Below are 110,952 nucleotides of genomic sequence, written 5' to 3' on the forward strand. Positions count from 1 at the left end.
CTGGGCATTCACCGCTGTCTATGTCCTGTTTGGCTGGGCCTTCTTCAGGGGCAGCCACCGGACAGCCGCAATGTTCACGCCCAACGTGGCCCGGCTCAAGGAAGCCGGTTTCGAACCTGAACTGGAACTGGTGAATGCCGAATGCTATGCCGGTTTCGCGCGGGCACAGGATCGGATCATCGTTCTCGACAACGTCCATAACACTGCGACCGAACTGCCGTTGAGCGATATCGACAAGGTCAATATCCATCGGAAGGCAAATGGCGATGGCTGGTCGGCCGTCGACCTGCTGACGCGTCGACTGGATCTTCCGAGGGTTCGGCTCAAGGTGAGACCGGCGCATATCGAAGATTGGCATGCGCGACTTCGGATCGTGCTGGACCTGGCATAGAAGTCGCTGCGCGGGGCAAATCTCGCAGGTCCCATCCGGGAAGACAGATCAGGACGATTGCTGTAGTGCGCGCGCCAATCGCGGGCTAGCACACCACCGCTTGCCCTGTCCATACCTCGGGCGCATGATGGGGCCGCCGGCGAATGGCCGGTCGGCAAAAGGCAGGGGGTGCCGTCATGTCGCGAGTCAATCCTTTCAGTGCGTCAGTTTCGGCGGCAGGGGACGCCGGACAACCGTACGTCTTCCGTTCACCGATCACGCTGGGCAACGGCGTGCGCGGCGTGCTGGCCGCCTTCGTGCTGCTCACGCTGGCGGTCGTTGCGGTGATGACCCATGGGCTGCAACTGCTGCAGCAGGGTATCGATGCCGGCATCAGCGCGGGACTGCAACAGGAACTGGCCAGCGCCGGTCAATTGCAGTTGAACCTGTTCCGCCTGCAACTGGTGCTGATGCTCGCCTGCTATGTCTGGGCCGGTTGCTGGATCTACCGGGTGGCCCGCAACGTCAGGGCGCTGGGGGCCCGCGGTCTGGATGATTCGCCTGGTTGGGCGGTGGGCTGGTACGCCGTGCCGGTGATGAACCTGGTGCGCCCGATGCGCGCGCTCACCCAGGTCTGGCTGGCGTCGCATGCGCCGGCGCGCTGGCAGAAGCTCGGCACGCCGGGCCTGCTTGGCGCCTGGTGGGGCTTCTGGATCGCGGGCAACCTGTCCTACTGGTTCGTTACGCAGTACTTGCGTCCGGAGCACACCTTCGAAGGGCTGCATACCCAGCAGTTGCTGCTGTTGTGCGGGCAGGCGTTGAACCTGGCTGCCGCGGCGCTGTTCCTGCTGGTGGTGTCGCGCCTCACGCGGGCGCAGGTGCAGGAACACGAGCGCCAGCAGGCCGCGCCCGCGGCGCCCACGCCCTCGCTGGCCGACGCCTTCGTGGCGTAAGCGACCCGGGCAGAACTGATCGCGCCCTGGCCCTGGCTCATCCCGAGCCAGGGCTTTCGGCCGCCTGCATACCCGCGCCATATCCAGCGCGCTTGGGGCGATCACGCGCGCCCCGTACAATCACCGGCTCACCTTCCATGACGCGCGCCCCGTGGCGCGCCATCGCGAGCCTCCGATGGACAAGAGTTTCGAGCCCGGCCAGATCGAATCGAAGTGGTATGCCCACTGGGAACAGCGCGGCGCGTTCCGGCCGAGCGGCCAGGGCAAGCCCTACAGCATCCTGCTGCCGCCGCCGAACGTCACCGGCACGCTGCACATGGGCCACGCTTTCCAGCAGACCGTGATGGACATGCTGATCCGCTACCAGCGCATGCGCGGCATGAACACGCTGTGGCAGGTCGGCACCGACCACGCCGGCATCGCCACGCAGAAGATCGTGGAGAACCAGCTGGCCGCGGAGGGCAAGTCGCGGCACGACCTGGGCCGCGAGCCGTTCGTCGAGCGCGTGTGGAAGTGGAAGGAAGAGTCCGGCTCGACCATCACCAACCAGATGCGCCGGCTGGGCGTGGCCGCCGACTGGTCGCGCGAGCGCTTCACCATGGACGAAGGCCTCTCCGCCGCCGTGCGCAAGGTGTTCGTGCGCTGGTACCGCGACGGCCTGATCTACCGCGGCAACCGGCTGGTGAACTGGGACCCGGCGCTGGGCACGGCCGTATCGGACCTGGAGGTCAACAACGTCGAGCGCGACGGCCACATGTGGTCGATCCGCTACATGTCCGCCGACGGTGCCGGCTCGGTGGTGGTCGCCACCACCCGCCCGGAAACCATGCTGGGCGACGTGGCGGTGGCGGTGCATCCGGAAGACGAGCGTTATGCGCACCTGATCGGTACGAAGCTGCACCTCCCGCTCTCCGGCCGGCAGATCCCGGTGATCGCCGACGACTACGTCGACCGCGAGTTCGGCACCGGCTGCGTGAAGATCACCCCGGCGCACGACTTCAACGACTACGCCATCGGCCAGCGCCACAAGCTGGAGCCGATCAACATCTTTACCCTGGATGCCAAGGTCAACGACAGCGCCCCGCAGAAATATCGCGGGCTGGACCGCTACGAGGCGCGCAAGGCGGTGCTGGCGGACCTGGAAGCGATCGGCCTGCTGGTCGAAACCAGGCCGCACAAGCTGCAGGTGCCGGTGAGCCAGCGCTCGGACGCGGTGATCGAGCCGATGCTGACCGACCAGTGGTTCGTCGACCTGACTTCCGGGGTGCTGGCCGATGGCCGCCCCGGTGGGCGCACCGCCATCACCGAGCCGGCGCTCGAAGCGGTGCGCTCCGGCGCGATCCGCTTCGTCCCGGAAAACTGGACCACCACCTACACGCAATGGCTGGACAACATCCAGGACTGGTGCATCAGCCGCCAGCTCTGGTGGGGCCACCGCATCCCGGCCTGGTACGACGAGGCGGGCAATATCTTCGTGGGCGAGGACGAGGCCGACGCGCGACGCCACGCCACCACCGAGCCGGTCGGCACGTTGCGCCAGGACGAGGACGTGCTGGACACCTGGTTCTCCTCGGCCCTGTGGCCGTTCTCCACGCTGGGCTGGCCGATGCAGGGCCCGGTGAAGAACCAGCGCGGCGAAGTGGTCGCCAACTGGGAGCAGGACAAGCTGTTCCTGCCCAGCGCGGTGCTGGTCACCGGCTTCGACATCATCTTCTTCTGGGTCGCGCGCATGGTGATGGCGACCCTCTACTTCACCAAACAGGTGCCCTTCCGCGAGGTCTACATCAACGCCATCGTGCGCGACGCCGAAGGCCAGAAGATGTCCAAGTCCAAGGGCAATACGCTGGACCCGCTGGACCTCATCGACGGCATCGGGCTGGAACCGCTGGTGGACAAGTCCACCCGCTCGCTGCTGATCCCGCAGGTGCGCGAAAAGGTCGAGAAGCGCATTCGCAAGGAATACCCGCAAGGCATCCCGGCGATCGGTACCGACGCGCTGCGCTTCACCTTCGCCGCGCTGGCCAGCTACAGCCGCACGATCAACTTCGACATCAAGCGCGCCGAGGGCTACAAGGCGTTCTGCAACAAGCTGTGGAACGCGGCGCGCTTCGTGTTGATGAACCTGCCCGAGGGCGAGGTTCCCGCACCGACCGGATGGCCGGTCACCGAGGCAGAGCGCTGGATCCTGACGCGCCTCAAGCAGACGTTGACCGAGGCCGGGGAACACTTTGCCACCTACCGCTTCGATCTGCTGGCGCAGGCGCTCTACGAGTTCGTGTGGAACGAGTACTGCGACTGGTTCCTGGAGCTTTCCAAGCCTGCCCTGAGCAACGCCGAAGGGACGGCGCTCAACGGCGACGACCAGGCCGCCGCCTCCACCCGGCACACGCTGCTGGTGGTGCTGGAGACCGTGCTGCGCGCGCTGCATCCGGTCATTCCGTTCATCACCGAGGAAATCTGGCAGGCGGTGGCGCCACGGTTGGGCGTCCAGGCACCGAGCATCATGGAGCGCCCGTGGCCGGACGCCGCGGCGCTGCCGACCGACGAGACGGCCAGCGCCGAGATCGAATGGGTCAAGGCGGTGCTTTCGGGCATCCGCCGCATCCGCTCGGAAATGAACATCGCGCCCGGCAAGACCATTCCCTTGCTGCTGGCCGATGGCGAGGTGGCCGATCGCGCGCGCGCGACCAAGTTCGCCGCACAGATCACCTTCCTCGCGCGCACCGACGCGCCGCAGTGGATCGAACCCGGCGCCGACGAGCCGGCCGCGGCCGCCGTGGTAGTCGGCAGCCTGCGCGTGATGATTCCGCTGGCCGGGCTGATCGATCTGGGCGCCGAGAAGACCCGGCTGGCCAAGGAAATCGCCCGCATCGAGGGCGAGATCAGGAAGTGCGAAGGCAAGCTGGGCAACGCCAACTTCGTGGCCAACGCGCCGGCCGAGGTGGTGGCGCAGGAGCGCCAGCGCATCGTCGACTGGGGTACGCAACTGGAAGCCCTGCGCGAGCAGGCGCGCAAGCTCGGCTGAGCAGGCTCCTCGCCGTCACCCGAGGGCCCACATGCAGGAGCGCACCTGTGCGCGACGCGGCGGCATCCGGTCGCGCACAGGTGCGCTCCTCAGATAGCCTCGAACTGCCGCTCTTGTGCTGTCGCTTCCGCCCCCGGAAGTTCGTCTCAGGGCGATGCCGGCTCGCGATCCAGCGCCATCACGATGGCGTCCTCGCGGCCACCCTGGGCGGGGTAATAGCGCGGCCGGCGGCCGATCTGCCTGAAACCGATCGACTCGTACAGCTGTTGCGCCACCGGATTCGATGGGCGCACTTCCAGGAACACGCGCTCGGCGCCGCTCCAGCGCGCCACGTCGAGCAGCCGGCCGAGCAGGTGTCGTCCCAGGCCCTGCCCGCGCCAGTCCGGGCCGATGCACAGATTGAGCACGTGCGCCTCGCCAGCGGCCACCGACAGAATGCCGTAGCCGGCCAGTTCGCCGTCGCTGCACAGCACCCAGCACGGGTGCCCGGCCTTCAGGCAGTCGCTGAAGATTCCGGACGACCAGGGGAATTCATAGGAGGCGGTTTCCATCGCGCTGACCGCCGCCAGGTCCTCGCGCCGCATGGCGCGGATCTCGACGCGCGGGCGGGCCACCGCGACCATCACGCGCCCCCGGGCACCGCCAGCGCGCGCCGCAACTGTCGCAGCGCGGTCCACAACCGGCGCTTGCCGGTGCCATGGGCAAGCACCTGCGGTGGCTCGTCGGCCAGCACGATCTGCGCCTGGTTCATCACCGCGGCGGGCAACTCGCGCCCGAGCGCGTGCGCCTGCGCCTGGCCGAACACCAGGTAGGCGCGCACCGGTGGCACGGCGACGGCGGGCTGGCCATCCTTGACCAGAATGCGACCGGCCCGCGCCAGCTCCGGGCCATAGGCGGCGAGCGCACGACCCAGCAGATCCAGTTCGCGCGGTGCGCAACCGTCGGGCAGCACCACGATGCAGGACGCCGGTGCCACCGCCGGATTCACCTCGGGAGACGCCGCCGGCTGGGCTGCCGCCGCAGCCGCGCGGCGCACCCATGGCGTGACGCCCAGCGCCCGCAGCATCCGGGCGCGGCGTGACACGGGCCCGCAACTGGCCGGCGCGGCGCTCATGGCCTGACGTGACGCGTCCGCCGGCGATGCGCGGCGCGGCCCCACAGGGTCACCACCGGGCCGGACAGCAGGTACAGCGTGAACACCACGAACAGCACGCGCGGCGGGTCGATCAGGAACGGCACCAGCACCAGCACGCCGACCAGCACCCACAGGAACGGCACGCGGTCGCGGTCGCCCATCGGCAGCGATTTGAAACTGTAATAGCGGAAGCGGCTGACCATCAGCAGACCCACCACGATGGCGACCACCAGCGTGACGAAGCAAAGCTCCCGACCGCTGATGGCCAATCCCTCCGAGCGGAACTTCTCGACGCTCCACACGAACGACATGCACACGGCCGCCGCCGCTGGACTGGCCAGGCCCTGGAAGTAGCGCTTGTCGATCACCGCCACCTGGGTGTTGAAGCGGGCCAGGCGCAACGCTGCGCAGGCGGCATACAGGAACGCCGCGGCCCAGCCGATCTTGCCCCACATCGGGCCGAAGTCGCGCAACGCGGACAGCGACCAGTTGTACATCACCAGCGAGGGCGCCAGGCCGAAGCTGACCAGGTCCGACAGCGAGTCGTACTGCACGCCGAACTCGCTCTGGGTGCCGGTCAGCCGCGCCACGCGGCCGTCCATGCCGTCCAGCACTGCCGCGACGAAGACCGCGATCGCCGCCTCGGTGTAGCGTCCGCCGATACTCGCCACCACCGCGTAATAGCCGGCGAACATCGCCGCGGTGGTCACCAGGTTCGGCAGCAGGTAGATGCCCCGGTGGCGGGGTGTGCGGACTGGCGTGTTCTCGCTCATGCAACGATCCGTGACGGAATGCGCGAGAGTGTAAACCATCGCCCGTCAACGGCCGCCGCATGCTTGAGTCCGGCCGTCCGGAGTGTTAACTAGTGCCGGGGGCCTTACGCCCTTCGGAGAATCCCATGCGTCGCCTGCCCCTTGCCCTCGTGTTGCTGCTGCTCGCACCCGCGGTCGCCGCGCAGGTGTACACGTGGACCGACTCCCATGGCACCGTGCATTACTCCGAAACCCCGCCGCCGCAGGGTACGCAGTACAAGCGCATCAGCTCCAGCGGCGTGGAACAGCCCGTGTCGGCCACCCCGGCTCCCACGCCGCCGCCCGCCAAAGCGGCGGCGGCCAGCCCGGCCAGCACCGGCGAGCTGCCCAATACGCCCGAAAATCGCACCAAGGTGTGCAGCTCGCTGAAGGCCAACCTGGACCTGCTCAAGGGCGAGGAAGGCGTCGTGCTGGAGCAGGACGGCCAGTCCGTGCCGCTGGACGACACCCAGCGCAGCCAGCAGATCGCGCTGGCCGAGCAGCAGTACAGCCAGTACTGCAGCCAGTAGACCCCGGCGCGTTTTTCGCGCGTAAGCCGGGGAAGGCCAACGTATAATCGGCCTCTTTGCCCCCGGATTACCCGCCATGCGCCTCAGCCAATTCCACCTGGCCACTGTCAAGGAAGTTCCCGCCGACGCCGAAATCGCCAGCCATCGGCTGATGCTGCGCGCCGGCATGATCCGCAAGCTGGCCTCCGGGCTGTACACCTGGGCGCCACTGGGCCTGCGCGTCCTGCGCCGGGTCGAAAACGTGGTGCGCGAGGAGATGAATCGCGCCGGCGCGATCGAAATGCTGATGCCGGCGGTGCAGCCCAGGGAGCTGTGGGAGGAAACCGGCCGCTGGGAAAAATTCGGCGGCCAGCTGCTGAAGATCAAGGACCGCAAGGAGCAGGAATTCTGCTTCGGCCCCACCCACGAGGAAGTCATTACCGACTTCGCCCGCAACGAGCTGAAAAGCTACAAGCAGCTTCCGGTCAATTTCTACCAGATCCAGACCAAGTTCCGCGACGAGATCCGCCCACGCTTCGGCGTGATGCGCGCGCGCGAATTCTTGATGAAGGACGCCTATTCCTTCCACCTGTCGTCCGAGTCGCTGGGCGACACCTATGGCGTCATGTACCAGGCCTACTCGCGCATTTTCACCCGGCTGGGACTGAAGTTCCGTGCGGTGCAGGCCGATACCGGCGCGATCGGCGGCAATGCCAGCCACGAATTCCAGGTGCTGGCCGATTCGGGCGAGGACGCCATCGCTTTTTCCGACGGTTCCGATTACGCGGCCAACATCGAAAAGGCCGAGGCACTCGCGCCTGCCACGACGCGCCCCGCTCCGGCGGCCGAGCTGGAACGCGTGGATACGCCCGTGCAAAAGACCATTGCGGACGTCAGTGCATTCCTAGGCGTTTCGCCGCAGCAGTGCGTCAAGACGCTGCTGGTGCGCGGACGCGACGGACTGGTCGCCCTGTGCCTGCGCGGCGACCATGAGATCAATGAAGTAAAGGCCGCCAAACTGGCCGAATTGCCCGATGAATCGGTGCTTGCCCCGGAACAGGAAATCCTGTCCGCCACCGGTACGCGCCCCGGTTTCATCGGCCCGGTCGGCCTGCCCGATACCATCCCGGTGATCGTCGACCGCAGCGCCGCAGTATTGGCCGATTTCGTGTGCGGTGGCAATGCCGACGGCACCCATTACACCGGCGCCAACTGGGAACGCGATGCGCGCATTACCCGGGTGGAGGATATCCGGCAGGTCGTCGAGGGCGATCCTTCGCCCGACGGCCACGGCACGCTGCACCTCGCCCGCGGCATCGAAGTGGGCCACGTGTTCCAGCTCGGCCCCAAATATGCCCAGGCGCTCGGCGCCACGGTACTGGACGACCAGGGCAAGGCGCAGGTGATGATGATGGGCTGCTACGGCATCGGCGTCAGCCGCATCGTGGCGGCGGCGATCGAACAGTCCCACGACGAGGCCGGGATTATCTGGCCCGAAGCCATGGCGCCCTGGCGCGTGGCCGTTTGCATCATCAACCCGAAAAACCTGCCCCACGTGGCCGAGGCGGCCGAGGCGCTGTACCGCAATCTGGAGCAACGCGGTATCGAAACGGTACTGGACGACCGCGGCTTGCGCCCCGGCCAGATGTTCGCCGACCTGGAATTGATCGGCATTCCGCATCGGGTCGTGGTAAGCGAAAGGGGCCTGTCCGCGGGCACGCTCGAATACCGCCGCCGCGGGGAGGCGGAAAACCGCGCCATTACCGAGGACGAACTGTTCACACTGCTGGCGTGAAAGTAAGTCCCGATTGCCGCCGCACCGGTATTACTGTGCAGCCCAGTTCGGCAATTAAGCGGGTCGGTTATGCGCAGCGGATCGCATTATTTCGCCGCGCAGGATAATCGGGCCTTTTGCAATTGCCCCCGTCAATGGGCGAGAATGCGCCCGGAACAGGAAGCACCGCTCTCATTGACGAGAGGCGACACACATAATCGAAGACTTTCCGGGAGCCCACGCATGGCAGTCGATATCAAGAACCTCAATCACAACCAGCTCAATGAATTGATCAGCAAGGCGCAGGTGCGCCAGACCGAGCTGCGCAAGGAAAAGGTCGCCAAGCTGCGCGAAAAGATCCACGCCATGGTCAAGACCGAAGGCTTTGCCATGGAGGATGTTTTCGGCGGCACCCGCAAGGCGCGTCGCAGCACCGGTACGGTGGCGCCGAAGTACCGCAATCCGGGCAATCCGGAGCAGACCTGGTCCGGCCGCGGCAAGCGCCCGCGCTGGTTCAACGATGCGCTGAAGGCCGGCAAGAAGGAAAAGGATCTGGCGATCTGATTCGCCGGCTGCCATGAAATGAGAAAAACACCGGCCCTGGCCGGTGTTTTTTTTTGCCCGCTCTTTTCGCTTTGCGGCGATCCTGGGCGCTCCGAAGAAGATACGGTCCGGTCGCAGCGCGGCGCTCCGGCCGGGCCCTCTCCCGCCCTTCGCGCATCCTCTGCCGGAGGGAGAACGATTCACGCGACAGTGCTTCGACTTCGGCTGCGCCTATGCTCGGCGCGAGGGGGTTTGTGCCACGCGGCGCCGAATCCTCACCTGGCCTTTGCCACTCTCTCGCCGGAGGAACCCGAAAAGATTCCACGGGTTCGCAGCTGCCTTGTAAGGAGCCTCGAACAACTCCCTTCGCGCGACGCTTTTGTAGAGCCTACTTGTGGGCGATGCCCTTACGCCCGATTGCACCGCCAAAAGCATCGCCCACAAGTGGGCTCCTACTGTGGCATCGGAAGCTTTCGGGGCTTTTCGAGGCTCCCTGTAGGAGCGCACCTGTACGCGACCGCGATACAGGTCGCGCCCAGGCGATCCTGCAAACGCGCGCAAAAGCCCCCGCTCGGCTCCCGGACGAAACGCGAGGAAGCAGAGCGCGTCAGGCCGCCGTGCCGCCCACCGTCATGCCGTCGATCTTCAGCGTCGGCTGGCCCACCCCCACCGGCACGCTCTGGCCGTCCTTGCCGCACACGCCGATGCCCTCGTCGAGCTTGAGGTCGTTGCCGATCATCGAGACCCGGGTGAGCACCTCCGGGCCGGCACCGATCAGCGTGGCGCCCTTGACCGGCGCCGTGAGCTTGCCGTCCTCGATCAGGTAGGCCTCGGAGGCGGAGAACACGAACTTGCCGCTGGTGATGTCCACCTGGCCGCCGCCGAAGTTCACCGCGTACAGCCCGCGCTTGACCGAGCCGATGATCTCGGCCGGATCATGCGAACCCGCGCGCATGTAGGTGTTGGTCATGCGCGGCATCGGCAGCTGCGCGAACGATTCGCGACGGCCGTTGCCGGTGGGCTTCATGCCCATCAGGCGGGCGTTCAACTTGTCCTGCATGTAGCCGACCAGGATGCCGTCCTCGATCAGCGTGGTGCATTCGCTGGGCGTGCCTTCGTCGTCCACGCTGAGCGAACCACGGCGGTTGGGCAACGTGCCGTCGTCGACCACGGTGACACCGGGCGCGGCCACGCGCTGGCCCATGCGGCCGGCGAAGGCGGAACTGCCCTTGCGGTTGAAGTCGCCTTCCAGGCCGTGCCCGATGGCCTCGTGCAGCAGCACGCCGGGCCAGCCCGGGCCGAGTACCACGGTCATCTGGCCGGCCGGCGCGTCGACCGAATCGAGGTTGACCAGCGCCTGGCGCACCGCCTCGTCGGCGAAGGCCAGCGCGCGGCCGTTCTCGATCAGTTCGCGGTAGCCGTAGCGGCCGCCGCCCCCGCCGCTGCCCTGCTCGCGCCGGCCGCTGGATTCGGCGATCACCTGCACGTTCAGGCGCACCAGCGGGCGCACGTCCGCCGCCAGGGTGCCGTCGGCGCCGGCCACCAGGACGGTGTCCATGGTGGCGGCCAGGCTCACGATCACCTGCTTGACTCGCGGGTCGCGCGAGCGGGCGTAGGCGTCGACCTCGCGCAGCAACGCGATCTTGTCCGGATTGGGCAGGCTCTCGACCGGGTCCAGGGCGGGATACAGAGCCCGCGCGCCGTTGAGCGCCAGCGGCTTGCCCGCGCCCTGCCCGTCCTGCGCGATCGCGCGGGCGGCCTTCGAGGCCTCCAGCAACTGCGGCAGCACGATCTCGTCCGAATAGGCAAAGCCGGTCTTCTCGCCGCTGATCGCGCGCACGCCCACGCCCTGCTCGATCGAATGGCTGCCGTCCTTGACGATGCCTTCCTCCAGCAGCCAGGACTCGCTGCGCGAGTGCTGGAAATACAGGTCCGCCGCGTCGATCGACGGCCCCATCAACTGCGCGAACACGCGCTCCAGGTCGGTGGTGGCCAGGCCACCGGGGGCCAACAGCTTGTTCTCGACGTGGGCAATGAGTGAATCCATGGAACCGGCAACCTTGAGGCGAAAGGGGTGAATATCCCACATGGGGTCGCACCCGGCCCTTTAAACCACGCCGCGCCCGGCTGCCGCTACCATGCGCCGCAACCACCCAAGGAAGAGGCCGCACCATGAACAGGGAAACCAGGCGCCGGCTCACGCGCGAGCTGCTGGACAACGCCGTGAAGGCGCCCATCGACGAAACCCACGAATTGCTGCAACGCCATGGCGCCCTGCGCCCGGGCGCGGGCAAGCTCAGTAGCGTGGTGGCCCTGTCGCTGGGCTTCCTCGCCCTGCTGGCGGTGCTGGCCTTCCATTTCCCGCAGTACCTGACCACCCCCGACCTGCGCCATCAGTACTCGATCGACGTGCTGCGCCAGCTGCTGCTGGTGGCGCTGCTGGTCGCCGGCGGCATGTCGCTGGGCAACCTGGTGCTGGGGCGCCAGCGCAACCTCAACCTGGTCGCCTTTGCGCTGGTGCTCGCCGCCACCGCGCTGGGTGGCTCGCGCGTGCCGGTGGGCAATTTCCCCGACCACACGCCCTACATCGGGCTGGACTGGTTCATCCTGGACCTGCTCGGCTCCACGCTGGTGTTCGTGGTGATCGAGAAGCTGTTCCCGCTGTACAAGGGACAGACGCTGTTCCGCGCCGAATGGCAGACCGACCTGAAGCATTTCGCGGTCAACCATTTCATCGTCGGCCTGGCGCTGTTGAGCGTGAACTTCCTGCTGCACCATCTGTTCGGCTGGTTGGTCAGCAGCGGCTTCCAGCAGGCCGTGCAGCACATCGCGTTCGTGCCGCAGCTGCTTCTGTGCGTGCTGGTGGCGGACCTGGCGCAGTACTGGACGCATCGCGCCTATCACGAGGTGCCGTTCCTGTGGCGCTTCCACGCCGTGCACCACAGCGTCAAGACGATGGACTGGCTGGCCGGCTCGCGCCAGCACATGCTGGAGCTGATGGCCACGCGCGTGTGCGTGCTGGCGCCGCTGTACATCCTCGGCTTCTCCGAGGCGGTGATGAACGGCTACATCCTGATCGTCGGCTTCCAGGCGGTGTTCAACCATGCCAACGTGCACCTGCCCTGGGGGCCGCTGAAATACCTGGTGGTGACGCCCGACTTCCACCACTGGCACCACGCCTCCGACGAGGAGGCGATCGACCGGAACTATGCGGCGCATTACGCCTTCCTCGACCATCTTTTCGGCACGGCGGTGAAATCGCCCAAGGTATTTCCCGAAAAGTACGGCGTGGTGGGCGACTACATGCCGGACGGGTTCGTGCGGCAGCAGCTGTTTCCGTTCCGGCGGAAGTAGGCACGAATCGCGCGGGTAGCGCACGGTAAGGGCGCACCATTCGCCCTGGGTCTCTCCCCTTCAACGGGAAGGATTCAAGGCGCAGCGCCACGTTTCGAGTCCTCCTCCGCGAGCGCGTCGGAGGGTGCAGACAAGTGGTCGGGGCGTCCTTGCGACAATCCCGGCTTCAGCGCGCCGCGCTGCTCGCCGGCGCGGGCGCCGGCTGCGCCTCGTGCTTCTCGACCAGGGTGAACACCGGCTTTTCCCAGCTCCCGGTGACGTGGTAGCGCGCGCTGGCGGCCTTGTTCAGCCCCTTGCCGAGCAGCCCCTGCACGGCGAAGCCCGCGGCGGCGCCGACCGGCCCGGCGACCACCGCACCGACTACCGGCAGGCTGTTGCCCACGTGTGGCACCACGTAGACGCGCTGGTCGTAGTCGCGCGCGCGCAGGCCGGTGCGGCCGGTGATGTCGATGTCGGCCGCCGGCCCGCGCATTTTCAGGTTGTCGGTGGTCGCGTTGCCATCGGCGAAGCGGAAATCGCCCTTGATCGAATCGAACGCCAGGCCCTTGCCGAACACGTCGCCGAAATCGAGCGTGAGCCGGCGCGGCAGGTCCGCCACGGATACCAGCCCGAACAGGCGTCCGACGCCCGGCCCGACCTCGGGAATGCGCCCGTGGCTGACGTCGACGCCGAGCGTGCCGTCCATCGTGGCCAGCGCGAACGAGGTGGGTGCGCCGGGCCAGCGCGCGTCCAGCAGCGCGTGGGTCTTGCCGCCGCTGAACAATCCCTCGTAACCGAACGCGGTGAGCATGCTGCCGAGGTTCTGGGCGGCGAAGTCAATGCGCATGTGGGTGTAGCTGGCCTGCGCGTCGCCGTTCCAGTCGCCGCCGGCGTTGAGCTGCACGCTCTTGGACAGCGCGCGCAACTGGTCGATGTGCATGCCTTGCGCGGTCGGCCAGGTTTCCAGCCGCGCCTCGCCGAGCCGGGCCGCACCCAGCCGCAGGTCGCCGACCCACAGGTGGAAGGGCGGCAGCGAGGCCGGATCGATGCCGGTGGCGGCAGGGTCGACGGGCGCCGATGGCGAGCCTGGCGGCGACAACACCGATTCCGGTGTCGCAGGCTCCGCCGCCTGCGGGTTGTCGGGCGCAGGTTTGCCGGTGCCTGCCTGCGGTGTCGCCTGCGGCCAGTACAGGCGCTGCAGGCGGGCAGTGATGCCGCGCTTGCGCAGATCCGTGGCCGGCACATCCACATGCCCGGCCAGCGCGGGGCTGTCCACGTCGATCGCCAGCGCGTCGGGCTTGGGCACCGCATTGATGTGCATGTCGGGGAAATCGTGCTCGAACACCAGCGCGCGGTCGGCGCTGGCGTCGATGCTCTCCAGCCCCGGCCCGTCGCCGCTGTTGCCGGCGACCGCGTGCTGCACCCATCCGGACACGTCCAGCGCCGCGGCATGGCCGCGGATGCGCAGGCCCTTGGCCGGCAGGCTGTCCGGCATGCTGTTGCCGAAGTCGATCGACGCGGCCAGCGGCTGGGTGTCACCGACCGGCAGGCGGAAGCGTGCGCGCATCACCTCGCCCAGCGCGACCTCAAGGCTGGCGCCCTCCACCGGCACGCCCAGCACCAGGTGCAAAGGCAGCATGGCCTCGGCCGGCTTGGCCAGCGGCACCGGCAGCTTCAGCGCCGTGCCGGCCAGGGTGCTGTCCACGCTCAGCGTCTGCACCAACGCATCGCCGCTGCCGCGGGTGATGTCGAAGCCGAGCGTGTATTCGCTGCGGCCGGCCGCGGCGGCGCCCAGCCAGTCCAGTTGCGGATAGCCCTGCACCAGTTCATCGAAGGCGTAGCGGCCTTCCAGCCGCGCCGACAGCACCGTGTCCGCACTGGCCGTGGCGCCGGCGATGCGCAGGTCCAGCGAGGATGGCTGGCCGCGGAAGCCGCCCGCCAGCGGACCGGCGTGCAGGCCGTGGGCGTCGAAACTCACCGGCCCGCTCAGCCTGGCCAGCTTGAGTTTCCACTCGGGTGCGGCTACGTCCATGTCCTTCAGGCGAGCGCTGCCGTCCAGCCGCATCGCGGCCGTGTCCTTCAGCGGCAGCGACAGGTGGAAGTCGAACGCGCCGGTGCCGCCCAGCTGCAGCTTGGCGAGCGTGTCGTTCTGCTCGCGGGCGATCGGACTGTGCTGGACGAACTGCAACAGGCTGGCGACGCTGCCGCTGCCTTTGGCGTTGAGGTCCAGCGTGGTATCGGCGAAGTCTGGAATCAGCGCGACCGCATGTTCCAGCTTAATCCCCAGCGAACCCCCGGCCGTCACCTCGGCCAGCATGCCGTTGTTGATGAAGCGCGCGTCCAGCGCCAGGCCTTCGGCCTGTGGCCAATTCTCGCCGTAGTTCAGGGTGAGGCCGCTGATCCGCGCGTTCGCCTCGAAGCGGCCCTCGTTGTGGCGGAACGGCCAGTCGGCCAGGCTGCCGCGCACGACCAGTCCCCCCTCCACCGTACCGGCGATCAGCGCCCGGTCCAGCCATTCAATGGCGGTGGGCGACATCGAATGGAGTGGCCAGAACATCTTGGCCGCGGTCACTTGGGCCTGGTCGATGCGTGCATACAGGTCCAGGAACGGCCGCCCGCCGTCGTCCGGCAGCGCCACCGTGCCGCGGGCGCTGCCTCCGAACCCGGCTCCTTCGAAGGTCAGCGGATCGACGCCAATCTGCCAGGCGCCGCCGGCGTGCCAGGCCGCCACGCGGGCAGCCAGCCGCGACAGTGCGAAAGGCTGGCGGAAGCGATCGGCCAGGTCGATCACGGTGGCCTGCGCCGGCAACTCCAGCGCGAACCCCTGCGCATCGCCGCGCAGTTCGCCCGCAAGGTTGCTGACGCCCGGCATCGGCCCGACGGCATCGATACCGGCCTTGGCGAACGTGGCATGGAGCCGCTCCACCCCCTTGTCGCGCGACCATTGCAGCGAGGCCTGCTCCAGCACGGCACGGGGATGGCCACCGCCCAGCCAGGCGCCAAGCGCGGGCGAAAGATCGCGCTTGAGCGCCAGCCACGGCAGCAGCGGCGCAAGGTCCAGTCGACGTGCGGCCAGGCCCACGCGCAATGGACCATCGGGCTGGTGCACGGCCAGCGCCAACGCGCCGCCATCGTCGGTGGCGTAGCGCACGTCGTAGCCGTCGGCGCGCGGGCTGATGCCGGCCAGCCCGCGCAGGTCGGGCATGCGCGCGGTGCCGGCGGGACCTTCGATGGCCAGATCGGCCAGGTCGAAACGCAGCGTGGCGCGCACCACCTTGCGATCCTTCCAGTCCAGCCAGGCCGCCAGGCTGCCGGTGCCACTCCTGGCCGTATAGCCGTCCATCGCCACGTCGCCGAGCAAGGTGCCCAGGTCGAGTCGGTCGCCGGCCAGCCACAGGCGGCCGGCGCTGCCGTCCTCGCGGAAGCTGCCGGCGCCGTGCCATTGCCCGCTGGCGCCTTCGCGCTGCAGCACGACCCCGAAGCGCACGCGGTTGCCCTGCCGGCTCAGCCGCAACTGGTCGGCCAGCACCGCGTAGCGGCGGCCGCTGGCCTCATCGGTGACGATCAGGTGCAGGTCGCGCAACCAGATGTCCAGCGAAACCGGCCCCATCGAAAAGTCCTGGCGCGCGCCGCCCTGCGGCCCGCCGATGCCGTTGACGTGCCAGCGGCCCTGCGCATCGTGGCTGAGATCCAGCTCCAGCCCGCGCGCGCGCAGGTTGAGCAGGTGCCGCGAGGGCAGCAGCCAGCTGCCGAAGTCGATCTTGAGTTCGGACTCGGGCAGCCGCAGCGGACTGCCGCCGCCGGCACCGGGTCCGATGGTGACGTCGCGCATCACGAAAAGCGGCCCGGCGCCGCGCCAGTGCCCTTCCATCGAGGCGAAGCTCACCGGCCGGTGCAGGCGCTCGCTCAACTGCGCGGCCACCCATTGCGGATGGCGAGCCAGCAGTGGCAGCAGCAACTGGGCCAGCGCCACCAGCACGGCCAACGCGACCACCGTGATGCCGGCGCCCCAGCCGAGCGCGCGCAAAGCCAGATGCAGGCGCTGTCGCCAGCGCGCGTTCACCTCGTTCCGTCCAGGTCGGCGTTGCGGGCAATCCCTCGCTTACAGCAAGACCACATCGAATTGTTCCTGCGAATAATGCTCTTCCGGCTGAAAGCGTATGCTCTTGGAGATGAACTCCTCCAGTTCGGCGACCGCGATGGATTCTTCTTCGAGGATGCGCGTGACCACCTTGGGACTGGCCATCACCAGCAGCTTCTCGGCGTTGAACTGGCGCACCGCGCGGGTGATCTCACGGAAGATCTCGTAGGTCACCGTTTCGGCGGTCTTGACGGTGCCGCGCCCGCCGCAGGCCGGGCACGGCTCGCACAGCTGCCGTTCCAGGCTCTCGGTGGTGCGCTTGCGGGTCATCTCCACCAGCCCCAGCGCCGACATCGGGTAGACCGTGGTCTTGGCGTGGTCGCGCGCCAGGCCCTTCTCCAGCATGCGGATGACCTGTCGCTTGTGCTCCTCATCGTTCATGTCGATGAAGTCGATGATGATGATGCCTCCCAGGTTGCGCAGCCGCAGTTGGCGCGAGGCGGCCTGCGCCGCCTCCAGGTTGGTGCGGTAGACCGTCTCTTCCAGGTTGCGCGTGCCCAGATAGCCGCCGGTATTGACGTCGATCGTGGTCATCGCCTCGGTCTGGTCGACGATCAGGTAGCCGCCGGACTTGAGCGGCACTTCCTTTTTCATCGCGCGCTGGATCTCGTCCTCCACGCCGTACAGGTCGAAGATCGGCCGCTCGCCGGAATAGTGCTCGATGCGGTCGTCCAGGTTCGGCATGAACTTGTGCACGAACTTGACCACTTTCTCGTAGGTCTCGCGCGAGTCCACGCGTACCTTCTCGATGTCGTCGGTGAGCATGTCGCGCAGGCTGCGAAGCGGCAGCGAGAGTTCTTCGTAGACGCGCTCGCCGACCTTTGCCTTGGCGATGTTCTCCTGCACCACGCGCCAGACCTTACTCAGGTAGGTCACGTCGAAGGCCAGCGATTCGGCCGACTGTCCCTCGGCATTGGTGCGCACGATATAACCGAGCGGATTTTCGCCGATCAGCCCGCCGAGCACGTCTTTCAGCCGCGAGCGCTCCTCCTCGTCCTCGATGCGGGCGGAAATGCCGAGCGTGCGCGCGTGCGGCAGCAGCACCAGGTAGCGCGAGGGAATCGACAGGTGGGTGGACAACCGTGCGCCCTTGCTGCCGATCGGGTCCTTGACCACCTGCACCACGATGTCCTGGCCTTCGTGCACCAGCTCGCTGATCGAGGGCGTATGGCCATTGCCGTGCGCCTCTGCGCCTTCGGGCAGCGGCGGGCGCACGATGTCCGAGGCGTGCAGGAACGCCGCCCGGTCCAGCCCGATTTCGACGAACACCGCCTGCATGCCGGGCATCACCCGTTGCACGCGGCCCTTGTAGACGTTGCCCACGTAACCGCGGCGGGAGGCGCGCTCGACGTGCACCTCCTGCAGCATGCCGTTCTCGACCACGCCCACGCGGGTTTCACGGGGCGTCACATTGATCAGGATCTCTTCGCTCACACCCACCCCCGATGACCTCCGGCCTTTATAGCGTTTGCGTGCGCAAACTGTCGATGTTGCCGCATGCGCATAGGGCGCACTCCAGCCCGCGTCGACGCTGCGGTGGGCTCAAGCCCGCCCGACTGGTTAGACTCGGCCCGCATGAAACTCCTGCTGGTGGAAGACTCCGAACGCTTGCGTACCACGCTGCAGCATGGCTTGCGCGGGGCGGGCTTTACCGTGGATGCCGCCGCCGATGGCGTCGACGCCAAGGGCTTCCTGGCCAGTTACGACTACGACCTGGTGGTGCTGGACCTGATGCTGCCGCGGCTCGACGGCCTGGGCGTGCTGCGCGCCCTGCCCGCCGGCGGCCGGCGTCCGCGCGTGCTGGTGCTGTCCGCGCGCGACCAGGTCGGCGACCGCATCGAGGTGCTCAACGCCGGGGCCGACGACTATCTGGTCAAACCGTTCGCTTTCGACGAGCTGCTTGCCCGCCTGCACGCGCTGGCGCGTCGGCCGCAGCAGGCGCAACCGGTGGTGCTCAGTCACGGCGCGCTGGCATGGGATCCGCTGGGCCAGCGCGCCAACGTCAAGGGGGAGCCGCTGCCGCTCACCCCGCGCGAATTCGCACTGCTCGGCCTGCTGTTGCGGCACCGCGGGCGGGCATTCACGCGCCAGGAAATCCTCGAGCGTACCGCCGGCAGCGATACCGACGTCTCCGACCGCAGCGTCGAGGTGCTGGTGTTCGGCCTGCGCCGCAAGCTCGACGCGGCCGGGCTGGCCGGCCTGATCGAGACCCGCCGCGGCGCCGGCTACCTGATTCCGTGAAACCGCCCTCGCTCGCCGCGCGCATCACCCTGTTGCTGGTCGCCACCAGCCTGGCGGTACTGGGCGGTGGCGCGCTGGTGATGGACCTGCGCATCGACCAGGCGATGGAGGCGCGCTTCCGCGAGAATCTGCTGACCCAGGCGCAGGCGCTGACCACGGTGGTGGAGGTGGAGCAGGCCGCCGGTGCCGCGCGCGCGCCGCCCAGCCTGCTGGTCGACGAGGGCCGCGCCTGGTACGAGCTGCGTTGCGAGGGGCTGCCGCCCCAGCGCAGCTCGCCGCCTCCGCCGACCGTCCCGGACGACTGGCCGCGCGCGGCCGACGGCACCCCGCGCTTTGCGAACCTGCGACACGCACGCGGGCCGTTCGCCGCGGTGATGTTCAGTTTCCAGGACCCGTCCGTCAGCCACCCGCCCACGCGTCGCTGCGCCTTGTTGTTCATGCAGGATCGCCGTTCCTTCGACCGGCTGCTGATCACGCTGGACTGGATCCTCGCGCTGGGGCCGGCACTGGCGCTGCTGGTGGCGCTGGCGGCGGTGCCGCTGATCGTGCGGCGCGGCCTGGCACCGGTACGCGCGCTGGTCGAGCGCATGCGCGACATCGGCCCGCACGCGCCGGGCGAGCGCCTGACCGCCAGCGGCATGCGCGAGCTCGATCCGCTGGTGGCGCGCTTCAACGACGTGCTCGTGCGGATGGACGAAGGCCTTGCCCGCGAGCGCCAGTTCGCCAGCGGCTTGGCTCACGAGACGCGCACGCGGCTGGCCGAGCTGCGTGCCCTGGCCGAGGTCGAAGCGCGCTACCCCAGCGGGCGCGGGCTGCCGCAGATCCTCGGCGAGATCGGACAGATCGGCGCGGAGCTGGAAGCGACGGTGTCGGCATTGCTGCTGCTCACCCGCCTGAAGTCCGGCCTGGAGCAACCGCAGCGCCAGCCGCTGGGGTTCCGCCCCTGGCTGGAGCGCCAACTCCAGCGCCAGCGCGCACCGGCAAGCCAACGCGGCCTGACGCTGGCCGTGGACGGCACGCCGCCGGCGAACCTGCACACCGACCCGGCCCTGCTCGAAGTCGTCCTGGGCAACCTGCTGGGCAACGCCTGCGCGTATGCACCGTCCGGCGATACCGTGCAGGTCCGGCTTGGCGCGGACGGTCTGCGCATCGGCAATGCGGCGCCCGGGCTCGAACCAGCCGACCTGGCCCGGCTGGGTCAGCGCTTCTGGCGCAAGCAACCCCCGCACGCCGGCCACGCGGGGCTGGGCCTGGCGCTTGCCCATGCCGCCGCCGAGGCGCTGGGCATGGGCCTGCGCTTCGAGCTGGAGGGCGGGCGGGTGTACGCCGTTCTGGCCTGGAGCCTTGCCGAACCGTAGGGTGGACTTCAGCCCACCATGCCCGTCGCGGAAACGGCTGGTGGGCTGAAGCCCACCCTACGGGAGTTCATCGGCCAGGCCGCCGCGTCCATCATCGGTGCGTTCCGGCAGCTCCTGCACCTCCGCCCGCATCCGCGGCAGGCTCTGCGGGTAATGCTGCTGCACGAACTTCAGCATGCCCTCGCGCACGTGGCAGCGCAGGTCGAAATTGCTGCCCGAATCGGCCGAGCTGGCCAGGATGCGTATCTGCAGCGTGCGATCGGTGGTGTCGGTCACCTGCAGTACGCACACGCGCCGGTCCCACTGCGGCGCCTCCTCGCACAACCGCTTGGCTTCCGCGCGCAGCGGTTCCAGCGGCACGCGGTAGTCCAGCCACAGGTAGACCGTGCCGATCAGTTGCGAGCTGGAGCGGGTCCAGTTCTGGAACGGGTTTTCGATGAACCAGTTCAGCGGCACCACCAGCCGCCGCTCATCCCAGATGCGCACCACCACGTAGGTGCCGGTGATTTCCTCGATGCGCCCCCACTCGCCCTCGATGATCACCACGTCGTCCAGCCGGATCGGCTGGGTGATGGCGATCTGCAGCCCGGCGATCAGGTTGCTCAGCACCGGTTTGGCGGCCAGGCCCACGGCCAGGCCAGCCAGGCCGGCCGAGGCGAGCAGGCTGGTGCCGATCTGGCGCACGCCGGGGATCATCATCAGGCAGGCCGCCAAGCCGATCAGGATGAGCAGCACCGAGCCGGTGCGACCCAGCACCCGCGCCTGCGTAAGCACCCGCCGAGCACGCAGGTTGTTCTTGGTGTCGACCGGGAAGCGGCGGGAGAAGAAGAACTCCGCGGCGTTGATGCAGCGAACGCCCAGCCAGGTCGCCACCGCGATCAGCGCGATCACCAGCACCTGCTCGATGGTGCCGGCCACGTGCAGGTCCTGCGCTTCCGGCCGTGTACGAAGCGCGATCACCAGCACCAGCAGCGGCACCAGCCAACCCATCGGCGCGCGCGCCTGCTTGAGCATCTCGCGCACCATCGGATGACCGTCGCTGAGGCGCCACAGCAGCGCGCGCACCAGCCGGTGAACCACGATCGCCACCAGCAAGGCAATGATCACGGTCACGCCCAGGCGGACCCAGGGCTGGCCGTTCCAGATCTCCAACAGGTTTTCCGTCATGACCCCACCCTGCCCGCCCTCGCGTTCACGGGGCGTGGGCAGGCCATCGTCGGAGCGTTCAGGCCCGCATCCGTAGGACGTAGGGTGGGCTTCAGCCCACCGCTTTCGATGGCTCGACAAAATTGGGCGGCTGAAGCCCACCCTGCGGAGTTCGTGCCGTAAAGTAGCCTGATGAACGCAACTCCCATCCTGCTCGCCTGGAGCGGCGGCAAGGACTGCCTGATGGCCCTGCAGCGGCTGCGTGCCGACCCGCAATGGCAGGTGGTCGCGCTGCTGACCACGGTCAACCGCACCTACCAGCGCATCGCCATGCACGGCGTGCGCCGCGACATCCTGCAGGCCCAGGCCGAGGCACTGGGCCTGCAGCTGCTGGAAGTGATGATGGACTGGCCCGGCAGCAACGACGCCTACGAAGCCGCGCACGAACGCGCGCTGGCCGAGGCCCGCATGCGCTGGCCGGGCATCCGCCATTGCGCGTTTGGCGACCTGTTCCTGCAGGACGTGCGCGACTACCGCGTGCGTCAGCTCGGGCGAGCCGAATGGCGGGCGGTGTTCCCGATCTGGGGCGAGGACACCGATGCGCTTTCGCGCCGCTTCGTCGGCGAAGGCCACCGCGCCCTGCTGTGCTGCGTGGACACCGAACAACTGGCCGCGGACTATTGCGGCCGCCCGTATGACGGCTCCTTGCTCGACAGCCTGCCCGCCGGCGTCGACCCCTGCGGCGAGCGTGGCGAGTTCCACACCCTGAGCTACGGAGGCCCGCTGTTCGCACGCGAGCTGCGCTTGAGCCGCGGCGAGTCGGTGCTGCGCGACGGGCGCTTCCAGTTCACCGATTTCCTGCTCGATGAACCTGCCAGCTGAGCCTCACATCCTGCCCGACCTGCTGCGCCCGGGGCTTGCACTGGTCTTCTGCGGCACCGCCGCCGGCGAGCGCTCGGCCCGCGACGGCGCCTACTATGCCCATCCGGGCAACCTGTTCTGGCGCGCGCTGCACGAAGCCGGCCTGACGCCGCGCCGCTTCGCGCCGGCCGAGTTCCCGCAGCTGCTGGAACGGGGCATCGGCCTGACCGACCTGGCCAAGCGCCACAGCGGCAACGACGCCGACCTGCCGCGCGATGCCTTCGACGTGCCCGCGCTGGTGGCCAAGATCGACGCCTTCCAGCCACGCCTGCTCGCCTTCACCAGCAAGGCCGCCGCGCGCGCCGCGCTGGGTCGTGCCATCGTCGCCTATGGCCCGCAACCGGAACGACTCGGCAACGCACAGGTCTACGCCCTGCCGTCACCCTCCGGCCAGGCACGCCGGCACTGGGCCATCGAACCATGGCGGCAATTGGCCTTCCAATTCCACGAGATGCGCGCATGTTGAAACCCCTCCCTTTGCTCGCGCTGGCCGCACTGGCGTTCGCCACCGCCATGCCTGCCGATGCCGGCGTACTGGTGACGCCCGGCTACGCCGTGGTGGTGGCCGAACAATGCGCCGAAGGCGACGTCGCCTGCGCGGACGTGGTCTACACCGGTGTCAGCCGCCGCACCGGTGCGTCGATCACCTTGCACGGTGCCGCGTTCTCGACGACCTGTGCCGACGGAACCACGCCGTGCCGCCACCTCGGCTGGCGTTTCCCGCACGGTACCCTGGTCTACACGGTCACCGACGATGGCGCGTTGCTGGTCACGCGCGACGGCAAGCTGGTGCTTTCGCAACAGGGCAAGTGGGTGCGGTAGCTCCTGCGCCCTTGCGCATCACGGTGCGCACAAGTGCGCTCCTGCAAAAAGTCAAAAAAAACCGCCGCCGGATCGCTCCGGCGGCGGCTTGTCTTCAACGGCGTTGCAGCGAACTAGAACTGCACTCGCACGCCCACGTTCACGCCGTAACTGGCGCGGTCATGCCCGGTGGCAGAGTTCAACCCGCCATACAGGTAGCTCTGCCTGCCCAGGCGCAGCGTGCCGCTGGCGTCGAGCTTGAGCAGCGTCCGGCCCATCGATGGCGAGCGCAACTGGAACGATTCGCCGGCGAGCGTGGCATCCACGACCGGGTCGAGCGTGTCGCCGAAGTCCTGTCCGATCGCCGCGCCGATGCGGTAGGTCACGCTGGAGGCCAGCGGATCCTGCGCTGCCGAACCCAGCTTGAGGCCCGCCAGCAGGCGCGTGCCGGTCGCTTCGTAGCGACCTACGCCGAGGCCGGTCATCGTGTCGCCCGCTTCGGTAAAGCCGTCGCGGTCCACGCGCTGCCACACCGCCTGCACATAGGGCTCGATGCGCATGCCCTGATGCTGGAGCGGGAAGCGCGCGGTCACGCTTGCCGCCATGCTGTGGCCGTCCGCCTCAGAGGTCAGGCTGGACGCCGGTGCCAGCGGATCGGCACGACGCGTGCTCCACTTGTCCTTCGACCACGACGCAGTGCCGTCGACCAGCGCGCCACCGGCCGCCAGTTCGCCGTAAACCATCGCACCATTGCCGCGCACGTTGCCGGATGCCGGGATGTTCTCCAGCCGGGCTTCGGTATGGGCAAGGCCCACGCCCCACTGCACCGCGTCGCCGCGATACGCATCCAGGCCCGCGCTGGCGCGGCTCTGCTGCGAGTGGAAGCCCGACGCCTGTGCGTCGGACAGCGCGCGGTAACCACCCTGCGACAGCGTGGCCCAGGCGCGGCTGCCGTGTTCGCCCTGATCCAGCGGCGATTCGGCCAGATGGTCGGCCATGTCGCCGGCCAGGCCCAGGCTGGCCTCGCGGGCCATCGCCGCGGTCTGAACGTGCGCCTCGCCGGCCAAGCCCTGCATGACCTGTGGAAGCGCGGTGGCGCGCAGGCCGGCCAGAGCGAACAGCAGGCCACGCTGGTCGTCGGTATCGGCGCCCGCGTCCTGCGCCGCCACCATGCTGTCCACCGCCTCGCCCGCACGAATGGCATTGCCATTGGCCAGGCCGTCGAGCAAGGTGGCGTAGGAAACCGGCGTGACGTACAGCTCCACCGCATGACCGCCGACGTAGAACACCTGGAAGCGGGTGTTGGCCGCCAGGCCCGCGGTCGGCTGCTGCAGCGCGTCGAAGCTGCCCTTCACGCCGCCGGCCGCCTGCACCACCGTGTAGACATCGCCCAGCTCTGGCGTGAACGCGTTCGACGCATCGCCGGTGATCCCGCGCAAGGTCGGCGCGAGCGTGCCGTCGGCGGTGAACGAGCCGCCCACCAGCAGGCGCGAATAGTTGCCGGCGCCCGCGGCGGTGCCGTGGCCGTCGATGTCGATCTGCAGCGCGCTGCCTTCGTGCATCGTTACCGCGTCGGTGATCGACAGCGTGCCGGGCGAATTGCCCGGGGCCAGGGTGCCCTCGACGTTGATCGAACCCTTGATCACGCCGACGCCGCGCACGGTGCCGGGGCGGTCGACCTGCACCTGGCTGGTCAGCTCGCCGTTGGCGCGCAGCATGCCGTCCTGCACGCAGGTACCATTGGCCAGCGTTGCGGCGCCGGTCATGTTCAACGTGCCCTTGCCGCTCTTGACGAAGCAGCCCACGTTGCCATCGGTAAGGATCTGGCCACTGAGCTCGGTCGTGGTGCCGGTGTCGGTGTTCACGCCGGAATTGCCGCTGACCAGCACCGTCTGGCCGGTGCCCAGGCTGTCGACCGTCTGCAGCGTGCCGCCCTGCAGCACGATCACGCCGGTGCCCAGCGACGAGCCGCTGTCGATCCTGACCACGCCGCCGTCGATCAGCGCGCCGCCGGTAAAGGTATTGCTGCCGGTCACCACCAGCACGCCGCCGCCGCGCTTGACCAGCCCGCCCGTGCCGCTCATGTCGCCATGGGCGGTAAAGGTGGCGCCGGCCAGCGTGGTGATCGAGGCGTTGCCCGACTGGATCACCATGTCACGGTCGCTGGCCATCGACTGCGTGACCGTCAGGTCGCCGCCGTTGAAGGTGATCGTGCCGGACGTGGCGCCGAGGCTGGCGTCGCTGCCGACCTGCAGCGAACCGCCGTTGAGCGTGGTGCCCCCGGTGTAGCTATTGTTGCCCTTGAGGACCAGCTTGCCGGCGTTGACCGTGGTACCGCCGTGGTGCGCCGCAGTGCCGTCGACCACCATCGTTCCCTGGCCGTTCTTGACCAGCGCCCCGCTGCCGCCGATCGCGCCGCCACTGGTGAAGGTGGTGCCCTTGTCGACCGCGAAGCCCCCGCCACGGACCGTGATGTCGCGGTCGCTCTGGAAGCTGCCGGTGGTATGCAGCGTGCCGCCGTTCAAGGTCAGGCCGGAGGAGGCGTCGCCGAGATTGGCGTCGTGCCCCACTTGCAGCGTGCCGCCGTTGATCGTAGTGCCACCGGCATAGCTGTTGTCGCCACCGAGCACCAGCGTGCCCGCGTTGACGACCGTGCCGCCCAGGTGCGAAGCCGTGCCGCCCAAAGTGAGCGTGCCGCTGCCATCCTTCACCAGCGTGCCGCTGCCGTCGATGCTGCCAGCGAACACGCCGTTGCCCGCCTGTGCGAAGTCCAGCGTGCCGTTGTTGATGATGTCGCCCTGCAGGCTGCGGCTGTCGCCCTGCAGCGTGCCGCCCGCAATCGTGGTGCCGCCGCTGTAGCTGTTGGCGCCAGTCAGCAGCAACGTGCCGCCGCCTTCCTTCACCAGCTGGCCGCTGCCGCTGATGGCGCCGCCGAACGCACCGTTGGTCGCCTGCGCGAAGTCCAGCGTGCCGTTGTTGGCGATGTCGCCCTGCAGGCTGTGGCTGTCGCCCTGCAGCGTGCCGCCCGCAATCGTGGTGCCGCCGGTGTAGGTGTTGGCGCCGCCCAGTACCAGCGTGCCGCTGCCCTGCTTGGTCAGCTCGCCGCTGCCGGCGATGGCGTCGGTGGCGGTCAGGGTCGTGCCGGTATCGGTGTCGATCGCGCCGTCCCCGGAGAGGGTGATGTCGCGGTCGGTCGACACGTTGCCGGTGGTGTGCAGCGTGCCGCCGTCGAAGACGAGGCCGCTGCCGGCGTCGCCCAGGTTGGCATCGCTGCCGATCTCGAGCGTGCCGCCGTTGAGCGTCGTGCCGCCGGTGTAACTGTTGTTGCCGTTGAGGACCAGTGTGCCATCGTTCACGGTGGTGCCGCCGCCGTGCGCGAGCGTGCCGTCGAGCGCCAGCGTGCCGCTGCCGTTCTTCACCAGCTCGCCGCTGCCGCTCATGTCGCCCGCATAGATGCCGTCGGTGGCCTGGTCGAAGTCGACCGTGGCGTTGTTGGTGATGTCGCCCCGCAGGCTGCCGCTGTCGCCCTGCAGCCTGCCGTCGTTGACGGTCGTGCCGCCGGCGTAGGTGTTGTCGCCGGTCAGCAGCAGCGTGCCGGTGCCATTCTTGGCCAGGCCGCCCGTGCCGCTCATGTCGCCGGCGTAGGTGCCGTCGGTGGACTGGTCGAAGTCGACCGTGGCGTCGTTGGTGATGTCGCCCTGCAAGCTGGCGCTGTCGCCCCGCAACGTGCCGTCGTTGACGGTCGTGCCGCCGCTGTAGCTGTTGTCGCCGCTCAGCACCAGCGTGCCGCTGCCGTTCTTGAGCAGGCCGCCCGTACCGGTCATGTCGCCGTCGTAGGTGCCATCGGCGGACTGGTCGAAGTCGACCGTGGCGTGGTTGGTGATGTCGCCCTGCAAGCTGGCGCTGTCGCCCTGCAACGTGCCGCCGTTGACGGTCGTGCCGCCGCTGTAGCTGTTGTCACCGCTCAGCACCAGCGTGCCGCCGCCGTCCTTCACCAGGCCGCCCGTGCCGGTCATGTCACCGGCAAAGGTGCCGTCGGTCGACTGGTCGAAGTCGACCGTGGCGTGGTTGGTGATGTCGCCCTGCAGGCTGTCGGTGTCGCCCTGCAGCGTGCCGCCATTGACGGTCGTGCCACCGGTGTAGCTGCTCGGCCCTTCCAGGGTCAGCGTGCCGTCACCGGTCTTGGTCAGGGGGCCGGTGCCTTCGACGCCACCCGTGAAGATCACGTCGCCCGTGCCGGTGTCCACGGTGCCGCCGCCCGAACGGATCGTCACTTGCTGGTCGTTGGTGGTGTCCGTGGTCGGCGCGTACGTACCGCCGTTGAACACGATCGAATCAGGCTGGTTCAGTTCCGGGTCGTCCTGGGTATAAGTCTCGCCCGGAAGCATCGGAAAACCGTTGAGGTCCGCGGCGGTAACCACCAGCGTATTGCTCAGGACCGGAGCGTAGGGATGCCAGAAGTCCGTGGGGGTGTCGGCTGGAACGTACATGTAGGTATAGGTGCCGGCGGTCAGGCCGCTGAAGGTCACGCCTTCCCATGTCCTGGCCTCGCCGGTCGATCCCGGCGTGGCCGACAGGTCGGTTCCCGCATCGCTCAGGGCATAGAAATTGTTGACGCCGTCCTCCAGGCCGATCGGCCTGTTGGGATCGAGCTGGCCGGCGCCGACGATCTGGGAGAAATCCGCGGTTGCCGAAAAGCCGTTGTCGCCGGTCAGCTCGAAATGGCCTTCATAGGAGCCGGCCGAGTCAGTACCGATGGGATGGTAGGTGCCATACCAGAAGGTGATGGTGCCACTGGTTCCCAGCGGCGCGACGTAGCCCACCGAGGTGGTGTGCGCCAGGCTGAGCGGCGCGGCGGCCAGCAGTGCCAGCGCCAGCGCGCTGCACGCGAATACGCCGGGCGCGCTGCCACTACGCGCGTCGACCGTGGCGCCGGCGCGCGGGGAGCGCGCCAGTTCGGATGCCACCATGAATTGGCGAAGTGCCTTGTTCCAGACGATGCGGAAAATCTTGTTCATTGGATCGAGCGTTCCGTGTGCAGTAAAGGAACGCACGGGCGATCTGCCCGTACGCGAGTGCTGTCGAGTGAAGAAGCAGAGCCTGGGAGACGCGCGCACCGACGTGCGGCCGAAGGGTCTTACCTGGAATTCACGACATCCACGGTGAGCAGAAAGCGTGCCAAGCGATCAGGCCGGTCGCCTCGCTTCGCCGTTGCGCGAATGGCGCGGATGTCGCGGGGTCCGCGGCCGTGGTACTGCGTCTTTCGGACGCAGGGTCGAGGACTGCTTCTGACGCGTGGAGTCGTCACGTTTGCGCCGGACTGCCGCGGTTCGTCGCACCGGAATCCTCGGCGTGCGCGCGCGACGGAATTCCGTCTCGCGCGCTTATTCCACCGGCGTGTGTCGATAAGTCGCCACGTCGCGTTCCATCACCGGGCGCGCGCCATTGCCCCAGGCATGGCGGACGTAGCTGACCACCGCGGCGACGTCGCGGTCATTCAACTGTTGCGCGAACGGCGGCATCGAGTAGGGCCGCGGGTGGGCGGCGGTGGACGGCGCGAAACCACCCAGCAGCACGATGCGGATGGCATTGATGCCGCTCGGCTCGGTCACCGAGGCGTTGCCGGCAAGCGGCGGATAGACGCCCGTGATGCCCTGGCCGTCCTTGCCATGGCAACTGGCGCATTGCGTGGCGTAAAGCTTGGCGCCGTCGGCAAGCAGGGCGCTCGCATCCAGCGGACTGTCGCCCTTTCCCGGCGCGGGACGTGGTGGCAGGGATTGCAGGTACACGGCGATGGCGCGCAGGTCGCCGTCGTGCATGTGCTGCGTGCTCTGCATCACGACGTCGGCCATCGGTCCGAACGCCGCGCCCTTGGACGACTGGCCGGTCTTGAGCAGCGCCACGATGTCCCCGGTGCTCCAGCCCTGCAGGCCACCGTGGTCACGCGTGCTGAGGTCCGGCGCGTACCAGTTCTGCGCGGGGATCTGGCCACCGGTGAGCGTGGAGTTCTTCGGCATGCCGCCCAGGTTGTCGCGCGCGACGTGGCATTCGTTGCAGTGGCCCAGGCCCTGCACCAGGTAGGCGCCGCGGTTCCATTCGTCGGATTGCTTCGGGTCGGCGAGGTATTCGCCAGGGCGGAAATACAGCGCACGCCAGGTGGCCAGGCTCGCCCGCAGGTCATAGGGAAAGCGCAGCGATGGCGAGCCGTTTTCGCTGCGCACCGGCGGCAGCGTCTTCAGGTATGCGAACAGCGCGAACGCGTCCTGGCGGCTTACCTTGGTGTAGGAGGTGTAGGGGAACGCCGGATAGAGCGAGTGGCCATCGCGCCCGACACCCTCGTGCATGGCGCGCCAGAACGCGTCGAACGACCACTGGCCAAGACCGGTGGCGTCGTCAGGCGTGAGGTTGGGCGCGGGCACGTCGCCAAATGGCGTGGGCAACGACCGGCCGCCGGCGTAGGGCTTGCCGCCCTGGGCGGTATGGCAGCCGGCGCAGTCTCCGATGGTGGCCAGATAAGCACCGCGTGCGATCAGCTGCGGATCCTGCAGCTTCGCCGCCGTGGTTTCGGCCGGAGGCAGCGGGGCCTGGCGCTGCGCGAACAGCCACCAGGCGACGCCGGCGATCGCCAGCACCAGCAGCGCCAGGAAGATGCGCAGGACCCATTTCATCGCGCCACCTCTTTCGCTCCGAGCACGCCGCAGGCGAGCGGCGGCGTGACCGAGCCGACCGGCTGCGCGTGGGCGTCGACCGATACCTGGCGTGTGGCCAGCCAGGCTGACACCGCGGTGATGTCGGCCTCGCTCAGGCGGCTGGCGATGGTCGCCATGCAATCGGGCGCCACCATCGCCCGCGTATGGGTGCGCCAGGAGCCGAGCTGCGCGCTGATGTAGTCGTAGGGCAAGCCGACCAGCCCCGGGATATCGGGCTCCACGCCAGTCAGCTGCGTGCCGTGGCAGGCGGCGCAGGCCGGGAGTTTTCGGGCCGGGTCGCCTTCGGTCGCGAGCGTCTTGCCGCGATCAAGCATCGCTTTTGAAATCCGCGGCACGGGCGAGTGTTCGTACGGCACCCGTTGCGCGGCGAAATACTCGGCGATCTCGTGCATGTACTCAGGCGTCAGCCCGCGCACGGTGTACTCCATCGGCGCGTACTTGCGCAGGCCGTCCTGGAAGTTCCGGATCTGCCGTGCCAGGTAGCCGGCCGGCTTGCCGGCCAGGCGCGGGAAGAAGCCGCTCTCGGGCGTGCCCTCGCCGTGCTCACCGTGGCAGGCGGTGCAGGCCGCGATGCGTTGCTTGAGGGTATCGGGCACGGTCGGTGCGTCGGTAGCGCGAACGACAGTGGTGGGAAGCGCGGCAGCCAAGATGGCCAGCGCAAGGCAAGCGGAGGAAAGCAGGCTCATGAATGCCAGTATAGGTTGTGCCTGCGCCACGGCAGGCCCGTGGGACGGGATATGCTGCGTCGGCGCGACACCATGTCGCACCACCCGTGCATTGCACACCGACCGACCGGAGGCTGCCGTGAAACGATCGCCCGCCCACATTGCCCTGCTCGTCACCCTGCTGTCCGGCAGCCCCGCGATGGCCGCGCAACCGGTTACGCCGCTGGCCTGGGCCTCGATCGCGCAACTGCAGCAACAGATGGATGCCGGCACGCTGGACAGCCGTACGCTGGCGCGGCAATTCCTCGACCGCATCGCGCAGATCGACCAGGCCGGGCCCACGCTGCGCGCGGTGATCGAAACCAACCCGGAGGCGCTCGAACTGGCCGCCGCGCTGGACGCCGGACGCACCGATGCCAGGCGCGGCCCGCTGTACGGCATCCCGGTGCTGCTCAAGGACAACATCGACACCGGCGACCGGATGCTCACCACCGCCGGCTCGCTGGCGCTCACCGATGCGCCGGCGCCTCGCGATGCGGGGCTGGTCGAACGGCTGCGCAAGGCCGGCGCGCTGGTACTGGGCAAGACCAACCTCAGTGAATGGGCCAATTTCCGCTCCAGCCATGCCAGCAGCGGTTGGAGCGGCCGGGGCGGGCAGACGAAAAATCCTTACGTACTCGATCGCAACCCGTGCGGCTCCAGCGCCGGTTCCGGCGCGGCGGTCGCGGCCGGACTGGTAACGGTGGCGATCGGCACCGAAACCGACGGCTCGATCATCTGCCCGGCCGCCATGAACGGCATCGTCGGCATCAAGCCCACGCTGGGCCTGGTCAGCCGCAGCGGTATCGTGCCGATCGCGCACAGCCAGGACACCGCCGGCCCGATGGCGCGCAGCGTGGCCGACGCCGCGGCGCTGCTCAGCGTGATCGCCGGCAGCGACCCGCGCGATCCGGCCACGGCCGACGCCGACCGGCATGCCACCGACTACACCCGCTTCCTCGACCCCGAGGGACTGAAGGGCAAGCGCATCGGCGTGGTGCGCCAACTCGCCGGCGCCGAGCCGAACGCCGATCGCGTGCTCGAGCAGGCCATCGCGCTGATGAAGGCACAGGGCGCGACCATCGTCGACCCGGTCACCGTGCCACACCTGGCCGACCTGGGCGATCCGGAATTCACCGTGTTGCTGTACGAGTTCAAGCACGACATCAACGCCTATCTCGCCACGCGGCCGCAGCTGAAAGTGAAGACGCTGGCCGACCTGATCGCCTTCGACCAGGCGCACGCGGCACAGGAGATGCCCTGGTTCGGCCAGGAGCTGTTCCTGCAAGCGCAGGCCAAGGGGCCGCTGACCGAGAAGAAGTACCGCGACGCGCTGGCCAAGGCCAGGCGGCTGTCCGGTCCCGAGGGCATCGACGCGGCACTGGCGAAGGATCACCTGGACGCGCTGCTGGCGCCCTCGTGGGGGCCTGCCTTCGTCACCGACCTGGTGCTGGGCGACCACATCGTCAGTGGCGACCCGACCGTGGGTGGCGCCTCGCAGCCGGCGGCGGTGGCGGGCTATCCGTCGATCACCGTGCCGGCCGGCTTCGCCCATGATCTACCGGTCGGCATCGTGCTGTTCGGCGCCAGGTGGAGCGAACCGACGCTGATCTCGATCGCCTACGGCTTCGAACAGCACGCCAGGGCGTGGCACGCGCCGCGGTTCCTGGAGACCGTCGGCGGCAAGCCGGTGCCGGCGTCGCCGTGAATTCCACGCGCGCGCCCCGGCTGCAGTGCGTGCTGACCTGCCCGCACTGCGGACACCGGTCGGTGGAGACGATGCCGATCGATGCCTGCCTGTTCTTCCACGACTGCACCGCTTGCGGCGCACTGCTGCGGCCGAAGCCGGGGGATTGCTGCGTCTTCTGTTCCTTCGGCGACGTGCCATGCCCGCCGGTACAGGCGCAAGGGCGCTGTTGCGGGTGAATGCGGAACCGCCGCGCCCGGCGGCGGTCCGAACCCCTGGCTCCCACGGAAAACGGACCCTCGCCATGCATGCCCTGAGAAGCTTCCTGTTGCGCAACCGCGGCTTGTTCTTCTTCCTGCTCGGCATGCTGATGTTCCGCAGCGCGCTGGCCGACTGGAACACGGTTCCCACCGGTTCGATGCAACCGACCATCCACGTCGGCGACCGCATCGTGGTGGACCGCATGGCCTATGACCTGCGCCTGCCCTTCACCCACCTTGCGCTGCTGCATCGTGCCGATCCGCAGCGCGGCGACATCGTGATCATCGATTCGGCCGCCACCGACGAGCGGCTGGTCAAACGCGTGGTCGGCCTGCCCGGCGACCGCATCGCGCTGCGCGGCAACGTGCTCTACGTCAACGGTCATGCGGCCAGCTACCGTCCCACCCACGTAACCGGCATCGCGCAGGACCGCACACAGCCGGCCAGCTACGCGGACGAGTCGGTCGCCGGTCGCCATCATCTCATCCGGCTGGCACGCTACCTGCCCAGCCCGGCCAGCAACTACGGCCCGGTGACCGTGCCAGCAGACCATTACCTGGCGATGGGCGACAACCGCGACGACAGTTACGACTCACGCTTTTTCGGCTTCGTGCCGCGTGGGGAGATCGTCGGACGCGCGTGCTTCGTCGCCGTGTCGCTGGACCCGGCAAGGCACGGTTTGCCTCGGCCGGATCGGTGGGGGCTGGCGCTGCAGTAGACCCGTCCCTGCACAGCCGGACGGGCGCGGCCGCATCGAAGCGCTTTCTACGATGGGCCGCCGTTTCAGCCCAGCGAAATCGTCGGTCCCAGCACGGCGGCGAAGGCGATCGTCATCGCCACGCCGGCCACCACGATGGCGGGATATCGGCCGATCGCGAAACCACTCGGCGGCAATTCGCGCGGACGCGCGTAAGCGACGTTGAACAGACCGGCGGTGCCGCCGAAAGACGACGCGACCGCCGATATCAGCGTGATCACGATGCCCAGCGGATTGAACAGGCTGACCAGCACCGCCGCCACGCCGCCGACGATGTAGAGCGTCATGGCGACCGTCCACTGCGTGCGGCGCGAGGAATCGCCACCACCCAGCATCGTGGCGATCATGGCGATCGCCTTGCGCGTCACCGCGATATAGGCGATCAGGCCTACCGCGAACATCAGCACGCGCCACGCCCAGGGCCAGGGTAACGGTCCGATCCCGCCGCCCGCGGCCGGCCCCCAATCGCCCAGGTTGGTCAGCCCGGAGAACATCCAGTAGCCGGCGGCGACCATGCCCTTGACCGTGAACACGATCCACCAGATGAGCCGTGACAGTGGTCGCCGGGTTGCCCGCCACAGGACGAAGCCCACGCCGGCCAGTAACACGTCCACGCTGGTGCCGGCCATCGCGACCAGTCGCCGGCTCCAGCCGGTGTCGCCGCTGCATTGGACGTAATAGGCACCCAGTTCGCTGGGCTGATGCCCGGTCGCCACGCAGGCGAGCGCGTGCCCCATCAGTTCGTGCGCCATCGTCAGCAGCGGCAGCAACAACAGCGCCAGCCCTGCAACCGTCCATACGTCGATGCGCGAAGCTGCGCGTGGAGCTTGCATCGCCATGATCCACCTCCCGATGACCCTGCATGATCATGGGCTGTCAGGGCTGGGCGTGGCCAGTACGGACTGCCAGCCCCGGGAGATGACGCATGTCATCCCGTCCCGCCCACCCGTAGGGTGGACTTCAGCCCACCATGCCAAGGGCAGAGGTGAGCTTGCACCGGACGGACATGTGAGGCCCAGCTAGCCCCGGCCACCCTCGGACTTGCGCACGATCAGCATTGCCAGTTCCAGCGACTGCTCGTAGTTGAGCCGCGGATCGACCATGGATTTGTACGCGCGCTTGAGGTCCGTTTCAGACAGGTCCCGCGCACCGCCCATGCACTCGGTGACGTCCTCGCCGGTCAGTTCCAGGTGCACGCCGCCCAGGCGCGTGCCACTGGCAGTGTGGATGTCGAAGGCCTGGTCGAGCTCGCCACGGATATTGTCGAAGCGCCGCGTCTTGTAGCCGTTGGATGTGCTTTCGGTGTTGCCGTGCATCGGATCGGCTACCCACAGCACGCGCCGGCCTTCGCGGCGGACCGCCTCCAGCAGCGGGGGCAGCGAACGCGCGATGCCGGCGTTTCCCATGCGATGGATCAGGGTCAGCCGGCCCGGCTCGTCCTGCGGGTTGAGCGCATCGATCAGGGGCAGCAACTGCTCCGGAGTGACCGAAGGACCTACCTTCACTGCCACCGGGTTGCGGATGCCGCGGAAATATTCCACATGCGCGCCTTCGAGGGCCGCCGTACGCATGCCGATCCAGGGGAAGTGCGTGGACAGGTTGAACCATCCGGGATTGCGCGGCACCGCACGGGTCAGCGCCTGCTCGTAATGCAGCAGCAGCGCTTCGTGCGAGGTGAAGAAGTCGACCCGCGAGAAGCTGGCGATCGGGCCGGCCAGGGTTTCCATGAAACGCAGCGAATCTCCGATGGCGGCGACCATGCGGCGGTACTCGGCTGCCAGCGGCGAGTGCTCGACCCAGGCCAAGTCCCAATACTCCGGGTGATGCAGATCGGCGAAGCCACCGTCGATCAGCGCGCGCACGAAATTCATGGTCAGCGCCGAATGCGCGTGCGCCTTGATCAGCCGCTGGGGATCGGGCCGACGCGCCTCGGCGGTAAACGCCGGACCGTTGACCACGTCGCCGCGAAAACTCGGCAGGGTCACGCCCTCGCGCGTCTCGGTGTCGGTCGAGCGCGGTTTGGCGTACTGCCCGGCGAAGCGCCCCACGCGCAGCACCGGCTTCTTCAGCCCATGCACCAGCACCAGGCTCATCTGCAGCAATACCTTGAGCCGGTTGGAGATCACCGGGCTGGTGCAATCGGCGAAGCTCTCGGCGCAATCGCCACCCTGCAGCAGGAAACGTTCACCTTCCTGGGCTTGGGCCAGTGCCTGCTTGAGCGCCAGCACCTCCCAGGAGGTGACCAGCGGCGGCAGCGAGGCCAGCTTTGTCGTCGCCTGCGCCAGTTCGGCGGCGTCCTCGTAATGAGGCTGCTGAAGCGCCACGCGCTGCTGCCAGGAAGCGGGCGTCCAGTCGACGGGCGCCTGCCCTGTGACGATCGGTCGGTCGTTCACGATCTTTCCCTTCCGGTCAGGCGGCGCGGCGGCGCACGCTGGCTGCCAGCGCGAAAACCGCCAGCAGCACGAACCACAACAGTGTCCAGGCCGGCATCGGCAGGCCAAGTACGGGCTCGACCTTGGCGCACTCGCCCGATCCGGTGAACACCATCCTCAACACCTGGGCGAACGGGAAGGCGTCGAACATGTAGTCCAGCGGCGGCCCGCAGGAGGGCACCTGATCGGCCGGCAGCGACTGGATCCACAGGTGGCGCGCGGCCACCGCGATGCCCCAGACCGCCCCCAGAAGCACGCCGCCGGTATACACCCAGCGCACGCCACGCCGTGGTGCATGCAGGCCGCCGATCAGAAAGAACACGGCCATCACCAGGAAACCGATGCGCTGGAAGATGCACAACGGACACGGGATCAGTCCCCAGGCGTATTCGGTGTACAGCGCGAAACCGAGCAGGGCCACACAGATCAGGAAGCCCACGAGAAAGCTGATGCGATACGACCAGTGCAGAGGGTTCATGGCGGCATGTTGCGTTGCGGAAAGTCGACATTACCCGCTTGCCGGGCCGCTGTCAGCAAGGATTGCGGAAAAAGAAAAACCCCGGCAGGTCGCCCGGCCGGGGTTCAACTTTTGGACGTCTGGACGCCCGTACGACGCTGAGGCTTACTCGGCCTCGACGGCGGCTGCGGTCTGCGGGCGATCCACCAGCTCGACGTAGGCCATCGGCGCGTTGTCGCCCGGGCGGAAGCCGCACTTGAGGATGCGCAGGTAGCCACCAGGACGCTCGAGGTAGCGCGGGCCAAGCTCCACGAACAGCTTGCCCACGGCTTCCTTGTCGCGCAGGCGCGCGAAGGCAAGGCGGCGGTTGGCCACGCCATCGGCCTTGGCCAGCGTGATCAGCGGCTCGGCGACGCGGCGCAGTTCCTTGGCCTTGGGCAGGGTGGTGCGGATCAGCTCGTGCTTGATCAGCGAGGCGGCCATGTTCTTGAACATCGCTTCGCGGTGCGAGCTGGTGCGGTTGAGCTTGCGGCCGGATTTCTGATGGCGCATGGGAAGAACTCTCTCTGTCTGTTGTTATGAAAAGCCGGCGATTGGGGCCGTCTTTCCGCGGTTGCCCGCTGTTCCAAGCCCTTTCAAAACGGGCTCTCGTGAGAAGTGCGGCCATGGATGGCCGTCTATTGCTCTGGCGGCCGAAAGGACCGCATGGGCCAAACAGGCCCTGAACCAAAGGGCGGTCAAGGCGACCGCTCCAAAAAAGTCAGGCGGGATCGCAAAGCGAATCCCGCCCGCTTGCGTTACTGGCGGCGATCCTGCGACCGCCGCCGTATACATCAACCCAACTGCATGCCGTGCGAGAGGCCCGGCGGCGGCCAGTTCTCCAGCTTCATGCCGAGGGCCAGGCCGCGCGAACCGAGCACGTCCTTGATTTCGGTGAGCGACTTCTTGCCCAGGTTCGGGGTCTTGAGCAGCTCGACCTCGGTCTTCTGCACCAGGTCGCCGATGTAGTAGATGCTCTCGGCCTTCAGGCAGTTGGCCGAACGCACCGTCAGCTCCAGGTCGTCGATCGGGCGCAGCAGCAGGGGGTCGAAACCGCCCTTCTCCGCCTTGTCCGCCGAGCTCTCCCGACGCGAGAAATCGCCGAACACCGACAGCTGGTCGTTGAGGATCTCGGCGGCCTTGCGGACCGCGTCTTCCGCACCGATGGTGCCGTTCGTTTCGATATCGAGAACGAGCTTATCGAGATTCGTACGCTGCTCCACGCGGGCCGCGTCGACCTCGTAGGCCACGCGCAGCACCGGCGCGAAGGAGGCATCGAGCTGCAGGCGGCCGATCGGACGCGCTTCGTCGTCCGGATGCTGGCGCGCGCTGGCCGGCTGGTAGCCGACGCCGCGACGCACCTTCAGGCGCATGTTGAGCGCGATGTCCTTGGTCAGGTGGCAGATCACGTGCTCGGGGTTGACGATTTCCACCGAGTGATCGACGACGATGTCGCCGGCCGTGACCACGCCCTTGCCCTTCTTGGACAGGGTCAGGGTGACCTCATCGCCGGAATGCTGGCGAATGGCCACGTCCTTGAGGTTGAGCAGGACTTCGATGACGTCCTCCTGCAGACCCTCAAGGGTGGTGTACTCGTGCAGCACGCCATCGATTTCGACTTCGATGATGGCGCTGCCCGGGATCGAGGAGAGCAGCACGCGGCGCAGCGCGTTGCCCAGGGTGTGGCCAAAGCCACGCTCGAGCGGCTCCACCACGACCTTGGCGCGGTTGGCTCCGAGCTGCTCGACGCTGAGGCCGCGGGGCCGCAGCACACTAGTTGACGAAACTGCCATGCAAGGCTCCGGTAATTACTTCGAATACAGCTCGACGATCAGGGCTTCGTTGATGTCCGACGGCAGGTCGCCGCGATCAGGCATCGACTTGAAGGTGCCGGTGAACTTCTTGGCATCGACTTCCACCCAGATCGGGCGCAGGTCCATGGTGTCGAACACGGTTGCCGCTTCCTGCACGCGCAGCTGGTTGCGCGCGCGCTCGGTCAGCGCAACCTCGTCGCCTGGCTTGACCTGGTACGAGGGAATGTTGACCTTCTTGCCGTTGACCAGGATCGCCTTGTGGGCAACCAGCTGGCGGGCCTGGGCGCGGGTGACCGCGAAACCCATGCGGTAGACGACATTGTCCAGGCGGCTCTCGAGCAGGCGCAGCAGGTTCTCGCCGGTGTTGCCCTTGAGGTTGGTCGCCTTGGTGTAGTAATTGCTGAACTGGCGCTCGAGCACACCGTAGATGCGCTTGACCTTCTGCTTTTCACGCAGCTGGACGGCATAGTCGGACATGCGCATGCGCTTGTTGGCGCCATGCTGGCCGGGCTTGTTTTCCAGCTTGCACTTGGAGTCCAGCGCGCGCGCCGGGCTCTTCAGGCTGAGATCCGCACCCTCGCGGCGGGCGAGCTTGCAGGTAGCTCCACGATAACGGGCCATGGGTTACTCCTTAGACTCGACGCTTCTTGGGGGGACGGCAGCCGTTATGCGGAATCGGCGTGACGTCGATGATGTTCAGGACCTTGTAGCCCAGCGCGTTCAGCGAACGCACGGCCGACTCGCGGCCCGGGCCGGGGCCCTTGATACGCACTTCCACGGTCTTCACGCCGTAATCGCCGGCCGCGCGGCCAGCCTTCTCGGCAGCGACCTGGGCGGCGAACGGGGTCGACTTGCGCGAACCGCGGAAACCCGCGCCGCCGGCAGTCGCCCACGACAGCGCGTTGCCTTGGCGGTCGGTGATGGTGACGATGGTGTTGTTGAAGGAGGCCTGCACATGGGCCACGGCATCCGTGACGACGCGCTTGATCTTCTTCTTGGTCTTGACTGGCTTGGCCATTTAAATCACTTCCTAATCGCGCGACGCGGGCCCTTGCGGGTGCGTGCATTGGTACGCGTGCGCTGACCGCGCACCGGCAGGCCACGACGGTGACGCAGGCCGCGATAGCAGCCCAGGTCCATCAGGCGCTTGATGGCGATACCCACCTCACGGCGGAGGTCGCCTTCGACGACGTACTTGCCGATTTCGTGGCGGAGCTTCTCCACCTCGCCCTCGCTGAGGGACTTGATCGGCGTGGTCGGAACCACCCCGGCATCCGCGCAGACCTTCTTGGCCCGGTTGCGGCCGATGCCGTAGATGCTCTGCAGGCCAACCCACACATGCTTGTGGACCGGCAAATTGACACCCGCGATGCGCGCCATGATGTACTTTCTCCGATGCGTTTCTTGCGCGGTAAACGCGCAATTTTAACCTGAATTACCTTGACAGGAAAGCCCCACGGCACCATGCCGCCCGGCTTCCAACGTGACCAACCCCGTTCGCTCCAGCAGCCACTAGTTGCGGCGGAGGTTGGCCTTCTTGAGCAGACTTTCGTACTGATGGCTGACCAGGTGTGCCTGCACCTGGGCGGTAAAGTCCATCACCACCACCACGATGATCAGCAGCGACGTGCCGCCGAAGTAAAACGGTACGTGCCAGTAGTTCTGCATGAACGTCGGCACCAGGCACACCAGCACCAGGTAGATCGCGCCCACGCCGGTCAGCCTGGTCATCACGCCGTCGATGTACTCGCCGGTGGCCCGACCCGGGCGGATGCCCGGGATCAACGCACCCGACCGCTTGAGGTTGTCGGCCGTTTCCTGCGAATTGAAGACGATCGCCGTGTAGAAGAAGGCGAACACGATCACCAGCACGGCGTACGTGATCTCGTACAGCGGCTGACCCGGGGCAATCGCCTGGGTCAGGTTCTGCAGCCAACGCGACTGGTTGTTGGCACCGAACCAGCTCACTGCGGTCGCCGGGAACATCAGCAGGCTCGAGGCGAAGATCGGCGGAATCACGCCTGACATGTTGATCTTCAACGGCAGGTGCGAGGTCTGGTTCATGTAGGCCCGCTGGCCGCCGGAACGCCGCGCGTAGTTCACGGTGATGCGCCGCTGGGCGCGCTCCATGAACACCACGAAGGCCGTCACCGCAAGCACCAGGCCCACCACCATGATCAGTCGCAACACCGACAGCTCGCCGTTGCTCGCCATGCCGAGGGTGCTGGCCACCGCGCCGGGCAGGCCCGCCACGATGCCGGCGAAGATCAGCAGCGAAATGCCGTTGCCGACGCCCCGCTCGGTAATCTGCTCGCCCAGCCACATGAGGAACATGGAGCCGGCAGTCAGGCCCACCACCGCGGACAGGATGAAGCCCATGCCCGGCGTGTACACCACCGGCGCGCCACCGGCGACCGTCTGCGACTGCAGTGCCGCGGCGATGCCGAACGCCTGGAACGCGGACAGGCCCACCGTGCCGAAGCGCGTGTACATGGTCATCGTGCGACGACCGGACTCGCCTTCCTTGCGCAGCGCCTGCAGGCTGGGCACCACCGATCCCATCATCTGCACCACGATCGATGCGGAGATGTAGGGGATCACGCCCAGCGCGAATACCGAGAAGCGTTCCAGCGAGCCGCCGGAGAACATGTTGAACATGTTCAGCAGCCCGCCGCCGCCCTGGATCAGGCGCGTCATGGCTTCCGGGTTGACGCCGGGCACCGGGATGAACGAACCGAGCCGGAAAACGACCAGCGCACCAATCACGAAGAAGATGCGCTGGCGGAGTTCCGTCAGCTTGCCGAGCGCGCCGAGCGCGTTGCCCTGGGCTTGCGCCACCGTCTTACTCCACGCTTCCGCCGGCGGCCTCGATGGCCGCCTTGGCGCCCGCCGTGGCAAGCACGCCGGAAAGCTTCACCGCACGGCCGATCTCGCCTTTGGCGACGACCTTGATTTTCTTGGCCTTGCTGTCGACCAGGCCGGCCTGATGCAGTGCGATCGGATCGATCACGTCCACCTTCAGGTTGGCCAGCTGGTACAGGAAGACTTCCTGGCTCTCGGCCTTCTTCTTGGAGCGGAAGCCGACCTTGGGCAGGCGACGCTGCAGCGGCATCTGGCCGCCTTCGAAGCCGAACTTGTGGGTGCCGCCAGCGCGGGCGTGCTGACCCTTGTGGCCGCGGCCGGCAGTCTTGCCCAGGCCCGAACCGATGCCGCGACCGACGCGCAGGCGCGTCTTGCGCGCACCGGCAGCCGGCTTGATGTCGTTGAGACGCATGTTGATTACTCCTCGACCCGGACCAGGTAGTAGACCGTGTTGATCAGGCCACGCACCTGCGGGCTGTCCTTCAGTTCACGGACATCGTTGAGCTTGTTCAGGCCCAGCGCCTTGACGCTGAGGCGGTGACGCCCCTGCACGCCGCGCAGGCCCTTGACCAGCCGCACGCGAACGGTGGCGGCGGTGTCGTTGTTCTTAGCCATTGCCCATCACCTCTTCCACGGTCTTGCCACGCTTGGCGGCGATACGCTTGGGCGAGGCGATCGCCTGCAGGCCCTTGATGGTGGCGCGCACCAGGTTGATCGGGTTGCGCGAACCGACCGCCTTGGCCAGCACGTTCTTGACGCCGACCACTTCGAGCACGGCACGCATGGCGCCGCCGGCGATCACGCCGGTACCTTCGGAAGCGGGCTGCATGAACACGCGGGCCGCGCCGTGGTTGGCCTTGATGGCGTACCACAAGGTGCCGTTGTTCAGGTCGATGCTCACCATGTTGCGGCGGGCACGGTCCATCGCCTTGGAGATGGCGACCGGCACTTCACGCGCCTTGCCATAACCGAAGCCGACCTTGCCTTCGCCGTCGCCGACGACGGTCAGCGCGGTGAAACTCATCTGGCGGCCACCCTTGACGGTCTTGGCCACGCGGTTGACGGCGATCAGCTTTTCGAGCAGGCCGTCGGAATTTTCGCGATCGTTGGAAGACATATCTCTGTTCCGTGTGCCCGGACCATCCGGGACTTTTGCTTGCGGCTTTGCCGCTTGTTGTTGTGTTTGTTGCCGGGAATCGGGAGACGGGATCCGCAGGAGGGGCTCTTTCGAATCCCGTCTCCCGAATCCCCGCCTCTCAGAACTTCAGGCCTGCTTCGCGCGCCGCATCGGCCAGAGCCTGGATGCGACCGTGATAACGGAACCCGGAGCGGTCAAAGGCGACCGACTCGATACCCGCGGCGAGCGCACGCTCGGCCACGGCCTTGCCGACGGCCGCAGCGGCGGTCAGGTTCTTCGTGCCCTTCAGGCCTTCGGCCACCGACTTCTGCACGGTGGACGCAGCCGCCACCACCTTCTCACCGGAGGCGTCGAACACCTGGGCGTAAAGATGCTGACCGGTGCGATGCACCGACAGGCGGGCCACCGCGAGCTTGCGGATGTGGGCGCGCGTGGACTTGGCGCGACGCAGGCGGGATTCGTTCTTGTTCATCTGTCTGTTCCTCGAAAGCGGATCGGCTTGGATGGCTGGCACCTGCTCTTGTTGAAGAGCGCCGTCATGGATGGCGGCTTCTTCGAGCAGGGATAGCGCACTACGCCTTCTTGGCTTCCTTCAGGGTGATCTTCTCGCCGGCATAGCGCACGCCCTTGCCCTTGTAGGGCTCCGGCGGACGGAACGCGCGGATCTTGGCGGCAACCTCGCCGACGCGCTGCTTGTCCGTACCCTTGATCAGGATCTCGGTCTGCGTCGGGGTCTCGAGGGTGATGCCCTCGGGCGCGTTGAACACGACCGGGTGCGAAAAGCCCAGGCTGAGGTTCAACGACTTGCCGGCCATCGAGGCGCGATAGCCCACGCCGACCAGCTCGAGCTTGCGCTCGTAGCCGTCGGACACACCCTTGACCATGTTGGCCAGCAGGGCGCGCGCGGTACCGCCGAACTTGTCGTCGGCGCCATCGGCGAGCGTGATGTTGGCGACGCCGTCATTGACGGCCACCGACACGCCCGGCAACGCGTGGACCGACAGGGTGCCCTTGGGGCCCTTGACGGAGATGCCGTTGACGTCGGACTTCAGCTCCACGCCCTTGGGCAGGTTGATCGGTTGTTTGGCAACGCGGGACATGGGAACTCCTTACGCCACTTGGCCGATGACTTCGCCGCCCAGGCCCTTGGCGCGGGCCTGCGCATCGGTCATCAGACCGGCGGAAGTCGAAATGATCGAGATACCCATGCCGCCGAGAACCTTCGGCAGCTCGTCCTTGCCGCGGTACACGCGCAGGCCCGAGCGGGACACACGGGAAATGCTCTCGATGGCCGGGCGGCCTTCGAAATACTTGAGCTTGAGCTCGAGCACCGGCTTGCCTTCCGCATCGGAGGCCTTGGCGTCGAGGATGTAGCCCTCGTTCTTGAGGAGGTTGGCGATTGCCAACTTCATTTTCGACGACGGCATGTTTACGATCGGCTTGCCCGTGAGCTGGGCATTGCGGATGCGCGTAAACAGATCGGCGATGGGATCAGTCATGCTCATGAAAACATCCTTCAGAGTGCACCGATATCCGATAAAACCGGAAATCAATCAGATTGTGAGCCGACACAAGAGGTCGGCCTGCGTTGCGCAGACCAACAACTATAGCAGCTGTTCCAGCTTTTAGCGAATATCGGCGCGATTTATGCACCGGGTGGCCGTCGGGCCACCTGTGAAGCGGCAGGCACCGGGGCGCCCGCCGCCTGGAGACTTACCAACTGGCCTTGCGCAGGCCCGGCACGTCGCCGCGCATGGTCGCTTCGCGCAGCTTGTTGCGGCCCAGGCCGAACTTGCGGTAGACGCCACGCGGACGACCGGACAGCTCGCAGCGGTTGCGCTGGCGCACCGGACTGGCGTCGCGCGGCAGCTTCTGCAGCTTGGACTGCGCGTCCATCTTCTCGTCGTACGAAGCGTTCGGGTTGATCACGATCGCCTTCAGTTCGGCGCGCTTGGCGGCGTACTTTTTGACGATTTTGGTCCGCTTGATGTCGCGGTTGACCATCGAGGTCTTTGCCATTGCGTTTCTCTCGCTCTCTAATGCGGCGCGATCAGTTGCGGAACGGGAAGCTGAAGGCTTCCAGCAGCGCCTTGGCTTCTTCGTCGGTCTTGGCGGTGGTGGTGATGGAGATATCCATGCCACGCATTGCGTCGATCGCGTCGAAGTCGATTTCCGGGAAGATGATCTGTTCCTTGACGCCGAAGTTGTAGTTGCCACGGCCGTCGAAGGCGCGACCGGGCACGCCACGGAAGTCGCGGGTACGCGGCAGCGAGACGTTGATCAGGCGGTCCAGGAATTCCCACATGTTGGCGCGGCGCAGGGTGACCTTGCAGCCGATCGGCCAGCCGTCGCGGATCTTGAACGAGGCCACGGACACGCGCGCCTTGGTCGTGATCGGCTTCTGACCGGCGATCTTGGTCATGTCGGCGACGGCATTGTCAAGAATCTTCTTGTTGCCGGCAGCCTCGCCCACACCCATGTTCAGGGTGATCTTGGTGATGCGCGGAACCTGCATCACGTTCTCGTAGCCGAAGCGCTCGGTGAGCTTCGCAACGACCTGTTCTTTGTAAAAACTTTCAAGGCGCGTCATGACATGGATTCCTTACGCGTCCAGCTGTTCGCCATTGGAGCGGAACACGCGGACCTTGCGCCCATCCTCGAGCGTCTTGGCACCCACGCGCTCACCCTTGCCGGTGGCCGGGTTGAACAGCTGCACATTGGAGATATGGATCGAGGCCTCGCGCTCGACGATGCCGCCGGCTTGCTGGGCCTGCGGATTCGGCTTGGTGTGGCGCTTGACCAGGTTCACGTTGGAGACGAACACGCGGTCGCCGTCAACGCGCAGCACGTCGCCGCGCTGACCCTTGTTCTTGCCGGCGATCACGAGGACCTGATCACCCTTGCGGATACGGTTCATGGTTCTTCTCTCCGCTCAAAGCACTTCGGGCGCGAGGGAGACGATCTTCATGAACTTCTCGCCGCGCAGCTCACGCGTGACCGGCCCGAAGATGCGGGTGCCGATCGGCTCGAGCTTGTTGTTGAGGAGCACCGCTGCATTACCGTCGAAACGGATCAGCGAGCCATCCGGGCGGCGCACGCCCTTGGCGGTACGAACCACCACGGCGTTGTAGACCTCGCCCTTCTTCACCTTGCCGCGCGGAATGGCATCCTTCACGGTGACCTTGATCACGTCACCGATCGCGGCGTAGCGGCGGTGGGAACCGCCGAGCACCTTGATGCACATCAATTCCTTGGCGCCGCTGTTGTCGGCCGCGGAAAGCGTGCTCTGCATCTGGATCATGTCTGCACCCTCCCTTAGACCGCTGCACGCGTGACGATTTCGACCACGCGGTGATGCTTGGTTTTGGACAGCGGACGGCACTCGGCGATGCGCACCAGGTCACCCTCGTTCGCACCGATATCGTCCTGCGCATGCAGTTTGGTCGACCGGCGGATGATCTTGCCCAACAGGCCATGCTGCACCTGGCGCTCGATCAGGACGGTGACCGTCTTGTTCATCTTGTTGCTGATGACGCGGCCCTCGAGGGTGCGCGCCTGCTTGGTGTTCTCGCTCATGTCGGCGTCCCTTACTTCTTCGTGCCGAGCACGAACTTCGTGCGGGCGATGTCGCGCCGCACGCGGCGCAGCTGGTGCGGCTGGCTGAGCTGGCCGGTGCCCTTCTGCATGCGCAGGTTGAACTGCTCCTTGCGCAGGTCCAGCAGGTGCTGCTTCAGCTCGTCGGCCGACTTGGTGTTCAGATCGTTGGTGGCCATCACATCACCGCCCGGGTCACGAATTGGGTCTGCACCGAGAGCTTGGCGGCGGCCAGGCGGAACGCCTCGCGTGCCGTCGCCTCGTCGATACCCTCGATTTCATAAAGCATGCGGCCCGGCTGGATCGGGGCGACCCAGAACTCGACGCCGCCCTTGCCGGCGCCCATGCGGACTTCGATCGGCTTCTTGGTGATCGGCTTGTCCGGGAACACGCGGATCCACAGCTTGCCGCCGCGCTTGACGAAACGCGTGATGCAACGACGGGCCGCCTCGATCTGGCGCGCGGTCAGCGCGCCATGGGTGGTTGCCTTCAGGCCGTACTCGCCAAAGCTGACGAGGTTCGAGCACTGGGCCAGGCCATCGTTGCGGCCCTTGAACTGCTTGCGGTATTTGGTTCGCTTCGGTTGCAACATGGCAACTCTCCTTACTTCGCCGTCCGCTCGCGACGGCCTTCACCGCCCTCGCGACGCGATTCACGACGACCCTCGCCACCTTCGCGGCGCGACTGCGACTGCTCGTCCTTCGACTCGGCCGATGCTGCTGCCAGGTCGAAGATCTCGCCCTTGTAGATCCACACCTTGATGCCGATGATGCCGTAGGTGGTCTTCGCCTCGGCAAAGCCGTAGTCGATGTCGGCACGAAGGGTGTGCAGCGGCACACGACCCTCGCGGCTCCACTCGGAACGGGCGATCTCGGCGCCGTTCAGACGGCCGGAGACGTTGATCTTGATACCCAGGGCACCCAGGCGCATCGCGTTGCCGACCGAGCGCTTCATGGCGCGGCGGAACATGATGCGGCGCTCCAGCTGCTGGGCGATCGACTCGGCCACCAGCTGCGCGTCGAGCTCGGGCTTGCGCACTTCGCTGACGTTGATGTGCGCCGGGACGCCCATCATGTCGGACACTTCCTTGCGCAGCTTTTCGATGTCCTCACCCTTCTTGCCGATCACCACGCCCGGGCGGGCGGTGTGGATCGTCACGCGGGCGGTCTTGGCAGGACGCTCGATCTGGATCTTGGAGATGCCGGCCTGCGCCAGCTTCTTGCGCAGCATCTCGCGGACCTTCAGGTCAGCCGCGAGGTACTGGGCATACTCGCCCTTGTTGGCGTACCACTTCGAGTTCCAGTCCTTGGCGATGCCGAGGCGGATACCGGTGGGATGAACTTTATGACCCATCGTCTTCTGTCCTCTTACTCGCCGACGACCACGGTGATGTGGCTGGTGCGCTTCAGGATGCGCGAACCGCGACCCTTGGCACGTGCAAACATGCGCTTCATCGACGGACCTTCGTCCACGAAAATGCGCGAGACCTTCAGCTCGTCGACGTCGGCGCCCAGGTTGTTCTCGGCGTTGGCGACGGCCGAGAGCAGCACCTTGCGCACAAGGTGGGCGGCCTTCTTGTTGGTGAACTGGAGCACGTCGCTGGCGCGGCCCACGGGCATGCCGCGGACCAGGTCAGCCACCAGGCGTGCCTTCTGCGCCGAGATGCGGGCGCTGCGCAGGATCGCTTTGGCTTCGGTGCTCATCTTACTTGCCCTTCTTGTCGCCGCCGTGGCCCTTGAAGGTACGGGTCACCGCGAACTCGCCGAGCTTGTGCCCGACCATGTTCTCGTTGATCAGTACCGGCACGTGCTGGCGACCGTTGTGGATGGCGATGGTCAGGCCCACCATTTCGGGCAGGATCATCGAGCGGCGCGACCAGGTCTTGATCGGACGCCTGTTGTTGGCGGAAACGGCGACTTCCACCTTCTTGGCGAGGTGCAGGTCGATGAACGGACCTTTCTTGAGAGAGCGCGGCATGGTCGTTTCCTGTTACTTGCGGCGACGCACGATGAACTGCTGCGTGCGCTTGTTGTTGCGGGTCTTGTAGCCCTTGGTCGGCGTGCCCCACGGGCTGACCGGATGACGGCCGCCGGAGGTACGGCCTTCACCACCGCCGTGCGGATGGTCGACCGGGTTCATCACCACGCCGCGCACGGTCGGGCGAATGCCCTTCCAGCGCTTGGCACCGGCCTTGCCGAGCTTCTTCAGGCTGTGCTCGGAATTACCGACCTCGCCGATGGTGGCGCGGCAGTCGACCGGCACACGGCGCATTTCGCCGGAGCGAAGACGCAGCGTGGCGTAACCGGACTCGCGAGCGACCAGCTGCACGGAGGCGCCGGCGCTACGAGCGATCTGCGCACCCTTGCCTGCCTTCATCTCGATGCAGTGGATGGTCGAGCCGACCGGGATGTTGCGCAGCGGCAGGCTGTTGCCGGCCTTGATCGGCGCATCGGAACCGGACACCAGGCGGTCACCGACCACCACGCCCTTGGGTGCGATGATGTAGCGGCGCTCGCCGTCGGCGTAGCACAGCAGCGCGATGTGCGCGGTGCGGTTCGGATCGTATTCGATGCGCTCGACCTTGGCGGCGATGCCTTCCTTGTCGCGCTTGAAGTCGATGATGCGGTAGGCCTGCTTGTGGCCACCACCGCGGTGACGCGTGGTGATGCGACCGTAGTGGTTGCGGCCACCCGTCTTGGACTGCGACTCGGTCAACGCCGCGTACGGCGCGCCCTTGTGCAGGCCTTCGGTGCGGACGCTGACAGCGTCGCGGCGGCCCGGCGAGGTCGGCTTGTGAGTGATCAGTGCCATCTCAATTCAACTCCTTGAGCTCAGGCCTTGGCCGACACGTCGATGGTCTGGCCATCGGCGAGGCGGACATAGGCCTTGCGCTTGCCCTGGCGGTTGCCAGCGCGGAAACGGAAGGACTTGACCTTGCCCTTGGCGTTGACGAGGTTCACCTGCTCGACCTTCACGTCGAACATCTGTTCCACCGCCGCGCGGACGTCGGCCTTGGTCGCCTCGGGGGCGACCACGAATACGTACTGGTTGTTCTCGGCGAGGCGCGCGGCCTTTTCGGAGATGTGCGGCGCACGCAGCGTATTGAGAATGCGTTCGTTGCTCATGCGAGCCACTCCTCGATCTTCTTGACCGCGTCAGCGGTCATCACCACGTGGTCGGAACCGACCAGGCTGACCGGATTCAGCGCCATCACGTCCAGCACGTGCAGGTACGGGATGTTGCGCGCCGCCAGGAACAGCGCCTCGTTGGCATCCTCGCTGACCAGCAGCACGCGGCCGGATACTTCCAGCTCGGCCATCTTGGCGAGCATCGACTTGGTCTTCGGCGCGTCGATGCCGAAGCCCTCGACGACCTTCAGGCGACCTTGGCGATTCAGCTCGGAAAGGATCGAGCGGATGGCGACGCGGTACGCCTTGCGGTTGACCTTCTGCTCGAAGCTGCGAGGCTTGGCCGCGAAGGTGACACCGCCGCCGACGAAGATCGGGGCGCGGTAGTCGCCGTGGCGGGCGCCGCCGCCCTTCTGCTTCTTGAACTTCTTGGTGGTACCCGACATCTCACCGCGCGACAGCTGCGCCTTGGTACCGGCGCGACCGCCGGCCTGGTACGCAACCACCACCTGGTGGATCAGGGCCTGCTTGAACTCACCGCCGAACACTTCGTCGGACACGGTGAGCGGCTTGGCGCCAATGACATTCAGTTCCATGGCGTCTCTCCTCAACCCTTGGTGGTCGGGCGAATCACGACGTCGCCGCCGGTCGCACCCGGCACCGCGCCCTTGACCGCGATCAGGTGACGCTCGGCATCGACCTTGACCACTTCCAGACCCTGCTGCGTGCGGTTCACGTTACCCATCTGGCCGGACATCTTCTTGCCAGGGAACACGCGGCCCGGCGTCTGGCGCTGACCGATCGAACCCGGCGCGCGGTGCGACAGCGAGTTGCCGTGCGTCGCATCACCCATCGAGAAGTTCCAGCGCTTGATCGTGCCCTGGAAGCCCTTGCCCTTGGAGACGCCGGCGACGTCGACGATCTGGCCAGCCGAGAAGATCTCGTCCGCCTTGATCTCGGCGCCGACGCTGTACTTGCCGAGGTCTTCGGCAGCAACGCGGAACTCCCACAGGCCGCGGCCCGGCTCGACCTTCGCCTTCGCGTAGTGGCCCTTCGCCGGCTGGGTCAGCAGCGAGGCGCGCTTGACGCCCGCGGTGACCTGGATCGCGGTGTAACCATCGTTGTCTTCGGTCTTCAGCTGGGTGACGCGGTTCGGGGTCGCTTCAATCAGCGTCACCGGAATCGAGCGTCCGTCTTCAGTGAAGAGCCGGCTCATGCCGCACTTGCGGCCAACCAGTCCGATACTCATCTTCGTATCCTGTCTATCGCTCAGCCGAGCTTGATCTGGACGTCCACGCCAGCGGCGAGGTCAAGCTTCATGAGCGCGTCCACGGTCTTGTCGTTGGGGTCGACGATGTCGAGCACACGCTTGTGGGTACGGGTTTCGTACTGATCGCGCGCGTCCTTGTCGACGTGCGGCGAGACCAGGATCGTGTAGCGCTCGATCTTGGTCGGAAGCGGAATGGGGCCGAGCACCGTAGCGCCGGTGCGCTTGGCCGTCTCGACGATCTCGCTGGCCGAGCGATCGATCAGGCGATGATCGAACGCCTTGAGGCGGATGCGAATCTTCTGGTTCGCCATAAAACCGTGTCCTGTTATCGAAAGAACAAATGCTTGTCTCGAGGTGGCTTCTCACCGCCCCGCACAACCCTTTTTGGAGCTACCCCGCACACCTGGGCGCGCTGGGCGAAAAAGCTAGGCGAGCACAAACGGCTCGCCTAGACAGAAAATTATAAATCGCGCAACGGACAAAGGTCAACAGAACGTGTCTGCGACCTATGGCATGTTGCGAGGGCCGTCCGGCCTGCGAACTCGAAGTACGTCCTGTACCTCATTTCGCGGTATCGAGCCTGGCAAGCGCCAAGCTCGTCAACAACTTGTCGAGTATAGCGGCTTCCCGGGCACAGCGCCAGCCATGCACGGAAAAACCGCGGCCTCCGAAAGGAGGCCGCGACAGTCGAACTTACTTGATGACCTTGGCCACCACGCCGGCGCCGACGGTGCGGCCGCCTTCGCGGATGGCGAAGCGCAGGCCCTCGTCCATCGCGATCGGGTGGATCAGGCTGACCACCATCTTCACGTTGTCGCCCGGCATCACCATTTCCACGCCTTCCGGCAGCTGGCAGGCACCGGTGACGTCGGTGGTGCGGAAGTAGAACTGCGGACGGTAGCCCTTGAAGAACGGCGTATGACGGCCACCCTCGTCCTTGCTCAGCACATAGACCTCGGCCTCGAAGTCGGTGTGCGGGGTGATCGTGCCCGGCTTGGCCAGCACCTGGCCACGCTCGACGTCGTCACGCTTCAGGCCGCGCAGCAGCAGGCCGGCATTGTCGCCCGCCTGGCCCTGGTCGAGCAGCTTGCGGAACATCTCCACGCCGGTGACGGTGGTCTTCTGGGTGTCACGGATGCCCACCACTTCCACTTCGTCGCCGACCTTGATGATGCCGCGCTCGATACGACCGGTCACCACCGTGCCGCGGCCGGAGATCGAGAACACGTCCTCGACCGGCATCAGGAACGGCTTGTCGATCGCACGCACCGGCTCGGGAATGTAGCTGTCCAGCGCATCGACCAGCTGGATGATCGCCGGCACGCCGATTTCGCTCTGGTCGCCTTCCAGCGCCTTCAGCGCCGAACCCTTCACGATCGGAGTGTCGTCGCCCGGGAAATCGTACTTCGACAGCAGCTCGCGCACTTCCATCTCGACCAGCTCGAGCAGCTCGGCGTCGTCGACCATGTCGGCCTTGTTCAGGAACACGACGATGTAGGGCACGCCCACCTGGCGCGACAGCAGGATGTGCTCGCGCGTCTGCGGCATCGGGCCGTCGGCGGCCGAGCACACCAGGATCGCGCCGTCCATCTGCGCCGCACCGGTGATCATGTTCTTGACGTAGTCGGCGTGGCCGGGGCAGTCGACGTGCGCGTAGTGGCGCGTCGGCGATTCGTATTCCACGTGCGCGGTCGAGATCGTGATGCCGCGTGCCTTCTCTTCCGGCGCCGCATCGATCGCGCTGTAGTCCTTGAACTCGCCACCGAAGCGCTCGGCGCCCACCTTGGTCAGCGCCGCCGTCAGCGTCGTCTTGCCGTGGTCCACGTGGCCGATCGTGCCGACGTTCACGTGCGGCTTGGTGCGTTCGAACTTACCCTTTGCCATGACTTGAGACCTCTAGATAGAACTATCGTCAGTGCGGCGTCGGCCGCGTGTTTTCATTTACGCGGCCGGTCAGGGCCGCACTGCTCTTTTGAAGACTGCGGCCAGGGGTGGCCGCTTTTTGATCTCGCTCTGCAATCACGGATGATCGCAAAAACTATGCCTTCTTGATCACCTGCTCGGCGATGTTGTTCGGCGCTTCCGCGTAATGATCGAACTCCATCGTGAACGTCGCACGACCCTGGGTCAGCGAGCGGATGGTGGTCGCGTAGCCGAACATTTCGCCAAGCGGCACCATCGCGTTGATGGTCTTGCCCGACGGCGTATCGTCCTGGCCCTGCAGCAGGCCACGACGGCGGCTCAGATCGCCCATCACGTCGCCGACGTACTCTTCCGGCGTAACCACCTCGACCTTCATCACCGGCTCGAGCAGTACAGGGTTCGCCTTGGCGAAGCCCTGCTTGAACGCCATCGAGGCGGCCAGCTTGAACGCCATTTCCGACGAATCGACGTCGTGGTACGAACCGAACACCAGCTTGGTCTTGACGCCAACGACGGGGAAGCCAGCCAGCGGACCGCTGGTGATCGTCTCGCGCAGGCCCTTTTCGACCGACGGGATGAACTCCTTCGGAATCACGCCGCCGGAGATCTCGTTGACGAACAGGAAATCGTCCTTGACGTCCGAGCTCTTGCGCTCTTCCTCGGTCATCGGCGACATCTCGATCACCACGTGACCGTACTGGCCCTTACCGCCGGACTGCTTGGCGTGCTTGTAGTCGGACTTGACGTCCGACGCGCGGATCGTCTCGCGGTAAGCCACCTGCGGCTTGCCGACATTGGCTTCGACGTTGAACTCGCGCTTCATGCGATCCACCAGGATGTCCAGGTGGAGCTCGCCCATGCCGGAGATGATGGTCTGGCCCGACTCTTCGTCCGTGCGCACGCGGAAGGACGGATCCTCCGCGGCAAGGCGACCGAGGGCGATGCCCATCTTTTCCTGGTCGGACTTGGTCTTCGGCTCGACCGCCATCGAGATCACCGGTTCCGGGAACGTCATCCGCTCCAGGGTGATGATGTGGTCCTGCGCGCACAGCGTATCGCCGGTCGTCACGTCCTTCAGGCCGACCGCCGAGGCGATGTCGCCCGCGCGGACTTCCTTCAGCTCATGACGCTCGTTCGCATGCATCTGCAGGATGCGGCCGATGCGCTCCTTCTTGGACTTGACCGGGTTGTAGACCTGGTCGCCCGCATTGAGCGTGCCCGAGTAAACGCGGAAGAAGGTCAGCGAACCGACGAACGGATCGGTCATGATCTTGAAGGCGAGCGCGGAGAACGGCGCACTGTCGTCCGCCTTGCGGATCGCTTCCTTGTCGTCCTCGTCCACGCCGGTCACCGGCGGACGATCGGCGGGCGACGGCAGCAGCTGCACCACCGCGTCGAGCATCGCCTGCACGCCCTTGTTCTTGAAGGCCGTACCGCAGAACACCGGAATGATCTCGCTGGACAGCGTGCGCTGGCGCAGGCCCTCGATGATCTCCGCCTCGGTGAGCTCGCCGCCCTCGAGGTACTTGTTCATCAGCTCCTCGGTCGCCTCGGCGGCCGATTCGACCATGAAGCTGTGCGCTTCGGCGGCTTTCTCCGCGAGGTTGGCCGGGATGTCCTGGTACTCGAACTTCATGCCCTGGGATTCCATGTCCCAGATGATCGCCTTCATCTTGATCAGGTCGACCACGCCGTCGAAGTTGTCCTCGGCGCCGATCGGCACCTGCATCGGCACCGGGTTGGCGCCCAGGCGCGACTTCAGCTGGTCGACGACCTTGAAGAAGTTGGCGCCGGTGCGATCCATCTTGTTGACGAACGCAAGGCGCGGCACCTTGTACTTGTTGGCCTGGCGCCACACGGTCTCGGACTGCGGCTGCACGCCGCCGACCGCGCACAGCACGAACACGGCGCCGTCGAGCACGCGCAGCGAACGCTCGACTTCGATGGTGAAGTCGACGTGCCCGGGGGTATCGATGATGTTGAAGCGGTGCTCAGGCAGCGAGCGGTCCATGCCCTTCCAGAACGCCGTGGTGGCGGCGGAAGTGATGGTGATGCCGCGCTCCTGCTCCTGCTCCATCCAGTCCATGGTGGCCGCACCGTCATGCACTTCGCCAATCTTGTGACTGACGCCGGTGTAGAACAGGATGCGCTCCGTGGTCGTGGTCTTGCCCGCATCGATGTGGGCCATGATGCCGAAGTTGCGGTAGCGCTCGATAGGAGTGGTGCGTGCCATGGATATTTACCTTTACCGGGCTGCCCTGCCCGTTCGGAGCGGCCGTCCGGACCGCGCTTTCATTAGGAGTCCGCCAAGGGCGGCGGGTTGCTTCTTGGTCGCGGGAGCCACGGCCGGAGCCGGAACCGCGAGCCAGGCGGTTGTCTTCACCGCCACGACAACGACTTGAATCGAGACCCGCCACGAATGGCAAACCGTGGTTGGCGCGCCAAACGGCGGCAACCACGGCAAACGATTACCACCGGTAGTGCGAGAACGCCTTGTTGGCTTCCGCCATGCGGTGGGTTTCTTCGCGCTTCTTGATCGCGCCACCACGGTTTTCCGAGGCTTCCAGCAACTCGGCGGCGAGCTTACGCGGCATCGAGGTTTCGCCACGCTTGCGCGCGGCGTCGATCACCCAGCGCATCGCCAGCGCCATGCGGCGACCCGGGCGCACTTCGACCGGCACCTGGTAGGTGGCGCCGCCGACACGACGGGACTTCACCTCGACGGCCGGCGAGACGTTGCCGAGCGCCTTCTCGACCAGAGCCACCGGCTCGGCGTTCTTTTCACCCAGATGGGTCAGCGCGCCGTAGACGATGCTTTCGGCGACCGACTTCTTGCCGCTCTTCATCACCATGTTGATGAAGCGGGCGATCAGCTGGCTGCCATGCTTGGGATCCGGCAGGACCAGGCGGGCGGGATGGGAACCTTTACGCGACATGTTTGGAGTCCGTGATTTTTCGCGGACAGCCTGTCCGCCTGAAAAGCGGCCGCCCTGGCCGCAAGTTTGTTTTCCGCAGACATCCCTGCCCGCGTCGCAAGCAGCCCTCCAGGCTGCGACCTCGAGGAGAGCGGATTACTTCTTCGGGCGCTTGGCGCCGTACTTGGAGCGCGACTGGCGGCGCTTGGTCACGCCGGCACAGTCGAGGCTGCCGCGCACGGTGTGGTAGCGCACGCCCGGCAGATCCTTCACGCGGCCGCCGCGGATCAGCACGACCGAGTGCTCCTGCAGGTTGTGGCCTTCGCCGCCGATGTAGCTGATGACCTCGTAACCGTTGGTCAGGCGCACCTTGGCAACCTTGCGCAACGCCGAGTTCGGCTTCTTCGGGGTGGTCGTATACACGCGCGTGCAAACGCCGCGGCGCTGCGGGCTGCTCTGCAAGGCCGGCGAAGCGCTCTTGTAGGTCTTCGGGCTGCGGTTCTTGCGCACCAACTGGTTGACTGTCGTCATGCGAAGCTTTTCCTGAGAAACATAAAGGCAGACCGAAACTCGGTCTGCCAAGAAGCGGGAATTTAACATGGCGCCTTGCACCAGGCAAGGTAACGCCCTGTCCTCCGTGACCCGAACACGAGGTGCATCCGTGCACCTCATTTCGTATGTCAGCGAGCAAACCCCTCGAGGTTACTCGGCACCCTCATCACTACCGGCGGAAGCCTCCGCAAACGTTGCCGCAGAGGAGGAGCCGGAAAGGGTTTCCAGCTCCGAGGCGGTAAGACCGCCCTGGCGACGACGCTGTGCGTGGTACGCCAGACCCGTACCTGCCGGAATCAGACGGCCGACAATAACATTTTCCTTCAGGCCCCGCAAGGTATCGCGGGTGCCGCGGACGGCCGCCTCGGTCAGCACGCGGGTGGTCTCCTGGAAGGAAGCGGCGGAGATGAACGACTCGGTTGCCAGCGACGCCTTGGTGATGCCCAGCAGGATCGACTGGTACTCGGAGGGGCGTTCGCCCTTGGCGATGGCGCGATCGTTCTCGCCATTGATACGCACGCGCTCGATCTGCTCGCCGCGCAGGTAGTGGCTTTCGCCCGGGTCGGTGATCTCGACCTTGCGCAGCATCTGGCGAATGATCGCTTCGATGTGCTTGTCGTTGATCTTCACGCCCTGCAGGCGATAGACGTCCTGGATCTCCTTGACCAGGTACGCGGCCAGCGGCTCCACGCCAAGCAGGCGCAGGATGTCATGCGGGCTGGGCTCGCCGTCGACGACGGTCTCGCCCTTCTCCACATGCTCGCCTTCGAACACGATGACCTGACGCCACTTCGGAATCAGCTCCTCGTGCTCGTTGCCGTCGACATCCTTGATGATCAGACGCTGCTTGCCCTTGGTGTCCTTGCCGAAGCTGATCACGCCCGAACGCTCGGCCAGGATCGCCGGTTCCTTCGGCTTGCGCGCCTCGAACAGGTCGGCCACGCGCGGCAGACCGCCGGTGATGTCGCGGGTCTTGGAGGTTTCCTGCGGGATACGGGCAACCACGTCGCCCACGCCCACTTCCACGCCGTTCTGGATCGACACGATCGCACCGGCCGGCAGCATGTACTGAGCCGGCACGTCAGTGCCGGGCAGCTTCAGCTCGCGTCCCTTGGCGTCTTCCAGACGCACGATCGGGCGCAGATCCTTGGCCGCGGTACCGCGACGCTTCGGATCGGTCACCACCGCCGACTCCAGGCCGGTCAGCTCGTCGGTCTGGCTCTGCACGGTAACGCCATCGAGGAAGTCGATGAAGCGCACGGTACCGGCCACCTCCGAGACGATCGGATGGGTGTGCGGATCCCAGTTGGCCACGGTCTGGCCGGCCTTGACCGCCGCGCCGTCCTTGACCGCGATGGTGGCACCGTAAGGCACCTTGTAGCGCTCGCGCTCGCGGCCGTTGGCGTCGATCACCGACACCTCGCCCGAACGCGACACCGCCACCAGATGGCCCTGGGCGTGCTGAACGGTCTTCAGATTGTTGAACTTCAGCGTGCCGGTGGTCTTGACCGAGACGTTGTCCACTGCGGCGGCACGGGAGGCCGCGCCACCGATGTGGAAGGTACGCATGGTCAGCTGGGTGCCGGGCTCGCCGATCGACTGCGCGGCAACCACGCCCACGGCCTCGCCCATGTTGACCAGGTGGCCACGGGCCAGGTCGCGGCCGTAGCACAGCGCGCACACGCCATGGCTGGCTTCGCAGGTGATCGGCGAACGGACCTTGATCGACTGCACGCCGGCCTTGTCCAGCTTCTCGACCAGCGCCTCGTCCAGCAGCGTGTCGCGCGTGACGATCGCATCGTCGTCGTTGCCCGGGCCGTAGACGTCCTCGACCACCACGCGACCGAGCACGCGCTCGCGCAGCGGCTCGACCACATCGCCGCCTTCGACGATCGGCTGCATCAGCACGCCATCCTCGGTGCCGCAGTTGTCCATGGTGATGACCACGTCCTGCGCCACGTCGACCAGGCGACGGGTCAGGTAACCGGAGTTGGCGGTCTTCAACGCGGTATCGGCCAGACCCTTACGGGCACCGTGGGTCGAGTTGAAGTACTGCAGCACGTTCAGGCCTTCGCGGAAGTTGGCCTTGATCGGGGTCTCGATGATCGAGCCGTCCGGACGCGCCATCAGGCCACGCATGCCGGCCAGCTGGCGGATCTGCGCCACGCTACCGCGCGCGCCGGAGTCGGCCATGATGTACAGCGAGTTCATCGACTTCTGGTTGATCGTCTTGCCGTCGGCGCCGGTGACCTTTTCGGTACCGATACCGTCGATCATCGCCTTGGCGACCAGCTCGTTGGTGCGCGACCAGATGTCGACCACCTTGTTGTAGCGCTCGCCGGCGGTGACCAGGCCCGACTGGTACTGCTCCTGGATCTCGACCACTTCCTTCTCGGCCTCTTCCAGGATCGGCTTCTTCTCGTCGGGGATGATCATGTCATCGATACCGATCGAGATGCCCGCGCGGGTGGCGAAGCGGAAGCCGGTGTACATCAGCTGATCCGCGAACACCACGGTCTCTTTCAGGCCGAGGCGGCGGTAGCAGGCGTTGATCAGGCGCGAGATGTTCTTCTTGGTCAGCTCGGTGTTGGCCAGCTCGAAGGGCAGGCCTTCGGGCATGATCTCGGCCAGCAGCGCGCGGCCCACGGTGGTGTCGACCAGCGCCAGATTGCTGGTGCGCTCGCCGTCGTCGGCGATGGTGACCTGCTTCAGGCGCACCTTGACCTTGGCGTGCAACTCGACCGCACGGTTGTCATAGGCGCGACGCACCTCGGCGATGCCGGAGAACACCATGCCGGTGCCCCTGGCGTTCACCAGTTCGCGGGTCATGTAGTACAGGCCCAGCACCACGTCCTGGGTCGGCACGATGATCGGCTCGCCGTTGGCCGGCGACAGGATGTTGTTGGTCGCCATCATCAGGGCGCGCGCTTCCAGCTGCGCCTCGATCGAGAGCGGCACGTGCACGGCCATCTGGTCGCCGTCGAAGTCGGCGTTGAAGGCGGTACAGACCAGCGGGTGAAGCTGGATCGCCTTGCCTTCGATCAACTTCGGCTCGAACGCCTGGATACCGAGGCGATGCAGGGTCGGGGCGCGGTTGAGCAGCACCGGATGCTCGCGGATCACCTCTTCGAGGATGTCCCACACCATCGGCTCTTCGCGCTCGACCAGCTTCTTGGCCGCCTTGATGGTGGTGGCTTCGCCGCGGACCTGCAGCTTGGCGAAGATGAACGGCTTGAACAGCTCCAGCGCCATCTTCTTGGGCAGGCCGCACTGGTGCAGGCGCAGGGTCGGACCGACCACGATCACGGAACGACCGGAGTAGTCCACGCGCTTGCCGAGCAGGTTCTGGCGGAACCGGCCCTGCTTGCCCTTGATCATGTCGGCCAGCGACTTCAGCGCGCGCTTGTTGGTGCCGGTGATGGCACGACCGCGGCGGCCGTTGTCAAGCAGCGCATCGACCGATTCCTGCAGCATGCGCTTCTCGTTGCGCACGATGATGTCCGGCGCATTGAGCTCGAGCAGGCGCTTGAGGCGGTTGTTGCGGTTGATGACGCGGCGGTACAGGTCGTTCAGGTCGGAGGTCGCAAAGCGGCCGCCGTCCAGCGGCACCAGCGGACGCAGGTCCGGCGGCAGCACGGGAAGAACGGTCAGCACCATCCACTCCGGCTTGTTGCCGGATTCGAGGAAGGCTTCGATCAGCTTGACGCGCTTGGTCAGCCGCTTGAGCTTGGTCTCGGAGTTGGTCGAGGCGATCTCTTCCTTCAGGCGGATGACTTCGCCCGGCAGGTCGATCGACTTCAGCAGCTCATAGACCGCCTCGGCGCCCATGCGGGCGTCGAACTCGTCACCGTGCTCCTCGGTCGCTTCCAGGTACTGCTCTTCGCTGAGCAGCTGGCCGCGCTCGAGCGCGGTCAGGCCCGGATCGATGACCACGAAGGCCTCGAAGTACAGGATGCGCTCGATGTCGCGCAGGGTCATGTCCAGCATCAGGCCGATACGCGAAGGCAGCGACTTGAGGAACCAGATGTGCGCGGTCGGGCTGGCCAGCTCGATGTGGCCCATGCGCTCGCGGCGCACCTTGGCCAGCGTCACTTCGGTGCCGCACTTCTCGCAGACCACGCCGCGGTGCTTCATGCGCTTGTACTTGCCGCACAGGCACTCGTAGTCCTTCACCGGGCCGAAGATGGCGGCGCAGAACAGGCCGTCACGCTCGGGCTTGAAGGTGCGGTAGTTGATCGTCTCGGGCTTCTTCACCTCGCCGTACGACCACGAGCGGATCAGCTCGGGCGACGCCAGCGCGATCTTGATCGCGTCGAAGTCGGGCGTGGTGCGCTGCTGGTTGAAAAGGTTGAGCAGGTCTTTCATGGGTGTCTCCGGTCGGAGCAAATTCTTCGGTAGAGGTTCGCGATGCGAGCTGAGGCTCAGTCAGCGTCCCGGCGCCAGGCGCCGGGACGCGACCGTCACTTCACCTCTTCCAGGTCGATGTCGATGCCCAGCGAGCGGATTTCCTTCACCAGCACGTTGAAGGACTCCGGCATGCCGGCCGCCATCTCGTGGTTGCCGTCGACGATGTTCTTGTACATCTGGTTGCGGCCCTGCACGTCGTCGGACTTCACCGTCAGCATTTCCTGCAGGGTGTAGGCCGCGCCGTAGGCTTCCAGCGCCCAGACTTCCATTTCGCCGAAGCGCTGGCCGCCGAACTGCGCCTTGCCGCCCAGCGGCTGCTGAGTGACCAGCGAGTATGGGCCGGTGGAACGCGCGTGCATCTTGTCGTCGACCAGGTGGTTGAGCTTCAGGTAATGCATGTAGCCCACGGTCACCGGGCGATCGAACGCCTCGCCGGTGCGGCCGTCGAACAGCGTGGTCTGGCCCGACTCGGGCAGATCCGCCAGCTTCAGCATCGCCTTGATCTCGGTTTCCTCGGCGCCGTCGAACACCGGCGTGGCCATCGGCACGCCTTCCTGCAGGTTGGTCGCCAGGGTCAGGATTTCCTGGTCGGTCAGCGACTTCAGGTCGACGTGCTGCACCGCGCCGGCGGCGTGGGTGTTGTAGACCTGATCGAGGAACTCACGGATCTTGCCCACCTTCTCCTGCGCCTCGAGCATGCGCTGGAACTTGCGGCCCAGGCCCTTGGCGGCCCAGCCCAGGTGCATCTCCAGCACCTGGCCGATGTTCATGCGCGAAGGCACGCCCAGCGGATTGAGCACGATGTCGACCGGCTCGCCCGTGGCCATGAACGGCATGTCCTCGACCGGCACCACGTTGGAGACCACGCCCTTGTTGCCGTGGCGACCGGCCATCTTGTCGCCCGGCTGGATGCGGCGCTTCACGGCCAGGAACACCTTGACCATCTTGAGCACGCCCGGGGCAAGATCGTCGCCCTGGGTGATCTTGGCCTGCTTCTCCTTGAAGCGACGGTCGAACTCCTCCTTGTGGCGCTTGACCTGGTCGGCCGCGCGCTCGAGGAACTCCGTGACGCTCTCGTCCTTGACGTTGATCTTGAACCAGTCGTCCTTCTTCAGGCCGTCGAGGTAGGCATCGGTGATCTCGGTGCCGCGCTTGAGGCCGCCCGGGCCGCTCATCGCGCTCTGGCCGACCAGCTGCGCGCGCATGCGGTTGTAGATCGCGCCCTCGAGGATGCGGAACTGATCGTCGAAGTCCTTGCGGATCCGCTTGATCTCCATTTCCTCGATCTGCTTGGCGCGCTTGTCCTTCTCGATGCCGTCGCGGGTGAACACCTGCACGTCGATGACGGTGCCGTCCATGCCCGGCGGCACGCGCAGCGAGCTGTCCTTAACGTCGGACGCCTTCTCGCCGAAGATCGCGCGCAGGAGCTTCTCTTCCGGGGTCAGCTGGCTTTCGCCCTTCGGAGTCACCTTGCCGACCATGATGTCACCGGCCTTGACCTCGGCGCCGATGTACACGATGCCGCTCTCGTCCAGGCGCGCCAGCGCCTGTTCGCCCACGTTCGGGATGTCGGCGGTGATTTCCTCGGCGCCCAGCTTGGTGTCGCGCGCGATGCAGGACAGCTCCTCGATGTGGATCGAGGTGTAGCGGTCTTCCTGCACGACCCGCTCGGAAAGCAGGATCGAGTCCTCGAAGTTGTAGCCGTTCCACGGCATGAAGGCGATCAGCATGTTCTGGCCGAGCGCGAGCTCGCCCAGGTCGGTGGACGAGCCATCCGCCAGCGTGTCGCCCATGGCCACGATGTCACCGACGTTCACCAGCGGGCGCTGGTTGAGGTTGGTGTTCTGGTTGGAGCGGGTGTACTTGGTCAGCGTGTAGATGTCGACGCCGGCATCGTTGTCGCCGACCTCTTCCTCGTTCACGCGCACCACGATGCGCGCGGCGTCGACCTGGTCGATCACGCCGCCGCGCTTGGCACTGACGATGACGCCCGAGTCGCGCGCCACGGCGCGTTCGATACCGGTACCGACCAACGGGGTCTGCGAGCGCAGCGTCGGCACGGCCTGGCGCTGCATGTTCGCGCCCATCAGCGCGCGGTTGGCGTCGTCATGCTCCAGGAACGGAACCAGCGCCGCGGCGACCGACACGGTCTGCATCGGCGAGACGTCCATGTAGTCGACTTCGGAGGCCGGACGCAGCTCGGATTCGCCGCGGAAACGGCAGGACACGAAGTCCTCGATGAAGCCGCCGTTCTTGTCCAGCGGCGAGTTCGCCTGGGCGATGACATGGTCGCCTTCCTCGATCGCCGACAGGTAGTCGACGGTGTCGGTGACCTTGCCGTTGGCGACCTTGCGATACGGCGTCTCCAGGAAGCCGTAGGAGTTGGTGCGGGCGTATACGGCCAGCGAGTTGATCAGGCCGATGTTCGGGCCTTCCGGCGTTTCGATGGTGCAGACGCGGCCGTAATGGGTCGGGTGCACGTCGCGCACTTCGAAGCCGGCGCGCTCGCGGGTCAGGCCGCCTGGCCCGAGCGCGGAGACGCGACGCTTGTGCGTCACTTCCGACAGCGGATTGTTCTGGTCCATGAACTGGGACAGCTGCGAGGAGCCGAAGAACTCCTTGACCGCCGCCGCGACCGGCTTGGCGTTGATCAGTTCCTGCGGGGTCAGGCCCTCGGACTCGGCCAGCGACAGGCGCTCGCGCACAGCGCGCTCCACGCGCACCAGGCCGATGCGGAAGGTGTTCTCCGCCATCTCGCCGACCGAACGCACGCGACGGTTGCCCAGGTGATCGATGTCGTCGACCGTGCCATGGCCATTCTTGATGTCGATCAGCACCTTGAGTACGTCGAGCACGTCGGAGCTCTCGCCAAGCTGCTTGACCAGCGTCTGGGCGGCCTCTTCCTTGCGCTCGGCGAAGTACTTGTGGTCATACAGCACGCCCGGGCCGAGGATTTCCTGGCGCCCCACGCGGCGGTTGAACTTCATGCGGCCGACCGCCGACAGGTCGTAGCGGTCGAAGGTGAAGAACAGGTTGAAGAACAGGTTCTGCGCAGCGTCCTTGGTCGGCGGCTCGCCCGGACGCATCATGCGGTAGATCTCCACCAGCGCCTCGAGCTGCGTCTTGGTGTTGTCGATGCGCAGGGTGTGCGAGATGTACGCACCACGATCCAGGTCGTTGACGTACAGCGTCGGCACCGTCTCGATACCGGCCTTGCGGAAGGCTTCCAGCTGTTCGGGCGTGATCTCGTCGTTGGCCGCAGCCAGCAGCTCGCCGGTGTTGGAGTCGACGATGTCGATCGCCACGATGCGACCGACGAGATAGTCGTCCGGCACTTCCAGCGCGGTGATGTTCTCGGCCGCCAGCTGACGCACGTGGCGCGCGGTGATGCGCTTGCCGGCTTCCACCAGCACCTTGTCGCCGATCGTCAGATCGAAGGTCAGGGTCTCGCCACGCAGACGCTCGGCGACAAGCTCCAGCGTGGTGCCACCCTTCTTGCCGAGGTGGAACACGTTGTGCTCGAAGAAGATGCCCAGCATCTCCTGGTTGTTGTAGCCGAGCGCGCGCAGCAGCACGGTCACCGGCAGCTTGCGGCGACGGTCGATGCGGGTGAACAGCGCGTCCTTCGGGTCGAACTCGAAGTCCAGCCACGAGCCGCGGTAGGGGATCACGCGGGCGGAGAACAGCAGCTTGCCCGAGCTGTGCGTCTTGCCGCGGTCGTGGTCGAAGAACACGCCGGGCGAGCGATGCAGCTGCGAGACGATGACGCGCTCGGTGCCGTTGATGATGAAAGTGCCGGTGTCGGTCATGAGCGGAATCTCGCCCATGTAGACCTCCTGCTCCTTGACGTACTTGACCGCCTTCTTGGAGGCCGGGCTGTCCTTGTCGTAGATCACCAGGCGCACGGTGGTGCGCAGCGGCGCACCGTAGGTCATGCCGCGGTTGCGGCACTCGCGCTCGTCGAACGCCGGCTCGCCCAGGCGGTAGTTCACGTACTCGAGGGCGGCATTGCCCGAATAGCTGGAAATCGGGAACACCGACTTCAGCGCGGCGTGCAACCCCTTCTCCTCGCGCTGCTTGGGCGCGATGTGCTCCTGCAGGAACTCACGGTAGGAATCGGTCTGGATGGTCAGCAGGTTGGGCACGCCCAGCACGGGCGGGCGCTTGCCGAAATCCTTGCGGATGCGCTTCTTCTCGGTAAACGAGTAGGTCATGGGGTGACGCCTCGGTTCGCAGTGGCGCCGGTGGTGCACACACCGGCTGATGTTGAAAGGACGGGATTCGGGAATCGAGAATCGGGAATCGTCAAAAGCGCCGACCCTGGCTTTTGCGAATCCCGATTCTCCATTCCCCATTCCCGTTGAAAACGGGCAAAGCCCGGGGGCTTTCGCCCCCAGGCTCGCTTGACGCTAAGCCAAACTGACGGCGCGCAAGGCGCCAATTACTTCAGTTCGACCGTGGCGCCGGCAGCTTCCAGATCCTTCTTGAACTTGGCAGCGTCGTCCTTCGAAGCGGCTTCCTTCACGACGCCACCGGCCTCGGTCAGGTCCTTCGCTTCCTTCAGGCCCAGGCCGGTGATGGCGCGGACCGCCTTGATCACGTCGACCTTCTTGTCGCCGGCGGACTTCAGGATCACGTCGAACTCGGTCTGCTCTTCGGCAGCCGGGCCAGCGGCGGCCGGGCCGGCGGCCATCATGACCGGGGCGGCGGCGGTGACGCCGAACTTTTCTTCGATGGCCTTCACCAGGTCCATCACTTCCATCAGCGACTTGGCGGCGACGGCTTCAACGATCTGTTCGTTGGTCAGGGACATTTGCTTTTACCTCTGAAAATGAATGCGTTTTGGAAAGTCGAAACTTAGGCGGGCTCGGCTTCGGCCGGGGCTTCGGCGGCGACTTCGCCACCACCCTGCTGATCGGCCACGGCCTTGACGACGCGGGCGAACATCGTGGCCGGCTCGGCCAGCACGCGGGCCAGCATGGCCAGCGCCTGTTCGCGGGTCGGCAGCGCGGCCAGCACGTCGACGTGCTCGGCGGGCAGCAGCTTGCCTTCCACCGCCACGAGACGCGGCTTGAGCTTGTCGTTGGTCTTGGAAAATTCCTTGATCAGACGACCGGCGGCACCGGGTTCCTCGGTCGAGAACGCGTACAGCAGCGGACCGGTCAGGACGTCCTTGACGACCTCGAACTCGGTACCGGCCACGGCGCGCGACACCAGCGTGTTCTTGACAACCTTCAGGAACACGCCCGACTCGCGGGCCTTCTTGCGCATCGCGGTCATCTGCTCGACCGTGGTGCCCGCGTACTCGGCGGCGACCAAGGAGTGGGCCTTGGCGGCGACGTCTGCCAGCTCGGCGACTACTTCTTGCTTCTGGGACAGATTGAGAGCCATTGCACTCCTCCACATGAACTCCGCTCACGGCTCCTGCCGCCTGCGGTCCTGAGCGACGCCATCCATGACGTCGGGGATGCGACGCATCCCGGGTGGTGGCCTTTCCAGAACATGCATTCCAGAGAAGGGCGACACCATCTGCGCAGGCGGGCCTTGCGGCCGATTAAGCGTTCGACGTGAAGCGGCGACGGCGATTCCCTGCCAGTAACGAGCTCCCTGCCCGTCGTCGTCGCGCGTCGAGCGCGCCTGCGGTCTTTGACGGCGACCCCGGCGCGACACGCCGGGGCTGCCCCCAAAAACTTGCCTTCGCGCCCTTGCCAGGCACGAGGGACTTCAACTTTTCCTTACTTCGCGGCGGTGTTCAGCGACGAGGTATCGACCGGCACGCCCACGCCCATCGTGCTGGACAGGGCGACCTTCTGCAGGAACTGGCCCTTGGCCGCGGCCGGCTTGGCCTTGAGCAGATCGGCGATCAGCGCGTTGAGGTTGTCAGCGAGCTGCGCGGCCTCGAAGCTGGCCTTGCCGATGGTGGCGTGGATGATGCCGGCCTTGTCGTTGCGGAACTTCACCTGGCCGGCCTTGGCGTTCTTGACGGCCGTGGCGACGTCGGCGGTGACCGAGCCATCCTTCGGGTTCGGCATCAGGCCGCGCGGACCGAGCAACTGGCCGAGCTTGCCGACCACGCGCATGGCGTCCGGCGTGGCGATCACGCGACCGAAGTCGAGATCGCCGCCCTGCATGCGTTCGGCCAGGTCGTCCATGCCGACGGCGTCGGCACCTGCAGCCTTGGCGGCCTCGGCTTTCTCGCCTGGCGGGCAGAACACGGCGACCTTGATGGTCTTGCCCGTGCCGTGCGGCAGCAGCGAGGAGCCACGCACGCCCTGGTCCGACTTCTTCGCGTCGATGCCGAGGCGCACGGCCACGTCGACGGACTCGACGAACTTGGCCTTGGCGTTGTTCTTGACGATGTTCAGGGCGTCTTCCAGCCCGTAGACCTTGCCCGGCTGCACAGCGGCCTGGGCGGCCTTCATACGCTTGGTGATCTTTGCCATGTCTTAACCCTCCACCACCAGGCCCATGCTGCGCGCGCTACCGGCAATGGTGCGCACCGCAGCGTCCAGATCCGCAGCCGTCAGATCCGGCTCCTTCTGCTTCGCAACGTCTTCGAGCTGCGCGCGGGTGATCTTGCCGACCTTGTCGGTGTTCGGCTTGGACGAACCCTTGGCGACGCCGGTGACCTTCTTGATCAGCACGGTGGCGGGCGGGGTCTTGGTAATGAAGGTGAAGCTGCGGTCCGAGTAGGCCGTGATGATGGTCGGGATCGGCAGACCCGGCTCCATCTTCTGCGTGGCGGCATTGAACGCCTTGCAGAACTCCATGATATTCAGGCCGCGCTGACCGAGGGCAGGACCCACCGGCGGCGAGGGGTTGGCCTGACCGGCCTTGACCTGCAGCTTGATGTAACCGACGACTTTCTTTGCCATGGGAAATTTCCTTGCGAGTGCAAGCGCCTTGCGGCTCCTCGCTTGACTTGCCTCCATGCGGTGGAGAGGCCGCTTTCCGTGCAGCCCTTTCGAAAACGCGAACACGCCGAGTCGAAAGACTTCGGCGTGGAACCGCGTAGTTTAAGGAGTGATCAAGTTTTAAGCAAGTGGCGGGCCAGCGAGGCGCTTCGCGAGGGCGGCCCTAGTGACAACCTCGGCCTCCTTGTAGGAGCGCCTTGGGCGCGACCGCGCGCTCTCAAGCCGCCGCGACCGCTCCAGTCACCGCGGTCGCGCCCAAGGGCGCTCCTACAGTGGCTGGCTCCGCGAATAGAAGAGGTAGCGATCCCCGAAGCCCTATCTCACGCCCCATGCCTTGCCCCTCCCTTCGGAGAGGCAAGCGGGCAAGGCTCAAGCCTTTTCGACTTGCCCGAATTCCAGCTCGACCGGTGTGGAACGACCGAAGATCAGCACCGCCACGCGCAGGCGGCTCTTCTCGTAGTTGACTTCCTCGACCACGCCGTTGAAGTCGTTGAACGGGCCCTCGGTGACGCGGACCATCTCGCCCGGCTCGAACAGCACCTTGGGCTTGGGCTTCTCCACACCCTCGCGCACGCGGCTCAGGATGGCGTCAGCCTCGCTGTCGCGGATCGGCAGCGGACGGTCGGCGGTACCGCCGATGAAGCCCATGACCTTGGGCGTTTCCTTGACCAGGTGCCAGCATTCGTCGTCGATACGCGGCGACTTGCCCTCGGTATCGGTCTCGATCTGCACCAGCACGTAACCGGGGAAGAACTTGCGCTCGCTGCGGCGCTTCTGGCCGCCGCGCATCTCGATCACTTCCTCGGTCGGCACCAGCACCTCGCCGAACTTTTCCTCCATGCCCTCGCGCTGGATTCGCTCGGTCAACGACTTGCGGACCTGGTTCTCGAAGCCCGAATAGGCGTGCACTACATACCAACGCTTGCTCATGGGCTACTCCTTACGAACCGAGTTTGAGCAGCCAGTCGAGCACGACCGACTTGAGGATGAGGTCGATCAGGCCCAACAGCAACGAAAGGACGATCACGACCGCAATGATCACGAGGGTCGTCTTGAGGGTTTCGTCGCGCGTCGGCCAGACGACCTTGCGCATCTCGAACTGGGACTCGGCGATGAAGTTGCGCGCACGACGGCCCGGCCCGGTGAACGCCGCAATCGCCGCCGCCGCCACCAGGGCCACCAACACGCCGGCCAGGCGCACCGACCCGGGCACGGTGTTGTTGAACCAGGAGTAGGCAAAGATGCCCGCCGCCAGCACCAGCACTGCCAGCACCAGCTTGCCGATATCCGCGCCACTCGTGCCGCGGGGCTGTTCTGCCTTGGTATTCATCGCGCAGTGAGCGGGAGAAGGGTTGCCGTCATGGCCAGTCGGCCATCGACGTCACCCGTACCCGTCATCGATCCTCGAAGGTGGCACGCCAGGAGGGACTCGAACCCCCAACCTGCGGTTTTGGAGACCGCTGCTCTGCCAATTGAGCTACTGGCGTATGGTGAATCGGAAGCGGAAGCGGGAGCCGGAACCGGTCAGCGCAGCATGCGCTCTTCCGATTCGCGGCTCCCGTATTTTCCACAAGAACAGCTTACTTGATGACCTTGGCCACCACGCCGGCGCCGACGGTGCGGCCGCCTTCGCGAATGGCAAAACGCAGGCCCTCGTCCATCGCGATCGGGTGGATCAGGCTGACCACCATCTTCACGTTGTCGCCCGGCATCACCATTTCCACGCCTTCCGGCAGCTGACAGGCACCGGTGACGTCGGTGGTGCGGAAGTAGAACTGCGGACGGTAGCCCTTGAAGAACGGCGTATGACGGCCACCCTCGTCCTTGCTCAGCACATAGACCTCGGCCTCGAAGTCGGTGTGCGGGGTGATCGTGCCCGGCTTGGCCAGCACCTGGCCACGCTCGACGTCGTCACGCTTCAGGCCGCGCAGCAGCAGGCCGGCATTGTCGCCCGCCTGGCCCTGGTCGAGCAGCTTGCGGAACATCTCCACGCCGGTGACGGTGGTCTTCTGGGTGTCACGGATGCCCACCACTTCCACTTCGTCGCCGACCTTGATGATGCCGCGCTCGATACGACCGGTCACCACCGTGCCGCGGCCGGAGATCGAGAACACGTCCTCGACCGGCATCAGGAACGGCTTGTCGATCGCACGCACCGGCTCGGGAATGTAGCTGTCCAGCGCATCGACCAGCTGGATGATCGCCGGCACGCCGATTTCGCTCTGGTCGCCTTCCAGCGCCTTCAGCGCCGAACCCTTCACGATCGGAGTGTCGTCGCCCGGGAAATCGTACTTCGACAGCAGCTCGCGCACTTCCATCTCGACCAGCTCGAGCAGCTCGGCGTCGTCGACCATGTCGGCCTTGTTCAGGAACACGACGATGTAGGGCACGCCCACCTGGCGCGACAGCAGGATGTGCTCGCGCGTCTGCGGCATCGGGCCGTCGGCGGCCGAGCACACCAGGATCGCGCCGTCCATCTGCGCCGCACCGGTGATCATGTTCTTGACGTAGTCGGCGTGGCCGGGGCAGTCGACGTGCGCGTAGTGGCGCGTCGGCGATTCGTATTCCACGTGCGCGGTCGAGATCGTGATGCCGCGTGCCTTCTCTTCCGGCGCCGCATCGATCGCGCTGTAGTCCTTGAACTCGCCACCGAAGCGCTCGGCGCCCACCTTGGTCAGCGCCGCCGTCAGCGTCGTCTTGCCGTGGTCCACGTGGCCGATCGTGCCGACGTTCACGTGCGGCTTGGTGCGTTCGAATTTACCCTTTGCCATGCGCGTTAAACCCCGATGGAGTCAATGAAAAAAAGAAAACCTGCCGTAGGTCGGAGCGACCGGCGGCAGCCGCGTGAGATGGTGCTCATGACAGGAATCGAACCTGTGACCTCTTCCTTACCAAGGAAGTGCTCTACCGACTGAGCTACATGAGCGAAGTACTTTCAGCCATCTTCCATGACAGCGACGAGTAGACCGGCATCCGGCCGGACTCTGAAACCTGCGACGAGGTCAATGGAGCGGGAGACGGGAATCGAACCCGCACCATCAGCTTGGAAGGCTGAGGTTCTACCATTGAACTACTCCCGCCTGAAACTCCCGCTCGAAAGCGGGCCTTGCGCGGAACTCGTCTGATGGTGGAGGGAGGTGGATTCGAACCACCGAAGGCGTAAGCCAGCAGATTTACAGTCTGCCCCCGTTGGCCGCTTGGGTATCCCTCCAACAAAGAACGCCTATTTTCGCGAGCGCCCCACGATGTGTCAACAGTTTGCGACGGCTTAATTCGTCGTCGCGTCGCCGGATGGCTCGATTTGCCGTGGCCGGCGAACATCGGCAACGCCGCGCGCACCCCGGGCGCCTCGGCCTGGCGTGGAAACGGACCGGATGGTTGCGGTCGCTTGCGCCGCGCACACGCCATCGCCATATGGTGCGGAGGCCTTCCGGAAGCACCCGCCATGACCGCACCGCTGACCGTTCCCTGCCCGCATTGCAGTGCGCTCAACCGCATTCCGCCCGAGCGCCTGGCCGAGCATCCGGTGTGTGGGCGATGCAAGCAGGCATTGTTCGAGGGTCGGCCGGTCGAATTGACCGCAAGCAACTTCAATGCGGTCGCCGGCCGCGGCGACTTGCCGGTGCTGGTCGACTTCTGGGCTCCCTGGTGCGGCCCGTGCCTCGGTTTCGCGCCCGTGTTCGCGGAGGCGGCCCGCCATTTCGAGCCACGCCTGCGCCTGGCCAAGGTGGACACCGAGGCACAGCCGCAACTGGCGCAGCGCTTCGGCATCCGCAGCATCCCCACGCTGGCCCTGCTCAGGGAGGGTCGCGAGATCGCCCGACAGTCCGGCGCTTTGAACGCCGCCCAACTTCGCCAGTTCGTCGACGGCACGCTGCGTTAGCACCGACTGCGCCAACGCCGGATGCCCACTACCTTGCCGGGCAGCACCGATCGCTGTCGGCTGGCGCCTGCGCGCGGTCGTCCATGCCGTAATCGCGCAGCACCGCCGCCACGCGCAACCGGTAATCTGCGAAGACGTCGGCCCGGCCTTGGCGCTGCACGGCACGGTGCGGTCCGTGCTGGCGCCAGCGCGCAACTGCCTCTTCGTCACGCCAGAACGAGAGCGACAACAGCTTGTCCGGGTTGCCCAGGCTGCGGAAGCGCTCGATGGAGATGAAACCGTCGATGTGTTCGAGCTCCGGCCGCAGGCCCGCGGCCAGGGTGAGGTAGCGCTCGGCCTGACCATCGCCCACTACCGCTTCGAAGATCACCGCGATCATCGGAGCGCCTCCGCCGCACTGATGAACGCATCCACGCTCTGGTAGAGCGAACGGCGCGCGCTCTCCAGATGCATCACGTGCGTGCCGTGATCGATGCGCAACCGCCAACGCAGTGGGCTGCCGGTGAACCCGGCGAGGAACGGCGCAGCCGAAGCATCGTCGACCACGGTGTCGTGGTCGCCATAGACCAAGAACACCGGCACGCCGACGCGGCTGGCCAGATACGGATAGCGGCCTGCCCTGGCGTCGGCGATGTCTGCCACCGGCCCGGACGGGATGCGCAGTTGCCCAGGCGGATCGCCCGCGACGCGCGGCGCGGAGGCCTCGAAGCGCTCCGACCAACCAGCGTCCACCGCCGGCTCCAGCAGAACCATGCCGTGCGGCAACACATCGACGTAGCGCAGCTGGCGATAGCGGGCCTGCGCGGTGATGCCCCACCACGCCGTGCCGACCTGCTCCATCTGCCGGCGACCGACCGGCACGACCGGTCCGAACAGAGTGAGCGAAGCGAGCTCCGGGGGTTGCGTGGAGGCATAGGCTGCGGCGGAGATGGTGCCCCATGAATGGGCCACCAGGTGGACCTGCTCGATGCCATGGACGGAGCGCAGATGGGCGACGGCGAGCGCGAGCTGGGCGGCCGCTTCCGGAGCGCGCGTCACCGGCACGCCCGTTTCGGCGCCGACCATCGCGGGTGGGCGGCTGGACGCGCCGAAACCGAGGAAATCCAGGCCGCAGGCCAGGTATCCGCGGCTGGCCATGAACGCCATCCAGGAATCGTTTTGCGCGAACTCGAAGCCGGCGGCAAGCATCGTGGGGAAGCTCGCGCCATGGACGAACAGCACGCTGCGACCGGTGGGTTGCGCAGGCGCCATGCAATGCAGGGCGATCCGCTGCATGGGCGCCCGCGGCACGGCCAGGCGGGTGGTGACGATCTGCGCGGCGGATAGCAGGCTGGCGATCAGGATGGCGGACATGACGAAAATCCATCTGGGTGGAAGCCACCATGCTGGCCGCTCAGCCACGGATCGGTTTCGGGCTCCAGCGAAACATCCGTGCCGGTTCCGCGAAAGCTTGCTTCGCTACGAGCTGCACGAAAGCATCGAACACCCTGCCCGCTGCCGGGCCCATTCCGGTCGCTTCTGCGCAAAACGTTCTCGCCCGGGCTGGTCGTCGTACGGATGGCGCATGACGTCCAGCAATTCGTGCACCCGCGCGTAATCGCCCTGCTCGGCAAGATCGATCGCTTCCTGCGCCAGGTAGTTGCGCAACACGTATTTCGGGTTGGCGAGCCGCATGCGTTCCTGCCGCTGCCCGGCCGGCAAGGGGTCCTCGCGCAGGCGCGCGGCATAACGCTCGAGCCAATTGCGCAGCATCGGCTCGGCGGCCAGTCGCCTGGCCGGGTCGTAGCAGGCGCCTTCCAGCAAAGCCGGCGAAGGCGCCTGTGGGTCAAAGCCGATCAACGCGCGCCAGGTGAGGGTCATGTCCGCCGAGGCCTCGCGCATCCACGCGTGCAGATCGTCACGCAGGGTCAGGTCCTCGTCGCGGGCTTGTGCCAGGCCGAGCTTGGCGGCCACGTTGGCGCGGTCGGCGGCCTCCCACGCGGCCACGTAGCGATCGAGCCCCACCTGCAGCGGCGCCACGTCCGCGAACAAGGGCGAGAGCGCGCAGGCCAGCCGGGTCAGGTTCCACCAGGCCACGTTCGGCTGCTGGCCAAAGCGGTAGCGGCGGCGCGTCGCATCGGTGGTGTTGGGCGTCCAGTCCGGATCGTAATCGTCGATCCAGCCGTAGGGGCCGTAGTCGATGGTGAGGCCGAGGATGGACATGTTGTCGGTATTCATCACGCCGTGGACGAAACCCACGCGCATCCACTGCGCCAGCAACCGCGCGGTGCGCTCGCAGACCTCGCCGAACCAGTCTGCGTAGAGCGCCTCGCCCTCCCCGCGCAGCTGCGGGAAGTCGCGCCGGATGGTGAAGTCGGCCAGTTGCCGCAAGAGTACCGTGTCGTTGCGCGCGTAAGGCAGCTCGAAATGGCCGAAGCGGATGAACGAGGGCGCCACGCGGCAGACGATCGCGCCCGGTTCTTCGCGTGGGTGGCCGTCGTAGAACATGTCGCGCACCACCACCTCGCCGGTCTCGACCAGGCACAGCGCACGCGTGGTCGGAATGCCGAGGTGGTGCATCGCTTCGCTGCAGAGAAATTCGCGGATGGACGAGCGCAGCACCGCGCGGCCGTCCGCTCCGCGCGAATACGGCGTGGGGCCGGCGCCCTTCAGCTGCAGTTCCCAGCGCTGGCCGCGTGCGTCGAGCACTTCGCCCAGCGAGATCGCGCGACCGTCACCGAGCTGTCCGGCCCACGCGCCGAACTGGTGCCCGCCATAGTTGCTCGCCCAAGGCTGCATGCCCTCCAGCAAAGCGTTGCCGCCGAAGACCTGCGCCAGGCGCTCGCTGCGCATGCCGGCTTCGTCCAGGCCGAGCACGCCGGCCATCTCCGCGGACCACGCAACCACCCGCGGCGACGCCACCGGCGTCGGTTCGACGTGCGACCAACCGGCGCCTTCCACCTGGCGCACCCGCGGCCCGCTTTCGGGATCGCCGGGAAGCTCGCGCACGAACGCGTTGTCGAATGCAAAACGCATGCACGCATGATCGCACGCACACCCGCCATTGAGCGTTCACACGTTGCCCGGATGCGAACACGAACGTTTAGCGCATGACCCGGCTCGAGGGCCCATACTGACGCGTGAACAACGATATCGAAAACGATCCCTACGCCGAGAGCGTCGACCCTTCCGTGCAATGCACCGCCTGCGATGCCGTCTGCTGCCGGCTGACCGTGGTGCTGATGCCCGACGACCACGTGCCCGAATGGCTGGTGGCGCATGACGACCACGGCCTGGCGACGCTCGCCAAGGGCGAAGACGGCTGGTGTGCCGCGGTCGATCCGAACACGTCGCGCTGCACCATCTACACGCAGCGTCCGGCGATCTGCCGCAAGTACGCGATGGGCAGCCCGGGTTGCCGCGACGAGCGGCGCAAGTGGTACGGCGAGCGGTTGCCCACGCCGGTGCGACTGGTCTAGCCGGGCACGCCGGCGTCCGGTGCCGGCGGTTCGAAGGCGCGGGCGATGGCGTCCGCGTCGAGCGCCCGCCACTGGCCCGGCGCCAACCCCTCCAGCGTCAGCCGCCCGATCGCCACGCGCTCGAGCGCTTCGACGTGGTTGCCGCTGGCGGCGAACATCCGGCGCACCTGGTGATAGCGCCCTTCGGTGACGGTCAGCCGCGCCCGTCGCGGCGCGAGCACGGTCAACTGCGCCGGCGCCAGCGGCGTGGTTTCCGATTCCAGCATCAGCGTGCCGCTGGCGAACAGCGCGCCTTCGTCGCCGCGCAGGTCGCGGGCGAGCGCGGCTTCGTACACCTTGGCGACGTTCGCCCTGGGCGAAATGATCCGGTGCAGCAGCGCGCCGTCGTCGGTCAGCAGCAACATGCCGGAGGTATCGCGATCGAGCCGGCCGACCGTGGACAACGCCGGATCGCGCCGGCGCCAGCGCGGCGGCAGCAGATCGTAGACCAGGCGGCCGGCGTCCTTGCGCGAGCAGGTGTAGCCAGTGGGCTTGTGCATCAGCAGCACCAGGCCGGCAGGCGGATCAAGCGGCTCGCCGTCGATGCGGACGTCGCCGTGCACGGTCCTGTCGTCGGTATAGAGCACGTCGCCCGCCGCGTCCGTGACCCGCCCCTCGCGGAACAGCTGCATGACGTCCCGGCGGCTGCCGTAGCCGAGGTTGGCGATCAGGCGCACGAGCTTCATGCGCGCACCGCCTCGATCACCTTGAATCCTTCCTGCATCGCCACCGTGCGTACCCGCGCAAAGCGCGACGCGAGCGTGGATTCATAAGGCAGGTGCCGGTTGGCGACCAGCCACAGCCGGCCACCTGGCTGCAAGGCATCGGCGGCCGCCTCGATGAAGGCGCGGCCCAGCGCGGGCAGGTCCGCGCGGCCCTGGTGGAAAGGCGGGTTGCTCACGATCGCCTCGTAGCGTCGCGGCAGGCCGGCGGTGACGTCGTGCCAGTGCACCTCCACCGCCAGTTTGCGTCCGCTCGCGGTGACGGCCTCGGCCAGGTTGGTCCGCGCCGGCTCGATCGCGCGCGCCTCGGCCTCGTACAGGTCGAGCGCCGTGACGTCGGGACAATGCGCGACCACTTGCGCGGCGAGGTAGCCGTAGCCGGCGCCCAGGTCGGCGACGCGTCCGTGCAGGTCCGGCGGCAGATGTGACGCGAGCATGGCGGAGGCGGCATCGATGCGGTCCCAGGCAAACAGCCCCGGGCGGCTCAGGTAACCGCCGGCGATGCGCCGCGGCGCGTCGAGCGCAGCCCACTCCGCCAACAGCGCCGCGTCCAGCGATTCGCCGACGGCCGTCCAGAACACGCGGCACTTGTGCTTGGAAAGGCTGTGCACGGCACCGAACAGGCGCACGAAATCCGCTTCGGTCGACTTGGCGCCCTCCGCATTGGCCGCGGCCGCGAGCACGACAGCGCCGGGCTGCGCATGCCGCGCCGCGCGCGCGAACAGTGCGCGCGCCTCGTCACGTTGGCGTGGTGGCAACACCAGCACCGCACCGAAGCGATCGTCGTCCGACGGCTCGCCGAGCGCGGCGCCATCGCGCTGCAGTTGGTCCGCGAACGGCCGGAAACTTTGCTGGCAGAGCACGTCCGAACCGGCGAGCGCGCGCAGCCGCGAGCCGCCACGGGCGCGCAGGAAAAGCACGCGGGCGTCTTCGGGCAGCTTCAGTTCGCCGATGGTGAAAGGCAGGAACAGCGCGTCGAGCTGGGCTTCGGGCGCGGTGGCGAGGGGTAATGCCATCAGGTCGGACGGTGGCAAGCGGGGTTCGGATTCTACGCGGCGCACGGGGCGTTGGCGTTCCCGGCGCTCGCAAAGGCCCCCGCAGGGTGGGCTTCAGCCCACCATGGCAGTCCCCGGTGCAAGCGCCGGTGGGCTGAAGCCCACCCTACGGCTGATTCAGCGTGCCACGGATCCGGCGCGCACCAGGTACTGCACGCTGAACATCTGCCGGGGATCGAGCCACACCCGCAACACATCCAGCCCGGCCTTGCCCGCCAATGCCGCGAAATCCTCCAGCGAATACTTGCAGCTGATCTCCACGCGGATCGCCTCGTCCTCGCCGAAGGCGACCTGGCTGCGGCCCATGCGCACCTTCTGCGCGCGCTGGCTGACGAGGCTCGTTTCGATGCGGCCGCCCAGCGCGTTGTAGTGCGCGCGATGGCGAAAGCCGTCCAGGTCGAAGTCGCAGCCCAGCTCGCGGTTGAGCCGCGTGAGCATGTTGAGGGTGAACTCGGCGGTGACGCCGGCGGCGTCGTTGTAGGCGGCCTCGATCGTCGCGGTGTCCTTCTTCAGGTCCACGCCGATCAGGATGCCGCCGTTTTCGCCCATCTCGCCGCGCATCTTGCGCAGCAGCGCCACCGCATCGCGCGTATCGAAGTTGCCGATGGTCGAACCCGGGAAATAAATCACCGTGCGCCGCGGGGCGCGTGGCGGGATTGGCAGGCGCAATGGACGGGTGAAGTCGCCGCACAACGGTTGCACCGGCAATTGCGGGAAGCGCAGCCCCAGCCGCTGCACGCTTTCCTGCAGCGGCTCGGCCGAGATCTCCACCGGAACGTAGCTCACCGGCGCGGACATGTGCTCGAGCAGCAGGGGCGTCTTGGTGGCGCTGCCGCTGCCGTACTCGACCAGTCGCACCTCCACGCCCAGAGTGTCGGCGATGCTTCCGGCGTGCGCCTGCATCAGCGCCGTCTCGCAGCGGGTCAGGTAGTACTCGGGCTGCTCGCATATGCGCTCGAACAGCGCCGAGCCATGGGCGTCGTAGAACAACCACGAGGGCAGCCGCTTGGGTTGCGCACGCAATCCGCGGCGGACGGTCTCGAGCAACGCGCTGGCGGGCGGGTTACGCCCGTCGTCGTGCAGGTCCAGGGCACGGATATTCATCGGTGGTGCTCCTTGAAGATCTCAATGATCCTTGGCGAGGCGCAGCCCGGCGAACTGCCAGCGCGCCTGCGGTGGAAAGAAGTTGCGGTAGCTGGCGCGCACATGGTCGCGTGGCGTGGCGCAGGAACCGCCGCGCAGGACCCACTGCCCGCTCATGAACTTGCCGTTGTACTCGCCGAGCGAGCCAGGCAAAGGCCGGAATCCGGGATAGGCGATGTAGGGCGAGGCAGTCCATTCCCACGCGTCGCCGTACATCTGCGCCAGGCCGGTTCCGCTCGCCGTTTGCGGCAGCCTCGGCCGCCCTTCGAGCAGATTGCCCGCGACCGGCAGGTTGGTGGCGGTGGCCTCCCACTCTGCCTCGGTGGGCAACCGCGCACCGGCCCAGCGCGCGAAGGCGTCCGCTTCGTAATAGCTGAGGTGGCACACGGGCGCGGCCGGGTCGAGCCCGATTACCCCGGCCAGCGAAAACGCACTGGCCAGATCCGGCTGCCAGTACAACGGCCGCTGCCAGCCTTCGCGCTGCACCGTCGCCCAGCCATCGGACAGCCACAGCGACGGTTCGCGATAGCCGCCGTCATGCACGAACGCGGCGTATTCCTCGTTGGTGACCAGCCGGTTGGCCAGCGCGTGGGGCGCGAGCAGGGTGCGGTGGCGCGGGGTCTCGCTGTCGAAGGCAAAACCCTCGCCGGCGTGACCGATTTCCACCACGCCCTCGCGACCGGGCAGGAACTGCAGCGAGACCGCCGCCGTGGAATTCGACGGCTCGGCGGGCGCATAGGCCGGCAACAGGGGATTGGTCCAGAACGCATGCTGGATGTCGGTAAGCAGCAGTTCCTGGTGTTGCTGTTCGTGCTGCAGGCCGAGCTCGACCACCGTGGCCAGGGCGCCGCGCTCGTCACGCAGCAGCATCCCGCTCATCGCTTCGTCCACGTGGCGGCGATAGCCCAGCACTTCGTCCAGTGTCGGGCGCGAGAGCAATCCGCGTTGCGGCCGCGCGTGCATCGGCCCGACGCTCTGGTAGTAGGAATTGAACAGGTAATGCCAGGCCGGATCGCGCGGACGGTAGCGCGGGTCGCGCCCAAGCACGAATTGCTCAAAAAACCAGGTGGTGTGCGCCAGGTGCCATTTCACCGGGCTGGCGTCGGGCATCGACTGCACCATCATGTCTTCGGCCGTGAGCCCTTCGCACAGCGTCAGGCTCTGCTGGCGAATGCGCCGATAGCGTTGCGCCAGGACATCCCCGGCGAGGCTGGCTTGCTGCGTCATGGATGGCTCTCCGGGACTCCGGGCGAAAGGTTCGCGCGCGCCATGTTGGCCGCATGGGAGCAGGAGACGGATCGAACCGTTGGCATGCTCCAAGCATGGCGCGGCGACCGTTCAATACTTGTGATCGGGCGATGGCAAATTGCTGACAACCCGACGCTGGCGCCATCCGTGCCGGCGCGCGATGCTGGAGCGGCCGCCCCACGCGCGCCCTTCCCCTTGCGAGGTGATGCCCATGAAAGGCCTGTCTTCCCTGCTGCTGATCGCGGCCGCCGGCTGTACCAGCGCCTTCGCCGGCAATGCGCCGCCCGCCCGCGAGTCGCTGCCTTACGCGCAATGCATCCAGATCGACAAGATCAACGAATGGCACGTCCTGGATGCCCGCCGTGCGCTGGTGCGCACCGGCCCGCACCGCTACGAGGTCCGCTTGCAGGCCGATTGTCCGCGGCTGGGCATCGGCGTCCCCGGCTTCCTGCTACGAGCCAATGAATCGAACAAGGCTCTCGGCGGCAGCCGCATCTGCGGCGAGGCGGGCGAAACGGTGAGCGCCCGCGACCAGCCGCCCTGCGCGATCGCCGCGGTGACACTGATCGACGAGGCGCGATTCGACCAGCTGCGCAAGCATGCCGCGCGCCATGGCAGCGGCGCGGAGCCGTAGACCGCCCTGGAACGACGAGGCCCGGCATCGCCGGGCCTCGAAGTGAATGACACGGAATCGACCCGCTCAGTCGCCGTCGCCGTAGTAGCCGACATAGCGCGTGGGCGGGTAGCGGTCTTCGTACACGGTACGCGTTTCCACCACCCGCCGGGTGACCACTGGCGCCTCGTAGATCACCCGCACCGGGCGCCGGTAGACCGGCCGCTCGTAGACCACCGTGCGCGGCGGCGGATTCAGCGCGTCATCGACCAGGCCAATCACCGCGCCGGCGACGATCGCGCCGGCGACCCAGCGGCCGCCGTTCCAGTGGCCGCGATCATGGCGGTAATGCCCGTGCCAGCCCCGGTCATGGCGGTCGTAGTGCCCGTGACCGTGGCCGCGCCAGCCACGATCGTGACCGCGCGCCGCAGCGTCCGTCGGCCATGCCGCGGCCGACGCCAGCAGTATCGCGGCGACCGCCAGTACGGGTTTGCCCAGCCAGTGGATGGTCATGTTGCTTTCTCCTTGCGGGACGATGGCGCCCTTCCTCGCCGATGCTCCGTCCGGGCCGCTTAATCGGTACTTAAGCGCGTTCGCGTTCCGGCGGCTTCGATGTCAACGCATCCGGCAGCGCCCGTGGGAGCGCCATCGGGCGCGACCGAAAGGTTCAGACGTTGAACAGGAAGTGCAGCACGTCGCCGTCCTTGACGATGTAGTCCTTGCCTTCCTTGCGCAGGCGGCCCGCGGCGGCGGCACCGGTTTCGCCCTTGTACTGGATGAACTCGTCGTAGGAGACCGTCTCGGCACGGATGAAGCCGCGCTCGAAATCGGTGTGGATCACGCCGGCGGCCTGCGGCGCGGTGGCGCCCTTCTTCACCGTCCAGGCGCGCACTTCCTTGACGCCCGCGGTGAAGTAGGTCTGCAGGTTCAGCAGCTTGTAGCCGGCGCGGATCACGCGATTCAGGCCCGGCTCGTCCAGGCCCAGGTCCTTGAGGAACTCGTCGCGGTCGGCGTCTTCGAGCTGGGCCATTTCCTCCTCGATCGCCGCGCACACGGGCACCACTTCGGCACCCTCGGCGGCAGCGCGCGTGCGCACGGCATCCAGGTGAGGGTTGTTCTCGAAGCCGTCCTCGCGCACGTTGGCGATATACATCAACGGCTTGAGCGTGAGCAGGAACAGGTCGCGGATCAGCGCCTTCTCTTCCTCGTCCAGGCCGATGCTGCGGGCGGACTTGCCCTCGTTCAGCGCGGCGGCCAGCTTCTGCAGCACCGGCTTCTTCGCCAGGGCTTCCTTGTCATTGGCCTTGGCCGCGCGCTCGGCGCGGTTGAGCGCCTTGTCGACCGAATCCAGGTCCGCCAGCGCAAGCTCGGTGTCGATCGTCTCGATGTCGGCAATCGGATCGACCTTGCCGGCCACGTGCACGATGTCGCCATGCTCGAAGCAGCGCACCACGTGCGCGATCGCGTCGACCTCGCGGATGTGCGCCAGGAACTTGTTGCCCAGCCCCTCGCCCTTGGACGCGCCGGCGACCAGGCCGGCGATGTCGACGAACTCCACCGCCGTCGGCACCACCTTCTGCGGATTGACGATCGCCGAGAGCGCGTTCAGCCGCTCATCGGGCACCGGCACCACGCCCACGTTCGGCTCGATCGTGCAGAACGGGAAGTTGGCGGCGGCGATGCCGGCCTTGGTCAGCGCGTTGAACAGGGTGGACTTGCCGACGTTGGGCAGGCCGACGATGCCGCATTTGATGCCCATGGGTTTGCTCCGGATTCGTGATTGGGGATTCGGGATCCGGAAGAGCGGGATCGCGCTTACGAATCCCGAATCCCGAATCCCCAATCCCGGCTATTTCGTATGCAGCTGCTGCATCGCCTTGTCGAACTGCCCATCGACCGCCAGCGGCAGCACGTCCAGCGCGCGGGCGATGCCATCGAGGATCGCATCCTCGTCCTGCGCCGAGGGCTTGCCGAGTACCCAGCCGGTGACCCGGTCCTTGTGGCCCGGATGGCCGATGCCGATACGCAGGCGGTGGAACTTGCCGTGGCCGAGGTGCTGCATGGTGTCGCGCAGGCCGTTCTGGCCGCCATGGCCGCCATCGAATTTCATTCGCACGGTGCCCGCGGCCAGGTCCAGTTCGTCGTGTGCCAGCAGGCACTCTTCGGGCTGGATCTTGTAGTAGCGCAGCGCGGAGGCAACCGCGATGCCGCTCTTGTTCATGAAGGTGGACGGCTTGAGCAGCCACACCGGTTCACCGCCGATGCGCACGCGGCAGGCCTCGCCGTGTAGCTTGCCGTCGAAAGCGAAGCCTTCGCCCTGGCCCGATGCAAGGGCGTCAACAAGCCAGAACCCGGCATTGTGCCGGGTCCGGAGATATTCGGCGCCGGGATTGCCCAGGCCGACGATGAGTCGCAAACCAGCCATGCCGTGCGCCGATCGCCGGGCCTTCCGCGAGGCGGAAGGCCCGGCAGCGGCTTACTTCTTCTCGGCGGGCTTGGCTTCGGCTTCCGGCGCGGCCACTTCGGCGGCCGGATCGATTTCTTCCTTGACCGCATTGGCGGTCACCACGGCGATGTCGTGGTCCGCGCCCAGGTGCAGCGCCGGCAGCTCCACGCCCTCGGGCAGCTTGATCTGCGAGAGGTGGACGATGTCGCCGGGGTTGAGTTCGGCCAGGTCCAGGTCGATGAACTCCGGCAGCTTGCCCGGCAGGCAGGACACTTCCAGTTCGGTCAGGTTGTGCGAGATCACCACGCCGGAGGTCTTGCCGGCGGGCGACTTTTCCTGGTTGAGGAAGTGCAGCGGCACGTTCACGCGGATCGCTTCGTTCTCGTTCACGCGCAGGAAATCCATGTGCAGCATCTGCTGCTTGAACGGATGCTTCTGCCAGTCGCGCACCAGCACCTTCTGCACCTTGCCATCGACGTTCAGGTCGAGGATCGAGGAGAAGAACCACTCGTTCTTGGCGGCGAGCAGGATGGTGTTGTGCTCGATCTGGATGCTCTGCGGCGGCTGGGTGCCACCGTAGACGACGGCAGGCACCATCGCCGCGTGACGCAGGCGGCGGCTCGCACCTTTCCCCTCGTCACTGCGGTTCTGCGCCTTGATTTCATGAATCTGGGCCATGTTCGTTTACTACCTTAGGTTGTATTTGTTCGCCTCGCGGCGGACGGGTGACTTCCCCGCGACCAGGGAAGCCTTGGTGTGGACGTCAGTCCACGTACAACGAGCTCACCGACTCGCCAAAGGCGATGCGGCGGATCGTCTCCGCCAGCAGCTCGGCGACCGAGAGCTGGCGGATCTTGCTGCAGCCCTGCGCCTCGGGGCGCAGCGGCAGCGTGTTGGTGACCACCAGCTGGTCGAGCTGGGAGTTCTCGATGTTGCCGATCGCCGCGCCCGAGAGCACCGGGTGCACGCAGTAGGCGACCACCTTGCGCGCGCCACGCTCCTTCAGGGCGGCGGCCGCGGCGCACAGCGTGCCGGCGGTATCGACGATGTCGTCGACCAGCACGCAGGTCTTGCCGTCGACCTCGCCGATGATGTTCATCACGGTGGCGACGTTGGCCTTCGGGCGACGCTTGTCGATGATCGCCAGGTCCGCGTCGTCCAGCCGCTTGGCGATCGCGCGGGCGCGCACCACGCCGCCGACGTCGGGGCTGACCACGATGATGTCGTCCATCGCATGGTTGCGCCAGATGTCCGCCAGCAGGATCGGCGAGGCATAGACGTTGTCCACCGGGATGTCGAAGAAGCCCTGGATCTGATCTGCGTGCAGGTCGACCGTCAGCACGCGGTCCACGCCGGCGGTGCCGATCAGCGTGGCCACCAGCTTGGCGGTGATCGGCACGCGCGCCGAGCGCGGGCGGCGATCCTGGCGGGCATAGCCAAAGTACGGCATCACCGCGGTGACCGTGGCGGCCGAGGCGCGCTTGAGCGCATCGACCAGGGCCAGCATCTCGATCAGGTTTTCCGCGCTCGGTGCGCCGGTCGGCTGCAGCACGAACACTTCCTGCTTGCGGACGTTCTCCTCGATCTCGATCTGCACTTCGCCGTCGCTGAACTTCCCGACCAGCGCCTTGCCCAACGGCACGCCAAGGCGTTGCGCCACGTCCTCGGCCAGGGAGCGGTGGGCATTGCCGGTGAAGAGCATCGGGGTGGACGTGTCCACTAGGATTCCTCGAAGAAGCCAGTGCGAATGGCCGGTTCAATGTGGCTGGGGCGGCAGGATTCGAACCTGCGAATGCGGGAATCAAAATCCCGTGCCTTGACCGGACTTGGCGACGCCCCAGTATTTCGTCAGGCAAGCCGCCATCCCGATGGCTTGCCGCTGTTCTTGCTAGACCCGCAGCGGTTGCCGGGCGCCGCTATCGCAACCGCGATGGCGCGCCAGCGCCCGCTGCAGGGGCGAAACCTCCACCCCCGCGGTCAGTTGCGCCGCGAACGCCGGAGGGCAATCCCGCACCACTTTCCGCGCCTGCGCGAGTGATGCGGTTTCCAGGAACACGCACCCGCCGCTGCCGGAAAGCTGGGCGCGGCCGAAGCGCGAGAGCCAGTCCAGCGCGCCGGCCACCCGCGGGTGTCGCGCACGCACGACCGGCTCGAACGCGTTCTCGACCGTTTCGCCGGAAGCAAAGGACGAAATTGTGGCTGGCGGAGCATTTCGTGTCAATTCAGGCGCTTGAAACAGCGCCGCGGTGGGCACGTGTTCGCCCGGATCGAGCACCGCGTACCACCGCCGCGGCAGCGCCACCGGCGTCAGCCGCTCGCCCACGCCCTCGGCCCAGGCCGAGCGCCCGCGCACGAACACCGGCACGTCGGCACCCAGCCGCTGCCCCAGCGCGGCCAGCGCATCTTCGTCCAGGCCGCAGCTCCACAGGTGATTCAGCGCCACCAGCGTCGTGGCGGCGTCCGAGCTGCCACCGCCGAGGCCGCCGCCCATCGGGATGCGCTTGTCCACCGCGATGTCGGCACCGAGGGCCACCCCGGCCTGCGCCTGCAGCAGGCGCGCCGCGCGCACCACCAGGTCGGCTTCGGCAGCCACGCCCGGCAGCTCGCCGATGCGCACGATGGCGCCGTCGTCGCGTACGCGAAGGCGCAACTCGTCACCCCAGTCGAGCAGGCGGAACACGGTCTGCAGGTCGTGGTAGCCATCGGCGCGGCGACCGACGATGCGCAGGAAGAGATTCAGCTTGGCCGGCGCGGGCCAGCGGCTCCAGTCGCGCGGCGCGCACGACAGGGGGCGCCGCATATACACCCGCAGGTGCATGGGGAAGCCGCGGTCGCGGTCATGCCGGCGATGCTCGGCCAGGGCGGGAGTGTCGTCCCGCGGGTCCAGCGCGACGAAGCCGCGGCGCGCATAGAACGGTGCGTTCCAGGCCACGTCCGAGAGCGTACCCAGCACGATCGATCGATAGCCGGACTCGGCCGCCCAGGCGCAGGCGTGCTCCAGCAGGCGCGCGCCGATGCCGCGGCGGCCGTGGCTGGGCAACACGTCGATCTCGGCGATCGTCGCCTCCGCGCCCTCGATCGCGACGGCGACAAAGCCCACCACCTGGTTGGCGTCGTCGAGCGCCACCCAGAGCCGGCCGGCATCGATCGCGGTGGCCAATTCCTCGCGGTCGCTGGGTGTGCTGGCCTCATAGGCCCGCCAGGCCTCGTGCCCGCGGAACAGCTCCAGCGCCGCGCACTCGATCTCGCGTAACCGCTCTACGTGGTCGGCGTGCGCGGGAACGATGGAACAGGCCATGGCGGTCGTCGGGTGGCTCGCGGCGCCGGGGACCGGCTGCGTGGCCGCGCAGTCTAGCGGATGCTCCAGCTGTCGATCGACAGTTTGACCTTGTATGGCGGCCGGCTGGCGAAGACCTTCTGCGGCAGCGGCGGCTGGTGTTCGAGATCCCAGGCGCGGTAGTCGACCGCCCAGCCGTCCTGCATCAGCAACGAGGGCAGATCGCGCTCGCCGAAGCGCAGCTCGGCAGGGGCGCCGGCCGCGCGCAGGCCCCAGACCCAGGCGCGCAGGTCCACCAGCGGCACTTCCCAGCCCAGCGCCTTGCGCATCAGCGTCTCGGCGTCAGGACCACGCAGCGGGCCGCCTTCGACGCCCTCGAGCACGGCGCCGTCCGGGCCGCCGCTGAGCCGGAAGCTCTTGCCGGTGATCGGCGCGCGCAGCTCGAAATCGTAGCGTTCGCCGTCCTGTATCCAGCGCAGGCTGCCGCTGCCGCCATCGTGGCCGTCGGAAACGGCCAGGTGGCCTTCCAGCGTCCACTGGTCGATGCCCGCCAGTTGCTGTTCGCGTGCGTCCTGGGCGGCGAGTGCGGCGGCGTCGGCCGGTTTGCGCACCGGGGCCTGCGCGCAGGCGGCCAGCAGCAGGCCTGCTGCTGCGCCCAGCAGCAGGCGCCTCATGGTTCGAGCCGCTTGAGCGTGTCGCGCAGGTTGGCGTTGCGCGGGTCGAGCTTGCGTACCTGCTCGAACACGTGCTGGGCGTCGCTACGCTTGCCAAGCTTCCACAGCACTTCGCCCAGGTGCACGCCAACGTCGGCGTCTTTTGCCGCGCTCCAGGCCTGGCGCAGCGTGCGCGCCGCCTCGTCCAGGTGGCCCAGCCGGTATTGCAGCCAGCCCCAGGAATCGGCGATGGCCGGGTCGTGCGGCTTGGCCGTGCGCGCCACCTCGATCAGCTTTTTCGCCTCTGGCAGGTCGCGGCCGGCATCGGCCAGCGTGTAGCCCAGCGCGTTGCTGGCGTCGACGTCGTTCGGCTTGAGCCTGAGCAGATGACGGAAATCGCTCACGGCCTGGTCGATCTGCCCCGCCTCCGCATAGGCTAGGCCGCGACCGTAAAGCAGCCCCGGCTCGTCCGGCAGCACCTGCAGGGCATGGTCGTAGGCCTTGGCGGCCTGCGCGTAGTCACCTTCGCGCATGTACAGCTCGGCATCGGCCTGCCAGGCGCGGCGCAGTTCCTCGGGCTGGTCGAGGTAGGCCGTTTCCAGATGCTCGAGCAGCGCGTGGGCGTCGGCCACTTTGCCCTGCGTATGCAGGATCACCGCGCTGCGCAGATCGGCGTCGAAGGCATGCGGGTCGTCGTCGCCGACCTGGTCGTACCAATCCAGCGCCTCGCCGTCGTGGTCCTGCATCTCGGCCAGTTGGCCGAGTAGGAACGCGCTGCTTTCGCGCACGTCGGCCGGCGCCTGCCTGAGCTGGCGGTACAGCCGGGCGAGCGTCTTCCTGTCATGCGCCTGCGCGGCGAGGCCGGCGCGCAGGGCAAAGGTCTCGGCGCTCTGCGGGCCCTTGTCCAGCAACCTGGCGGCAGCCTCGTAGTCGCCGCCCTGGCTGAGCAGGCTGGCGTAGGTCAGGCGCAGATGCACGTTGTCCGGCGAGCGGGCAAGCGCCTGCTTGAGCAGGCTGGCGGCCCCCTGCTTGTCGCCGGCCTTGAACTTCAATTGCGCCGCCCAGGCATAGGTTTCGGTGTCGTGAAACCGTGCCACCGCCGCGTCCGCCACCTGCTGGGCGTACCGGGGTCGGCCGAGCTTCTCGCCCAGTTCGCTCATGGCCAGCCACGCCTGCGGCTCGGCCGGCAGTCGCTCGGGCGTGGCCAGGGTTTCGAGCAGCTGGCCGGCCTGGGCCGGATCGCGCGCACCGATCAGCGCACGGCCGAAGCGGCGCCAGGCATGCGGGTCGCCGCTGTGGACCAGCCGCTGCAGCTGCGCGCGTGCACCTTCGGTGTCGCCGGTCGCCAGCGCCAGCTCGGCGCGGGCCTGGGCCAGGTCTGCGACGCTGGCCCCCAGCGTGTCCCAGCGCGCGACCGCCCGCCGCGCGGCCGCCTCGTCATGCACCGCCAGGGCCAGTTCCGCCGCGCGCTGGGCGACCGCGGGGTCGTCCGACAACGCCATCGCGTGGCCGTAGCGGGCCGAGGCGCCCTTGAGGTCGTTGCGGGTCAGCGCCATTTCGCCAGCGAGCAACTGCGCCAGCAGGTCGTGTTCGGCGTCCGGGGTGACCACCGTCAGCCGGTCCAGCGGCTGCTGGGGCGCCGGTACGGTCGCCTGGCCGCCGGGCAGGCTGGCGCACGCGGCCAGGCCCACCGCGCAGCCGGCTGCGCCCGCAAAATGCCGCAGTTGCTTGAACTTGCCCTTCACGCTCAGCACACTAGTCCTCATCCATTGGTCCGTTCCGGCCGTACCTCTCGCCCGGTACCCGAAAGCTTAGCCTACGCCGCCGCGGATACCCCGTCGTCAACTCGCATTCCACGCCATGCCGCTGATCGCCCTCGGGCTCAATCACCTCACCGCGCCGGTCAGCCTGCGCGAACAGGTGGCGTTCGATGCGGACGCCGCCGACGAGGCCCTGCGCGAGCTGAAGGGCGAGCCGGGCGTGGAAGAGGCGCTGATCCTCTCCACCTGCAACCGCACCGAGTTGTACGTCGGCGTGGCCGAAGGCGCCGAACAGGCGCCGCAGGCATGGCTCAACCGGCACCATCGCTTGACCCCGGGCAAGCTGGACGAGTTCCTCTACCGCCACGACGAGGATGCCGCGGTGCGCCACATGTTCCGCGTGGCCACCGGGCTGGATTCGATGGTGCTGGGCGAGCCGCAGATCCTGGGCCAGGTCAAGGACGCCTACCAGCTCGCGCGCGAGGCGCAGGCGCTCGGCGCGCCGCTGGACCGCCTGTTGCAGCACACCTTCGCCGTGGCCAAGCGCGTGCGCACCGATACCCGCATCGGCGCGCATACCGTGTCGGTGGCGTTCACCGCGGTGCGCCTGGCCGAACAGGTGTTCACCGACCTCAAGCAGGCCTGCGTACTGCTGATCGGCGCCGGCGACACCATCGAGCTGGCGGCGCGCCACCTGGTCGATAAGCACGTCAGCCGCCTGATCGTGGCCAACCGCACGCTGGAGAATGCGCAGGAGCTGGCCAGCCGTTACGGCGGCTATGCGATCGCGCTGGCCGACCTGCCGCAGCACCTGGCCGAAGCCGACATCGTCATTTCCTCCACCGCCGCGCGAGTGCCGGTGGTGACCCGCGCGATGGTCGAACAGGCCGTCGCCGCGCGGAAGCGCAAGCCGGTGTTCATGGTCGACATCGCCGTGCCGCGCGACATCGACCCGGACGTGGCCGCGCTGGAGGACGTCTATTTGTATGGCATCGACGACCTGCAACAGGTAATCGACAGCAACCGCCGTTCGCGCGAGGCCGCGGCGCGCGAGGCCGAAACCATCATCGACCTGCAGGTGGACCGCTACATGGCCTGGCGCCGCGCGCTCACCCTGCGCAACCCGGCGATCGACCTGCGCCAGCATGCCGAGCGCTATCGCGACGAGGTGCTGCTCAAGGCGCAAGCCATGCTGGCCCGGGGCAAGTCGCCCGACGAGGCACTGGCCTTCCTCGCCAACACGCTCACCAACAAGCTTCTGCACCATCCCAGCGCGCGCCTGCGCGAGGCGGCGCTGAACGGCGACCTGGACCTGCTGCATGCGGCCGGACGGTTGTACGGGGCGGACGAGGAGCCGACCGACAACCCGTAGCAGCGCGCGGCGTGCACGACCGGCGATAATCGCCTTCTCGGTCGCGCACGTCGGTGCGCTCCTACTCCCCAGGAACACGCATCCGGCATGACCCCATCGATCCGCCGCAAACTCGAAACCCTGGCCGAACGCCATGAGGAGATCGGCCTGCTGCTCGCCCAGCCGGACGTGCTTGCCGACGCCAACCGCTTTCGCGAGCTGTCACGCGAATACGCCCAGATCGAGCCGGTCGCCGCCGCCTTGCGCGACCACGACCAGGCCGAGCGGGAGCTGGCCGGGACGCGCGCCATGCTGGCCGACCCGGAACTGCGCGAGATGGCGGCCGACGACGTCGAGCGGCTGGAAGCGCGCCTGCTCGAACTGGACGGCGAGCTGCAGATCCTGCTGTTGCCGAAAGATCCGCGCGACGAGGCGAACCTGTTCCTGGAAGTGCGCGCCGGCACCGGCGGCGACGAGGCCGCGCTGTTCGCCGGCGACCTGTTCCGCATGTACGCCCGCTACGCCGAGCGCCGCCGCTGGCACGTCGAAGTGCTCAGCGAGAACGCCGGCGAACACGGCGGCTACAAGGAAATCGTGGCGCGCATCGAGGGCAAGGGCGCCTACTCCCGGTTGAAGTTCGAATCGGGCACGCATCGTGTGCAACGCGTGCCGGAAACCGAGTCGCAGGGACGCATCCACACCTCGGCCGCCACCGTGGCGATCCTGCCGGAGATGGACGAGATCGAAGAGATCCAGATCAATCCGGCGGACCTCAAGACCGATACCTTCCGTGCCTCCGGCGCGGGCGGCCAGCACGTCAACAAGACCGATTCGGCCATCCGCATCACGCATCTGCCCTCCGGCATCGTGGTCGAGTGCCAGGACGAGCGCAGCCAGCACAAGAACCGTGCCCGCGCATTGTCGCTGCTGAAGGCGCGCCTGCTTGACGAGGCGCAAAGCAAACAGGCCGCCGCGCAGGCGCAGGAGCGCCGCCTGCAGGTCGGCTCGGGCGACCGCAGCCAGCGCATCCGTACCTACAACTTCCCGCAGGGACGCATCACCGACCACCGCGTCAACCTAACGCTGTACCGCCTGCCCGAGGTCATCGCCGGCGACCTGGACGAACTGGTCGACACGCTCACCCGCGAACACCAGGCGGACGAGCTGAAGAACCTGGCCTCATGAGCGTCGACGCGCGCGCCGAACTGGAGGCCCTGCTGCAACGGCTGGCGCACCAGTTGCGCCAGGGCGACAGCCACGGAGCGGAAGGCCTGGCCGCGCGTTCGCGCCGGGACTTTCCGCTATCGGCCGAACTGGCGAGGCTGCACGGCATCGCGTTGCTGCAGCTGGGACGCCGCCGGGACGCGCTGACCGCTCTGCACCGCGCCGCGGAACTGGCCCCCGACAGCATCGAGGTGCAGTGCAACCTGGCCAACCTGGCGCTGGAAGACGGCCGTCCCGAACTCGCCATCGAGCGCCTGCAGGCCGTGCTCGGGCGCGCGCCCGGTCATCCGCTCGTGCTGCAGGCGCTGGGCGTGGCGCTGATGGTCGCCGGTCGCCACGCCCAGGCCCGCGACACCGTTATCCAGGCCTTGCGCGCGGCACCACGGCACCCCGGCCTGCACCTGAACCTGGCGGAGGCGGAGCTGGAACTGGGCGACACCACGCGGGCGCTGACACACGTGCAGCAGGCCCTCGAGCTGGCGCCGCGCCTGGATGCCGCCCACGCCCTGCTGGGCCACGTGCTGCACGCGCAGGGCCGCGCCGCCGACGCCGCACGTGCCTGGCTGGATGCCGAACGGCTGGCGCCGGGCGAGCCGCGCCATGCCTTCCAGGCGGCCCGCATGCTGGAGGAAAGCGGCGAGCTGGCCGAAGCGGCGGCGGGCTACGCACGCGCGCTGCAGCACGCGCCGCATGCCGGCTCCGCGCTCAGCCGGCTGGCTCACACACGCCGCCGGCTGGCCGACTGGCGCGAGCAGGAAGCGCTCACCTCCCGCTTGCACGAAGCGGTGGAAGCCGGCCAGCACGGCATCGTGCCGTTCGCCCTGCTGCCCGAACCTTTCGACCGCGCGTTGCAACGCAAGGCGGCCGAGACCTTCACCCGTCCCATCGAACAACACATGGCGCCGGTGCGGGAAAAGCTGGCGTTCGCCCCGCAGCGGCCGGCGCCCGATGCGCCCATCCGGGTGGGGCTGGTGGGCGACGGCTTCGGCGAGCATCCGATCGGCCGCGCGGTGGCCGGCATGCTCACCGCGCTCGCCGAGCTGGACGGGCTGGAGCTGCACCTGTTCGCCACCACCCCCGACGATGGCGGCCCGATCCGCCGGCGCCTGGCTGCCGCGGCGCCGTTGCATGCCATCGACGCGTTGCCGACCACCCTCGCCGCCGAACGCATCCATGCGCTCGGCATCGAGGTGCTGTTCGACCTCACCGGTTACGGCGAACGCACCAACGCCGACCTGCTCGCGCTGCGCCCCGCGCCGCTGCAGGTCAACTGGCTGGCCTTTCCGGGCACCGCCGGCGCACCGTGGATCGACTACATCCTGGCCGACACCGTGGTACTGCCGCCGGCGCATCGCGCCGACTACAGCGAGAAGGTATTGCGCCTGCCGCGCTGCTTCATGCCGGTCGATACGGACCGCATGACGGCACCGCCACCCGGGCGCGAGGCCTGCGGCCTGCCCGCCACGGGAACCGTGTTCGCCTGCTTCAACGACGTCGGCCACATCGGCCCGCAGGCGTTCGCTCGATTCATGCTGATCCTGCGCGAGGTGCCTGGCAGCGTGCTGTGGCTGCACGCCGGACCGGACGGCGCCGACGAACGCCTGCGCTCCGTCGCCCTGGGACAGGATGTGTCGCCGGACCGGCTGGTCTTCCTGCCGCCGCTGCCGCGCGCCGACGAACTGGCGTGCTACGCGCTGGCCGACCTGGTGCTGGACACCCTGCCCTGCGGGGCCGGCACCACCGCCGCCGACACGCTATGGGCCGGTTGCCCGCTACTGACCTGCGCCGGTGACACGTTTGCCGGCCGCGTCGCCGCCAGCCTGCTCCACCACGCCCATCTGCCCGAACTCGTTCCCGAAGACACCGATGCCTTCGTGGCCAGGGCCGTGCAACTGGGTCGCGACCCGGCCGCGCTGGACACCATCCGCGCACAGCTGGCCCACCTGCGCACGCAGTCGCCCGTGTTCGACATGGCCGGCTTCGCCGCCGATTTCCACCGTGCGGCGCAGACCATCGGCACCCGCCACCGCATCGGCCGCCCGCCGATCGACCTGGATTTCTAAGGCCCGCGACAGCGCGAAAACCGTAGGGTGGGCTTCAGCCCACCGTTCCTCCGATGCACCGGGCGATGTGGGCTGAAGCCCACCCTACGAAGGGCTCCTCGCGCCATTGAATCCGAACCGCGCCGCCCGCCGTTCTGTAGGGAAAGCACTCCCTGAAGGACGACGCACATGAAGTACCTGTTCGGGTTCCTCGCCTGGTCGGCGCTGGCGTGTGTCGCGGCAGCTGCGCCGCACCATTGGACAAAGCAGATCCGCGCCGACGACGGCCGGACCGCCGTGGTGGAGGCCGGGCGGCTGCTCGTGCCGGAAAGCCGGGCGCGTGCTTCCCGCCGGCAGGTCACTCTTCCCTGGTACCGGTTGAAATCGACCTCGCCGCACCCGGCCGCACCGATCTTCCTGCTCGCGGGCGGTCCGGGCTCGTCCTGGCTCGACCTGGTCGAGCACGCGGAAAACTTCCGCGAGGTGATGTTCTACCGTTCCATCGCCGACGTCGTGTTGTTCGACCAGCGCGGTGGGGGCCACGCGCTGCCGGCCATGCATTGCCCGCAGAGCACACCACTGCGCGTCGACCGTCCGCTGGACCTGGGGGGCATACGCAGCAGCCTGCGGCGCATGGCCCGGACGTGCCGGGACCATTGGCTTGCCGCGGGCGCCGACCTGGCCGCGTACAACACGCAGGAAAACGCCGAAGACCTGGATGACCTGCGCAAGGCGCTCGGCTACGAGCGCATCAGCCTGGTCGGCGGCAGTTACGGATCGCACTTGGCGTTGGCTTACCTGCGCAGGCATGCGAACAGGGTCGACCGCGTGGCGCTCTACGGCGTGGAAGGCCCCGACCAGACCTGGGACGACCCCGCCGGCGTGCTCGCCGCACTCGGCCGCATCGCGCGCCATGCGCAGCAGTCGCCCGCGCTTGCACCCGACATTCCCGAAGGCGGCCTGCTGGCCTCGCTGCAGCGCACGCTCGATCGCCTGCATGCGCACCCGGCAATCGTCGCCCTGCCCGGCCCGCGCGGCCCCGTGCCAGTGGTGGTCGATGACGGCTGGGTGCGGCTGATGCTGCGCCACGACGCCGGTCGGCGCAGCCGCCCGAACGCCTGGCCCGACTGGATCATTGCCATGGACCATGGCGACTATAGGCAGGTCGCCCGCTTCATCCTGGCCCATCGCTCGCTGCGCCTGCAGGACCCCATGCACTACACGATGGATTGCTCGGCCGGCATCACCCCGTCACGGCGTCAGCGCTACGACGCCTCAGCCGCACGCCGCCTGCTTGGCGACGTCAACCGGGAATACGCCGACCTGTGCGATGTCTGGCCGATCGACCCGGGCACCCGCGACCGCGGCCCGGTCCACGCGCGCGTGCCCGTGGTGATCTTCCAGGGCACGTGGGACACCTCCACGCCGCTGGAAAACGCCCGGGAGGTGGCCGCGACCCTGCCCAATGCGCGCCTGGTCGAGGTGGTTGGCGGCACCCATGGTGCGCTCTACAACCTCTACGCGCACTGGCCGCCGATGTGGGCACGGATGCGCGCCTTCCTGTCGGGAAAGACGGACGCCTTCCCGTCGACAGTCGACCTGCCCCGCGTCAGCTACCGCCGCTTCGGCCCCACGCCCTAGGAGCTCCCATGCAAAACACAGTCATCGCCATCGCCGGGATTTTCGGCCTGTCGCTGGTCTTGGCCAGCATCGTGCTGGCGTTCGCACGCCTGAAGATCGAACAGCAGCGCACGCTGCAGCGGCTGATCGACCGGGGCGTGGGCAGCGAACAATGGCCGGCCCTGGCCGGGCTGCCGCACCCGGCAAGCCGGGATCTGCGCCGCGGCTTGTTGCTGCTCGCGGTGGGGCTGTCCTGGTCGGCCGTCACCTTTTTCGTGGGCGGCAAGGCGTGGGTGCTTGGATTCCTCCCGGCGGCCCTGGGACTGGCCTGCCTGCTGCTGTGGAAGCTCGATGAGCATGGACGATGAAGCACAGGAGGCCGCATGGATCCGGCAGGTGGTACTGCGCGACGACCACCATGCATTCGCGCAATTAGTGCGGCGCCACCAATCCGCGGTGCGTAGCTTCCTGGCCCGGCTCACGCGCAACGACACCGAACGCGTGGAAGACCTGGCCCAGGAAACGTTCCTGCGCGCCTATCGCCACCTGTCCGGATTCCAGGGACGCGGGCGCCTGCTGAGCTGGCTGTTCCGCATTGCCTGGCAGGCGTTCATCACCCAGCAGCGCGAACGTGCCAGGCGGCCGGTGCTGTACCAGGTGCCCGAGCCGGTGGATCCGGGCACGGACGTGATCGGCGAGCTCAGCCTGGACCAGCTGCTCGGAGCGTTGCGCGAGGACGAACGCGCGGCCCTGCTGCTGCATTACCGCCACGATCTCAGCCATCCCGAGGTCGCCGATGCGATGGGACTGCCGCTGGGCACCGTCAAATCGCTCATCCGTCGGGGGCGCGCCAAATTGCAGCGCCTCGGCAGGCTCGACAAGGCAACGCCATGAACGACCACGAAGACTTCAAGTCCCTCTTCTGCGCGCACGCCGATCCGATGCCGGATGACGGCTTTACGGAACGGGTGATCGGGCGCATCCGGTACCGCGCGCAGCGGCGACGCGCGATTCTCGCAGCCACGATGACGCTGGCGATCGCCGCTGCCGCTGCGGCAGCGTGGATGGTGCCGACGCGCGCGCTGGCGTGGGACGTGCAAAGCACGATCGCCGTGTTGCTGCTGCTGGCGGCGAGCGGCCTGATCGCGGTCGGGACCGAAACCTCGCCGCCGGCGCGGCGCGCGTCGCTTGGCCGGTACTGAAACCGCCGGGAGCCTCGCCTTCGACGCGGCCGTCGAGCAGGTTGCAGGCGTCGAGCGCCAGAACCGTAGGGTGGGCATCAGCCCACCGCTCTTCCGATGCACCGGGCAGTGGTGGGCTGAAGCCCACCCTACGGATGGCGGCGGCGAGCGGGCCGATCGCGGTCGGGACCAGAACCGCGCCGCTCAGCCGGTACTGAAACCGCCGGGAGCCTCGCCCTCGACGACGCCACGTTGCACGGCGGCCACTTGCGCCGCCGGCGGCCCCTGCCACAACCACTGCTCCAGCGCGTCGAGCGCTGCGGGCGCGCCGTGCGCGATCACTTCGACGCGGCCGTCGGCCAGGTTGCGCGCGTGGCCGGTCAAGCCCAGGCGTTGCGCCTGTTCGCGGGTGCTGGCGCGGAAAAACACGCCCTGCACCACGCCGCTGACGAGGAAGCGCGCGGCAGCCATGTCACAAGCCCATCGCGGCGCCCAGCGACTGGCCGGTCACGGGGCCGACGAAGCGCTTGGCCACGCGGCCATCGGGGCCGATCAGGTAGGTGGTAGGCAGGCCGCGCGGCTGATCGAAATCCTTCGGCGCGCTGTCCAGCGTGACCTGGGCGATCGGATAACTGACCGGATGCTTGGCCAGGAACGCCTGGATGTCGGCCTTGTCGCTGTCCTCGTAGGCCAGGCCGATCGCGCGCACGTCGGCGTGGCTGGTGACGAACTGCGAGATGTCGGGCATTTCCTTGATGCAGGGCACGCACCAGGTCGCCCAGAAATTGACGATGACCCAATGCCCGCGCTGCGCCGACAGGTCGAACGGCTTGCCGTCGAGGGTGGTCACCTTCAGCGTCGGTTGCGCGGGCATCGCCGCGTGCGCGGGAACCGTGGCGGCCAGCAGGCAGGCGGCGAGCATGAACGAAGGAATCTTCATACGGGAGCGTTCTCGGGTTCGGATGGGGACGCGGGGAATGTCCTGTCCAGCCGCGTGCCCAGGGTTTCATCGAGCATGCGCGCCACCTCGGCGAGCAGGTCGATCAGTGCGGGCGGCAGCGCGATGCCCAGCGCCTGCGCTTCCTGCGCCGGACGCAGCGGCAGGCGATAACTGGTGTGACGATATACCCGCAGCAGGTCGGTGCTGTCGAGGCTGCGGCTGAGCAGCCAGCCGCCGGCTTCGCCGCGCTGGACCAGATCGGCGCGCTGCAGATCCTCGAAGTAGGTGGCGATGCTGGCGCTGCGCAGGTAAGGCTCCTGCAGGCGGATCGTCGCGGGGTCCACGCTGTCGCCCTGCCGCTGCGCCTCGACGAAGTGGCGCAGCACCACCATCAGGCCGAGGAATTCGGCGCCTTCCGGCAGCGTCTGGGCCGGCGCGTGGTACTCGTAGGCCGACAGGGAGGCGGTCACCGAGACGCCGAGGATCGCGATCACCCACGACAGGTAGATCCACAGCAGGAAGATCGGAATGGTCGCCAGCACGCCGTAGATCTGCTGATAGGTCTGGGCGTTGCTGACGAACAGCGTGAACGCCCAGCGGGCGATCTCGAACAGCACCGCGCCCAGCAGCGCGCCGATCGCCGCGTCGCTGCGGCGCACCTTGCAGTTGGGGATCGCCGCGTACATCAGCCACAGGGTGACGAAGGTCACCACGAAAGGCAGCACGCCGAGCAGGCGCTGGCCCAGGCCCAGTTGAGCGTAGGCGCCGGCCAGCAGCGGCATCGCCGTGACGTACGAGGTCACCGCGATGCCGCCGACCGCCAGGATCGGCCCCAGCGTGAGCGCTGCCCAGTACAGCAGCAACCGCGAACCCCAGCCGCGCGGCTGATGCACGCGGAAGATGCGGTTCAGGCGATCCTCGATGCTGATCATCATCGACAGCGCGCTGAACAGCATCACCAGGATGCTGATGCCGGTCAGCTGGCTGGCGTTGGCGGCAAAGGTCTGCAGCGTGTTCTGCACCTTGGCCACGGTGGAGGGCAGGAAGTTCTGGAACACGAAATCCAGCAGCACGTCGCGTGCGCCCTGGAACACCGGAAACACCGACAGCATCGCGACCACCGCCACCATCAGCGGGACCAGCGATACCAATGTCGTGTAGGACAACGCGCCGGCGGTCTCGAAGCACTTGTCGTCGATGAACCGCTGCCAGATGAAGCGGCTGAAACTGAGCGCGCGGTCGCGATCGAAACGCCAGGCCATGGGCGACACCATCAAGCGGAAGGCGGCCGCTACACTACCCGATCGCCGGTGAACGCCCAACACAGCCAAGGCCCCCATGACTCCGGAACCTGTCCAACACGCCATCCTGGTCCTGTACTACAGCCGCAGCGGGCACACCGCGCAGTTGGCCCGGCTGATCGCGCGCGGCGTGGAGGAGGCCGGGCTGCAAGCGCGCCTGCGCCAGGTGCCGCCGGTGGCGCCGGTGACCGAAGTAGCGCAGCCGCCGGTACCCGAGGATGGCGCCCCCTACGTCAGCCGGCAGGACCTGGCCGAATGCGCCGGCCTGGCGCTGGGCAGCCCGACCCGCTTCGGCAACATGGCCGCGCCGCTGAAGCATTTCCTGGACACTACCGGCGCCGAGTGGGCCAGCGGCACGCTGGCCGGCAAGCCGGCGGCGCTGTTCACCTCCACCAGCACGATGCACGGCGGGCAGGAATCGACCCTGCTGACGATGGCGCTGCCGCTGCTGCACCACGGCATGGTGCTGGTGGGGATCCCCTATACCGAGCCGGCGCTGACCGCGACCGGCAGCGGCGGCACGCCCTATGGCGCAAGCCACGTCGCCGGCGCCAGGGGCGACAACGCGATCAGCGAGCACGAGCGGGAACTGGCGCGAGCGCTTGGCCGGCGGCTCGCCGAGACCGCGCGCAAGCTGGCAGTCCAGGCATGAGCGCGCCGGTGCCGCTTCCCTACCGCGCCGGCCGGATCGCCTGGTTCGCGCTGATCGCGTTGCAACTGGCCTGGCATGGCTGGCTGGCGCAGCCCGAGCACATGCCGGTCTGGCTGGTGCTGGCGACCACCGTGGTGCCGCTGCTGCTGCCCCTGACCGCCTTGCCGGATCTGCGCCGCGCGCTGCTGTGGGTGGGCATCCTCAGCCTGTTCTACTTCTGCCACGGCGTGGCCGAGGCGTGGAGCGCGCCCGAACAGAAGTGGCTGGCGCTGGCCGAGATCGGATTGACGCTGCTGTTGATCATGGCGCTGGGGGCGGGGGTCAAGCGCAAACCGCGAGGCTGAGGTCCACGGCGCCTTCACTCAGTCGGACGTGAGCCAGGAAGCGCCGTAATACCCGTAGGAGCGCACCCTGTGCGCGACCGCCATCGCCCAGATCGCCGAGACCCGGCGCGCAGCGCACACACACGGACATCGCTCCCGCCCATGTCCTCACGGTCGCGCACAGGGTGCGCTCGACAAGAGCCTCTTGCGCCGACAAGGCATCTCGACATGCCCTCCGTGGCACGCTCTCTATAATCGCGCGTATCGCCACACCGGAGCGCGCCATGGATTTCCTGCAGACCGCGCCGCAACTGGTCCATCCCTACCGCAACGACCGCACGCTGCTGGCGCTGCTCGACCGGGCCGTCCCGCCCGATCGGCGGTCCGCGCTCGACGCCGACCTGGACGCGCTGGGCGACTACGCGCAACTGGCCTGGGAGCGCGCCCGCCGCAGCACGCCACGCACGCCGGTACTCACGCAGTGGGATGCCTGGGGCCAGCGAGTGGATCGCATCGAACTGACCACGGCCTGGCAGGAAGGTCCGCAGCTGACCACCCGGCACGCCATCCTCGCCGCCGGCCACGAGCCGCACGAGCTGGCACGACTGGAGCAATTCGCGCGGGTCTACCTCTACCACCTGGCCAGCGAGTTCTACACCTGTCCACTGGCGATGACCGATGGCGCGGTGGCGGCGCTGAAGGCCTCCGGCAACCAGGCGTTGATCGAACGCGCGCTGCCGCATTTCCTGAGCCGCGACGCGGCCACGTTCTGGCTGAGCGGCCAGTGGATGACCGAGACGGCCGGTGGCTCGGACGTTGGCCGTACCGGCACCGTGGCACGCCAGGACGCCACCGGCCAATGGCGCCTGCATGGCCGCAAGTGGTTCAGTTCGGCGGTGGTGGGCGAGGCGGCGCTCGCGCTGGCGCGTCCCGAAGGCGCGGGCGACGGTACCGGGGCACTGGCGTTGTTCTATGTCGAGACGATGGACGGACCGGCGCGCAAGCCCGAACTGGTCATCGACCGCCTGAAGGACAAACTCGGCACGCGCGAACTGCCCACCGCCGAAATCCATCTCGACGGCCTGCCCGCCTGGCCGCTGGGCGAGCTTGCCCACGGGGTGCGCCAGGTCGCGCCGATGCTCAACGTCACCCGCACCTGGAACGCGGTTTGCGCCGTGGCCAGCATGGCCCGCGCGCTGGCGCTGGCCTGCGACTACGCGGCACGGCGCGAGGCCTTCGGCCGCCCATTGATCGAGCAACCGCTGCACGCGCAGACGCTGGCCGACCTGCGCGCGCAGTTCGAGGGCGCCTTCGCGCTGGCGTTCGAAGTGGTGCAGCTGCTCGGGCGCGTCGAACAGGGCCGGGCGGCGCCCCACGAAGCGGCGCTGCTGCGCCTGCTCACGCCGCTGGCCAAGCTGTGGACCGCCAAGGCCGCGGTGGCGCTCTGTTCGGAGGCGCTGGAGTGTTTCGGCGGCGCCGGCTACATCGAGGACACCGGCCTGCCGCAACTGCTGCGCGACGCGCAGGTCTATGCGATCTGGGAAGGCACCACCAACGTGCTGGCGCTGGACAGCCTGCGCGCGCTCGCCGAGGGCCTGCCGGCGCTGCGCACGGCGATCGAAGGCTGGGTGAACGGCAGCCACGAGCCCGAGGCGGTGGCCCCCATCCATGCAGCGCTCGATGCCGCGTCTGCGCAGCTCCAGGCGCTCGGCGGCGAGCGCGCGGACCTGGAAGCCTCCGCTCGCGGCCTGGCGATCACCCTCGCCCGCTGCGCGGCGGCCGCGCTGCTCGCGCGTCAGTCCACCTTCGCCCGCGAGCGTGGCGACATGCGCCCGGGGGCGGCGTTGAGGCGTTTCACGGCGCACGGGCTGGAGCGCCTGGCGGTGACGGCCGTGGCCGACACCCGCTTGCTTTTGTGACAGCCCGGCTGGCTGCCACGTGACCGCAAGCGAGGGCGAAGGCGAAGGCGGCTTCAGCGACCGAGCATCGACCGCACCTTGCCCAGCAGGCGATCGATCTCGAACGGCTTGGCCAGCATGTCCATGCCCTCGTCGAGGAATTCCTCGCGTGCCACCGCGTTCTCCGCATACCCGGTAACGAACAGAACCGGCAGGTCGGGACGCCAGCCACGGGCCATTTCGGCCAGGTCGCGCCCATTCATGCCAGGCAAGCCGACGTCGGTGATGAGCAGGTCGATGGGTTCATCGCTGCGCAGGGCGCGCAGGGCGGACTCGATATCGGCCGCGCGGGTACAACGGTAGCCCGCCTCGGCAAGCAGGTCGCTGACCAGCAGTCGAACCGCCGGCATATCCTCGACCAGCAGCACGTGTTCCCCGCGTCCCTGTTCCAGCGACCGAGGCAGTTCAATCGCCGCCGGGGCGTCGCCCCGGTCGGCCGGTACCAGCAGGGTCACTTCCGTACCCTCGCCTTCGATGCTCGTGATCCGCACGTCGCCGCCCGACTGCCGCGCGAAACCGTAGATCATCGACAGGCCGAGCCCAGTGCCCTTGCCGGTCGGCTTGGTGGTGAAGAACGGCTCGAACACCCGCTCCAGCACTTCAGAGGGGATGCCGCAACCGTTGTCGCTCACGGCCAATGCGATGTAGTCGCCATCGGCCAGTCCGGTGCTGCCCGCGGCCTGCACTCTGGCGGTGCTCACGCACACCGAACCGTCGCCATTGATCGCATCGCGCGCGTTGATGACCAGATTGAGCACTGCATTCTCGAGCTGGCTGGCATCGATGCGCGCGATCATCGGACCGTTGGCGAGGTTGAATTGCAGCGCGATCCGCTCGCCCATGGTGCGTGTGAGCAGTTCCCCGAGCGACCGGATGCTCTCATTGACGTCGACCGGCCGCGCATCCAGCGGCTGCTGGCGGGCGAAGGCGAGCAGGCGGTGGGTGAGCGCAGCCGCACGTTGCGCCGACTCGAGCGCGATGCCGGAAAAGCGCTGGATGTCGAGGCGGCCTTCTTCCACGCGGCGGTTGATCAGTTCGATGCCGGTGATGATGCCGGTCAGGAGATTGTTGAAATCGTGTGCGATACCGCCGGTGAGGCGGCCGAGCGCATCCATCTTCTGTGCCTGGCGCAATTGCGCCTCGGTGTGCGCGTGCTCTTCTCTCTCGCGAGCGAGCCTGGCGGTGGCGTCGGACAGCTTCTCCTGCTGCCGGCGCTCGCGCTCGCGCTGGTCGGTGACGTCCTCCACGAACAGCAGACCCAAGCCCGGCGTGCGATAGGGCACCACGCGCCACACGGTTTCGCGCCGCCCGGTGCCGGCATGCAAGGACAAGGAGCCTTGCCAGCGCTCCCCCGCAAGGAGCTTCGAGCGCAGCTCCTCGAGCGCCTGCTGTTGCCCGCCGGCCAGGCACTCGGCCAGACGACCGGTTCCCGGCAACAGGCGGGCAAACGCGGCGTTGCTCTCGTGAAGGTCGAGCGCGGCGTCGATCACCGCGATCGGTGCAGCCACGTGGGCGAATATCTCGCGGAAGCGCGCCTCGGCATCATGCAACTCGCGCTCGGTATCGCGCACGCGCAGCAGGGTACGCAAGGTAGCCAGCAGAACGTCGGGGTCGACCGGATGGGTCAGGTACGCATCGGCTCCTGCGTTGAGTCCGGTGACCAGGTCGCCCGTCGCGGTGGACGTTGCCGATACATGCACGATCGGAAGCGTGACCGTTTCCGGCTCCTGGCGCAGTTGCCGGACGATGTCGAAGCCGTTGGCATCGGGCAGGTTGACGTCCAGGATCAGCGCATCGAGCGCATACTCCCGCAACAGGGCCAGCCCTTCGGTACCGGTACCCGCCTCGAGCACGAAGCAGCCGCGGTGTTCCAGCGTGCGCTTGACGGCATAGCGGGTGGCGATGTTGTCGTCGACCACCAGCAATCGGATCTCATGCGCCATCGGCGGGCTCCCCTGGCAGGACAGCTGGAATGATCACGTAGAACACCGAGCCCTGCCCGGGACTGCTTTCCAGCCCGACCCGCCCGCCCAGCAGATGGCCGAAGCGCTTGCACAGAGCCAACCCCAGCCCCGTCCCGCGCAAGCGCTGCTGTAGCGGGGAATGGACCTGCGCGAAGTCCTCGAAGAGCTTGGCGTGCATCTCCTCGGGAATGCCGATGCCGCTGTCCCTGACCGAGAACCGTACCTCGGACTCACTTTCCACCCGGGCGCTGACCCGGACCTCGCCCTGCAAGGTGAACTTCAGCGCATTGGAGATGAAGTTGCGCAATATCTGCGCCAGTTTCTTGTCGTCGGTGTAAAGCCTGGGAATATCCTTCGGCTCCTCGAACACCAGGTCGACCGCCGAACTACCCGCGATCGGGCGGAACATGCCGCGCAACGCGGCGAACAGGTCGACCATGTCGAACCATGCAGGCGCGATGGTGATGCGCCCCGCCTCGACCTTGGCCAGGTCCAGCAGGTCATCCACCATCGAGCTCAATTCGCTTGCCGCGGACTGCACGAATCGCACCTGCTTGTGCTGCTCCTCGTTGAGTGGCCCGTCCAGCTCGTCGCCAAGCAGGCGCACGATGCTCAGGATCGCGCCCAGCGGCGTGCGGAACTCATGGCTCATGTAGGAAAGGAAACGGCTCTTGAGATCCGAGACCTGGCGCAGTTCCTCGGCCTGGGTGTCCAGCTCGGCGTACAGCGCCAGCACCCCCTGGTTGGTCTCGTCCAGTTCGGCGCGCAGCGCGGCCGCGTCCGCGCGCAACCGCGCAAGCTCGGCAGCGTCGTCACCGTTGATGGAGGGGAACTCAGCCACGTTGGGCCTCCAATGCAATGACCAACACGGTCGTGTCGTCCCGACCGCGGCAGAAATCCCGGTGCAGCAGCGCCGCCACGACCGCCGGATGGCGGTTCCACAGCCCGGGATAATCGCCCAGACGCCAGCGTGATTGAAGTCCGTCACTGTGCATCACCAGCAACTGGCCCGCCGCCCCCGGGTACTCGAAGACCTGCGCCTTGCGGTACTGACCGCCAACGATGCCCGGGTGCGAAGCCAGGCCGCGGGATCCTTCGGCCCTGACCAGACTCGCGGAGATATTGCCGATACCCAGGAACTGGAGCACATCCTGTCCGTCGAAACGGGCGACGGCCAGGGCGCCGCCGCGGCTGCCAGCCATCTGCTGGTGTGCCGTTTCGAGCAGGCGTTCGGGTGCCTCGAAAGGGGACGCAGCGAAGGCCTGCGCCCCGGCGTCGGCTGCCAGGGCCGCCTGCGGACCATGCCCCAGTCCGTCGATCACCAGCGCGCTCAGGCGTTGTCCATCGACCGCCAGGCGCCAGGCATCACCGCACACGGCCTCGCCGTGGATCGCATGGTGGCTGATACCGAAACGGTAGTCCTGCCCGCGGGCATCCAGGCGCGGGTAAAGCCGCGCCAGCACGATCGAACCACGGTGATCGGCGTAGGCGTCGAACACCTGCGCCTGGCGCGCCAGTGCTCCCAGGCCGATGCCCTGGGTGCCCCGGCTCGAATAGCCATCGACCATGCAGTGGGAAAGGTCAAAGCCCGGGCCGCGGTCGATGGCGAGAATCTCCAGCCCTTGCGCCCGGCGTCCGGCCACGGTGCGCTGGTGCAAGACGCCGCGGCCGGCATGCTTGAGCACGTTGCTGGCAAGCTCGGTCGCCACTAGTGCTGCGCGACCGGCGTCGGTTTCATCGAAGCCGATCTGCTGCGCCCATTGCTGTGCCGTACGCCGTGCGTGCCCGACCTGGCTGGCATCATCCAGCAACAGTACCTTGGTGAGCGCGCCGGTGAGGCTTACGTCCATCGAGCGATGCTGACGCGGGTGCCCTTGCCCGGCGCGCTGTCCAGCTCGAACTCGCTGACCAGGCGCTTGGCGCCACTCAGGCCGAGTCCCAGCCCGGTGCCCGAACTCCACCCGTCGGTCATCGCCTGGCGTATATCGCCTATGCCCGGCCCTTCATCCCGAAAAGTCAATCGCAGGCCGCTGCGCCCTTCTTCATCGAGGATCTGCCAATCCATGTCGCCGCCACCACCGTAGATGACGGCGTTGCGGGCCAATTCGCTCGCCGCGGTGATCAGCTTGGTCTGGTCGACAAGCCGCAGACCGCACTCCTGGGCCAGTTTGCGCACTGCCTGGCGGGCCAGCACCACGTCCTGTTCCACGCGGATCGGCACGATGCCCTGATTGCGTACGCTCATGCATTCGCCACTCGTGCACTCAACAGCTTCATGCCGCGCTCGACATCCAGCGCCGTACTCACGCCGGGCAGGGTCAGGCCGAGCTCCACCAGGGTTATGGCCACCTCCGGCTGCATGCCCACCAGCACCGTGTGCGCATCCATGATGCGCGACTGCGCCGAAATGGTTCCTATCATCCGGCCGGTGAACGAATCGACGATATCCAGCGCCGAGATGTCAATCAGGACACCGCGGGCGGACGTCGCACTGATCCGTTCGCCCAGGTCTTCCTGCAGAGTGAGTGCGAGCTGGTCGTGCATGTCCACTTGGATCGTCACGAGCAGGAACTCGCCCATGCGCAGGATCGGGATGCGTTCCATGGGGTCAGGCCTTCACCACGCTCAGGCCGGTACGCTTCAGTGCCAGTGCCAGGGCATCGGCAAGATTGGCCTTGGTAACGATACCCTGCAGGTCCAGCCCAAGGTGGACGATCGTTTGTGCGATCTGAGGACGCACGCCGCTGATGATGCAATCGGCGCCCATCAGGCGGATCGCCGTGACCGTCTTCAACAGATGCTGGGCAACCAGCGTGTCGACCGTGGGAACGCCGGTAATGTCGATGATGGCGATCTCGGAACCGGTCTCCACGATGCGTTCCAGCAGCGATTCCATCACCACCTGGGTTCGCTGCGAGTCGAGCGTACCGATCATCGGCAGGGCGAGCACGCCGTCCCACAGCTTGACTACCGGGGTCGAAAGCTCCAGCAGTTCTTCCTGTTGCCGCCGGATCACTTCCTCGCGCGACTTCTGGAAACTCGCCACCGTGAAGAGCCCGAGCATGTCCAGGATCTCGGAGATCGCCCATAGCTGCTCCGCGAGCAATCGCGGATCGTCGCTCAGGTCTCGCTGCAGAAGCGTAAACAGTGGCCGCTTGAGCGAAAAGATGAAATTGGCCGTGTGCTGGGATTCGAACCCCTGCAGCGCGCGGCTTCGCGAGAGCTTCTCCAGGAAGCCGCGCGCAGCGGCCCAAGCCTCGTCAGTGATGCCGGCGCCGCCGCCCTGGCGGACCCCCTTCACCAGCAGCTGGAGGAAATCGGCAGTCTGCTGACCCAGCTCCTCGGCGCTCATCCGCCGATCCTGGTCGGCGCCACTGCCTGCCAGGTCGACGTTCCATGCCTGCAACAGCCAGCCCTCGTTCTTTTGCAATGCATCAAGCGTACGTTGCTGCAACTCGGCCATGTCCGGTTTTCCCGCGCGAGAAGTGACCGGTCACCATACGCCGGAAACATGCCCTGTGGAATAGCCGGGCGGCCGCTCGAAAAGGGGGCGGCGCAGTTCTCGGACTACGGCTAAAATGGACGTTCTCCCCAAGCGCGGCCCGGCCCATGCAGCACCTGACGATCGTCACCACCGGCGGCACCATCGACAAGATCTATTTCGACGACAAGTCGGACTACAAGATCGGCGCGCCGCAGATCGGCGACATCCTCGGCCAGCTCGGGGTGGCGTTCGCCTTCGACGTGATCCCGATCCTGCGCAAGGACAGCCTGCACATGGGCGCGGAGGACCGCACGCTGGTCCGCTCGACCATCGAGGCGCAGCCGCACCGGCACGTGCTGGTGACGCACGGCACCGACACCATGGTGGAAACCGCGCGCGAACTGGCCTCCATTCCGGGCAAGGTGATCGTGCTGACCGGCGCGCTGAACCCGGCGCGCTTCCAGGGCTCCGATGCGGTGTTCAACATCGGCTGTGCGGTCGCCGCCGTGCAGACGCTGCCCGACGGCGTCTACATCACCATGAACGGCCGCGTGTGGGATCCGTCCAGGGTTCGCAAGAACCGGGCGGAAAACCGCTTCGAGGAAACCGGCTGACCCGCGCCCCACGACGCCGGAACACTGCGGTCGACCCAAACAAGGAACCCCGGCCGAAGCCGGGGTTCTTTTTTGGAGCTTCCAGCAGACCGTACCGGTTGCCAGGCACGGTCCCGAGGCCGACCTCAGTTCATGTCTTCGGTCAACGTCACGCCTGAGAACGTCTGGTACGCACGCACCTTGATGTAATAGGTGGTGGTCGTCGACGGGGTGAAGGTGCAGCTCTCGTTGTTGCCGGTCTTGTACGGACGGCAGCTGTAGGCGCTGGTGGTCGGCGCAGCGCCGGCCCGCACGTACAGGTCCGCGTCACCGCTACCGCCGGAGATCGCAAAGGTCACCTGGTGACCGGCCTGCACCGTCTCGCTGTAGGTGGTCGACCAGTTGCCAGTGGTCACGGTCGGCAGGTCCACCGAGTCGGTGCTGCCGCCACCGCCACCGCCGCCCGTGGTGTAGGACGCCTTCACGGTGACATTGGAGTACGACGAGTAACCGTGCACCTTGATGTAGTAGGTGCCCGCCTGCGGCGAGGCGACCGAGCAGCTCTCGCTGTTGCCGCTCTTGTACGGGCGGCAGTCGTAGCTGCTGGTGGTCGGGGCCGAGCCGAACCGGGTGTACAGGTCGGCATCGCCGCTGCCGCCGGAGATCGACATCACCAGGTTGGTGGCACCGGCCGGCACGGCAATGCTGAAGTCGTTGTCGGCACCCGAGGAACCGGACACGCCGCTGACCGGCACGCCGTTCTGCAGCGCGGTGGTGCCGCCACCGCCGCCGCCACCGCTGCCCGGGCAGGTCACGCCGACGCCGGTGAAGGCCGCGACCACGTTGCTCTTGTTGTAGCCCAGGTCGTCGGCCGCCGACTCCACGCCACAGGCGCCATCATCGAAGTCGGTGCTGGCGTTCCAGTAGGACTTGTTGGCCAGCTGAAACACCTGGAAGGCCTTTTTGACGTCCCAGCCGCTGGTCTTGGCCAGCAGGCAGAACGCCTTGTTGTACACGCCCGAGGAGTAGTGCACGTCCAGGCCGTTGTAGTAGTCGGACGCGTTGTCGATCGAGCCGCCGTCCTGCGGCGGGTTGCACATGTAGCGCAGCGCGCCGCTGCCCTTGAAGATGTCCGCGCCGACCAGGAAGTCGGCGGCGCCGCGGTCGTAGAACTCGGCCGCTTCGCCGGCGATGTCCGAATAGGCCTCGTTCATGCCGCCGGACTGGCCGCTGTATTCCAGGCCGGAGTTCTGCTCGGTGTAGCCGTGGCTGATCTCGTGGCTGGTCACATCCAGCGAGACCAGCGGGTAGAACGTGCTGGCGCCGTCGCCGAAGTACATGGCGGTGCCGTCCCAGAACGCGTTCTCGTAGTTGCTGAGGTAGTGCACGTTCATGCGCAGCTGCATGTTCAGCGGCTGCGCGCCGGTGTAGGCGACATACATGTCATGGACCACGCCGCCGAAATGGTGCGCGTCGTTGACTGGCGAGTAGGCGCCGTTGGTGGGATCGGTGTCGCTGTTGGGGCAGGTGAAGGTGACGATCGAGCCGCCGCCACTGCCGTGGTTGAGGTTGTAAGTCACCACGTCGGTGTTCTTCAGCTGGCAGGTGCTGCCGGACTGAGTCACCTGCAGTGCGGCGTAGTCGGTGCCGTAGTAGTACTTGCCGGTCTTCTGGTTGCCGCCCGGGCCGGTGGCGGTCGCGTCGGTCAGGCCTTCCCAGCTCTTGATCACTTCACCGGTGTGGGCATCGATGATCGCGGTGGGGCGGCTGGCATGGTTGCCCAGGACGACGTAGGAGGTGCGGTACACCAGGCGCGGCGAGCCGTTTTCCTGCGGATAGACGAACAGGTCGGCCTTCTGGTTGTGGATGCTGGCGCCGGCCAGCAGCGCGGTGTGCACATGTGCCTTCAGCTTGGCGATCGCCTGGGCGCCGCTCAGGCGCGGCGTCACCGACACCGGTGCGGCCAGGTTGGCCGGCAGCTTCATCACTTCGCCGGTGGCGCGCAACACGTTGCCTTGCGCGTCCTCCACCACCGCAACGCTGCGGCCGTACACCGGCACGCCGCGATACATCTGCTGCTGGCGCACCACCTGCCTGCCGTTGTGCAGGTGTGCGGTGCTGCGTGCGGCCAACGACATGTTGGCGCCCAGGTTCAGGCGGGCTGCGAGGCTGCCGGCCGGCACCGCGCCCAGGTTCTGCACGTGCACGTGCTCGCTGTTCGCGGCCATGGCGGTCGAGGCGCAAGCCATGCCGATGGCGGCAACCAGAAGCTTCAGACGGATATTGCTTGGCATTTCAGGTACTCCATAAGAGTGAAATTCGGGGCGAACGACCCTGATGCGGCCGGGTGGGCCCCATGCGTGAATTGGCCGTGCCGGGCACGGCGCCTGTGCTTTGCCAACGGTCCTGGCTGCATCCCGATGCGCGCTGCTTCTCCCCCTTTTCCTCCTTGAGAGGGCAGTACGCGGGCTCATCATGCGAGGGCGGCGCCGAAACCCCCTGGCGCCACTGCAGGACCATCCGTCAACCTCCCCGCCAACGGATTCGTCGACATTACGGAGCGCCGCGCAAGAGGGTCAAGGGTGAATTTTTCCTATGATCGGGAACTGTGACCGCTGGTGTTAGCGGCCTGCGAAGAGCGCGTCACGGCGGCGCCGTGGGTCACGTTGATCGTCCCGGCAGCGCATACGAAAAAGCCCGGCATTGCCGGGCTCTACGGCGCTTCGCACGCGCCCGCGAGGTGAAGAGAAACCGCGCCTGAACGATCAGGCGACCGGACTCGCCCCTACAGCATTCCGGTCTCCAGCTTGGCCGCGTCGGACATCATCGAGTGGTTCCAGGGCGGGTCGAACACCAGGTCGACGTCCGCGTCGGCAACGGTAGGGATCAGTTCGAGCTTGGTGCGCACGTCGTCGACCAGGATGTCGCCCATGCCGCAACCGGGCGCGGTGAGAGTCATCTTGACGTAGACCTTGCGCGCGCCGTCGCCGGCCGGGTCGATCGCGACGTCATAGACCAGTCCCAGTTCCACCACGTTGATCGGGATCTCCGGATCGAACACGGTACGCAGCTGCTCCCAGACCAGTTTCTCCACGTCGTGGTCGCTGGCATCGGCGGCCAGCTCGATCGGCGGCGGCGGCTCCTTGCCCAGCGCGTCGGCGTCGTGGCCGGCGATGCGGAACAGGTTGCCTTCGACGTACACGGTGAAACTGCCACCCAGGGCCTGCGTGATGTAGCCGATCTGCCCGGCCGGGAGCGTCACGCTCTCGCCCTGCGGCACCATCACTGCCACGCAGTCACGCTCCAGGGTGAAGGGTTCGCTGCTCAGACTGAAACCACTCATGCCGATCCTGCCAAATCACTATCGGGGGCCGCGAGGGGTGTCGCGGGAAGCGCCTATTATGCCGCGCCGGCGGCATCACCCGCTGATCAAGATCAGGCGCGCGCGGCCGATATCAAGGAGGCGACGCGCGCATGCGTCCGGCCCGGGCGCCTGCGCGGTTATCATGTCTGTTTGCTTTGACCTCGCAGGAAACGCATGCGCCCCGATCGCCACTGTCCAGGTAACCGCCGCCCGTGCGCCTGATTCCCGTGTTGTTCGCCGCCTTCAGCGCGGCCATGCTCGGCCTTGCCGCCGGCGCGGTATGGATGGTTCCCACGATGGCTCTGCGCCGGCCGTTGCCTGTGCTGGCACTGCTCGTCGGCTGGCTGCTTGCGCTGGCGGTGCGCAGTTGGGTGCGCCCGGCGGGGCGCGTGGCTGCCGCGATGGCCGCGGGTGCGACCGTGCTGGCCGCGATCTACGTGGAGATGCTTACCGCCGCCGCGCGCATCGCCGGCTCCATGGGCATCGGCCTGCTCGACGCCTTGCGCGAGGCCGGCCTGGCCATGCTGCTGTCACTGGCAAGGCTGGCGCTGCAGCCGGTCGATATCGGCTTCACGCTGGCCGGCGCGCTGCTGGCCGCCTGGGTCGCCAGCCGCCCGCCGCGAAAAACGCCGTAGGGTGGGCTTCAGCCCACCAGGGCTCTTCCGCGAGAGGGTGGTGGGCTGAAGCCCACTACGCATCCAGGCCCTTGAGCGCCGCCACCAGTTCGGCGGCCATTGCCTGCCCATCGCCATAAAGCATGCGCGCGTTGTCGGCGTAGAACAGTGCGTTCTCGATGCCGGCAAACCCGGTGCCCTTGCCACGCTTGACCACGATGACATTCCGCGCCGCCGCCACGTCCAGGATCGGCATGCCGTAGATCGGCGAGGCCGGGTCGGTCTTGGCCAGCGGGTTGACTACGTCATTGGCACCGATCACCAACGCCACGTCGGTGCTGGGGAACTCGGGATTGATCTCGTCCATGTCGGCGATGAGGTCGTACGGCACGCCCGCCTCGGCCAGCAGCACGTTCATGTGGCCGGGCATGCGGCCGGCCACCGGGTGGATGGCGAACTTCACCTTCACCCCGCGTTCGATCAGCAACCGCGCGAACTCCCACACCTTGTGCTGCGCCTGCGCCACCGCCATGCCGTAACCGGGCACGATCACCACGCGCTCGGCGTAGGCCATCATCACCGCCGCGTCCGCCGCCTCGATCGGCTTCTGCGCGCCGTCGATCGCCTGCGCCGCGCCCGCCGCGGCGCCGAAGCTGCCGAACAGCACGTTGCCCAGCGATCGGTTCATCGCCCGCGCCATCAGCTGGGTGAGCAAGGTGCCGGCCGCGCCGACCACGGTACCGGCGATGATCATCGACTCGTTGCCCAGCACGAAACCCTCGAATGCCACCGCCAGGCCGGTGAAGGCGTTGTACAGCGAGATCACCACCGGCATGTCGGCGCCGCCGATCGGCAGCGTCATCATCAGGCCGAACAGCAGCGCCAGCGCGAAGAAGCCGGCGATCAGCGGCGGCGTCAGCAGGCCGCCGACCATCAACGCGCCCAGCACGACCGCCAACGCCAGCACCAGCAGGTTCACCAGCCGCTGGCCGGGGAAGGTGAAGCGCCGATCCAGCCAGCCCTGCAGCTTGGCAAAGGCGACCAGCGAGCCGGAAAAGCTCACCGCGCCGATCAGCGCGCCCAGCACCGCCAAGGCGAGCTGCGCCGCGCCGGGCGCCTGGCCGTCGGCGCTGAACCGCCCGCCATCGAGCAGGGTCACCGCCGCACCCGCGAAGCCGACCAGTTCGGCCGCACCGATCGCCGCCGCGGCGCCACCACCCATGCCGTTGTACAGCGCCACCATCTGCGGCATCGCGGTCATCGCCACGCGCCGGCCCGACCACCAGGCCGCCGCCGTGCCGATCAGCAGCGCCACCAGGATCAGGCCGCGGTTGTGCAGGTCCGGCAGTGCGAACGTCGCCAGCACCGCCAGCAGCATGCCCGCTCCCGCCCACACGATGCCGCCGCGCGCGCTGCGCGGCGAACTCATGCGCTTGAGC

Annotated in this window: 110 protein-coding genes and 5 tRNA genes (2 of these 115 only partly in view); 30 read left to right on the forward strand and 85 right to left on the reverse strand. The window is 67.3% G+C overall.

Going from position 1 to position 110,952, the window contains the following annotated elements; genetic code table 11:
- The 3 genes from OSC30_RS08485 to OSC30_RS08495 form a co-directional block, all read left to right on the forward strand.
- On the forward strand, positions 1-391 hold the 3' portion of the coding sequence (locus OSC30_RS08485; protein ID WP_267171415.1) for a hypothetical protein. Its footprint begins 170 nt before the window's first position; only the last 391 of its 561 coding nucleotides appear in the window; its start codon lies off the left edge, out of view; its stop codon occupies positions 389-391.
- A gap of 176 nt (positions 392-567) precedes the next feature.
- On the forward strand, positions 568-1,323 hold the full coding sequence (locus OSC30_RS08490; protein WP_267171416.1) for a DUF4328 domain-containing protein: 756 nt from the start codon (positions 568-570) through the stop codon (positions 1,321-1,323).
- Between the two features lie 175 nt (positions 1,324-1,498).
- Positions 1,499-4,348, forward strand: a complete 2,850-nt coding sequence (locus tag OSC30_RS08495; protein WP_267171417.1) for a valine--tRNA ligase — start codon at positions 1,499-1,501, stop codon at positions 4,346-4,348.
- A gap of 146 nt (positions 4,349-4,494) precedes the next feature.
- Here OSC30_RS08495 and rimI read toward each other — a convergent pair whose 3' ends face one another.
- From rimI to OSC30_RS08510, 3 genes are read right to left on the reverse strand one after another with little or no spacing between them, the layout of a single operon-like run.
- Positions 4,495-4,971, reverse strand: a complete 477-nt coding sequence (gene rimI, locus OSC30_RS08500) for a ribosomal protein S18-alanine N-acetyltransferase (RefSeq protein ID WP_267171418.1) — start codon at positions 4,969-4,971, stop codon at positions 4,495-4,497.
- Positions 4,971-5,462: a hypothetical protein gene (locus OSC30_RS08505; protein WP_267171419.1), complete on the reverse strand. Its 492-nt coding sequence runs from the start codon at positions 5,460-5,462 to the stop codon at positions 4,971-4,973. Before OSC30_RS08505 ends, rimI begins: the two co-directional genes overlap by 1 nt.
- Positions 5,459-6,256, reverse strand: coding sequence for a CDP-alcohol phosphatidyltransferase family protein (locus OSC30_RS08510; RefSeq protein ID WP_267171420.1), 798 nt, complete (start codon positions 6,254-6,256; stop codon positions 5,459-5,461). The genes OSC30_RS08505 and OSC30_RS08510 overlap by 4 nt, the downstream gene beginning before the upstream one ends.
- Positions 6,257-6,381: 125 nt before the next feature.
- Here OSC30_RS08510 and OSC30_RS08515 point away from each other — a divergent pair, with 125 nt between their 5' ends.
- From OSC30_RS08515 to OSC30_RS08525, 3 genes are all read left to right on the forward strand, one after another.
- On the forward strand, positions 6,382-6,804 hold the full coding sequence (locus tag OSC30_RS08515; protein ID WP_267171421.1) for a DUF4124 domain-containing protein: 423 nt from the start codon (positions 6,382-6,384) through the stop codon (positions 6,802-6,804).
- A gap of 76 nt (positions 6,805-6,880) precedes the next feature.
- Positions 6,881-8,578: a proline--tRNA ligase gene (locus tag OSC30_RS08520; protein ID WP_267171422.1), complete on the forward strand. Its 1,698-nt coding sequence runs from the start codon at positions 6,881-6,883 to the stop codon at positions 8,576-8,578.
- 222 nt (positions 8,579-8,800) lie between these two features.
- Positions 8,801-9,121, forward strand: coding sequence for an H-NS histone family protein (locus OSC30_RS08525; protein ID WP_267171423.1), 321 nt, complete (start codon positions 8,801-8,803; stop codon positions 9,119-9,121).
- A gap of 586 nt (positions 9,122-9,707) precedes the next feature.
- Here OSC30_RS08525 and tldD read toward each other — a convergent pair.
- Positions 9,708-11,147, reverse strand: coding sequence for a metalloprotease TldD (gene tldD / locus OSC30_RS08530; protein WP_267171424.1), 1,440 nt, complete (start codon positions 11,145-11,147; stop codon positions 9,708-9,710).
- 125 nt (positions 11,148-11,272) lie between these two features.
- Here tldD and OSC30_RS08535 point away from each other — a divergent pair, with 125 nt between their 5' ends.
- Entirely contained in the window at positions 11,273-12,454 is a 1,182-nt protein-coding gene (locus OSC30_RS08535) for a sterol desaturase family protein (RefSeq protein ID WP_267171425.1), read from the forward strand.
- Positions 12,455-12,620: 166 nt separating this feature from the next.
- Here the strand turns inward: OSC30_RS08535 and OSC30_RS08540 are convergent, their stop codons facing one another.
- A complete protein-coding gene (locus tag OSC30_RS08540; RefSeq protein WP_267171426.1) occupies positions 12,621-16,496 on the reverse strand; it encodes a YhdP family protein in 3,876 nt (1,291 codons plus the stop codon).
- Positions 16,497-16,535: 39 nt separating this feature from the next.
- Positions 16,536-18,008: a ribonuclease G gene (gene rng / locus OSC30_RS08545; RefSeq protein WP_267171427.1), complete on the reverse strand. Its 1,473-nt coding sequence runs from the start codon at positions 18,006-18,008 to the stop codon at positions 16,536-16,538.
- A gap of 141 nt (positions 18,009-18,149) precedes the next feature.
- Here rng and OSC30_RS08550 point away from each other — a divergent pair, with 141 nt between their 5' ends.
- Positions 18,150-18,815 carry a response regulator transcription factor gene (locus OSC30_RS08550; protein ID WP_267171428.1) on the forward strand — a complete coding sequence of 222 codons (666 nt, stop codon included), beginning with the start codon at positions 18,150-18,152 and terminating at the stop codon, positions 18,813-18,815.
- Positions 18,812-20,173, forward strand: a complete 1,362-nt coding sequence (locus OSC30_RS08555; protein ID WP_267171429.1) for a sensor histidine kinase — start codon at positions 18,812-18,814, stop codon at positions 20,171-20,173. Before OSC30_RS08550 ends, OSC30_RS08555 begins: the two co-directional genes overlap by 4 nt.
- 57 nt (positions 20,174-20,230) lie before the next feature.
- Here OSC30_RS08555 and OSC30_RS08560 read toward each other — a convergent pair whose 3' ends face one another.
- Positions 20,231-21,340 carry a mechanosensitive ion channel family protein gene (locus OSC30_RS08560; protein ID WP_267171430.1) on the reverse strand — a complete coding sequence of 370 codons (1,110 nt, stop codon included), beginning with the start codon at positions 21,338-21,340 and terminating at the stop codon, positions 20,231-20,233.
- A 171-nt stretch (positions 21,341-21,511) separates the two neighbouring features.
- On the opposite strand from OSC30_RS08560, the gene OSC30_RS08565 reads away from it, so the two are divergent.
- Genes OSC30_RS08565 through OSC30_RS08575 form a run of 3 tightly spaced genes read left to right on the forward strand, consistent with a single transcriptional unit; the run spans position 21,512 to position 23,062 of the window.
- A complete protein-coding gene (locus tag OSC30_RS08565; protein ID WP_267171431.1) occupies positions 21,512-22,201 on the forward strand; it encodes a Dph6-related ATP pyrophosphatase in 690 nt (229 codons plus the stop codon).
- Positions 22,185-22,706, forward strand: coding sequence for a mismatch-specific DNA-glycosylase (locus OSC30_RS08570; RefSeq protein ID WP_267171432.1), 522 nt, complete (start codon positions 22,185-22,187; stop codon positions 22,704-22,706). The genes OSC30_RS08565 and OSC30_RS08570 overlap by 17 nt, the downstream gene beginning before the upstream one ends.
- Positions 22,700-23,062 (forward strand): hypothetical protein, encoded by a 363-nt coding sequence (locus OSC30_RS08575; protein WP_267171433.1) that lies wholly within the window; start codon positions 22,700-22,702, stop codon positions 23,060-23,062. The genes OSC30_RS08570 and OSC30_RS08575 overlap by 7 nt, the downstream gene beginning before the upstream one ends.
- A gap of 113 nt (positions 23,063-23,175) precedes the next feature.
- Here the strand turns inward: OSC30_RS08575 and OSC30_RS08580 are convergent, their stop codons facing one another.
- The 3 genes from OSC30_RS08580 to OSC30_RS08590 form a co-directional block, all read right to left on the reverse strand.
- Positions 23,176-28,059, reverse strand: a complete 4,884-nt coding sequence (locus OSC30_RS08580; protein WP_267171434.1) for an autotransporter-associated beta strand repeat-containing protein — start codon at positions 28,057-28,059, stop codon at positions 23,176-23,178.
- A gap of 366 nt (positions 28,060-28,425) precedes the next feature.
- Complete coding sequence (locus tag OSC30_RS08585; protein ID WP_267171435.1) at positions 28,426-29,709, reverse strand: c-type cytochrome; 1,284 nt, start codon at positions 29,707-29,709, stop codon at positions 28,426-28,428.
- On the reverse strand, positions 29,706-30,437 hold the full coding sequence (locus OSC30_RS08590) for a c-type cytochrome (protein ID WP_267171436.1): 732 nt from the start codon (positions 30,435-30,437) through the stop codon (positions 29,706-29,708). Before OSC30_RS08590 ends, OSC30_RS08585 begins: the two co-directional genes overlap by 4 nt.
- A gap of 178 nt (positions 30,438-30,615) precedes the next feature.
- On the opposite strand from OSC30_RS08590, the gene OSC30_RS08595 reads away from it, so the two are divergent.
- The 3 genes from OSC30_RS08595 to lepB all read left to right on the forward strand — a co-directional run bounded on the left by OSC30_RS08595 (position 30,616) and on the right by lepB (position 33,121).
- The gene (locus OSC30_RS08595) at positions 30,616-32,163 is read left to right on the forward strand and encodes an amidase (protein ID WP_425474739.1); all 1,548 of its coding nucleotides are present in this window, start codon (positions 30,616-30,618) and stop codon (positions 32,161-32,163) included.
- Between the two features lie 29 nt (positions 32,164-32,192).
- Positions 32,193-32,381, forward strand: a complete 189-nt coding sequence (locus OSC30_RS08600; RefSeq protein ID WP_484494521.1) for a GDCCVxC domain-containing (seleno)protein — start codon at positions 32,193-32,195, stop codon at positions 32,379-32,381.
- Positions 32,382-32,446: 65 nt separating this feature from the next.
- Entirely contained in the window at positions 32,447-33,121 is a 675-nt protein-coding gene (gene lepB / locus OSC30_RS08605) for a signal peptidase I (RefSeq protein WP_267171438.1), read from the forward strand.
- A gap of 65 nt (positions 33,122-33,186) precedes the next feature.
- Here lepB and OSC30_RS08610 read toward each other — a convergent pair whose 3' ends face one another.
- The 47 genes from OSC30_RS08610 to OSC30_RS08840 all read right to left on the reverse strand — a co-directional run bounded on the left by OSC30_RS08610 (position 33,187) and on the right by OSC30_RS08840 (position 69,816).
- Positions 33,187-33,999 carry a hypothetical protein gene (locus tag OSC30_RS08610; protein WP_267171439.1) on the reverse strand — a complete coding sequence of 271 codons (813 nt, stop codon included), beginning with the start codon at positions 33,997-33,999 and terminating at the stop codon, positions 33,187-33,189.
- A gap of 180 nt (positions 34,000-34,179) precedes the next feature.
- Positions 34,180-35,553: a class II 3-deoxy-7-phosphoheptulonate synthase gene (locus OSC30_RS08615; RefSeq protein WP_267171440.1), complete on the reverse strand. Its 1,374-nt coding sequence runs from the start codon at positions 35,551-35,553 to the stop codon at positions 34,180-34,182.
- Positions 35,554-35,569: 16 nt separating this feature from the next.
- Positions 35,570-36,070, reverse strand: coding sequence for a disulfide bond formation protein B (locus OSC30_RS08620; RefSeq protein WP_267171441.1), 501 nt, complete (start codon positions 36,068-36,070; stop codon positions 35,570-35,572).
- A 144-nt stretch (positions 36,071-36,214) separates the two neighbouring features.
- Positions 36,215-36,601 carry a 50S ribosomal protein L17 gene (gene rplQ / locus OSC30_RS08625; RefSeq protein ID WP_267171442.1) on the reverse strand — a complete coding sequence of 129 codons (387 nt, stop codon included), beginning with the start codon at positions 36,599-36,601 and terminating at the stop codon, positions 36,215-36,217.
- A 281-nt stretch (positions 36,602-36,882) separates the two neighbouring features.
- Positions 36,883-37,881, reverse strand: a complete 999-nt coding sequence (locus tag OSC30_RS08630) for a DNA-directed RNA polymerase subunit alpha (protein ID WP_209619618.1) — start codon at positions 37,879-37,881, stop codon at positions 36,883-36,885.
- 15 nt (positions 37,882-37,896) lie between these two features.
- On the reverse strand, positions 37,897-38,523 hold the full coding sequence (gene rpsD / locus OSC30_RS08635) for a 30S ribosomal protein S4 (RefSeq protein ID WP_267171443.1): 627 nt from the start codon (positions 38,521-38,523) through the stop codon (positions 37,897-37,899).
- Positions 38,524-38,533: 10 nt separating this feature from the next.
- On the reverse strand, positions 38,534-38,920 hold the full coding sequence (rpsK, locus tag OSC30_RS08640; protein WP_007513384.1) for a 30S ribosomal protein S11: 387 nt from the start codon (positions 38,918-38,920) through the stop codon (positions 38,534-38,536).
- Positions 38,921-38,925: 5 nt separating this feature from the next.
- Positions 38,926-39,282, reverse strand: a complete 357-nt coding sequence (gene rpsM, locus OSC30_RS08645) for a 30S ribosomal protein S13 (RefSeq protein WP_267171444.1) — start codon at positions 39,280-39,282, stop codon at positions 38,926-38,928.
- Positions 39,283-39,414: 132 nt separating this feature from the next.
- Positions 39,415-40,740 (reverse strand): preprotein translocase subunit SecY, encoded by a 1,326-nt coding sequence (secY, locus tag OSC30_RS08650; protein WP_267171445.1) that lies wholly within the window; start codon positions 40,738-40,740, stop codon positions 39,415-39,417.
- 4 nt (positions 40,741-40,744) lie between these two features.
- Positions 40,745-41,182 (reverse strand): 50S ribosomal protein L15, encoded by a 438-nt coding sequence (rplO, locus tag OSC30_RS08655; protein WP_267171533.1) that lies wholly within the window; start codon positions 41,180-41,182, stop codon positions 40,745-40,747.
- Positions 41,182-41,379 carry a 50S ribosomal protein L30 gene (rpmD, locus tag OSC30_RS08660; RefSeq protein WP_209619607.1) on the reverse strand — a complete coding sequence of 66 codons (198 nt, stop codon included), beginning with the start codon at positions 41,377-41,379 and terminating at the stop codon, positions 41,182-41,184. The genes rplO and rpmD overlap by 1 nt, the downstream gene beginning before the upstream one ends.
- Entirely contained in the window at positions 41,372-41,881 is a 510-nt protein-coding gene (gene rpsE, locus OSC30_RS08665) for a 30S ribosomal protein S5 (protein ID WP_267171446.1), read from the reverse strand. Before rpsE ends, rpmD begins: the two co-directional genes overlap by 8 nt.
- 139 nt (positions 41,882-42,020) lie before the next feature.
- Positions 42,021-42,374, reverse strand: a complete 354-nt coding sequence (rplR, locus tag OSC30_RS08670) for a 50S ribosomal protein L18 (RefSeq protein WP_231324171.1) — start codon at positions 42,372-42,374, stop codon at positions 42,021-42,023.
- Between the two features lie 100 nt (positions 42,375-42,474).
- Positions 42,475-43,002, reverse strand: coding sequence for a 50S ribosomal protein L6 (gene rplF, locus OSC30_RS08675; protein WP_267171447.1), 528 nt, complete (start codon positions 43,000-43,002; stop codon positions 42,475-42,477).
- Positions 43,003-43,011: 9 nt separating this feature from the next.
- A complete protein-coding gene (rpsH, locus tag OSC30_RS08680) occupies positions 43,012-43,407 on the reverse strand; it encodes a 30S ribosomal protein S8 (protein WP_267171448.1) in 396 nt (131 codons plus the stop codon).
- Positions 43,408-43,615: 208 nt separating this feature from the next.
- Entirely contained in the window at positions 43,616-43,921 is a 306-nt protein-coding gene (rpsN, locus tag OSC30_RS08685; protein ID WP_267171449.1) for a 30S ribosomal protein S14, read from the reverse strand.
- Between the two features lie 31 nt (positions 43,922-43,952).
- Positions 43,953-44,492 carry a 50S ribosomal protein L5 gene (rplE, locus tag OSC30_RS08690; RefSeq protein WP_267171450.1) on the reverse strand — a complete coding sequence of 180 codons (540 nt, stop codon included), beginning with the start codon at positions 44,490-44,492 and terminating at the stop codon, positions 43,953-43,955.
- 12 nt (positions 44,493-44,504) lie between these two features.
- Entirely contained in the window at positions 44,505-44,819 is a 315-nt protein-coding gene (gene rplX, locus OSC30_RS08695; protein WP_267171451.1) for a 50S ribosomal protein L24, read from the reverse strand.
- Positions 44,820-44,834: 15 nt separating this feature from the next.
- Positions 44,835-45,203 carry a 50S ribosomal protein L14 gene (rplN, locus tag OSC30_RS08700; RefSeq protein ID WP_014402147.1) on the reverse strand — a complete coding sequence of 123 codons (369 nt, stop codon included), beginning with the start codon at positions 45,201-45,203 and terminating at the stop codon, positions 44,835-44,837.
- 14 nt (positions 45,204-45,217) lie between these two features.
- Positions 45,218-45,478: a 30S ribosomal protein S17 gene (gene rpsQ / locus OSC30_RS08705; RefSeq protein ID WP_267171452.1), complete on the reverse strand. Its 261-nt coding sequence runs from the start codon at positions 45,476-45,478 to the stop codon at positions 45,218-45,220.
- 11 nt (positions 45,479-45,489) lie between these two features.
- Complete coding sequence (rpmC, locus tag OSC30_RS08710) at positions 45,490-45,675, reverse strand: 50S ribosomal protein L29 (RefSeq protein ID WP_091340512.1); 186 nt, start codon at positions 45,673-45,675, stop codon at positions 45,490-45,492.
- Entirely contained in the window at positions 45,675-46,088 is a 414-nt protein-coding gene (rplP, locus tag OSC30_RS08715; protein ID WP_091340510.1) for a 50S ribosomal protein L16, read from the reverse strand. Before rplP ends, rpmC begins: the two co-directional genes overlap by 1 nt.
- An 11-nt stretch (positions 46,089-46,099) precedes the next feature.
- Positions 46,100-46,849: a 30S ribosomal protein S3 gene (gene rpsC, locus OSC30_RS08720; RefSeq protein ID WP_267171453.1), complete on the reverse strand. Its 750-nt coding sequence runs from the start codon at positions 46,847-46,849 to the stop codon at positions 46,100-46,102.
- 14 nt (positions 46,850-46,863) lie between these two features.
- Positions 46,864-47,199 (reverse strand): 50S ribosomal protein L22, encoded by a 336-nt coding sequence (gene rplV / locus OSC30_RS08725; RefSeq protein ID WP_209619580.1) that lies wholly within the window; start codon positions 47,197-47,199, stop codon positions 46,864-46,866.
- Position 47,200: 1 nt separating this feature from the next.
- Entirely contained in the window at positions 47,201-47,473 is a 273-nt protein-coding gene (gene rpsS / locus OSC30_RS08730; protein WP_267171454.1) for a 30S ribosomal protein S19, read from the reverse strand.
- A gap of 12 nt (positions 47,474-47,485) precedes the next feature.
- Entirely contained in the window at positions 47,486-48,307 is an 822-nt protein-coding gene (rplB, locus tag OSC30_RS08735; protein ID WP_091340499.1) for a 50S ribosomal protein L2, read from the reverse strand.
- A 20-nt stretch (positions 48,308-48,327) separates the two neighbouring features.
- Positions 48,328-48,621 (reverse strand): 50S ribosomal protein L23, encoded by a 294-nt coding sequence (rplW, locus tag OSC30_RS08740; RefSeq protein WP_267171455.1) that lies wholly within the window; start codon positions 48,619-48,621, stop codon positions 48,328-48,330.
- Positions 48,618-49,220 (reverse strand): 50S ribosomal protein L4, encoded by a 603-nt coding sequence (gene rplD, locus OSC30_RS08745; RefSeq protein WP_267171456.1) that lies wholly within the window; start codon positions 49,218-49,220, stop codon positions 48,618-48,620. The genes rplW and rplD overlap by 4 nt, the downstream gene beginning before the upstream one ends.
- 11 nt (positions 49,221-49,231) lie before the next feature.
- Positions 49,232-49,873: a 50S ribosomal protein L3 gene (gene rplC / locus OSC30_RS08750; protein WP_267171457.1), complete on the reverse strand. Its 642-nt coding sequence runs from the start codon at positions 49,871-49,873 to the stop codon at positions 49,232-49,234.
- 20 nt (positions 49,874-49,893) lie between these two features.
- The gene (gene rpsJ / locus OSC30_RS08755) at positions 49,894-50,205 is read right to left on the reverse strand and encodes a 30S ribosomal protein S10 (RefSeq protein ID WP_014402136.1); all 312 of its coding nucleotides are present in this window, start codon (positions 50,203-50,205) and stop codon (positions 49,894-49,896) included.
- 382 nt (positions 50,206-50,587) lie between these two features.
- Positions 50,588-51,778: an elongation factor Tu gene (tuf, locus tag OSC30_RS08760; protein WP_267171458.1), complete on the reverse strand. Its 1,191-nt coding sequence runs from the start codon at positions 51,776-51,778 to the stop codon at positions 50,588-50,590.
- Positions 51,779-51,932: 154 nt separating this feature from the next.
- Entirely contained in the window at positions 51,933-54,050 is a 2,118-nt protein-coding gene (gene fusA, locus OSC30_RS08765) for an elongation factor G (protein ID WP_267171459.1), read from the reverse strand.
- 235 nt (positions 54,051-54,285) lie between these two features.
- Positions 54,286-54,753, reverse strand: a complete 468-nt coding sequence (rpsG, locus tag OSC30_RS08770) for a 30S ribosomal protein S7 (protein ID WP_267171460.1) — start codon at positions 54,751-54,753, stop codon at positions 54,286-54,288.
- A gap of 135 nt (positions 54,754-54,888) precedes the next feature.
- Positions 54,889-55,263 carry a 30S ribosomal protein S12 gene (gene rpsL, locus OSC30_RS08775; protein WP_056001731.1) on the reverse strand — a complete coding sequence of 125 codons (375 nt, stop codon included), beginning with the start codon at positions 55,261-55,263 and terminating at the stop codon, positions 54,889-54,891.
- A 171-nt stretch (positions 55,264-55,434) separates the two neighbouring features.
- Positions 55,435-59,649 carry a DNA-directed RNA polymerase subunit beta' gene (rpoC, locus tag OSC30_RS08780; RefSeq protein WP_267171461.1) on the reverse strand — a complete coding sequence of 1,405 codons (4,215 nt, stop codon included), beginning with the start codon at positions 59,647-59,649 and terminating at the stop codon, positions 55,435-55,437.
- A 95-nt stretch (positions 59,650-59,744) separates the two neighbouring features.
- Positions 59,745-63,905 (reverse strand): DNA-directed RNA polymerase subunit beta, encoded by a 4,161-nt coding sequence (gene rpoB, locus OSC30_RS08785; RefSeq protein WP_267171462.1) that lies wholly within the window; start codon positions 63,903-63,905, stop codon positions 59,745-59,747.
- Positions 63,906-64,132: 227 nt separating this feature from the next.
- Positions 64,133-64,504 (reverse strand): 50S ribosomal protein L7/L12, encoded by a 372-nt coding sequence (gene rplL / locus OSC30_RS08790; RefSeq protein WP_267171463.1) that lies wholly within the window; start codon positions 64,502-64,504, stop codon positions 64,133-64,135.
- Positions 64,505-64,548: 44 nt separating this feature from the next.
- Positions 64,549-65,082: a 50S ribosomal protein L10 gene (gene rplJ / locus OSC30_RS08795; protein ID WP_267171464.1), complete on the reverse strand. Its 534-nt coding sequence runs from the start codon at positions 65,080-65,082 to the stop codon at positions 64,549-64,551.
- A 344-nt stretch (positions 65,083-65,426) separates the two neighbouring features.
- Complete coding sequence (gene rplA / locus OSC30_RS08800; RefSeq protein ID WP_267171465.1) at positions 65,427-66,134, reverse strand: 50S ribosomal protein L1; 708 nt, start codon at positions 66,132-66,134, stop codon at positions 65,427-65,429.
- 3 nt (positions 66,135-66,137) lie between these two features.
- Positions 66,138-66,566, reverse strand: coding sequence for a 50S ribosomal protein L11 (gene rplK, locus OSC30_RS08805; RefSeq protein WP_267171466.1), 429 nt, complete (start codon positions 66,564-66,566; stop codon positions 66,138-66,140).
- A 408-nt stretch (positions 66,567-66,974) separates the two neighbouring features.
- Positions 66,975-67,535: a transcription termination/antitermination protein NusG gene (nusG, locus tag OSC30_RS08810; protein ID WP_267171467.1), complete on the reverse strand. Its 561-nt coding sequence runs from the start codon at positions 67,533-67,535 to the stop codon at positions 66,975-66,977.
- 10 nt (positions 67,536-67,545) lie between these two features.
- Complete coding sequence (gene secE, locus OSC30_RS08815; RefSeq protein WP_267171468.1) at positions 67,546-67,935, reverse strand: preprotein translocase subunit SecE; 390 nt, start codon at positions 67,933-67,935, stop codon at positions 67,546-67,548.
- Between the two features lie 81 nt (positions 67,936-68,016).
- Positions 68,017-68,092: transfer RNA gene (locus OSC30_RS08820), tRNA-Trp, on the reverse strand.
- Positions 68,093-68,185: 93 nt separating this feature from the next.
- Entirely contained in the window at positions 68,186-69,376 is a 1,191-nt protein-coding gene (tuf, locus tag OSC30_RS08825; RefSeq protein WP_267171458.1) for an elongation factor Tu, read from the reverse strand.
- A gap of 79 nt (positions 69,377-69,455) precedes the next feature.
- A tRNA-Thr gene (locus OSC30_RS08830) sits at positions 69,456-69,531 on the reverse strand.
- Between the two features lie 80 nt (positions 69,532-69,611).
- Positions 69,612-69,685: transfer RNA gene (locus tag OSC30_RS08835), tRNA-Gly, on the reverse strand.
- 45 nt (positions 69,686-69,730) lie between these two features.
- Positions 69,731-69,816, reverse strand: a tRNA-Tyr gene (locus OSC30_RS08840).
- A gap of 234 nt (positions 69,817-70,050) precedes the next feature.
- On the opposite strand from OSC30_RS08840, the gene trxC reads away from it, so the two are divergent.
- On the forward strand, positions 70,051-70,488 hold the full coding sequence (trxC, locus tag OSC30_RS08845; RefSeq protein WP_267171469.1) for a thioredoxin TrxC: 438 nt from the start codon (positions 70,051-70,053) through the stop codon (positions 70,486-70,488).
- A gap of 28 nt (positions 70,489-70,516) precedes the next feature.
- Here trxC and OSC30_RS08850 read toward each other — a convergent pair whose 3' ends face one another.
- From OSC30_RS08850 to OSC30_RS08860, 3 genes are all read right to left on the reverse strand, one after another.
- Complete coding sequence (locus OSC30_RS08850) at positions 70,517-70,867, reverse strand: antibiotic biosynthesis monooxygenase family protein (RefSeq protein ID WP_267171470.1); 351 nt, start codon at positions 70,865-70,867, stop codon at positions 70,517-70,519.
- A complete protein-coding gene (locus OSC30_RS08855; protein ID WP_267171471.1) occupies positions 70,864-71,841 on the reverse strand; it encodes an alpha/beta fold hydrolase in 978 nt (325 codons plus the stop codon). Before OSC30_RS08855 ends, OSC30_RS08850 begins: the two co-directional genes overlap by 4 nt.
- Before the next feature lie 105 nt (positions 71,842-71,946).
- A complete protein-coding gene (locus tag OSC30_RS08860) occupies positions 71,947-73,503 on the reverse strand; it encodes a protein adenylyltransferase SelO (RefSeq protein ID WP_267171472.1) in 1,557 nt (518 codons plus the stop codon).
- Between the two features lie 104 nt (positions 73,504-73,607).
- Here OSC30_RS08860 and OSC30_RS08865 point away from each other — a divergent pair, with 104 nt between their 5' ends.
- Positions 73,608-73,946 (forward strand): YkgJ family cysteine cluster protein, encoded by a 339-nt coding sequence (locus OSC30_RS08865; RefSeq protein WP_267171473.1) that lies wholly within the window; start codon positions 73,608-73,610, stop codon positions 73,944-73,946.
- On the opposite strand, the gene OSC30_RS08870 is transcribed toward OSC30_RS08865, so the two are convergent.
- The 4 genes from OSC30_RS08870 to egtB form a co-directional block, all read right to left on the reverse strand.
- Positions 73,943-74,671 (reverse strand): pseudouridine synthase, encoded by a 729-nt coding sequence (locus OSC30_RS08870; RefSeq protein WP_267171474.1) that lies wholly within the window; start codon positions 74,669-74,671, stop codon positions 73,943-73,945. The two genes, OSC30_RS08865 and OSC30_RS08870, sit on opposite strands and share 4 nt — an antisense overlap.
- On the reverse strand, positions 74,668-75,723 hold the full coding sequence (locus tag OSC30_RS08875; RefSeq protein ID WP_267171475.1) for a class I SAM-dependent methyltransferase: 1,056 nt from the start codon (positions 75,721-75,723) through the stop codon (positions 74,668-74,670). Before OSC30_RS08875 ends, OSC30_RS08870 begins: the two co-directional genes overlap by 4 nt.
- Positions 75,724-75,879: 156 nt before the next feature.
- Positions 75,880-76,866, reverse strand: coding sequence for an L-histidine N(alpha)-methyltransferase (egtD, locus tag OSC30_RS08880; protein ID WP_267171476.1), 987 nt, complete (start codon positions 76,864-76,866; stop codon positions 75,880-75,882).
- Positions 76,867-76,887: 21 nt separating this feature from the next.
- Complete coding sequence (egtB, locus tag OSC30_RS08885; protein ID WP_267171477.1) at positions 76,888-78,132, reverse strand: ergothioneine biosynthesis protein EgtB; 1,245 nt, start codon at positions 78,130-78,132, stop codon at positions 76,888-76,890.
- A 232-nt stretch (positions 78,133-78,364) separates the two neighbouring features.
- Between egtB and OSC30_RS08890 the strand changes: the two genes are divergently transcribed.
- Positions 78,365-78,787 carry a DUF6491 family protein gene (locus OSC30_RS08890; RefSeq protein WP_267171478.1) on the forward strand — a complete coding sequence of 141 codons (423 nt, stop codon included), beginning with the start codon at positions 78,365-78,367 and terminating at the stop codon, positions 78,785-78,787.
- A 66-nt stretch (positions 78,788-78,853) separates the two neighbouring features.
- On the opposite strand, the gene OSC30_RS08895 is transcribed toward OSC30_RS08890, so the two are convergent.
- The 9 genes from OSC30_RS08895 to OSC30_RS08935 all read right to left on the reverse strand — a co-directional run bounded on the left by OSC30_RS08895 (position 78,854) and on the right by OSC30_RS08935 (position 86,908).
- The gene (locus OSC30_RS08895) at positions 78,854-79,279 is read right to left on the reverse strand and encodes a hypothetical protein (protein ID WP_267171479.1); all 426 of its coding nucleotides are present in this window, start codon (positions 79,277-79,279) and stop codon (positions 78,854-78,856) included.
- Positions 79,280-79,433: 154 nt separating this feature from the next.
- Positions 79,434-80,525, reverse strand: coding sequence for a redox-regulated ATPase YchF (gene ychF / locus OSC30_RS08900; protein WP_267171480.1), 1,092 nt, complete (start codon positions 80,523-80,525; stop codon positions 79,434-79,436).
- 90 nt (positions 80,526-80,615) lie between these two features.
- Entirely contained in the window at positions 80,616-81,191 is a 576-nt protein-coding gene (gene pth, locus OSC30_RS08905) for an aminoacyl-tRNA hydrolase (RefSeq protein WP_267171481.1), read from the reverse strand.
- Positions 81,192-81,242: 51 nt separating this feature from the next.
- Entirely contained in the window at positions 81,243-81,890 is a 648-nt protein-coding gene (locus OSC30_RS08910; protein WP_267171482.1) for a 50S ribosomal protein L25/general stress protein Ctc, read from the reverse strand.
- 85 nt (positions 81,891-81,975) lie between these two features.
- Positions 81,976-82,932 carry a ribose-phosphate diphosphokinase gene (locus OSC30_RS08915; RefSeq protein WP_267171483.1) on the reverse strand — a complete coding sequence of 319 codons (957 nt, stop codon included), beginning with the start codon at positions 82,930-82,932 and terminating at the stop codon, positions 81,976-81,978.
- A 42-nt stretch (positions 82,933-82,974) separates the two neighbouring features.
- A tRNA-Gln gene (locus tag OSC30_RS08920) sits at positions 82,975-83,052 on the reverse strand.
- Positions 83,053-83,100: 48 nt separating this feature from the next.
- The gene (gene ispE, locus OSC30_RS08925) at positions 83,101-84,510 is read right to left on the reverse strand and encodes a 4-(cytidine 5'-diphospho)-2-C-methyl-D-erythritol kinase (protein WP_267171484.1); all 1,410 of its coding nucleotides are present in this window, start codon (positions 84,508-84,510) and stop codon (positions 83,101-83,103) included.
- 53 nt (positions 84,511-84,563) lie between these two features.
- A complete protein-coding gene (gene lolB / locus OSC30_RS08930) occupies positions 84,564-85,163 on the reverse strand; it encodes a lipoprotein insertase outer membrane protein LolB (RefSeq protein WP_267171485.1) in 600 nt (199 codons plus the stop codon).
- Positions 85,160-86,908: a tetratricopeptide repeat protein gene (locus OSC30_RS08935; RefSeq protein WP_267171486.1), complete on the reverse strand. Its 1,749-nt coding sequence runs from the start codon at positions 86,906-86,908 to the stop codon at positions 85,160-85,162. The genes lolB and OSC30_RS08935 overlap by 4 nt, the downstream gene beginning before the upstream one ends.
- Before the next feature lie 94 nt (positions 86,909-87,002).
- Here OSC30_RS08935 and hemA point away from each other — a divergent pair, with 94 nt between their 5' ends.
- The 7 genes from hemA to OSC30_RS08970 all read left to right on the forward strand — a co-directional run bounded on the left by hemA (position 87,003) and on the right by OSC30_RS08970 (position 94,341).
- Positions 87,003-88,274, forward strand: a complete 1,272-nt coding sequence (gene hemA, locus OSC30_RS08940) for a glutamyl-tRNA reductase (RefSeq protein ID WP_267171487.1) — start codon at positions 87,003-87,005, stop codon at positions 88,272-88,274.
- Between the two features lie 87 nt (positions 88,275-88,361).
- Positions 88,362-89,438 carry a peptide chain release factor 1 gene (gene prfA / locus OSC30_RS08945; RefSeq protein WP_267171488.1) on the forward strand — a complete coding sequence of 359 codons (1,077 nt, stop codon included), beginning with the start codon at positions 88,362-88,364 and terminating at the stop codon, positions 89,436-89,438.
- Positions 89,435-91,540 carry an O-linked N-acetylglucosamine transferase family protein gene (locus tag OSC30_RS08950; RefSeq protein WP_267171489.1) on the forward strand — a complete coding sequence of 702 codons (2,106 nt, stop codon included), beginning with the start codon at positions 89,435-89,437 and terminating at the stop codon, positions 91,538-91,540. The genes prfA and OSC30_RS08950 overlap by 4 nt, the downstream gene beginning before the upstream one ends.
- Before the next feature lie 168 nt (positions 91,541-91,708).
- Positions 91,709-93,160: an alpha/beta hydrolase gene (locus OSC30_RS08955; protein ID WP_267171490.1), complete on the forward strand. Its 1,452-nt coding sequence runs from the start codon at positions 91,709-91,711 to the stop codon at positions 93,158-93,160.
- An 8-nt stretch (positions 93,161-93,168) separates the two neighbouring features.
- Complete coding sequence (locus OSC30_RS08960; protein WP_267171491.1) at positions 93,169-93,507, forward strand: DUF6249 domain-containing protein; 339 nt, start codon at positions 93,169-93,171, stop codon at positions 93,505-93,507.
- The gene (locus tag OSC30_RS08965) at positions 93,491-94,033 is read left to right on the forward strand and encodes an RNA polymerase sigma factor (RefSeq protein WP_267171492.1); all 543 of its coding nucleotides are present in this window, start codon (positions 93,491-93,493) and stop codon (positions 94,031-94,033) included. The genes OSC30_RS08960 and OSC30_RS08965 overlap by 17 nt, the downstream gene beginning before the upstream one ends.
- A complete protein-coding gene (locus OSC30_RS08970) occupies positions 94,030-94,341 on the forward strand; it encodes a hypothetical protein (RefSeq protein WP_267171493.1) in 312 nt (103 codons plus the stop codon). Before OSC30_RS08965 ends, OSC30_RS08970 begins: the two co-directional genes overlap by 4 nt.
- Positions 94,342-94,524: 183 nt before the next feature.
- On the opposite strand, the gene OSC30_RS08975 is transcribed toward OSC30_RS08970, so the two are convergent.
- Genes OSC30_RS08975 through OSC30_RS08985 form a run of 3 tightly spaced genes read right to left on the reverse strand, consistent with a single transcriptional unit; the run spans position 94,525 to position 96,522 of the window.
- Positions 94,525-94,791 (reverse strand): acylphosphatase, encoded by a 267-nt coding sequence (locus tag OSC30_RS08975; protein ID WP_267171494.1) that lies wholly within the window; start codon positions 94,789-94,791, stop codon positions 94,525-94,527.
- Position 94,792: 1 nt separating this feature from the next.
- Positions 94,793-95,260: a TlpA family protein disulfide reductase gene (locus OSC30_RS08980; protein ID WP_267171495.1), complete on the reverse strand. Its 468-nt coding sequence runs from the start codon at positions 95,258-95,260 to the stop codon at positions 94,793-94,795.
- On the reverse strand, positions 95,257-96,522 hold the full coding sequence (locus tag OSC30_RS08985) for a YihY family inner membrane protein (protein WP_267171496.1): 1,266 nt from the start codon (positions 96,520-96,522) through the stop codon (positions 95,257-95,259). Before OSC30_RS08985 ends, OSC30_RS08980 begins: the two co-directional genes overlap by 4 nt.
- Before the next feature lie 76 nt (positions 96,523-96,598).
- Here OSC30_RS08985 and wrbA point away from each other — a divergent pair, with 76 nt between their 5' ends.
- From wrbA to OSC30_RS09000, 3 genes are all read left to right on the forward strand, one after another.
- On the forward strand, positions 96,599-97,213 hold the full coding sequence (wrbA, locus tag OSC30_RS08990; RefSeq protein ID WP_267171497.1) for an NAD(P)H:quinone oxidoreductase: 615 nt from the start codon (positions 96,599-96,601) through the stop codon (positions 97,211-97,213).
- On the forward strand, positions 97,210-97,557 hold the full coding sequence (locus OSC30_RS08995) for a DUF2069 domain-containing protein (RefSeq protein ID WP_267171498.1): 348 nt from the start codon (positions 97,210-97,212) through the stop codon (positions 97,555-97,557). Before wrbA ends, OSC30_RS08995 begins: the two co-directional genes overlap by 4 nt.
- Before the next feature lie 263 nt (positions 97,558-97,820).
- Positions 97,821-99,455: an acyl-CoA dehydrogenase family protein gene (locus OSC30_RS09000; protein WP_267171499.1), complete on the forward strand. Its 1,635-nt coding sequence runs from the start codon at positions 97,821-97,823 to the stop codon at positions 99,453-99,455.
- A 53-nt stretch (positions 99,456-99,508) separates the two neighbouring features.
- On the opposite strand, the gene OSC30_RS09005 is transcribed toward OSC30_RS09000, so the two are convergent.
- The 6 genes from OSC30_RS09005 to OSC30_RS09030 are packed head-to-tail and all read right to left on the reverse strand — an operon-like array spanning position 99,509 to position 104,921.
- Positions 99,509-101,437: a response regulator gene (locus OSC30_RS09005; protein ID WP_267171500.1), complete on the reverse strand. Its 1,929-nt coding sequence runs from the start codon at positions 101,435-101,437 to the stop codon at positions 99,509-99,511.
- Positions 101,427-102,299 carry a sensor histidine kinase gene (locus OSC30_RS09010; RefSeq protein WP_425474738.1) on the reverse strand — a complete coding sequence of 291 codons (873 nt, stop codon included), beginning with the start codon at positions 102,297-102,299 and terminating at the stop codon, positions 101,427-101,429. The genes OSC30_RS09005 and OSC30_RS09010 overlap by 11 nt, the downstream gene beginning before the upstream one ends.
- Positions 102,292-103,308: an ATP-binding protein gene (locus OSC30_RS09015; protein WP_267171501.1), complete on the reverse strand. Its 1,017-nt coding sequence runs from the start codon at positions 103,306-103,308 to the stop codon at positions 102,292-102,294. The genes OSC30_RS09010 and OSC30_RS09015 overlap by 8 nt, the downstream gene beginning before the upstream one ends.
- A complete protein-coding gene (locus tag OSC30_RS09020; RefSeq protein WP_267171502.1) occupies positions 103,299-103,703 on the reverse strand; it encodes an anti-sigma regulatory factor in 405 nt (134 codons plus the stop codon). The genes OSC30_RS09015 and OSC30_RS09020 overlap by 10 nt, the downstream gene beginning before the upstream one ends.
- On the reverse strand, positions 103,700-104,062 hold the full coding sequence (locus tag OSC30_RS09025) for an STAS domain-containing protein (RefSeq protein WP_267171503.1): 363 nt from the start codon (positions 104,060-104,062) through the stop codon (positions 103,700-103,702). The genes OSC30_RS09020 and OSC30_RS09025 overlap by 4 nt, the downstream gene beginning before the upstream one ends.
- Positions 104,063-104,066: 4 nt before the next feature.
- Positions 104,067-104,921, reverse strand: coding sequence for an STAS domain-containing protein (locus OSC30_RS09030; protein ID WP_267171504.1), 855 nt, complete (start codon positions 104,919-104,921; stop codon positions 104,067-104,069).
- Positions 104,922-105,067: 146 nt separating this feature from the next.
- Between OSC30_RS09030 and OSC30_RS09035 the strand changes: the two genes are divergently transcribed.
- Positions 105,068-105,556: an asparaginase domain-containing protein gene (locus OSC30_RS09035; protein WP_267171505.1), complete on the forward strand. Its 489-nt coding sequence runs from the start codon at positions 105,068-105,070 to the stop codon at positions 105,554-105,556.
- Positions 105,557-105,681: 125 nt separating this feature from the next.
- On the opposite strand, the gene OSC30_RS09040 is transcribed toward OSC30_RS09035, so the two are convergent.
- Both OSC30_RS09040 and sufT read right to left on the reverse strand, forming a co-directional pair.
- A complete protein-coding gene (locus tag OSC30_RS09040; protein WP_267171506.1) occupies positions 105,682-107,829 on the reverse strand; it encodes a M4 family metallopeptidase in 2,148 nt (715 codons plus the stop codon).
- Positions 107,830-108,320: 491 nt separating this feature from the next.
- Positions 108,321-108,878 (reverse strand): putative Fe-S cluster assembly protein SufT, encoded by a 558-nt coding sequence (sufT, locus tag OSC30_RS09045; RefSeq protein WP_267171507.1) that lies wholly within the window; start codon positions 108,876-108,878, stop codon positions 108,321-108,323.
- Between the two features lie 233 nt (positions 108,879-109,111).
- Here sufT and OSC30_RS09050 point away from each other — a divergent pair, with 233 nt between their 5' ends.
- Complete coding sequence (locus tag OSC30_RS09050) at positions 109,112-109,534, forward strand: hypothetical protein (RefSeq protein ID WP_267171508.1); 423 nt, start codon at positions 109,112-109,114, stop codon at positions 109,532-109,534.
- A 55-nt stretch (positions 109,535-109,589) separates the two neighbouring features.
- Here OSC30_RS09050 and OSC30_RS09055 read toward each other — a convergent pair whose 3' ends face one another.
- Positions 109,590-110,952: the 3' portion of an NAD(P)(+) transhydrogenase (Re/Si-specific) subunit beta gene (locus OSC30_RS09055; RefSeq protein WP_267171509.1), read on the reverse strand. The gene runs 65 nt beyond the window's last position; the window shows 1,363 of its 1,428 coding nt (coding positions 66-1,428); its start codon lies beyond the right edge, outside the window; its stop codon occupies positions 109,590-109,592.

The sequence above is a fragment of the Frateuria hangzhouensis genome (genome assembly GCF_026410505.1).
Taxonomy (GTDB): domain Bacteria; phylum Pseudomonadota; class Gammaproteobacteria; order Xanthomonadales; family Rhodanobacteraceae; genus Frateuria_A; species Frateuria_A hangzhouensis.

What these genes read in the sequence shown, in the direction of transcription:
- OSC30_RS08490 (WP_267171416.1), top strand. Translation starts at nt 568, where the DNA reads ATGTCGCGAGTCAATCCTTTCAGTGCGTCAGTTTCGGCGGCAGGGGAC.
- OSC30_RS08495 (WP_267171417.1), top strand. Translation starts at nt 1,499, where the DNA reads ATGGACAAGAGTTTCGAGCCCGGCCAGATCGAATCGAAGTGGTATGCC.
- rimI (WP_267171418.1), bottom strand. Translation starts at nt 4,971, where the DNA reads ATGGTCGCGGTGGCCCGCCCGCGCGTCGAGATCCGCGCCATGCGGCGC.
- OSC30_RS08505 (WP_267171419.1), bottom strand. Translation starts at nt 5,462, where the DNA reads ATGAGCGCCGCGCCGGCCAGTTGCGGGCCCGTGTCACGCCGCGCCCGG.
- OSC30_RS08510 (WP_267171420.1), bottom strand. Translation starts at nt 6,256, where the DNA reads ATGAGCGAGAACACGCCAGTCCGCACACCCCGCCACCGGGGCATCTAC.
- OSC30_RS08515 (WP_267171421.1), top strand. Translation starts at nt 6,382, where the DNA reads ATGCGTCGCCTGCCCCTTGCCCTCGTGTTGCTGCTGCTCGCACCCGCG.
- OSC30_RS08520 (WP_267171422.1), top strand. Translation starts at nt 6,881, where the DNA reads ATGCGCCTCAGCCAATTCCACCTGGCCACTGTCAAGGAAGTTCCCGCC.
- OSC30_RS08525 (WP_267171423.1), top strand. Translation starts at nt 8,801, where the DNA reads ATGGCAGTCGATATCAAGAACCTCAATCACAACCAGCTCAATGAATTG.
- tldD (WP_267171424.1), bottom strand. Translation starts at nt 11,147, where the DNA reads ATGGATTCACTCATTGCCCACGTCGAGAACAAGCTGTTGGCCCCCGGT.
- OSC30_RS08535 (WP_267171425.1), top strand. Translation starts at nt 11,273, where the DNA reads ATGAACAGGGAAACCAGGCGCCGGCTCACGCGCGAGCTGCTGGACAAC.
- OSC30_RS08550 (WP_267171428.1), top strand. Translation starts at nt 18,150, where the DNA reads ATGAAACTCCTGCTGGTGGAAGACTCCGAACGCTTGCGTACCACGCTG.
- OSC30_RS08560 (WP_267171430.1), bottom strand. Translation starts at nt 21,340, where the DNA reads ATGACGGAAAACCTGTTGGAGATCTGGAACGGCCAGCCCTGGGTCCGC.
- OSC30_RS08565 (WP_267171431.1), top strand. Translation starts at nt 21,512, where the DNA reads ATGAACGCAACTCCCATCCTGCTCGCCTGGAGCGGCGGCAAGGACTGC.
- OSC30_RS08570 (WP_267171432.1), top strand. Translation starts at nt 22,185, where the DNA reads ATGAACCTGCCAGCTGAGCCTCACATCCTGCCCGACCTGCTGCGCCCG.
- OSC30_RS08575 (WP_267171433.1), top strand. Translation starts at nt 22,700, where the DNA reads ATGTTGAAACCCCTCCCTTTGCTCGCGCTGGCCGCACTGGCGTTCGCC.
- OSC30_RS08580 (WP_267171434.1), bottom strand. Translation starts at nt 28,059, where the DNA reads ATGAACAAGATTTTCCGCATCGTCTGGAACAAGGCACTTCGCCAATTC.
- OSC30_RS08585 (WP_267171435.1), bottom strand. Translation starts at nt 29,709, where the DNA reads ATGAAATGGGTCCTGCGCATCTTCCTGGCGCTGCTGGTGCTGGCGATC.
- OSC30_RS08590 (WP_267171436.1), bottom strand. Translation starts at nt 30,437, where the DNA reads ATGAGCCTGCTTTCCTCCGCTTGCCTTGCGCTGGCCATCTTGGCTGCC.
- OSC30_RS08595 (WP_425474739.1), top strand. Translation starts at nt 30,616, where the DNA reads ATGGCCGCGCAACCGGTTACGCCGCTGGCCTGGGCCTCGATCGCGCAA.
- lepB (WP_267171438.1), top strand. Translation starts at nt 32,447, where the DNA reads ATGCATGCCCTGAGAAGCTTCCTGTTGCGCAACCGCGGCTTGTTCTTC.
- OSC30_RS08610 (WP_267171439.1), bottom strand. Translation starts at nt 33,999, where the DNA reads ATGGCGATGCAAGCTCCACGCGCAGCTTCGCGCATCGACGTATGGACG.
- OSC30_RS08620 (WP_267171441.1), bottom strand. Translation starts at nt 36,070, where the DNA reads ATGAACCCTCTGCACTGGTCGTATCGCATCAGCTTTCTCGTGGGCTTC.
- rplQ (WP_267171442.1), bottom strand. Translation starts at nt 36,601, where the DNA reads ATGCGCCATCAGAAATCCGGCCGCAAGCTCAACCGCACCAGCTCGCAC.
- OSC30_RS08630 (WP_209619618.1), bottom strand. Translation starts at nt 37,881, where the DNA reads ATGGCAGTTTCGTCAACTAGTGTGCTGCGGCCCCGCGGCCTCAGCGTC.
- rpsD (WP_267171443.1), bottom strand. Translation starts at nt 38,523, where the DNA reads ATGGCCCGTTATCGTGGAGCTACCTGCAAGCTCGCCCGCCGCGAGGGT.
- rpsK (WP_007513384.1), bottom strand. Translation starts at nt 38,920, where the DNA reads ATGGCCAAGCCAGTCAAGACCAAGAAGAAGATCAAGCGCGTCGTCACG.
- rpsM (WP_267171444.1), bottom strand. Translation starts at nt 39,282, where the DNA reads ATGGCGCGCATCGCGGGTGTCAATTTGCCGGTCCACAAGCATGTGTGG.
- rpmD (WP_209619607.1), bottom strand. Translation starts at nt 41,379, where the DNA reads ATGGCTAAGAACAACGACACCGCCGCCACCGTTCGCGTGCGGCTGGTC.
- rpsE (WP_267171446.1), bottom strand. Translation starts at nt 41,881, where the DNA reads ATGTCTTCCAACGATCGCGAAAATTCCGACGGCCTGCTCGAAAAGCTG.
- rplR (WP_231324171.1), bottom strand. Translation starts at nt 42,374, where the DNA reads ATGAACAAGAACGAATCCCGCCTGCGTCGCGCCAAGTCCACGCGCGCC.
- rplF (WP_267171447.1), bottom strand. Translation starts at nt 43,002, where the DNA reads ATGTCCCGCGTTGCCAAACAACCGATCAACCTGCCCAAGGGCGTGGAG.
- rpsH (WP_267171448.1), bottom strand. Translation starts at nt 43,407, where the DNA reads ATGAGCATGACTGATCCCATCGCCGATCTGTTTACGCGCATCCGCAAT.
- rpsN (WP_267171449.1), bottom strand. Translation starts at nt 43,921, where the DNA reads ATGGCAAAGACCTCGATGGTCAACCGCGACATCAAGCGGACCAAAATC.
- rplE (WP_267171450.1), bottom strand. Translation starts at nt 44,492, where the DNA reads ATGACGCGCCTTGAAAGTTTTTACAAAGAACAGGTCGTTGCGAAGCTC.
- rplX (WP_267171451.1), bottom strand. Translation starts at nt 44,819, where the DNA reads ATGAACCGTATCCGCAAGGGTGATCAGGTCCTCGTGATCGCCGGCAAG.
- rplN (WP_014402147.1), bottom strand. Translation starts at nt 45,203, where the DNA reads ATGATCCAGATGCAGAGCACGCTTTCCGCGGCCGACAACAGCGGCGCC.
- rpsQ (WP_267171452.1), bottom strand. Translation starts at nt 45,478, where the DNA reads ATGAGCGAGAACACCAAGCAGGCGCGCACCCTCGAGGGCCGCGTCATC.
- rpmC (WP_091340512.1), bottom strand. Translation starts at nt 45,675, where the DNA reads ATGGCCACCAACGATCTGAACACCAAGTCGGCCGACGAGCTGAAGCAG.
- rplP (WP_091340510.1), bottom strand. Translation starts at nt 46,088, where the DNA reads ATGTTGCAACCGAAGCGAACCAAATACCGCAAGCAGTTCAAGGGCCGC.
- rpsC (WP_267171453.1), bottom strand. Translation starts at nt 46,849, where the DNA reads ATGGGTCATAAAGTTCATCCCACCGGTATCCGCCTCGGCATCGCCAAG.
- rplV (WP_209619580.1), bottom strand. Translation starts at nt 47,199, where the DNA reads ATGAGCACCGAAGCCAAAGCGATCCTGCGCAGCGCCCGCATCTCGGCG.
- rpsS (WP_267171454.1), bottom strand. Translation starts at nt 47,473, where the DNA reads ATGCCGCGCTCTCTCAAGAAAGGTCCGTTCATCGACCTGCACCTCGCC.
- rplB (WP_091340499.1), bottom strand. Translation starts at nt 48,307, where the DNA reads ATGGCACTGATCACTCACAAGCCGACCTCGCCGGGCCGCCGCGACGCT.
- rplW (WP_267171455.1), bottom strand. Translation starts at nt 48,621, where the DNA reads ATGAGCAACGAACGCATTCTCAATACGCTGCGTGCGCCGCACATCTCC.
- rplD (WP_267171456.1), bottom strand. Translation starts at nt 49,220, where the DNA reads ATGGAACTGAATGTCATTGGCGCCAAGCCGCTCACCGTGTCCGACGAA.
- rplC (WP_267171457.1), bottom strand. Translation starts at nt 49,873, where the DNA reads ATGAGTATCGGACTGGTTGGCCGCAAGTGCGGCATGAGCCGGCTCTTC.
- rpsJ (WP_014402136.1), bottom strand. Translation starts at nt 50,205, where the DNA reads ATGGCGAACCAGAAGATTCGCATCCGCCTCAAGGCGTTCGATCATCGC.
- tuf (WP_267171458.1), bottom strand. Translation starts at nt 51,778, where the DNA reads ATGGCAAAGGGTAAGTTCGAACGCACCAAGCCGCACGTGAACGTCGGC.
- fusA (WP_267171459.1), bottom strand. Translation starts at nt 54,050, where the DNA reads ATGGCACGCACCACTCCTATCGAGCGCTACCGCAACTTCGGCATCATG.
- rpsG (WP_267171460.1), bottom strand. Translation starts at nt 54,753, where the DNA reads ATGTCGCGTAAAGGTTCCCATCCCGCCCGCCTGGTCCTGCCGGATCCC.
- rpsL (WP_056001731.1), bottom strand. Translation starts at nt 55,263, where the DNA reads ATGACGACAGTCAACCAGTTGGTGCGCAAGAACCGCAGCCCGAAGACC.
- rpoC (WP_267171461.1), bottom strand. Translation starts at nt 59,649, where the DNA reads ATGAAAGACCTGCTCAACCTTTTCAACCAGCAGCGCACCACGCCCGAC.
- rpoB (WP_267171462.1), bottom strand. Translation starts at nt 63,905, where the DNA reads ATGACCTACTCGTTTACCGAGAAGAAGCGCATCCGCAAGGATTTCGGC.
- rplL (WP_267171463.1), bottom strand. Translation starts at nt 64,504, where the DNA reads ATGTCCCTGACCAACGAACAGATCGTTGAAGCCGTCGCCGCCAAGTCG.
- rplJ (WP_267171464.1), bottom strand. Translation starts at nt 65,082, where the DNA reads ATGGCTCTCAATCTGTCCCAGAAGCAAGAAGTAGTCGCCGAGCTGGCA.
- rplA (WP_267171465.1), bottom strand. Translation starts at nt 66,134, where the DNA reads ATGGCAAAGATCACCAAGCGTATGAAGGCCGCCCAGGCCGCTGTGCAG.
- rplK (WP_267171466.1), bottom strand. Translation starts at nt 66,566, where the DNA reads ATGGCAAAGAAAGTCGTCGGTTACATCAAGCTGCAGGTCAAGGCCGGT.
- nusG (WP_267171467.1), bottom strand. Translation starts at nt 67,535, where the DNA reads ATGAGCAAGCGTTGGTATGTAGTGCACGCCTATTCGGGCTTCGAGAAC.
- secE (WP_267171468.1), bottom strand. Translation starts at nt 67,935, where the DNA reads ATGAATACCAAGGCAGAACAGCCCCGCGGCACGAGTGGCGCGGATATC.
- tuf (WP_267171458.1), bottom strand. Translation starts at nt 69,376, where the DNA reads ATGGCAAAGGGTAAATTCGAACGCACCAAGCCGCACGTGAACGTCGGC.
- trxC (WP_267171469.1), top strand. Translation starts at nt 70,051, where the DNA reads ATGACCGCACCGCTGACCGTTCCCTGCCCGCATTGCAGTGCGCTCAAC.
- OSC30_RS08850 (WP_267171470.1), bottom strand. Translation starts at nt 70,867, where the DNA reads ATGATCGCGGTGATCTTCGAAGCGGTAGTGGGCGATGGTCAGGCCGAG.
- OSC30_RS08855 (WP_267171471.1), bottom strand. Translation starts at nt 71,841, where the DNA reads ATGTCCGCCATCCTGATCGCCAGCCTGCTATCCGCCGCGCAGATCGTC.
- OSC30_RS08860 (WP_267171472.1), bottom strand. Translation starts at nt 73,503, where the DNA reads ATGCGTTTTGCATTCGACAACGCGTTCGTGCGCGAGCTTCCCGGCGAT.
- OSC30_RS08870 (WP_267171474.1), bottom strand. Translation starts at nt 74,671, where the DNA reads ATGAAGCTCGTGCGCCTGATCGCCAACCTCGGCTACGGCAGCCGCCGG.
- OSC30_RS08875 (WP_267171475.1), bottom strand. Translation starts at nt 75,723, where the DNA reads ATGGCATTACCCCTCGCCACCGCGCCCGAAGCCCAGCTCGACGCGCTG.
- egtD (WP_267171476.1), bottom strand. Translation starts at nt 76,866, where the DNA reads ATGAATATCCGTGCCCTGGACCTGCACGACGACGGGCGTAACCCGCCC.
- egtB (WP_267171477.1), bottom strand. Translation starts at nt 78,132, where the DNA reads ATGACGCAGCAAGCCAGCCTCGCCGGGGATGTCCTGGCGCAACGCTAT.
- OSC30_RS08890 (WP_267171478.1), top strand. Translation starts at nt 78,365, where the DNA reads ATGAAAGGCCTGTCTTCCCTGCTGCTGATCGCGGCCGCCGGCTGTACC.
- OSC30_RS08895 (WP_267171479.1), bottom strand. Translation starts at nt 79,279, where the DNA reads ATGACCATCCACTGGCTGGGCAAACCCGTACTGGCGGTCGCCGCGATA.
- ychF (WP_267171480.1), bottom strand. Translation starts at nt 80,525, where the DNA reads ATGGGCATCAAATGCGGCATCGTCGGCCTGCCCAACGTCGGCAAGTCC.
- pth (WP_267171481.1), bottom strand. Translation starts at nt 81,191, where the DNA reads ATGGCTGGTTTGCGACTCATCGTCGGCCTGGGCAATCCCGGCGCCGAA.
- OSC30_RS08910 (WP_267171482.1), bottom strand. Translation starts at nt 81,890, where the DNA reads ATGGCCCAGATTCATGAAATCAAGGCGCAGAACCGCAGTGACGAGGGG.
- ispE (WP_267171484.1), bottom strand. Translation starts at nt 84,510, where the DNA reads ATGGCCTGTTCCATCGTTCCCGCGCACGCCGACCACGTAGAGCGGTTA.
- lolB (WP_267171485.1), bottom strand. Translation starts at nt 85,163, where the DNA reads ATGAGGCGCCTGCTGCTGGGCGCAGCAGCAGGCCTGCTGCTGGCCGCC.
- OSC30_RS08935 (WP_267171486.1), bottom strand. Translation starts at nt 86,908, where the DNA reads ATGAGGACTAGTGTGCTGAGCGTGAAGGGCAAGTTCAAGCAACTGCGG.
- hemA (WP_267171487.1), top strand. Translation starts at nt 87,003, where the DNA reads ATGCCGCTGATCGCCCTCGGGCTCAATCACCTCACCGCGCCGGTCAGC.
- prfA (WP_267171488.1), top strand. Translation starts at nt 88,362, where the DNA reads ATGACCCCATCGATCCGCCGCAAACTCGAAACCCTGGCCGAACGCCAT.
- OSC30_RS08950 (WP_267171489.1), top strand. Translation starts at nt 89,435, where the DNA reads ATGAGCGTCGACGCGCGCGCCGAACTGGAGGCCCTGCTGCAACGGCTG.
- OSC30_RS08955 (WP_267171490.1), top strand. Translation starts at nt 91,709, where the DNA reads ATGAAGTACCTGTTCGGGTTCCTCGCCTGGTCGGCGCTGGCGTGTGTC.
- OSC30_RS08960 (WP_267171491.1), top strand. Translation starts at nt 93,169, where the DNA reads ATGCAAAACACAGTCATCGCCATCGCCGGGATTTTCGGCCTGTCGCTG.
- OSC30_RS08965 (WP_267171492.1), top strand. Translation starts at nt 93,491, where the DNA reads ATGAGCATGGACGATGAAGCACAGGAGGCCGCATGGATCCGGCAGGTG.
- OSC30_RS08970 (WP_267171493.1), top strand. Translation starts at nt 94,030, where the DNA reads ATGAACGACCACGAAGACTTCAAGTCCCTCTTCTGCGCGCACGCCGAT.
- OSC30_RS08975 (WP_267171494.1), bottom strand. Translation starts at nt 94,791, where the DNA reads ATGGCTGCCGCGCGCTTCCTCGTCAGCGGCGTGGTGCAGGGCGTGTTT.
- OSC30_RS08980 (WP_267171495.1), bottom strand. Translation starts at nt 95,260, where the DNA reads ATGAAGATTCCTTCGTTCATGCTCGCCGCCTGCCTGCTGGCCGCCACG.
- OSC30_RS08985 (WP_267171496.1), bottom strand. Translation starts at nt 96,522, where the DNA reads ATGGCCTGGCGTTTCGATCGCGACCGCGCGCTCAGTTTCAGCCGCTTC.
- wrbA (WP_267171497.1), top strand. Translation starts at nt 96,599, where the DNA reads ATGACTCCGGAACCTGTCCAACACGCCATCCTGGTCCTGTACTACAGC.
- OSC30_RS08995 (WP_267171498.1), top strand. Translation starts at nt 97,210, where the DNA reads ATGAGCGCGCCGGTGCCGCTTCCCTACCGCGCCGGCCGGATCGCCTGG.
- OSC30_RS09000 (WP_267171499.1), top strand. Translation starts at nt 97,821, where the DNA reads ATGGATTTCCTGCAGACCGCGCCGCAACTGGTCCATCCCTACCGCAAC.
- OSC30_RS09005 (WP_267171500.1), bottom strand. Translation starts at nt 101,437, where the DNA reads ATGGCGCATGAGATCCGATTGCTGGTGGTCGACGACAACATCGCCACC.
- OSC30_RS09015 (WP_267171501.1), bottom strand. Translation starts at nt 103,308, where the DNA reads ATGGACGTAAGCCTCACCGGCGCGCTCACCAAGGTACTGTTGCTGGAT.
- OSC30_RS09020 (WP_267171502.1), bottom strand. Translation starts at nt 103,703, where the DNA reads ATGAGCGTACGCAATCAGGGCATCGTGCCGATCCGCGTGGAACAGGAC.
- OSC30_RS09025 (WP_267171503.1), bottom strand. Translation starts at nt 104,062, where the DNA reads ATGGAACGCATCCCGATCCTGCGCATGGGCGAGTTCCTGCTCGTGACG.
- OSC30_RS09030 (WP_267171504.1), bottom strand. Translation starts at nt 104,921, where the DNA reads ATGGCCGAGTTGCAGCAACGTACGCTTGATGCATTGCAAAAGAACGAG.
- OSC30_RS09035 (WP_267171505.1), top strand. Translation starts at nt 105,068, where the DNA reads ATGCAGCACCTGACGATCGTCACCACCGGCGGCACCATCGACAAGATC.
- OSC30_RS09040 (WP_267171506.1), bottom strand. Translation starts at nt 107,829, where the DNA reads ATGCCAAGCAATATCCGTCTGAAGCTTCTGGTTGCCGCCATCGGCATG.
- sufT (WP_267171507.1), bottom strand. Translation starts at nt 108,878, where the DNA reads ATGAGTGGTTTCAGTCTGAGCAGCGAACCCTTCACCCTGGAGCGTGAC.